The 109,244-nt window shown below is 70.4% G+C and carries 109 protein-coding genes and 1 pseudogene (1 of these 110 running past the window's edge); 70 read left to right on the forward strand and 40 right to left on the reverse strand.

Annotation, left to right across the window (positions count from 1 at the left end; all coding sequences use genetic code 11):
* From AC07RV_RS37575 to AC07RV_RS37595, 5 genes and pseudogenes are all read left to right on the forward strand, one after another.
* Window positions 1-144, forward strand: a pseudogene (locus AC07RV_RS37575) (branched-chain amino acid ABC transporter permease); the annotation flags it as partial.
* Between the two features lie 102 nt (window positions 145-246).
* Complete coding sequence (locus tag AC07RV_RS37580; RefSeq protein WP_296775445.1) at window positions 247-1,707, forward strand: GDSL-type esterase/lipase family protein; 1,461 nt, start codon at window positions 247-249, stop codon at window positions 1,705-1,707.
* 73 nt (window positions 1,708-1,780) lie between these two features.
* A complete protein-coding gene (locus tag AC07RV_RS37585; RefSeq protein ID WP_296775448.1) occupies window positions 1,781-2,545 on the forward strand; it encodes an SDR family NAD(P)-dependent oxidoreductase in 765 nt (254 codons plus the stop codon).
* Between the two features lie 11 nt (window positions 2,546-2,556).
* Complete coding sequence (locus AC07RV_RS37590; RefSeq protein WP_203203827.1) at window positions 2,557-2,814, forward strand: hypothetical protein; 258 nt, start codon at window positions 2,557-2,559, stop codon at window positions 2,812-2,814.
* A gap of 175 nt (window positions 2,815-2,989) precedes the next feature.
* Entirely contained in the window at window positions 2,990-3,388 is a 399-nt protein-coding gene (locus tag AC07RV_RS37595; protein WP_296775451.1) for a hypothetical protein, read from the forward strand.
* Between the two features lie 63 nt (window positions 3,389-3,451).
* Here AC07RV_RS37595 and AC07RV_RS37600 read toward each other — a convergent pair whose 3' ends face one another.
* Window positions 3,452-4,435 carry a Bug family tripartite tricarboxylate transporter substrate binding protein gene (locus AC07RV_RS37600; RefSeq protein WP_296775454.1) on the reverse strand — a complete coding sequence of 328 codons (984 nt, stop codon included), beginning with the start codon at window positions 4,433-4,435 and terminating at the stop codon, window positions 3,452-3,454.
* A 339-nt stretch (window positions 4,436-4,774) separates the two neighbouring features.
* Here AC07RV_RS37600 and AC07RV_RS37605 point away from each other — a divergent pair, with 339 nt between their 5' ends.
* Genes AC07RV_RS37605 through speB form a run of 8 tightly spaced genes read left to right on the forward strand, consistent with a single transcriptional unit; the run spans window position 4,775 to window position 11,518 of the window.
* On the forward strand, window positions 4,775-5,608 hold the full coding sequence (locus AC07RV_RS37605; protein WP_208510444.1) for a transporter substrate-binding domain-containing protein: 834 nt from the start codon (window positions 4,775-4,777) through the stop codon (window positions 5,606-5,608).
* A 50-nt stretch (window positions 5,609-5,658) separates the two neighbouring features.
* Entirely contained in the window at window positions 5,659-6,324 is a 666-nt protein-coding gene (locus tag AC07RV_RS37610) for an amino acid ABC transporter permease (protein WP_296775460.1), read from the forward strand.
* Complete coding sequence (locus tag AC07RV_RS37615) at window positions 6,321-6,986, forward strand: amino acid ABC transporter permease (RefSeq protein WP_093355121.1); 666 nt, start codon at window positions 6,321-6,323, stop codon at window positions 6,984-6,986. The genes AC07RV_RS37610 and AC07RV_RS37615 overlap by 4 nt, the downstream gene beginning before the upstream one ends.
* Window positions 6,983-7,801, forward strand: coding sequence for an amino acid ABC transporter ATP-binding protein (locus tag AC07RV_RS37620; RefSeq protein WP_296775466.1), 819 nt, complete (start codon window positions 6,983-6,985; stop codon window positions 7,799-7,801). Before AC07RV_RS37615 ends, AC07RV_RS37620 begins: the two co-directional genes overlap by 4 nt.
* Entirely contained in the window at window positions 7,798-9,135 is a 1,338-nt protein-coding gene (locus AC07RV_RS37625; protein ID WP_296775468.1) for a M20 family metallo-hydrolase, read from the forward strand. The genes AC07RV_RS37620 and AC07RV_RS37625 overlap by 4 nt, the downstream gene beginning before the upstream one ends.
* A 7-nt stretch (window positions 9,136-9,142) precedes the next feature.
* Window positions 9,143-9,871, forward strand: a complete 729-nt coding sequence (locus tag AC07RV_RS37630; RefSeq protein ID WP_296775471.1) for a DUF1989 domain-containing protein — start codon at window positions 9,143-9,145, stop codon at window positions 9,869-9,871.
* 40 nt (window positions 9,872-9,911) lie between these two features.
* Complete coding sequence (locus AC07RV_RS37635; RefSeq protein ID WP_296775473.1) at window positions 9,912-10,559, forward strand: cupin domain-containing protein; 648 nt, start codon at window positions 9,912-9,914, stop codon at window positions 10,557-10,559.
* Between the two features lie 14 nt (window positions 10,560-10,573).
* Entirely contained in the window at window positions 10,574-11,518 is a 945-nt protein-coding gene (gene speB / locus AC07RV_RS37640) for an agmatinase (protein ID WP_296775476.1), read from the forward strand.
* A gap of 58 nt (window positions 11,519-11,576) precedes the next feature.
* Here speB and AC07RV_RS37645 read toward each other — a convergent pair whose 3' ends face one another.
* Genes AC07RV_RS37645 through AC07RV_RS37665 form a run of 5 tightly spaced genes read right to left on the reverse strand, consistent with a single transcriptional unit; the run spans window position 11,577 to window position 18,687 of the window.
* Entirely contained in the window at window positions 11,577-12,158 is a 582-nt protein-coding gene (locus AC07RV_RS37645; RefSeq protein WP_296799746.1) for a superoxide dismutase, read from the reverse strand.
* A 46-nt stretch (window positions 12,159-12,204) separates the two neighbouring features.
* Window positions 12,205-12,927: a helix-turn-helix transcriptional regulator gene (locus tag AC07RV_RS37650; protein WP_296781489.1), complete on the reverse strand. Its 723-nt coding sequence runs from the start codon at window positions 12,925-12,927 to the stop codon at window positions 12,205-12,207.
* A gap of 50 nt (window positions 12,928-12,977) precedes the next feature.
* Window positions 12,978-14,477 (reverse strand): efflux transporter outer membrane subunit, encoded by a 1,500-nt coding sequence (locus AC07RV_RS37655; RefSeq protein WP_472922549.1) that lies wholly within the window; start codon window positions 14,475-14,477, stop codon window positions 12,978-12,980.
* Window positions 14,474-17,584 (reverse strand): MexW/MexI family multidrug efflux RND transporter permease subunit, encoded by a 3,111-nt coding sequence (locus AC07RV_RS37660; protein WP_296781491.1) that lies wholly within the window; start codon window positions 17,582-17,584, stop codon window positions 14,474-14,476. The genes AC07RV_RS37655 and AC07RV_RS37660 overlap by 4 nt, the downstream gene beginning before the upstream one ends.
* Window positions 17,581-18,687, reverse strand: coding sequence for an efflux RND transporter periplasmic adaptor subunit (locus AC07RV_RS37665; RefSeq protein WP_296781492.1), 1,107 nt, complete (start codon window positions 18,685-18,687; stop codon window positions 17,581-17,583). Before AC07RV_RS37665 ends, AC07RV_RS37660 begins: the two co-directional genes overlap by 4 nt.
* Before the next feature lie 274 nt (window positions 18,688-18,961).
* Here AC07RV_RS37665 and AC07RV_RS37670 point away from each other — a divergent pair, with 274 nt between their 5' ends.
* On the forward strand, window positions 18,962-19,288 hold the full coding sequence (locus tag AC07RV_RS37670) for an ArsR/SmtB family transcription factor (protein ID WP_093355146.1): 327 nt from the start codon (window positions 18,962-18,964) through the stop codon (window positions 19,286-19,288).
* A 22-nt stretch (window positions 19,289-19,310) separates the two neighbouring features.
* On the opposite strand, the gene AC07RV_RS37675 is transcribed toward AC07RV_RS37670, so the two are convergent.
* A complete protein-coding gene (locus tag AC07RV_RS37675; protein ID WP_209540529.1) occupies window positions 19,311-19,727 on the reverse strand; it encodes a DsrE family protein in 417 nt (138 codons plus the stop codon).
* A gap of 124 nt (window positions 19,728-19,851) precedes the next feature.
* On the opposite strand from AC07RV_RS37675, the gene AC07RV_RS37680 reads away from it, so the two are divergent.
* The 15 genes from AC07RV_RS37680 to AC07RV_RS37750 all read left to right on the forward strand — a co-directional run bounded on the left by AC07RV_RS37680 (window position 19,852) and on the right by AC07RV_RS37750 (window position 32,541).
* Window positions 19,852-20,805 carry an MBL fold metallo-hydrolase gene (locus AC07RV_RS37680; protein ID WP_296781493.1) on the forward strand — a complete coding sequence of 318 codons (954 nt, stop codon included), beginning with the start codon at window positions 19,852-19,854 and terminating at the stop codon, window positions 20,803-20,805.
* Window positions 20,802-21,272: a thioredoxin fold domain-containing protein gene (locus AC07RV_RS37685; protein ID WP_296781494.1), complete on the forward strand. Its 471-nt coding sequence runs from the start codon at window positions 20,802-20,804 to the stop codon at window positions 21,270-21,272. The genes AC07RV_RS37680 and AC07RV_RS37685 overlap by 4 nt, the downstream gene beginning before the upstream one ends.
* A gap of 155 nt (window positions 21,273-21,427) precedes the next feature.
* The gene (locus AC07RV_RS37690) at window positions 21,428-21,739 is read left to right on the forward strand and encodes a c-type cytochrome (RefSeq protein ID WP_093355153.1); all 312 of its coding nucleotides are present in this window, start codon (window positions 21,428-21,430) and stop codon (window positions 21,737-21,739) included.
* A gap of 19 nt (window positions 21,740-21,758) precedes the next feature.
* On the forward strand, window positions 21,759-23,102 hold the full coding sequence (soxC, locus tag AC07RV_RS37695; RefSeq protein ID WP_296781495.1) for a sulfite dehydrogenase: 1,344 nt from the start codon (window positions 21,759-21,761) through the stop codon (window positions 23,100-23,102).
* Entirely contained in the window at window positions 23,086-24,144 is a 1,059-nt protein-coding gene (locus tag AC07RV_RS37700) for a c-type cytochrome (protein ID WP_296781496.1), read from the forward strand. The genes soxC and AC07RV_RS37700 overlap by 17 nt, the downstream gene beginning before the upstream one ends.
* Window positions 24,145-24,193: 49 nt before the next feature.
* Window positions 24,194-24,649 carry a thiosulfate oxidation carrier protein SoxY gene (soxY, locus tag AC07RV_RS37705; RefSeq protein ID WP_093355161.1) on the forward strand — a complete coding sequence of 152 codons (456 nt, stop codon included), beginning with the start codon at window positions 24,194-24,196 and terminating at the stop codon, window positions 24,647-24,649.
* A gap of 46 nt (window positions 24,650-24,695) precedes the next feature.
* Window positions 24,696-25,007, forward strand: a complete 312-nt coding sequence (gene soxZ / locus AC07RV_RS37710) for a thiosulfate oxidation carrier complex protein SoxZ (protein WP_172705585.1) — start codon at window positions 24,696-24,698, stop codon at window positions 25,005-25,007.
* Between the two features lie 9 nt (window positions 25,008-25,016).
* Window positions 25,017-25,820, forward strand: a complete 804-nt coding sequence (gene soxA / locus AC07RV_RS37715) for a sulfur oxidation c-type cytochrome SoxA (protein ID WP_296781497.1) — start codon at window positions 25,017-25,019, stop codon at window positions 25,818-25,820.
* Window positions 25,821-25,831: 11 nt separating this feature from the next.
* Window positions 25,832-26,497, forward strand: a complete 666-nt coding sequence (gene soxX, locus AC07RV_RS37720; protein WP_093355166.1) for a sulfur oxidation c-type cytochrome SoxX — start codon at window positions 25,832-25,834, stop codon at window positions 26,495-26,497.
* A gap of 22 nt (window positions 26,498-26,519) precedes the next feature.
* Window positions 26,520-28,247: a thiosulfohydrolase SoxB gene (gene soxB, locus AC07RV_RS37725; RefSeq protein WP_296781498.1), complete on the forward strand. Its 1,728-nt coding sequence runs from the start codon at window positions 26,520-26,522 to the stop codon at window positions 28,245-28,247.
* A gap of 50 nt (window positions 28,248-28,297) precedes the next feature.
* Entirely contained in the window at window positions 28,298-29,407 is a 1,110-nt protein-coding gene (locus AC07RV_RS37730; protein WP_296781499.1) for a YeeE/YedE family protein, read from the forward strand.
* Between the two features lie 83 nt (window positions 29,408-29,490).
* Window positions 29,491-30,519: a MerR family transcriptional regulator gene (locus AC07RV_RS37735; protein ID WP_296781500.1), complete on the forward strand. Its 1,029-nt coding sequence runs from the start codon at window positions 29,491-29,493 to the stop codon at window positions 30,517-30,519.
* Window positions 30,520-30,594: 75 nt separating this feature from the next.
* Window positions 30,595-31,215: a restriction endonuclease gene (locus tag AC07RV_RS37740; RefSeq protein WP_296781501.1), complete on the forward strand. Its 621-nt coding sequence runs from the start codon at window positions 30,595-30,597 to the stop codon at window positions 31,213-31,215.
* Between the two features lie 151 nt (window positions 31,216-31,366).
* On the forward strand, window positions 31,367-32,077 hold the full coding sequence (locus AC07RV_RS37745; protein WP_296781502.1) for a phytanoyl-CoA dioxygenase family protein: 711 nt from the start codon (window positions 31,367-31,369) through the stop codon (window positions 32,075-32,077).
* 62 nt (window positions 32,078-32,139) lie between these two features.
* Window positions 32,140-32,541 (forward strand): PaaI family thioesterase, encoded by a 402-nt coding sequence (locus AC07RV_RS37750; protein WP_296781503.1) that lies wholly within the window; start codon window positions 32,140-32,142, stop codon window positions 32,539-32,541.
* Window positions 32,542-32,559: 18 nt separating this feature from the next.
* On the opposite strand, the gene AC07RV_RS37755 is transcribed toward AC07RV_RS37750, so the two are convergent.
* On the reverse strand, window positions 32,560-34,692 hold the full coding sequence (locus AC07RV_RS37755) for a M14 family zinc carboxypeptidase (protein WP_296781504.1): 2,133 nt from the start codon (window positions 34,690-34,692) through the stop codon (window positions 32,560-32,562).
* Window positions 34,693-34,826: 134 nt separating this feature from the next.
* Here AC07RV_RS37755 and rrtA point away from each other — a divergent pair, with 134 nt between their 5' ends.
* The 11 genes from rrtA to fusA all read left to right on the forward strand — a co-directional run bounded on the left by rrtA (window position 34,827) and on the right by fusA (window position 47,076).
* Window positions 34,827-35,423 carry a rhombosortase gene (rrtA, locus tag AC07RV_RS37760; protein WP_296781505.1) on the forward strand — a complete coding sequence of 199 codons (597 nt, stop codon included), beginning with the start codon at window positions 34,827-34,829 and terminating at the stop codon, window positions 35,421-35,423.
* Between the two features lie 121 nt (window positions 35,424-35,544).
* A complete protein-coding gene (locus AC07RV_RS37765; RefSeq protein WP_256223059.1) occupies window positions 35,545-35,667 on the forward strand; it encodes a hypothetical protein in 123 nt (40 codons plus the stop codon).
* Entirely contained in the window at window positions 35,664-35,762 is a 99-nt protein-coding gene (kdpF, locus tag AC07RV_RS37770) for a K(+)-transporting ATPase subunit F (protein WP_057593567.1), read from the forward strand. Before AC07RV_RS37765 ends, kdpF begins: the two co-directional genes overlap by 4 nt.
* Before the next feature lies 1 nt (window position 35,763).
* Entirely contained in the window at window positions 35,764-37,569 is a 1,806-nt protein-coding gene (kdpA, locus tag AC07RV_RS37775) for a potassium-transporting ATPase subunit KdpA (RefSeq protein WP_208509084.1), read from the forward strand.
* A gap of 13 nt (window positions 37,570-37,582) precedes the next feature.
* The gene (gene kdpB, locus AC07RV_RS37780) at window positions 37,583-39,679 is read left to right on the forward strand and encodes a potassium-transporting ATPase subunit KdpB (protein ID WP_093355182.1); all 2,097 of its coding nucleotides are present in this window, start codon (window positions 37,583-37,585) and stop codon (window positions 39,677-39,679) included.
* A gap of 12 nt (window positions 39,680-39,691) precedes the next feature.
* Complete coding sequence (gene kdpC / locus AC07RV_RS37785) at window positions 39,692-40,273, forward strand: potassium-transporting ATPase subunit KdpC (protein ID WP_093355185.1); 582 nt, start codon at window positions 39,692-39,694, stop codon at window positions 40,271-40,273.
* 54 nt (window positions 40,274-40,327) lie between these two features.
* The gene (locus AC07RV_RS37790; RefSeq protein ID WP_093355188.1) at window positions 40,328-40,735 is read left to right on the forward strand and encodes a hypothetical protein; all 408 of its coding nucleotides are present in this window, start codon (window positions 40,328-40,330) and stop codon (window positions 40,733-40,735) included.
* Window positions 40,725-40,874, forward strand: a complete 150-nt coding sequence (locus AC07RV_RS37795; RefSeq protein WP_296781506.1) for a hypothetical protein — start codon at window positions 40,725-40,727, stop codon at window positions 40,872-40,874. Before AC07RV_RS37790 ends, AC07RV_RS37795 begins: the two co-directional genes overlap by 11 nt.
* A 12-nt stretch (window positions 40,875-40,886) precedes the next feature.
* Entirely contained in the window at window positions 40,887-43,640 is a 2,754-nt protein-coding gene (locus AC07RV_RS37800; protein ID WP_296781507.1) for a DUF4118 domain-containing protein, read from the forward strand.
* A gap of 5 nt (window positions 43,641-43,645) precedes the next feature.
* A complete protein-coding gene (kdpE, locus tag AC07RV_RS37805) occupies window positions 43,646-44,338 on the forward strand; it encodes a two-component system response regulator KdpE (RefSeq protein WP_093355193.1) in 693 nt (230 codons plus the stop codon).
* Window positions 44,339-45,057: 719 nt separating this feature from the next.
* On the forward strand, window positions 45,058-47,076 hold the full coding sequence (fusA, locus tag AC07RV_RS37810; protein WP_296781508.1) for an elongation factor G: 2,019 nt from the start codon (window positions 45,058-45,060) through the stop codon (window positions 47,074-47,076).
* A 48-nt stretch (window positions 47,077-47,124) separates the two neighbouring features.
* Here the strand turns inward: fusA and AC07RV_RS37815 are convergent, their stop codons facing one another.
* The 6 genes from AC07RV_RS37815 to AC07RV_RS37840 all read right to left on the reverse strand — a co-directional run bounded on the left by AC07RV_RS37815 (window position 47,125) and on the right by AC07RV_RS37840 (window position 53,526).
* Window positions 47,125-48,255, reverse strand: a complete 1,131-nt coding sequence (locus AC07RV_RS37815) for a zinc-binding dehydrogenase (RefSeq protein ID WP_296781509.1) — start codon at window positions 48,253-48,255, stop codon at window positions 47,125-47,127.
* A gap of 112 nt (window positions 48,256-48,367) precedes the next feature.
* Window positions 48,368-48,970, reverse strand: a complete 603-nt coding sequence (locus AC07RV_RS37820; RefSeq protein WP_296781510.1) for a dual specificity protein phosphatase family protein — start codon at window positions 48,968-48,970, stop codon at window positions 48,368-48,370.
* Window positions 48,967-49,458, reverse strand: coding sequence for a hypothetical protein (locus AC07RV_RS37825; protein ID WP_093355197.1), 492 nt, complete (start codon window positions 49,456-49,458; stop codon window positions 48,967-48,969). Before AC07RV_RS37825 ends, AC07RV_RS37820 begins: the two co-directional genes overlap by 4 nt.
* Window positions 49,455-50,603 (reverse strand): MGDG synthase family glycosyltransferase, encoded by a 1,149-nt coding sequence (locus AC07RV_RS37830; protein ID WP_296781511.1) that lies wholly within the window; start codon window positions 50,601-50,603, stop codon window positions 49,455-49,457. Before AC07RV_RS37830 ends, AC07RV_RS37825 begins: the two co-directional genes overlap by 4 nt.
* A 331-nt stretch (window positions 50,604-50,934) precedes the next feature.
* The gene (locus AC07RV_RS37835) at window positions 50,935-52,380 is read right to left on the reverse strand and encodes a nicotinate phosphoribosyltransferase (protein ID WP_296781512.1); all 1,446 of its coding nucleotides are present in this window, start codon (window positions 52,378-52,380) and stop codon (window positions 50,935-50,937) included.
* Window positions 52,381-52,452: 72 nt separating this feature from the next.
* The gene (locus tag AC07RV_RS37840) at window positions 52,453-53,526 is read right to left on the reverse strand and encodes a bifunctional nicotinamide-nucleotide adenylyltransferase/Nudix hydroxylase (RefSeq protein WP_296781513.1); all 1,074 of its coding nucleotides are present in this window, start codon (window positions 53,524-53,526) and stop codon (window positions 52,453-52,455) included.
* Window positions 53,527-53,732: 206 nt separating this feature from the next.
* Here AC07RV_RS37840 and AC07RV_RS37845 point away from each other — a divergent pair, with 206 nt between their 5' ends.
* From AC07RV_RS37845 to AC07RV_RS37870, 6 genes are all read left to right on the forward strand, one after another.
* The gene (locus AC07RV_RS37845; protein ID WP_057593553.1) at window positions 53,733-54,533 is read left to right on the forward strand and encodes a pseudouridine synthase; all 801 of its coding nucleotides are present in this window, start codon (window positions 53,733-53,735) and stop codon (window positions 54,531-54,533) included.
* On the forward strand, window positions 54,500-55,633 hold the full coding sequence (locus AC07RV_RS37850) for a winged helix DNA-binding domain-containing protein (RefSeq protein ID WP_296781514.1): 1,134 nt from the start codon (window positions 54,500-54,502) through the stop codon (window positions 55,631-55,633). Before AC07RV_RS37845 ends, AC07RV_RS37850 begins: the two co-directional genes overlap by 34 nt.
* A gap of 194 nt (window positions 55,634-55,827) precedes the next feature.
* A complete protein-coding gene (locus tag AC07RV_RS37855; RefSeq protein WP_057593551.1) occupies window positions 55,828-56,484 on the forward strand; it encodes a response regulator in 657 nt (218 codons plus the stop codon).
* A complete protein-coding gene (locus tag AC07RV_RS37860; RefSeq protein ID WP_296781515.1) occupies window positions 56,481-57,863 on the forward strand; it encodes a sensor histidine kinase in 1,383 nt (460 codons plus the stop codon). The genes AC07RV_RS37855 and AC07RV_RS37860 overlap by 4 nt, the downstream gene beginning before the upstream one ends.
* A 388-nt stretch (window positions 57,864-58,251) precedes the next feature.
* Entirely contained in the window at window positions 58,252-58,590 is a 339-nt protein-coding gene (locus tag AC07RV_RS37865; RefSeq protein ID WP_296781516.1) for a hypothetical protein, read from the forward strand.
* A gap of 199 nt (window positions 58,591-58,789) precedes the next feature.
* On the forward strand, window positions 58,790-59,131 hold the full coding sequence (locus AC07RV_RS37870; protein WP_296781517.1) for a hypothetical protein: 342 nt from the start codon (window positions 58,790-58,792) through the stop codon (window positions 59,129-59,131).
* 79 nt (window positions 59,132-59,210) lie between these two features.
* Here AC07RV_RS37870 and aqpZ read toward each other — a convergent pair whose 3' ends face one another.
* Together aqpZ and AC07RV_RS37880 are read right to left on the reverse strand one after the other, a co-directional pair.
* Window positions 59,211-59,954, reverse strand: a complete 744-nt coding sequence (aqpZ, locus tag AC07RV_RS37875) for an aquaporin Z (protein ID WP_093355215.1) — start codon at window positions 59,952-59,954, stop codon at window positions 59,211-59,213.
* Between the two features lie 185 nt (window positions 59,955-60,139).
* Window positions 60,140-61,147 (reverse strand): zinc-dependent alcohol dehydrogenase family protein, encoded by a 1,008-nt coding sequence (locus AC07RV_RS37880; RefSeq protein ID WP_296781518.1) that lies wholly within the window; start codon window positions 61,145-61,147, stop codon window positions 60,140-60,142.
* A gap of 97 nt (window positions 61,148-61,244) precedes the next feature.
* Between AC07RV_RS37880 and AC07RV_RS37885 the strand changes: the two genes are divergently transcribed.
* Window positions 61,245-62,153 carry a LysR family transcriptional regulator gene (locus AC07RV_RS37885; protein WP_296781519.1) on the forward strand — a complete coding sequence of 303 codons (909 nt, stop codon included), beginning with the start codon at window positions 61,245-61,247 and terminating at the stop codon, window positions 62,151-62,153.
* A 53-nt stretch (window positions 62,154-62,206) separates the two neighbouring features.
* Entirely contained in the window at window positions 62,207-63,247 is a 1,041-nt protein-coding gene (locus AC07RV_RS37890; protein WP_296781520.1) for an ABC transporter substrate-binding protein, read from the forward strand.
* 115 nt (window positions 63,248-63,362) lie between these two features.
* Here AC07RV_RS37890 and AC07RV_RS37895 read toward each other — a convergent pair whose 3' ends face one another.
* From AC07RV_RS37895 to AC07RV_RS37925, 7 genes are all read right to left on the reverse strand, one after another.
* Window positions 63,363-63,875 carry a DUF3761 domain-containing protein gene (locus AC07RV_RS37895; protein ID WP_093355224.1) on the reverse strand — a complete coding sequence of 171 codons (513 nt, stop codon included), beginning with the start codon at window positions 63,873-63,875 and terminating at the stop codon, window positions 63,363-63,365.
* A 178-nt stretch (window positions 63,876-64,053) separates the two neighbouring features.
* Complete coding sequence (locus AC07RV_RS37900) at window positions 64,054-64,695, reverse strand: hypothetical protein (RefSeq protein WP_296781521.1); 642 nt, start codon at window positions 64,693-64,695, stop codon at window positions 64,054-64,056.
* Entirely contained in the window at window positions 64,692-65,522 is an 831-nt protein-coding gene (locus tag AC07RV_RS37905; protein ID WP_296781522.1) for a COG1470 family protein, read from the reverse strand. The genes AC07RV_RS37900 and AC07RV_RS37905 overlap by 4 nt, the downstream gene beginning before the upstream one ends.
* On the reverse strand, window positions 65,519-65,998 hold the full coding sequence (locus AC07RV_RS37910) for a hypothetical protein (RefSeq protein ID WP_296781523.1): 480 nt from the start codon (window positions 65,996-65,998) through the stop codon (window positions 65,519-65,521). The genes AC07RV_RS37905 and AC07RV_RS37910 overlap by 4 nt, the downstream gene beginning before the upstream one ends.
* Before the next feature lie 5 nt (window positions 65,999-66,003).
* The gene (locus AC07RV_RS37915) at window positions 66,004-66,627 is read right to left on the reverse strand and encodes a hypothetical protein (RefSeq protein WP_296781524.1); all 624 of its coding nucleotides are present in this window, start codon (window positions 66,625-66,627) and stop codon (window positions 66,004-66,006) included.
* Window positions 66,627-67,214 (reverse strand): hypothetical protein, encoded by a 588-nt coding sequence (locus AC07RV_RS37920; RefSeq protein ID WP_296781525.1) that lies wholly within the window; start codon window positions 67,212-67,214, stop codon window positions 66,627-66,629. Before AC07RV_RS37920 ends, AC07RV_RS37915 begins: the two co-directional genes overlap by 1 nt.
* A gap of 95 nt (window positions 67,215-67,309) precedes the next feature.
* On the reverse strand, window positions 67,310-69,568 hold the full coding sequence (locus AC07RV_RS37925) for a hypothetical protein (protein ID WP_296781526.1): 2,259 nt from the start codon (window positions 69,566-69,568) through the stop codon (window positions 67,310-67,312).
* Window positions 69,569-69,846: 278 nt separating this feature from the next.
* Here AC07RV_RS37925 and htpG point away from each other — a divergent pair, with 278 nt between their 5' ends.
* The 4 genes from htpG (at window position 69,847) to AC07RV_RS37945 (ending at window position 75,494) form a co-directional block, all read left to right on the forward strand.
* On the forward strand, window positions 69,847-71,883 hold the full coding sequence (htpG, locus tag AC07RV_RS37930) for a molecular chaperone HtpG (protein ID WP_093355234.1): 2,037 nt from the start codon (window positions 69,847-69,849) through the stop codon (window positions 71,881-71,883).
* Entirely contained in the window at window positions 71,880-72,548 is a 669-nt protein-coding gene (locus tag AC07RV_RS37935) for a hypothetical protein (protein ID WP_296781527.1), read from the forward strand. The genes htpG and AC07RV_RS37935 overlap by 4 nt, the downstream gene beginning before the upstream one ends.
* A 4-nt stretch (window positions 72,549-72,552) precedes the next feature.
* Window positions 72,553-73,608 carry a Bug family tripartite tricarboxylate transporter substrate binding protein gene (locus AC07RV_RS37940; RefSeq protein ID WP_296781528.1) on the forward strand — a complete coding sequence of 352 codons (1,056 nt, stop codon included), beginning with the start codon at window positions 72,553-72,555 and terminating at the stop codon, window positions 73,606-73,608.
* A gap of 197 nt (window positions 73,609-73,805) precedes the next feature.
* Window positions 73,806-75,494, forward strand: a complete 1,689-nt coding sequence (locus AC07RV_RS37945; protein ID WP_296781529.1) for a hypothetical protein — start codon at window positions 73,806-73,808, stop codon at window positions 75,492-75,494.
* Here AC07RV_RS37945 and AC07RV_RS37950 read toward each other — a convergent pair.
* The 4 genes from AC07RV_RS37950 to AC07RV_RS37965 are packed head-to-tail and all read right to left on the reverse strand — an operon-like array spanning window position 75,470 to window position 79,398.
* Window positions 75,470-76,615, reverse strand: a complete 1,146-nt coding sequence (locus AC07RV_RS37950; protein ID WP_296781530.1) for a glycosyltransferase family protein — start codon at window positions 76,613-76,615, stop codon at window positions 75,470-75,472. The genes AC07RV_RS37945 and AC07RV_RS37950 overlap by 25 nt on opposite strands.
* Before the next feature lie 2 nt (window positions 76,616-76,617).
* The gene (locus tag AC07RV_RS37955) at window positions 76,618-77,385 is read right to left on the reverse strand and encodes a hypothetical protein (RefSeq protein WP_296781531.1); all 768 of its coding nucleotides are present in this window, start codon (window positions 77,383-77,385) and stop codon (window positions 76,618-76,620) included.
* Entirely contained in the window at window positions 77,375-78,364 is a 990-nt protein-coding gene (locus AC07RV_RS37960; RefSeq protein WP_296781532.1) for a hypothetical protein, read from the reverse strand. Before AC07RV_RS37960 ends, AC07RV_RS37955 begins: the two co-directional genes overlap by 11 nt.
* Before the next feature lie 11 nt (window positions 78,365-78,375).
* Window positions 78,376-79,398, reverse strand: a complete 1,023-nt coding sequence (locus tag AC07RV_RS37965) for a glycosyltransferase family 2 protein (protein ID WP_296781533.1) — start codon at window positions 79,396-79,398, stop codon at window positions 78,376-78,378.
* A 114-nt stretch (window positions 79,399-79,512) separates the two neighbouring features.
* Between AC07RV_RS37965 and AC07RV_RS37970 the strand changes: the two genes are divergently transcribed.
* The gene (locus tag AC07RV_RS37970; RefSeq protein ID WP_296781534.1) at window positions 79,513-80,850 is read left to right on the forward strand and encodes a UDP-glucose dehydrogenase family protein; all 1,338 of its coding nucleotides are present in this window, start codon (window positions 79,513-79,515) and stop codon (window positions 80,848-80,850) included.
* Here AC07RV_RS37970 and AC07RV_RS37975 read toward each other — a convergent pair.
* From AC07RV_RS37975 to AC07RV_RS37985, 3 genes are all read right to left on the reverse strand, one after another.
* A complete protein-coding gene (locus AC07RV_RS37975; RefSeq protein ID WP_296781535.1) occupies window positions 80,833-81,987 on the reverse strand; it encodes a CaiB/BaiF CoA transferase family protein in 1,155 nt (384 codons plus the stop codon). The genes AC07RV_RS37970 and AC07RV_RS37975 overlap by 18 nt on opposite strands.
* Before the next feature lie 230 nt (window positions 81,988-82,217).
* On the reverse strand, window positions 82,218-83,204 hold the full coding sequence (locus AC07RV_RS37980) for a Bug family tripartite tricarboxylate transporter substrate binding protein (protein ID WP_296781536.1): 987 nt from the start codon (window positions 83,202-83,204) through the stop codon (window positions 82,218-82,220).
* 43 nt (window positions 83,205-83,247) lie between these two features.
* Window positions 83,248-84,936 (reverse strand): acyl-CoA dehydrogenase family protein, encoded by a 1,689-nt coding sequence (locus AC07RV_RS37985; protein ID WP_296781537.1) that lies wholly within the window; start codon window positions 84,934-84,936, stop codon window positions 83,248-83,250.
* A 90-nt stretch (window positions 84,937-85,026) separates the two neighbouring features.
* Here AC07RV_RS37985 and AC07RV_RS37990 point away from each other — a divergent pair, with 90 nt between their 5' ends.
* The 3 genes from AC07RV_RS37990 to AC07RV_RS38000 all read left to right on the forward strand — a co-directional run bounded on the left by AC07RV_RS37990 (window position 85,027) and on the right by AC07RV_RS38000 (window position 87,334).
* The gene (locus tag AC07RV_RS37990; RefSeq protein WP_093355264.1) at window positions 85,027-85,923 is read left to right on the forward strand and encodes a LysR family transcriptional regulator; all 897 of its coding nucleotides are present in this window, start codon (window positions 85,027-85,029) and stop codon (window positions 85,921-85,923) included.
* 216 nt (window positions 85,924-86,139) lie between these two features.
* Window positions 86,140-86,883 (forward strand): AP2 domain-containing protein, encoded by a 744-nt coding sequence (locus tag AC07RV_RS37995; RefSeq protein ID WP_256223065.1) that lies wholly within the window; start codon window positions 86,140-86,142, stop codon window positions 86,881-86,883.
* Between the two features lie 55 nt (window positions 86,884-86,938).
* Window positions 86,939-87,334: a hypothetical protein gene (locus tag AC07RV_RS38000; RefSeq protein ID WP_093355269.1), complete on the forward strand. Its 396-nt coding sequence runs from the start codon at window positions 86,939-86,941 to the stop codon at window positions 87,332-87,334.
* Here AC07RV_RS38000 and AC07RV_RS38005 read toward each other — a convergent pair.
* The 7 genes from AC07RV_RS38005 to AC07RV_RS38035 form a co-directional block, all read right to left on the reverse strand.
* The gene (locus tag AC07RV_RS38005; protein ID WP_296781538.1) at window positions 87,325-88,374 is read right to left on the reverse strand and encodes a serine/threonine protein kinase; all 1,050 of its coding nucleotides are present in this window, start codon (window positions 88,372-88,374) and stop codon (window positions 87,325-87,327) included. The two genes, AC07RV_RS38000 and AC07RV_RS38005, sit on opposite strands and share 10 nt — an antisense overlap.
* Window positions 88,375-88,409: 35 nt before the next feature.
* Complete coding sequence (locus AC07RV_RS38010; protein WP_296781539.1) at window positions 88,410-89,528, reverse strand: DUF2855 family protein; 1,119 nt, start codon at window positions 89,526-89,528, stop codon at window positions 88,410-88,412.
* 184 nt (window positions 89,529-89,712) lie between these two features.
* Entirely contained in the window at window positions 89,713-90,138 is a 426-nt protein-coding gene (locus AC07RV_RS38015) for an organic hydroperoxide resistance protein (RefSeq protein ID WP_057595126.1), read from the reverse strand.
* 109 nt (window positions 90,139-90,247) lie between these two features.
* Window positions 90,248-90,697 carry a MarR family winged helix-turn-helix transcriptional regulator gene (locus AC07RV_RS38020; RefSeq protein WP_296781540.1) on the reverse strand — a complete coding sequence of 150 codons (450 nt, stop codon included), beginning with the start codon at window positions 90,695-90,697 and terminating at the stop codon, window positions 90,248-90,250.
* Window positions 90,698-90,792: 95 nt separating this feature from the next.
* The gene (locus AC07RV_RS38025; RefSeq protein WP_296781541.1) at window positions 90,793-92,130 is read right to left on the reverse strand and encodes a serine hydrolase domain-containing protein; all 1,338 of its coding nucleotides are present in this window, start codon (window positions 92,128-92,130) and stop codon (window positions 90,793-90,795) included.
* 38 nt (window positions 92,131-92,168) lie between these two features.
* Window positions 92,169-92,984, reverse strand: a complete 816-nt coding sequence (locus AC07RV_RS38030; protein ID WP_261215218.1) for a crotonase/enoyl-CoA hydratase family protein — start codon at window positions 92,982-92,984, stop codon at window positions 92,169-92,171.
* A 31-nt stretch (window positions 92,985-93,015) separates the two neighbouring features.
* Complete coding sequence (locus AC07RV_RS38035) at window positions 93,016-93,864, reverse strand: 3-hydroxybutyryl-CoA dehydrogenase (protein ID WP_093355279.1); 849 nt, start codon at window positions 93,862-93,864, stop codon at window positions 93,016-93,018.
* 179 nt (window positions 93,865-94,043) lie between these two features.
* Here AC07RV_RS38035 and purT point away from each other — a divergent pair, with 179 nt between their 5' ends.
* The 10 genes from purT (at window position 94,044) to AC07RV_RS38085 (ending at window position 104,580) form a co-directional block, all read left to right on the forward strand.
* Window positions 94,044-95,246, forward strand: a complete 1,203-nt coding sequence (gene purT / locus AC07RV_RS38040) for a formate-dependent phosphoribosylglycinamide formyltransferase (RefSeq protein WP_296781542.1) — start codon at window positions 94,044-94,046, stop codon at window positions 95,244-95,246.
* A 191-nt stretch (window positions 95,247-95,437) separates the two neighbouring features.
* A complete protein-coding gene (gene lipP1 / locus AC07RV_RS38045) occupies window positions 95,438-96,391 on the forward strand; it encodes a LipP1 family hormone-sensitive lipase (RefSeq protein WP_296781543.1) in 954 nt (317 codons plus the stop codon).
* 122 nt (window positions 96,392-96,513) lie between these two features.
* The gene (locus tag AC07RV_RS38050; protein ID WP_492715410.1) at window positions 96,514-97,380 is read left to right on the forward strand and encodes a helix-turn-helix domain-containing protein; all 867 of its coding nucleotides are present in this window, start codon (window positions 96,514-96,516) and stop codon (window positions 97,378-97,380) included.
* Window positions 97,381-97,399: 19 nt separating this feature from the next.
* Entirely contained in the window at window positions 97,400-98,275 is an 876-nt protein-coding gene (locus AC07RV_RS38055) for a branched-chain amino acid ABC transporter permease (RefSeq protein ID WP_203203897.1), read from the forward strand.
* Between the two features lie 2 nt (window positions 98,276-98,277).
* On the forward strand, window positions 98,278-99,354 hold the full coding sequence (locus tag AC07RV_RS38060) for a branched-chain amino acid ABC transporter permease (RefSeq protein ID WP_296781545.1): 1,077 nt from the start codon (window positions 98,278-98,280) through the stop codon (window positions 99,352-99,354).
* Window positions 99,351-100,172, forward strand: coding sequence for an ABC transporter ATP-binding protein (locus AC07RV_RS38065; RefSeq protein WP_296781546.1), 822 nt, complete (start codon window positions 99,351-99,353; stop codon window positions 100,170-100,172). Before AC07RV_RS38060 ends, AC07RV_RS38065 begins: the two co-directional genes overlap by 4 nt.
* On the forward strand, window positions 100,169-100,942 hold the full coding sequence (locus tag AC07RV_RS38070) for an ABC transporter ATP-binding protein (protein WP_203203900.1): 774 nt from the start codon (window positions 100,169-100,171) through the stop codon (window positions 100,940-100,942). Before AC07RV_RS38065 ends, AC07RV_RS38070 begins: the two co-directional genes overlap by 4 nt.
* A 5-nt stretch (window positions 100,943-100,947) precedes the next feature.
* Window positions 100,948-102,831, forward strand: a complete 1,884-nt coding sequence (locus AC07RV_RS38075) for an AMP-dependent synthetase/ligase (RefSeq protein ID WP_296781547.1) — start codon at window positions 100,948-100,950, stop codon at window positions 102,829-102,831.
* A 62-nt stretch (window positions 102,832-102,893) separates the two neighbouring features.
* The gene (locus tag AC07RV_RS38080; RefSeq protein WP_296781548.1) at window positions 102,894-104,054 is read left to right on the forward strand and encodes an ABC transporter substrate-binding protein; all 1,161 of its coding nucleotides are present in this window, start codon (window positions 102,894-102,896) and stop codon (window positions 104,052-104,054) included.
* 64 nt (window positions 104,055-104,118) lie between these two features.
* Window positions 104,119-104,580, forward strand: coding sequence for an EVE domain-containing protein (locus AC07RV_RS38085; protein WP_093355302.1), 462 nt, complete (start codon window positions 104,119-104,121; stop codon window positions 104,578-104,580).
* A gap of 9 nt (window positions 104,581-104,589) precedes the next feature.
* Here the strand turns inward: AC07RV_RS38085 and AC07RV_RS38090 are convergent, their stop codons facing one another.
* Together AC07RV_RS38090 and AC07RV_RS38095 are read right to left on the reverse strand one after the other, a co-directional pair.
* Window positions 104,590-105,237 carry a MarC family protein gene (locus AC07RV_RS38090; RefSeq protein WP_093355304.1) on the reverse strand — a complete coding sequence of 216 codons (648 nt, stop codon included), beginning with the start codon at window positions 105,235-105,237 and terminating at the stop codon, window positions 104,590-104,592.
* Window positions 105,237-105,986 carry an SDR family oxidoreductase gene (locus AC07RV_RS38095; protein WP_296781549.1) on the reverse strand — a complete coding sequence of 250 codons (750 nt, stop codon included), beginning with the start codon at window positions 105,984-105,986 and terminating at the stop codon, window positions 105,237-105,239. The genes AC07RV_RS38090 and AC07RV_RS38095 overlap by 1 nt, the downstream gene beginning before the upstream one ends.
* 139 nt (window positions 105,987-106,125) lie before the next feature.
* Here AC07RV_RS38095 and AC07RV_RS38100 point away from each other — a divergent pair, with 139 nt between their 5' ends.
* Entirely contained in the window at window positions 106,126-106,737 is a 612-nt protein-coding gene (locus tag AC07RV_RS38100; RefSeq protein ID WP_296781550.1) for a 2-hydroxychromene-2-carboxylate isomerase, read from the forward strand.
* Window positions 106,738-106,806: 69 nt separating this feature from the next.
* A complete protein-coding gene (locus AC07RV_RS38105; protein ID WP_296781551.1) occupies window positions 106,807-107,490 on the forward strand; it encodes a dienelactone hydrolase family protein in 684 nt (227 codons plus the stop codon).
* A gap of 42 nt (window positions 107,491-107,532) precedes the next feature.
* Here the strand turns inward: AC07RV_RS38105 and AC07RV_RS38110 are convergent, their stop codons facing one another.
* A complete protein-coding gene (locus AC07RV_RS38110; RefSeq protein WP_093355315.1) occupies window positions 107,533-108,435 on the reverse strand; it encodes a LysR family transcriptional regulator in 903 nt (300 codons plus the stop codon).
* Between the two features lie 116 nt (window positions 108,436-108,551).
* Between AC07RV_RS38110 and AC07RV_RS38115 the strand changes: the two genes are divergently transcribed.
* Both AC07RV_RS38115 and AC07RV_RS38120 read left to right on the forward strand, forming a co-directional pair.
* Window positions 108,552-108,926: an alpha/beta hydrolase gene (locus tag AC07RV_RS38115; RefSeq protein ID WP_296781552.1), complete on the forward strand. Its 375-nt coding sequence runs from the start codon at window positions 108,552-108,554 to the stop codon at window positions 108,924-108,926.
* A 230-nt stretch (window positions 108,927-109,156) separates the two neighbouring features.
* On the forward strand, window positions 109,157-109,244 hold the start of the coding sequence (locus AC07RV_RS38120) for a DUF4148 domain-containing protein (RefSeq protein ID WP_093355317.1). 281 nt of this gene lie beyond the right edge of the window; only the first 88 of its 369 coding nucleotides appear in the window; it begins with the start codon at window positions 109,157-109,159; its stop codon lies off the right edge, out of view.

Genomic DNA, 109,244 nt, shown 5'->3' on the forward strand with positions numbered 1-109,244 from the left:
ACCACCATCGACTGGTTCAACACGCTGGGCGAGTCGGTGACCATGGTCACGGGCCTGATCTTCGTGATCTGCGTGCTGGCCTTCCGCAAGGGGATCATGGGCGAGGTCATCGCGTTCATCGACCGGTGCCGGGAGAAGAAATGATGGCGCGTTGATCGCCGCACTTCGACCTTCATCACCAGCAGCGAGGCATTTCAAACTCAGAAGTCATCTCAACCCGGGCAACCGGACACCCAAGGAGGCATCATGAAGAAAGCACTCGGAGCAGTGTGGGCAGGCCAGCGTTCTTTCGAGAAGGCTTGGCGCCGGATGCTGGCGGCCCTGGCCGTCGGCTTGTTGACGGCATGCGGCGGTGGCGGAGACAGCAATGTGGAGGTCGATGCCGCGGCGATCTCCGCCGCGATCTCCGCCGCCAACGCCGTGGCACCGCCCGTCACCCCGCCCACGGTCGCACCGCCCGAGGAGCCGCCGCCGACCGTGCCCTCCGAAAAGAAGACCCGCTGGGCCACGACATGGCAGGCCGCCATGTATGCCAACCGCCTGCAGAACAACGACTCGGACACGGTGCGCGTGCGCATCCGCACGAGCGTGGGCGGCGAGGGCGTCCGGGTGCGGCTGTCCAACGTGTTCGGCGCCACCACCCTGCGCATCGACCACGCGAGCGTGGCGCTGCCCGATGGCTCGCAACCCTCCGATCCGACCGCCATCGATCTGGCCACGCGCCGGGTGCTGACCTTCGATGGCGGCAAGACGCTGGCCGAGGTGCCCGCCGGCGAGGAGCTGCTGAGCGATCCCGTGGCGATGGCGGTGCCCAAGCTCTCGGACCTGATGATCAGCCTGCACTTCCAGGGCCAGGTGCAGTACGCCGACATGCACATGAACGCCGCCGTTCCGCTGCCCGGCTTCTACGTGGTGAGGAACCGCGACGTGGCGGCCGAAGCCTCGCTGTCGGCCGTCGCGCCAGCGTTCGAGACCTTCAACGGCGTCTTCCACCTGAGCGAGGTCAAGGTGCTCGCGCCCGAGAAGACACGCGTGGTCGTGGCCGTGGGCGAATCGATCACGGCCGGCTACAGCGCCGTGGGCATCCAGAGCCCATGGCCCGCCGTGCTGTCGAAGCTGGCCAACGGCAGTGGCGAGCCGCTGGGCGTGGGCAACGCGGGCATCAGCGGCAACTCGATGTTCAACGCGAACAACGGCCCCTCGCTGTTCGACCGCTTCCAGCGCGACGTGCTGTCCCGCGATCCGACCGACATCATCATCCTGGCCGGCGACAACGATCTCTCCAAGTCCTCGGCCGCCGACATCATCGAGCGCTACAAGTACTTCATCGACCTGGCGCGCTTTCGCAAGATTCGGATCCATGGCGGCGTGAACACGCCGATCGGCGACATCGTCGGTGTCGATGGCAACCCGGTGCCGACCGGCTACTACACGGCCTCCAACGATGCCAAGTGGCGGCAGATCAACGACTGGATCAAGACCTCGGGCTACTTCGACGGCGTCATCGATTTCGCCACCGTCGTCGGCAATCCGGACCGCATGCCGCTGGGGATCGCAACCGCCTGCTACGACCCCAGGAGCCCCATCCACCTGAACACGCGGGGCCTCGACGTGATGGGCACCCTGGCCTACGACGTGCTCTACGAAAAGAAGGTGCAGCCGGCCGAGCCCTGCAACGCGCTGGCGTTTCCGCCGTTGCCGAATTGAATGCTTCTGGTGGGGAGGCGGGGCGGAAGACCCTGGCGCTGCCGTTTCCGGGCGCTTCACTATCATCGCCCCCATGCCCACCTCCCACCTCTACCTCATCACCGGCGCATCGCGCGGCCTCGGCCGCGCCATGGCCGAACAGCTGCTGCAACCCGGCCACGTCCTGCTGTGCATCTCGCGCCGCCAGAGCCCCGAACTCGCCGAGCAGGCGAAGGCGGCCGGCGTCGAACTCGTGCAATGGGAACAGGACCTGTCCGACCCCGTCGCCTCCGCCGCGCGCCTGCGCGAATGGCTGGCCACGCAGGACGCGCAGCGCTTCGACGCCGTCACGCTGATCAACAACGCGGGCACGGTCGGCAATCCGGCGCCGCTCGCTTCCGCGGTCGATGGCGAGCTGTCGCAGGCGCTGCGCATCGGGCTCGAAGCGCCGCTGCTGCTGACGGCGGCCTTCCTCGGCGGCACGCGCGACTGGCGCGGCGCGCGCAAGGTGCTCAACATCTCCTCGGGCCTGGGCCGCAACGCCATGGGCAGCCAGGCGCCGTACTGCGCGGCCAAGGCGGGCATGGACCACTACTCGCGCGCGGTCGCGCTCGAGGAAGCGAACCTGCCGAACGGCGCGCGCATCGTGTCGCTGGCGCCCGGCGTGATCGACACCGACATGCAGGTGCAACTGCGTGGCGCCTCGGCCGAGAACTTCCCCGACCGCACGCGCTTCGAGAAGCTCAAGAGCGAGGGCCTGCTCGACAGCCCCGCGAGCGCGGCCGCGAAGGTGCTCAAGTACCTGGCGCGCGCGGACTTCGGCGCCAAGCCGGTGGCCGACGTGCGCGATCCGGACTGAGCCCCCGCGCCATGGCCACTGCCCAGGGCATCGACACCGGCGAGTACAAGCTCTTTCCCTCGCCGAGGAACCAGCACCGTATCGTCTTCACGCACCAGGTCTTCGTGCCGTACCCGTATGCACTGATCGTGATGGACGAATTCGGCTTCCAGGGCCGCCACAGCCTGTTCGCGGCCTGCCGCCTGAGCGACGGCAAGATGGGCCAGCTCGCGGCCTTCGAGCTGGAGTCGGACGTGGCGGTGTTCAACCGCAAGTTCGTGCCGGACTGAGGCGGGCCTCGGATGACGAGAACGTAACCGGGCGGATAAGTCCGCGTCCGTTTGCGTTTCTAGTGTGTGGGCGTGGAGAGATCGACGCCCCGCGCATGGCAAGCCAGAACGCATCGCCGTATCTCCACCCCCGCGCCTGACATCCAGCCGCGGGGAACATCCCAAGGAGATATGCATGTCGAACAGAACAATCGCCGCGCTCGCGGCCGCCTCCGCCATCGCCGGCTTCATGCCGCTCATGGCCTCCGCCCAGCAGAGCTCGCAGCACGTCGATGCACCCTCGCACTTCGCGGCCAACGAAACGGGCATCAAGACCCATGCGGAACTGGCCGGCGCGGGCAAGTCGACGGGCCAGGTCGACCAGGAGCTGGCGACCGCGCAGAACGATCCGAAATGGAAGGGCTTCCTGGCCTATGGCGCGCCGGTTCCGGTGACCAATGCCAAGCCGAAGACCCGCGCCGAAGTGACGGCCGAGCTGGAGCGCGCACAGCAGCATCCGGGCTGGGAGCGGGCCTCGCGCTCGGGCGCATCGCTGGTGCTGCCGGCCGCGCCGATGCCCGTGTCCGCGCGTTGAGGCGCCGTTCTCCAACGAAAAGAGGGCGCAGCGCGCCCTCTTTCTTCGTCGGCCCTCGCGTGCTTACTCGATGGTCGCGCCCGAGGCCTGCACGATGCCCTTCCACTTCTCGTAGTCGGTCTTGAGCAGCGCGCCGAACTGCTCGGGCGTCATGCTCTGCGGCTCGGCGCCCTGCGCGATGATCGCGGCCTGCATCTCGGGCGTGGCCAGCAGCTTGTTGACCTCGGCGTTCAGGGTGGCGATCACTTCCTTGGGCGTCTTGGCCGGCACGAACAGGCCATACCAGGTGCTCACGTCGAAGCCCTTGTAGCCGAGCTCGGCCACCGTGGGCGTGTCGGGCAGCGAGCTGCTGCGCCTGGCCGAGGTCACGGCCAGCGGGCGCAGCTTGCCGGCCTTGATCTGGGCCATGGCCGAGGGCACCGACGACACCATCAGGTCGACGTTGCCCGCGAGCACGTCCATCATGGCCGCGTTCGAACCCTTGTAGGGCACGTGGCGCATCTTGATCTTGGCCGCGCCGTTGAAGATCTCGCCGGCCAGGTGGATGGTGGTGCCGTTGCCGGGCGAGCCGTAGGTGATGGTGTCGGGCGCGGCGCGCGCGGCCTTCACCACGTCGTCGAGCGTCTTGTACTTGGAGTTGGCCTGCGTGACGATCACCACGGGCGTGAAGGCCACGTGGGCCACCGCGGCCAGGTCCCTGGTCGGCTCGTAGCTGAGGTTCTTGTAGAGCCAGGGCGCGACGACCATGTTGTCCTTCTGGCCCATCACGATGTCGTAGCCCGTGGGCGCGGCGCGCGCGGCCTCGGCGATGCCGATGGTGCCGCCGGCGCCCGCGCGGTTGTCGGGCACCACGGTCCAGTGGTTGGTCTCGGTGAGCTTCTGGGCCACCAGGCGCGCCAGGATGTCGGTGCCGCCGCCGGGCGGGAAGGGCACGATCATGCGGATCGGCTTGGCAGGCCAGGCCTGGGCCTGGGCGGTGGAGGCGGCGCCGAAGGCCAGCGGAAGCGCCAGCGCGAGGGCCAGCGGGCGGATGAGTTGTCGGATCATGGGTTTGTCTCTGTATCTGGACGGATCGGGTTGCAGCCTGGAAGCCATCGCATCGCTGCACCAGGGTGCAGTGTGCCGGAACGACCCCGTGCGGGATTTCGCGGTTCGCGATGGCCGTCTTCTCCAGGCGTGGCGGCTTGCACCGATTTTGCACCCCCTTAGTGCGCCTCGCGCCGTCTCCTGTTCCTTTTTGCGCCGCTGTCGGCACCACGGCCGTGCCGCCGGACCGATTCGGGCTGGCATGGAACTTGTGTGTTCCAAGCAAGTGACTTGCATGAATGCAAGTTGCTTGCTGAATCTGTCCACACCTGCTTCAATCCACACCCGAGGGCCCTGCTCATGCTGTTCCATCGCGCAATCGCCGGCGTTCTTTCCCTGTTCCTGCTCGGTGCCGCGCACGGCGCCGACATGCTGGAAACGGTGAAGAGCAAGAAAGAAATCGTCATCGGTACCGAGGCGCAGTTCGCGCCGTTCGAGTACCTGCAGGACGGCAAGATCGTGGGCTACGGCCCCGACCTGATGCGCCTGATCCTGGCCGACCTGCCCGAGGTCAAGGTCAAACAGTTCGACGTGCCGTTCCAGGGCATCCTGCCGGGCCTGGCGACCCGGCGCTTCGACTTCGTCGTGACCTCGGTCACGCTCACCAAGGAGCGCGCCGACAAGTTCGCGTTCACCGTGCCGATCGCCGACGCCACGACGGCGCTGGTCAAGCGCAAGGACGACGCCGCGCTCACCGATCCCGCGGGCATCGCCGGCAAGACGGTGGGCTCGCAGGCCGGCTCGGCCCAGCTGCGCGCGCTGCAGGACTATGCGAAGAAGCTGCAGGCCGACGGCAAGCCCGCGGTCACGATCCGCGAGTACGTGAGCTTCGACGAAGCCTATGCCGACCTGGCCGCCGGCCGGCTGGTGGCGGTGGCGCAGTCGCTCTCCAACCTGGCGACGCTGGTGAAGACGCGCGGCGACATCTACGCGGTGATGCCCGCGCCCATCGGCCCCAAGACCTACTTCGGCTGGGTCGGCCGCAAGGACGCCGACAGCGCGCCGCTGGTCAAGTTCTTCAGCGACGGCATCGCGCGGGCGCAGAAGAGCGGCCAGCTCAAGGAACTGCAGATGAAGTGGTTCGGCTTCGCGATGGAGGTGCCCACCGACGCGGTGCCGGTGCCGCAGATGTGAGCGGGCCTGCCCCACGCGACCTTTCCTGACCTCGCACCACCGCGCTCCCGATGAATGCAACCACCCTTCTCGAGCGGCTGGCCGCCTACCTGCCCGTGCTGCTGCAGGGCGCGGTCACCACGCTGAGCGTGGCGATCGCGGCCATCGCGCTGGGCTTCGCCTGGGGCGCGGTGCTGCTGGGCCTGTCGCTGCGGCGCGGCGGCCGGGGCGTGCTGCCGGCCGCGGTGCGCACCTACCTGAGCTTCTTTCGCGGCACGCCGCTGCTGGTGCAGCTGCTCATGCTCTTCTATCTGCCCAGCGCCTACGGCCTCGACCTGCCGCCGCTGCTGGTGGCCATCGTCGCGCTGGGCCTGAACTCCGCCGCGTTCCAGTGCGAGATCCTGCGCGCCGGGCTGGTGGCGGTGCCGGCCGGGCAGATCGAGGCCGCGGCCTCGTTCGGCCTGCCGCCCGCGCGCATCTTCCGCCACGTGCAGCTGCCGCAGCTCGCGCGGGCCGTGTGGCCGGCCGTGGTGTCGGAGGGCGTCGACGTGGTGAAGAGTTCGGCCATCGTCTCGGTGATCTCGGTGGCCGACCTGGCGCGCGGCGGGCGGCAGATCGTGGCCGCCAACTTCAGGCCGCTCGAGGTCTATGTCTCGGTGGGCCTGTGCTACCTGCTGATGACCGGCGCGGTGCTGTGGCTCGGCCACTGGCTGCGCGGCCGGATGGAGCGGCCATGATCGACACGGCGCTCCTGGGCCAGCTGCTGCCCGCGTTCGGCGCGGCCGCGCTGCGCACCGTGCTGCTCACGCTGACGGGACTGGCGGGTGGCCTGGTCGTGGGCTTCGCCTTCCACGCGCTGCGCGAAACCGGCTGGCGCGCGGCGCGCTGGCTCTACACCGCCTACACCGCGGTGTGGCGCGGCGTGCCGTTCCTGATCCACCTGTTCATCGTCTACTTCGGCCTGCCGAGCGCGGGCCTGTCGCTCGACCCCTTCGCCGCCGCCGGCCTCACGCTCGCGGTCTACGGCGGCGCCTACTTCGCCGAGATCTTCCGCGCCTGCTGGCAGAGCATTCCGCGCGGCCAGATCGAGGCGGCGCGCTGCATGGGCCTGTCCTCGCGCCAGATCTTCGCCACCATCGAATGCCCGCAGGCCCTGCGCGCCAGCCTGCCGCTGATCGCGAGCCAGACCATCCTGCTGATGAAGGAGTCCGCGCTGGCCTCGGTCATCACCTATCCCGAACTGACGATGACCGCCGGCAAGGTGGTGTCGGAGCAGTTCGTCTACGTCGAGCCCTACCTGCTGCTGGCGCTGAGCTACTGGGGCCTGTCGCTGCTCGTCAACCGCGCGGCCGGCACGCTGCGCGCCTGGGCGGCCCTTCGAGAAAGCTCCCGTCCATGAATGCTCCCGTGACCGTTCCCATCGTCTCCCTGTGCGGCGTCGGCAAGTCCTTCGGCCCGCAGCGCGTGCTGTCGGACATCGACCTGGACATCCGCAAGGGCGAGGTCGTGTCGCTGATCGGCCCCTCGGGCTCGGGCAAGACCACGCTGCTGCGCTGCATGAACTTTCTCGAGGCCTACGACGAGGGCGAGGTCCGCATCCGCGGCGCGCTGCTCGGCTACCGCCGCAACGCGGCCGGCGCGCTGGCCCGCGAGAGCGAGCGCGTCGTCGCCGAGGTGCGCGCGCCGGTGGCCATGGTGTTCCAGCAGTTCAACCTGTGGCCGCACATGACGGTGCTGGCCAACGTGATGGCGCCGCTCACGCTGGCCAAGGGGCTGCGCGCGGACCAGGCCCGGGCCGTGGCCGGCGAGGCGCTGGCGCGCGTGGGCATGTCGGCCAAGGCCGATGCGCGGCCGCCCCAGCTCAGCGGCGGCCAGCAGCAGCGCGTGGGCATCGCGCGCGCGCTCGCGGTCGGGCCCGAGGTGATGCTGCTCGACGAGCCGACCTCCGCGCTCGATCCCGAGCTGGTCGACGAGGTGCTCGAGGTGATCAAGTCGCTGTCGCGCGGCGGCATGACCATGATCATGGTCACGCACGAGATGAGCTTCGCGGCCGAGGTGTCGGACCGGATCGTGTTCATGGAGAAGGGCCGCATCGTGACGATCGGCACGCCGCGCGAGGTGATCCACGCGCCGGCCCATCCGCGCATCCAGGCCTTCCTGCAGCCGTGGATCCGCCGCAGCCTCGGCCATCCCGCGGCGGGAGCGCTCGCATGAACGCGCTCGACGCGATGCGGGACGCGGCCCTCGCGGGCGACGTAGCGCGCGCGGTCGGCACCGCGAGCCTCGAGGCCCGGCTGCGCGGCCTGGCGGCGCATGGCGCCGTCGGCGCGGGCACTGGCGGCGGCGTGGCGCGGCAGGCGCTGTGCGCGCACGAACTGGCCGCGCGGCGCTGGCTGGTGCAGCCGTTCGCGCGCCGGCCCGGCTATCGCGTCGGCATCGACGCCGCCGCCAACGTGTTCGTCCGGCGCGACGGACAGGAATCGATGCTGTCGCCAGCCATGACCGGCAGCCACATCGACACCCAGCCCCTGGGCGGCTGGCTCGACGGCGCTTTCGGCGTCGCGGCGGGCCTGGAGGTGTTCGATGCGCTCGATCGCCTCGGCCTGCGCACCCGCCGGCCGATCGACGTCGCCATGTGGACCAACGAGGAAGGCTCGCGCTTCGCGCCCGGGTTGATGGGCTCGGTCGCCTTCACCGCGCCGCAGCGGCTCGAGGCCTTCCTCGGCGTGCGCGACGGCGACGGCCTGCGCTTCGAGGCCGCGCGCGATGCCGCCGTGGACGACCTGCGCGCGGAAGCACTGCGCGAGGGCTGGCGCTGGATGGACACGCCGCTCGCGCGCCCGGTGCATGGCTACATCGAGGCGCACATCGAGCAGGGCCCGGTGCTGGAGGCCGAGGGCCTGCAGGTCGGCTGCGTGAGCGCGATCCAGGGCGTGCGCTGGTTCCGCATCACCGTGCCGGGGCGCAGCGCGCACGCGGGCACCACGCCGCTGGCCGCGCGCGACGATGCGCAGGCCAAGGCCGTGCGCACGGCCCATGCGCTGCTCGAACACGCGGCGCGGTGCGGCGACGACCGCCTGCGCCTCACCATCGGCCGCTGGGAGTGCAGCCCCGGGTCGATCAACACCATTGCCGAGCGGGTCGTCTTCACCGTCGATGTGCGCCATCCCGAGGCCGCCGCGCTCGACGCGGTGCGCGCGCTCATCGACGCGGCACTGCCGGCCGGCGGCCAGCTCGAGGTGCTGCAGGACAAGCCCACCGTGCGCTTCGACGCCGCGCTCGCGGGCCTGGCGCGCGAGGCCTGCGCCGCGCTGCAACTGAGCCACCGCGAGATGCTGTCGGGCGCCTTCCACGACGCCATGCCGCTGGCCGGCTTCTGCCCCAGCGCGATGCTGTTCGCGCCCAGCCGTGGCGGCGTGAGCCACCACCCCGACGAAGACACCCCCATCGACGACCTCGCGGCCTGCACGCGCGCCCTGGCCTGGTGCCTCGCGCGGCTGGCCGGGCCGCTCGTTTCCTCCACCCCTCCCGAAGCCTCAAAGGACTAGCCAGACCATGGACGACCAAGCCACTTCCTCTTTCCACACGGACACCCACGCGCACGCCCACGTGGCCGACAACGGCGAACCCGTCGGCGCCAACCGCACGCTGCGCGAGCCCGTGTCGGCCGACGGCACGCCCGAACTCGGCAAGCGCTACGAAGTGCCCGCGCGCAACGGCCGCGCCGTGCGGCTCGTCAAGGGCCAGGTGATCCGCGTCATCAACACGCACGGCAGCCAGGTGTGCGACTTCTGGGCCTTCAAGGCCGACGACCTCAGCGAGTTCATGTCGATGGAGCATGCGCGCGCCGTGATCGACCGCATCATGCCCAAGGCCGGCGATCCGCTCGCCACCAACCGCCGCCGTCCCATCATGACGCTCGTGGCCGACACCTCGCCCGGCGTGCACGACACGCTCATGGCCGCCTGCGACGCCTACCGCTACCAGAACCTCGGCGTGACCGAGTACCACGACAACTGCGCCGACAACATGCGCATGGCGCTCAAGGCCATCGGCCTGCGCGCGCGCGAGGTGCCGCAGCCGCTCAACCTGTGGATGAACATCCCGGTGGGCCCGGGCGGCGGCGTAGACTGGCTGCCGCCCGTCTCCAAGGCCGGCGACCATGTGGATCTGCGCGCCGAGATGGACTGCGTGGTCGTCATGTCGGCCTGCCCGCAGGACATCGTTCCCATCAACGACAACCGCCCGGTCGAAGTGCACTTCACCGTGCTGGCGGATGCCTGAGCTTTCCGGCGCGCCGCCGGCCCACTGACGACTCGACGCCATGCGCACTGCCAAGAAGACCACCGCCATTCCCGCTGCTGCCGCCGCCGCCTCGCCGGCACCGGTGGACGCAGACCCGGACCTCGCGCTGTCGGCGCTGGGGCCGCGGCTCAAGCATGCGCGCATGGTGCGAAGTCTCACGCTGAAGGCGCTCGCCGATGCCGCCGGCTGTTCCGAAAGCCTGCTGTCGCGCGTGGAGCGCGGCCAGGTCATGCCCTCGCTGGCCAACCTGCACCGCCTCGCGCGTGCGCTCGACACCAACGTCGCCGAGCTCACGGCCTCGTTCGCGCCGCCCATGTCGCCGGTGACGCGCGCCTCCGAACGCCCCGTGATCGAGTTCACCGGCCTGCGCGGCAAGAAGCGCGGCGTGAAGCTCGAGCGCGTGATCGTGCCGATCCGCGGCCAGCTGCTGCAGGCCGACATCCACGTGCTCGAGCCCAAGGCCGAGAGCCTGGAGCAGATCGCGCACGTCGGCGAGGAAATGGGCTACGTGATCGAGGGCGAGTTCGAGCTGCGCCTGGGCGACGAGGTCTACCGGCTCTCGGCCGGCGACTCCTTCTATTTCTCCAGCGACGTGCCGCACAGCTACCGCAATCCCGGCAAGACCCAGACCCGGGTGCTGTGGACCAACACTCCCGCCACGTTCTGAACCCCCTGCCTGCCATGCAAACAGACACCGCCATGCAGACGCTGCCGCGCTACAGCGGCATCCCGACCTTCATGCGCGTGCCCTTCGCGCAGCGCCTCGAGGACTTCGACATCGCCCTGGCCGGCGTGCCCTTCGACGGCGGCGTGACGGCGCGTCCCGGCGCGCGCTACGGTCCGCGCGAGATCCGCAACATGTCGTCGATGACGCGCGCCATCCACCACGTCACCGGCTTCAATCCCTTCGAGGCCTGCCGCGTGGCCGACGTGGGCGACGTGCCGTTCACCGACGTGTTCCACCTCGAGCGCTCGCACGAGGACATCCGCCGCTTCTTCGAACCCCTGTTCGCGGCCGGCAAGACGGTGCTGGCCGCGGGCGGCGACCACTCGATCACCTTCCCGGTGTTCCAGGCGATGAAGCCGCGCCGGCCGCTGGGCATGGTGCACATCGATGCCCACACCGACACCTGGGACGACTTCCTCGGTTCCAAGTTCAGCCATGGCTCGCCGTTCCGCCGCGCGGTCGAGGCCGGGCTGCTCGATCCGAAGCGCACCATCCAGATCGGCATCCGCGGCGCACAGAATTCCGACCAGGGTTGGCGCTATTCGCTCGACAGCGGCATGCGCGTGGTCTTCATCGAGGAGTTCGAGTCCAAGGGCGTCGAGGCGATCGTGCGGGAGGCGCGGCGCATCGTCGGCGATGGGCCCACTTACCTGTCGCTCGATGTCGATGGCCTGGACCCGGTGTTCGCGCCGGGCACCGGCACGCCCGAGATCGGCGGCATGACCACGCGCGAGACGCTGGGCTTGCTGCGCGGCCTCGACGGGCTGGACTTCGTGGGCGGGGACGTGGTGGAGGTGTCGCCGCCCTACGACCCCTCGGGCAGCACCGCGCTGCTGGGCGCCACGCTGATGTACGAGATCCTCTGCCTGCTGGCGCGCAGCGTGGCTTCGCGGCGCTGAAGCAGGGGTTCGGGGCGCCTCGCGGGCACGCCCCGAACCCGATCGACCCCGGGGTCGATCAGCCGAAGTTCTTTTCGGCGAAGTCCCAGTTGACCAGCTTGGCCAGGAAGGTCTCGACGAACTTGGGACGCAGGTTGCGGTAGTCGATGTAGTAGGCGTGTTCCCAGACGTCGACCGTCAGCAGCGCCGTGTCGGCGGTCGTCAGCGGCGTGCCGGCGGCGCCGGTGTTCACGATGTCCACGCTGCCGTCGGGCTTCTTCACCAGCCAGGTCCAGCCCGAGCCGAAGTTGCCCACGGCCGACTTCACGAAGGCTTCCTTGAAGGCATCGAAGCTGCCCCACTTGGCGTCGATGGCCTTGGCCAGCGCGCCGCTGGGAGCGCCGCCGCCTTGCGGCTTCATGCAGTTCCAGAAGAAGGTGTGGTTCCAGATCTGGGCCGAGTTGTTGTAGATGCCGCCGCTGGACTTCTTGACGATTTCCTCGAGCGTGAGCGACTCGAACTCGGTCCCCTTCTGCAGGTTGTTGAGGTTCACCACATAGGCGTTGTGGTGCTTGCCGTAGTGGTACTCGAGGGTCTCCTTCGAGTACTCGGGTGCCAGCGCGTCGAGGGCGTAGGGCAGGGGAGGCAGGGTGTGTTCCATCGTGGGGTCCTTCTGGTTGATAAAAAGAAAAAGAGGCGGGGGGCGCTCAGTCGGCACCCTCGCTTGGTTTGGTGCGGGTCTTGTCGCCTGGCTTGTCGCCGGCCTTGGGAACGACGCGGTAGGCGCAGCGCCGCGCGCCCGCGAGCACGTGCTCGACGCGGCTCACGCTCACGTCGGGCCCGAGCACCTCGTCGAAGAGCTGCAGCTCGCTGCGGCAGAAGCCCGTGCAGGCGCGCGCCGCGGTGCAGATCGGGCAATGGTTCTCGATGAAGAGGAAGCCCTCGCCCTCGTCGTCGGCGCGGTACTCGGCCATGTAGCCCTCGCGGCTGCGTACCTCGGCCAGCCGCTCCAGCCGCGCGCCGATGCCGCGCGCGCCGCGCAGCGCTTCGCGGTAGGTGCTGCGCATGGTCTCCTCGCGCGCGCCGATCAGCTGGTCCATGCCCTTCTCGCCGAACACCTGGATCACGGCGCTGATCATCTGCACCGTCATCTCGGCATGCGTGTCTGGAAAGCGCGCATGGCCCGAGGCCGTGAGCCGCCAGATCTGCGTCGGCCGGCCGCGCCCGGCGCTGCGGCTCTCGGCGTCGACCAGGCCCTCGGCCTGCAGCTTGGCCATCTGCTGGCGCACCGCCTCCACCGTGACCTGCAGCACCTTGGCGATGTCGGGAATGCCGAGCGCGCCGCGGGTCTTGAGCGTCGAGAGGATGCGGTCGGCCGGCTGGTGCGGGGTCCAGGCGGGCTTGGCGTCGGCGGTGTCGTTGGCGGACATGGCGCGGTCTTCGTGGGGAGCGGAACGGAAAGGCGGCAACCCTTGCATTGTCAGGTGCTTGGGGCGTCCTTCGCAGAAACGCCCGAAAGCCCCTTGGCCGCGCCCTCGTCGCGGCCCGCGGTCGGGGCATCGGGTGCCTGCCATCCGCCGCCCACGGCCTTGTAGAGCGCGACCAGGCTGGTGTACGAGGCGGTCTCGGCCTCGGCCACCGCATCCTGCGCGCGCAGCAGCGTGCGTTGCGCGTCGAGCACCGACAGGTAGGGCGCGGCGCCTTCGCGGTAGCGCACCTCGGCCAGCTCGGCCGCGCGCGCGCTCTGTTCCGAGGCCACCACCAGGCTTTGCAGCCGCTGCTGGTTCTGGCCGTAGCCGGTGAGGGCGTTCTCCACGTCCTCGATGGCGCGCAGCACGGTCTGCTCGTAGGCCGCGCGCTCGCCCTGCGCACGCGCCTGCGCGCCGCGCAGTTGCGCGCGCACCGAGCCCAGCCGCAGCGCGGGCCAGCTCAGGCCCGGCGTGAGGCTGAAGGCGCGGCTCGAGCCGCTGCCCAGGTCCGAGCCGCGCAGCGCGATGAAGCCGAGGAAGCCGCCGATGTCGAGCCGCGGATACAGCGCGGCCGTGGCCGCGCCCACGTCGGCCGTGCTCGCGGCCAGGCCGCGCTCGGCGCGCAGCACGTCGGGCCGGCGGCGCAGCAGGTCGCCGAGGTCGCCCACCGGCAGCCGCTTGGCCAGCACCTGCAGCGGCCGCGGCGCGAGCATCGGCTCGAGTTCGGCCGGCTGCAGCGCCGCGAGCACCGCCACGCGGTGCGCGGCCTGGCGGCGCGCGGTCTCGAACAGCGGCAGCTGGCTCTCGGTGCTCGCGAGATTGGCGCGCGCGCTCGCGAGGTCGCCCGCGAGGCCGCGGCCGATGCCGACCTGGGCCTCGGTCACGCGCAGGCTGTCGCGCAGGCTCTGCAGCGTGCGCTGCGTCACCGCGAGCCGCTGCTCGGCACCGCGCATCTCGTAGTAGTTGCGCGCGAGCTCGGCCACCACCACGATGCGCGCCTGCTCGAGGTCGGCGGCCTGCGCCTCGGCGCGCGCGCTGGCGGCCTCGTCGAGCCGGCGCAGGCGACCGAACAGGTCGATCTCCCAGCCGGCGTCGAAGCCCAGGCGACTGCTCTCGGCCAGCGTGCGGGCCTCGGCCGGCACGCCGTTGCCCTGCGCGATGCCGCGGGTCTTGCTCGCACCCATCGTCACGGTGGGCCAGCGGTCGAGCTCGGCCTCGTCCTGCACGGCGCGGGCTTCGAGCAGCCGCGCCTGCGCGATGCGGATGTCGTGGTTGGCGGCCAGCGTGCGCTCGATCAGCGCGTCGAGCTGCGCATCCTCGAGCTGGCGCCACCAGTCGCGCTGCACCGCGTCGGGCGCGAACAGGTGGCGTTCGGGCGCGGCGATCGTCACCGGCGAGGTCTCGGGCGCCGCGTAGCGCGGGCCGACCGCGCAGCCGGCCAGCAGCAGCGCCGTGGCCAGCGTCGACAGGGAAAGGGTCAAGGCCTTCATGGTCGTTCTCCGGTGCGTCATGCGTGGCCGCCTGCCGTGGCCGGCGCGGCGGGGCCGTCCTCCAGCGCCTCGAGCTCGGCCGCGCGCTTCGACTGGCCCGCGGCGCGGTGGTCGCGCGCCAGCAGCGTGTACATCGTGGGCAGCACGAACAGCGTGAACAGCGTGCCCACCAGCATGCCGACCACGATCACCAGCCCGATGCTGAAGCGGCTGTTGGCGCCCGCGCCGCTCGCGAACAGCAGCGGCACCAGGCCCACCACCATCGCGGCCGTGGTCATCAGGATCGGCCGCAGGCGGATGCGCGCGGCCTCCTCGATCGAGGCGCGGCGGTCGAAGCCCTTGCGCATCTGGATCTCGTTGGCGAACTCCACCATCAGGATGCCGTGCTTGCTGATCAGCCCGATCAGCGTCACCAGCCCGATCTGGGTGTAGATGTTGATGGTCGCGAAGCCCAGCGCCAGCGGCACCAGCGCGCCGCAGATCGACATCGGCACGCTGACCAGGATGATCAACGGGTCGCGCAGGCTCTCGTACTGCGCGGCCAGCACCAGGTAGATCACGACGATCGCGAACACGAAGGCCAGCACCAGCGCCGAGCCTTCCTGCGTGAACTGGCGCGCGTCGGACTGCCAGTCGTAGCTGAAGCCGGCCGGCAGCTTCTTCGCCTCGGCGCTCAGGAAGGCCACCGCGTCGCCCATGGTCACGCCGGGCATCGGGATGGCCTGGAAGGTGGCGGCGTTGAGCTGGTTGAACTGCGTGAGCTTGTTCGGGCCCACGCTGGTCGACAGCTGCACCAGGTTGGCCAGCGGCACCGGCTGGCCGCTCGCGCTCTTCACGAAGTAGCGCGACAGCGCCTCGGCCGTCAGCCGCTGCTCGCGCGGCGTCTGCGGGATCACGTCGTAGGAGCGGCCGTCCATGCCGAAGCGGTTGACGTAGTTCTCGCCCACCAGCACGGCCAGCGTGTCGCCGATGGACTTCATGGTCACGCCCAGGCTGTTGGCCTTGGCGCGGTCCACGCGCACCTCGACCACCGGGTTGTTGAACTCGAGGTCGCTGTCGACCACGGCGAACTTGCCGCTCTCGCGCGCCGCCTTCTTGAGCGCCTCCATGGCCTCGAACACGCTGCGGTGGTCGCCCGGGCTGCGGATCACCATCTGCACCGGCAGCCCGCCGGTGGAGCCCGGCAGCGAGGGCAGCTGGAAGGCGAAGATGTTGCTGCCCTCCACCGCGCCCATGCTGCCCTGCACCTCGTGCTGGATCTGGTCGGCGTTGCGCTGGCGGTCCTTCCAGTCGGACAGTTGCACGCCGCCGATCGAGTTCGACACGCCGTCGGAGCCGTTGATCAGCCAGCGGCCGGTGTTCTCGGGCAGCGCGGCGAACACGTCGTCCCACTTCTTGCCGAACTTCTCGACGTAGTCGATGTTGGCGTGCTGCGGCGACTTGATCGCGGTCAGCACCATGGCCTGGTCCTCGCCGGGCGCGAGCTCGCGCTGCGCGGCGTTGTAGAGGAAGGGCAGGCTCACCAGCACCACCGCGGCCAGCGCGCCCGTCACCCAGCGGTGGCGCAGCGACACGTCGAGCACGCGGCCGTAGCCGGTGGCCAGGCGGTGGAAGAAGCCCTCGGCCAGCCGCGCCATGCGCGTGCCGGTGGCATCCTGCGGCAGCAGGAAGGAGCTCATCACCGGCGACAGCGTGAGCGCGATCACGCCCGACACCACCACCGCGCCCGCGAGCGTGAAGGCGAACTCCTTGAACAGCGAGCCGGTGAGCCCGCCCATCAGGCCGATCGGCGCGTAGACCGCGGCCAGCGTGAGCGTCATCGCGATCACCGGGCCGGCCACCTCGCGCGCGCCGATCAGCGCGGCCTGCACGCGCGACTTGCCTTCCTCGATGTGGCGGTGCACGTTCTCCACCACCACGATCGCGTCGTCCACCACCAGCCCGATCGCCAGCACCATCGCCAGCAACGTGAGCAGGTTGATCGAGAAGCCGAACACCAGCATCAGCGCCGCGGCACCCAGCATCGACAGCGGAATGGTCACCACCGGGATCAGCACCGCGCGCACCGAGCCCAGGCACAGGAAGATCACCAGCACCACGATCACCACGGCTTCGAGCAGCGTGTGGCGCACCTCGTCGATCGAGGCCTCGATGAAGCGCGCGAGCTCGAACGGCAGTTGCACCTCCACGCCCGCGGGCAGGTTCTGCTTGATGCCGGGCAGCAGTTCGCGGATGCGCTTCACGATCACCAGCGGGTTGCCGTTGGGCGCCGCCTGCAGGCCGAGGTAGATGGCCTTGTCGCCGTCCATCATCGCGCTGACGTCGGCGCTCGCCGCGCCCAGCTCGACCGTGGCCACGTCGCCCAGGCGCACCAGCGCATCGCCGTCGCGCTTGATCACCATGTCGCGGAACTCGGCCACGTTCACCAGGTCGGTGTTGACGCGGATGTTCGACACCACGTACAGGCCCTTGACCTGGCCCGGTGCCGCCTGCACGTTGTTCTGGCGCAGCGCGTCGGCCAGCTCGCCGGCCGAGATGCCGCGCGCGGCCATGCGGTTGGCGTCGAGCCACACGCGCATCGCCAGCGTCTGGCCGCCCGAGACCTCCACGCCCGACACGCCCTCGATCGACGCGAACTGCGGCTGCACCACGCGCGAGAGGTAGTCGGTGAGCGCGGGCACGCCCATGGTCTTGCTCGAGAAGCCCACGTAGGCCACGGCCGTGGCCTCGCCCGAGGACTTGAGGATCACCGGGTCGAAGGCCTCCTGCGGCAGCCGGTACTTGACCTGGCTCACCTGCGCCATCGCCTGCGTGAGCGCCTGGTTGGCGTCGGCGTTGAGCTTCATGCGCACGGTGATCACGCTGCGGCCCAGCGTGGAGGAGGACGACAGGTAGTCGACGTTCTCGATCGTGGCCACCGCCTGCGCGATCGGCTGCGTGACGAAGCCCTGCATCAGCTCGGGCGAGGCGCCCGGGTACTGGGTGGTGATGGTCAGCGTGGTGCTCTCGGTCAGCGGGTACTGGCGCACCGGCAGCGAGCCGAGGGCGCGCGCGCCCAGCAGCAGGATCAGCGTGCTCACCACCAGCGCCAGCACCGGCCGGCGCACGAACAGGTCGGTGAATCTCATGACTTGCGCTCCTGCGCGGCCAGCGTGTCCTTGTCCATCGGCTGCACCGCGGCGCCGCCGTACAGGCGCAGCTGGCCCGAGGTCACGACGCGCTCGCCGGCCTGGAGGCCCTTCTCGATCACCACCTGGCCGTCCTGCCGGTCGCCGGCCGTCACGAACAGCTGCTGCACCACGAAGCCCTCGCCCTTGTCGGCCGGGCGCACCACGTAGACCGAGTCGCCGTGCGTGCTGTAGGTGATGGCGGTCTCGGGCACGGTGATGGCGTCGGCGCGCGGCGGCAGCGCCACGCGCGCGCTCACGTACATGCCGGGCGCGAGCGCGCCGTCGGCGTTGTCGATCGCGGCCTGCAGCCGCACGGTGCGCGTGTCGCTGCCGATCTGCGGCTCGATCGCGCTGAGCCGGGCCTGGAAGGCGCGGCCGGGCCAGGCGTCGACGTTGAGCAGCACCTGCTGGTTGCGCTGGAGCGCGGGCAGGGCGGCCTCGGGCAGGGTGATGGTCGCGAGCAGGGTGCGGGCGTCGGTCAGCGAGACCAGCGCATCGCCCGATCGCACGAACTGTCCGAGGTTGACTTTGCGCAGGCCCAGCCGGCCGTCGAAGGGCGCCACGATGCGCTTCTGGGCGATCTGCGCCTGCACGCGCCGCAGCTCGCCGCTGGCCTGGTCGTAGCCGGCCTGCGCCTGGTCGAGCTGTTCCTGCGTGGCGGCCTGCTGCGGCAGCAGCCGGCGCGTGCGCTCGAGCAATGCCTTGGCATTGGCGCGCTGCGCCTGCAGGCGCTCGAGGTCACCCTGCTCGGGCGCGTCGTTGAGCTGCACCAGCAGCTGGCCCGCGCGCACCTCGGCACCCGCGGTGAAGAGGATCTTCGCGATCCGCCCCTCCACCTCGGCCGGCACCTCGACCTGCCGGTTCGCCTCGAGCGTGCCGATGCCGCTGAGGAAGCGCGGCAGTTCGGTCTGCCGCGCCGCGGCCACCGCCACCTGCGCCGGCGGCATGCCGCCACCGCCGCCGTCGGCCGCCTTCGATTTGGCCACGAGGCCGTAGCCGGCCCCTCCCACCACCACTGCCGCGAGGCCGGCTCCGAGCCAGGCCCTTGATCGTGCGTTCATGATCTTACCGTTATTAATCAAAGAAAGTGCTTGGATTATTGGCGGGCTCGCGGCGGCCTGTCGAATAAAGGAAAGCAATGCCCCCGATGAAGGCGGGCTATCCGGGTCGGGTCGTGCATGAGGGAATCTCCGAAAGTCGAGCGGGAAATGCCGCTGCTCCGAAGACGGGCCATGGGGCCGGTTTGTGACGCGCGATTCACCGGTACGGCGGCCGTGCATTGCGCACGGAGCCAAGGGCCGATGTACATTGCGGCCTGCTCAAGAATCTTTCAGCATGGCCACCAAGTCCCGAAAAAAGCCCGCGGCCGTCACCGAGGACGAGGTCTTCGACATCGCTGCCGAGCTGTTCCGGGCCATGGCCGCGCCCATGCGGCTGAAGATCGTCAGCCTGCTGTGCAACGGCGAGAAGAACGTGAGCGAGCTGCTGGCCGAGATCGACACCACGCAGCCCAACATGTCGCAGCACCTCAACACCCTCTACCAGGCGGGCGTGCTCGCGCGGCGCCGCGAGGGCGTGAGCATCTACTACAGCATCGCGAACGAGACCGTGGTGGCGCTGTGCCGCAGCATCTGCGTGCAGATCGCCATCGAGCAGGCCTGAGGCCCGTGCCGGGCCGCCGCCCTCAGGGCTTCAGGTAGACGTAGCCTTCCTGCGCCTGCAGCCGTGCTACCTCGGCCACGCCCGAGGGCACCACCTTCGCTTCCATCAGCAGCCGGCCCGCGTCGATGTTGCGCGTGCTCAGCGTGTTGTTGCAGACGTCGAACACCACGCCGCGCGCGGCCAGCGCGCTCACCGGGCCGCTGAACTCGCGGCCCTTGCTGTCCTTCGCGTCGCTCAGCAGGAAGTCGATGCCGGGGCCGTGCGTCACCACCACGATCTTCGCCTTCGGATCGGCGTTGAGGTGGTTCGTGATGTTGGCGAGGATGGCCGCGCTGGTCTCGACGCCGGTGTTGACGTGATAGACCGCCTTGACCACCTGCTGCGCGCCGGCGAACGAAGCCGCGACGGCGAGAAGGAACGCGATGAATGCCTGTCTCATGGGGAAACCCTCGGTTGTTGTTGTGGACCTCAAAATATCATCTTCTACTTATATTTACAGCCGGGCAAGTCCGGGGTCGCGCGGCGATGCATCGCGCGACGATGAAAAAAAGAGAGACGCCACGATGTTCCCGCTCCTTCTTCGCGCGCTTCTTCGCGCGCTGCTGCCGCTGGCCTTCGGCCTCTTCGTGGCGAGCGCGGGGGCCGCGCCCGACATCGCGCCGCGCGCCGTCGCGCCCGATGTCTACTACGTGCAGGGCGTGCCGGCCCTGGGCTCGGCCGAGAACCAGAACTTCATCTCGAACGCGGGCTTCGTCGTCACGCGCGACAGCGTGGTACTGATCGATGCGCTCGGTTCGCCGGCCGCGGCCGAACGGCTGGTGCAGGAGATCCGCCGCATCACGCCCAAGCCGATCAGCCACGTGATCCTCACGCACTATCACGCCGACCACATCTATGGCCTGCAGGTGTTCAAGGCGCTGGGCGCGCAGGTGATCGCGCATGCGCTGGCCAAGACCTACCTGTACTCCGACGCGGCGCGGCTGCGCCTCGAGGCCTCGCGCAAGGACCTCGCGCCGTGGATCGACGAGAGCACGCGGCTGGTGCCGGCCGATGTCTGGCTCGAGGGCCGCACCGAGATGACGATCGGCGGCACGCGCTTCGTGATCCAGCCCGCGGGCCCGGCCCACACGCCCGAGGACCTCGCGATCTATCTGCCGCAACAGCAGGTGCTGTTCTCGGGCGACGTGGTGTTCCGCAACCGCATTCCCTACGTGGGCACGGCCGACAGCCGCCACTGGATCGCGGCGCTCGATGCGCTGCTCGCGCTCGATGCGCGCACCATCGTGCCGGGCCACGGGCCGGCCTCTTCCGATCCGAAGCAGGACCTGCAGCTCACGCGCGACTACCTCGTGTTCCTGCGCGAGGCGATGCGCAAGGCCGCGGCCGACATGACGCCCTTCGAGGAAGCCTATGCGGCCACCGACTGGTCGCGCTACGAGGCCATGCCGCTGTTCAAGGCCGCGAACCGCATGAATGCCTACAACACCTACCTGCTGATGGAGCAGGAGGCGCGATGAATACGCACAGGTCGACGCGGCGCCAGGCCCTCGCGGGCATCGCGCTGTCGTGCGCCTGGCCCCTGGCGCATGCCGCCGAGTCGGCGCTGCCCGCGCCGGACTCGCTGGCCGATGCGCTCGCCGCCGCACTCGCGCGTTCACAGCCGCTGGTCGTGATGGCCAGCCTGCGCGGCTGTCCCTTCTGCCGCATCGTGCGCGAGCACTACCTGATGCCCGAGCTGGCGACGGGCCTGCCCATTGTGCAGATCGACCTGCGCGACCGCCGCATGGTGCGCGACTTCGACGGCACGCCGCGCACGCACGAGGCCCTGCTCGCGGCCTGGGGCATCGCGGTCGCGCCCACGCTGCTGTTCTTCGGCCGCGGCGCGCGCGAGGTCGCCGAGCGGCTCACGGGCGGGGCCTCGGATTTCTACGGCGCCTACCTCGAGCAGCGGCTGCACCAGGCCCGCGCGGCCGTGCGCGCGTGATCGCGAGCTAGCGTTATGCATGAGCGTGCCGAGCGGGTTTCCCCCAGGCACGAAGCCCTTCCCATCGACGCACGGACTCCTAAAATCAATACATAACGATTTACTTATTTAACGATGAAACTGGCAGCTTCGATGCGAGTTTCGAGGAGACGAAATTGAAGTTGTTGCCGTCGCTCGCGGTCGCCGCCGCATTGCTGATCTGCGTCCAGGCGCATGCGAGCAAGGAGCTGGCCCAGAAGAACGCCTGCCTCGCCTGCCACGCGACCGACAAGAAGCTCGTGGGCCCCGCCTACCAGGACGTCGCGAAGAAGTACGCGGGCCAGTCCGATGCGCTGGCCGTGCTCACCGCGAGCATCCAGAAGGGCAGCAGCGGCAAGTGGGGCCCGGTGCCGATGCCGGGCCAGCCCGCGCTGAGCGAGGCCGACGCCAAGTCGCTGGCCGCCTGGGTGCTGGGCGGCGCCAAGTAGGCGGTTGCGAAGGCCTGCGATGAGCAACATCCAGCAGCCCGGCCAGGTGCGCAAGGCGCCCGAGAACTTCGTCGACGCGCAGGGCGTGCGCACCGTGTTCTCGGAAGCGCGCAAGGGCCGCCGCGATTTCATCCGCGGTGCCTTCGCGGCCGCCGTCGCGGGCGGCGCGGCAACGTCGGCACTCGCTCAGGTCGATGGCGACCCGGCGATCCTCCAGCTGCCCGCGCACAGCACCGGCCTCGGCCAGCCCGTGGTCACCGACGGCTATGGCAAGCCCTCGAAGTACGAGGCCAACGTGCAGCGCCGCCAGAGCCCCGGACTCACGCCGACCGCGCAGGCCTCGGTCTCGTTCGCGCCGCTGCAGTCGCTGTTCGGCATCGTCACGCCCAGCGGCCTGCACTTCGAGCGTCATCACCAGGGCTGGTGGGACATCGATCCTTCGAAACACCGCCTGATGATCAACGGCCTCGTGAAGGCCGCCAAGGTCTTCACGCTCGACGAGCTGATGCGGTTGCCCTCGGTGTCGCGCTTCCACTTCATCGAATGCGGTGCCAACACCGGCATGGAATGGGGCAATGTCGCCGTGCCCACCGCGCAGTACACGCACGGCATGCTGTCGTGCAGCGAATTCACGGGCGTGCCGCTGATCACGCTGCTCGAGATGGCCGGCGCCGACTTGAAGGGCGAGCGCTTCGTGCTGGCCGAGGGTGCCGACGGCTCCTCGATGACGCGCACCATCCCGATGAGCCTGGTGCGCTCGGGCGAGGTGCTGGTGGCCTACGGCCAGAACGGCGAGATGCTGCGGCCCGAGCAGGGCTATCCGCTGCGCCTGGTGGTGCCGGGCGTGCAGGGCGTGAGCTGGGTCAAGTACCTGCGCCGCATCGAGCTCGGCGACATGCCGTACGGCACCAAGGACGAGACCGTGCACTACGTCGACCTGATGCCCGACGGCCAGCACCGCCAGTACACCAGCGTGCAGGAATGCAAGAGCGTGGTGACCACGCCCTCGGGTGGCCAGACGCTGCTGGACAAGGGCTTCTACAACATCACCGGCCTCGCCTGGTCGGGGCGTGGCAAGGTGAAGCGCGTGGACGTCAGCGTGGACGGCGGGCGCAACTGGCGCGGCGCGCGGCTCGAGTCGCCGGTGCTCTCGAAATGCCTCACGCGCTTCAACATCGACTGGGTGTGGGACGGTTCGCCCGCGATCATCCAGAGCCGCGCGATGGACGACACCGGCTACGTGCAGCCCAGCTACCGCCAGCTGCGCGCGGTGCGCGGCACGCGCTCGATCTATCACAACAACGCGATCCAGTCCTGGCAGGTGCAGGCGAGCGGGGAGGTGGCGAATGTCCAGCTCGGCTAGCCGCATCGTGCTGCGCGCGCTGCTGGCCATCGCGGGCTGCGGCGTCTGCATCGCCGCCTGGGCGCAACCGAAGGCCGCCTACCCGGGCATCGGGCGCGACGCCACGCCGAAGGAAGTGGCGGCCTGGGACATCGACGTGCGCCCCGACTTCAAGGGCCTGCCCAGGGGCTCGGGCTCGGTCGCGCGCGGCCAGGACATCTGGGAGGGCAAGTGCGCCTCGTGCCACGGCGTGTTCGGCGAATCGAACCAGGTGTTCAGCCCCATCGTCGGCGGCACCACGGCCGAGGACATCAAGACCGGCCATGTCGCGCGGCTCAAGGACCCGGCCTTCCCGGGCCGCACCACGCTGATGAAGGTGGCGAGCCTCTCGACCGTCTGGGACTACGTCTACCGCGCCATGCCGTGGAACCAGCCCAAGTCGCTGACGCCCGACGACGTGTTCGCCGTCACCGCCTACATGCTGAACCTCGGCGGCATCGTGCCCGACGACTTCACGCTGTCGGACCGCAACATCCGCGAGGTGCAGGCGCGCATGCCGAACCGCAACGGCACCACCACCGCGCACGCGATGTGGCCCGGCAACGAGTTCGGCCGCGCGGCGAAACCCGACGTGGCGGCGGTCGCCTGCATGCGCGACTGCGAGCCGGCCACGCAGACCGTGTCGCAGCTGCCGCCGCATGCGCGCGGCAGCCACGGCAACCTCGCCGAGCAGAACCGGCTGGTGGGCCCGCAGCGCGGCATCGACACCGCGCCGGCCACGAAGACCGGCGCCCCCGCCGCGGCGGCACCGGCCTCGAAGGCCCCGCTCGCCGTGCTCGAGAAGAACAGTTGCGTCGCCTGCCACGGCATGACGCAGAAGCTCGTCGGCCCCGCCTTCTCCGACATCGCGAAGAAATACCCGGGCCAGGTCGACCACCTGCTCGAGAAGATCAAGAGCGGCGGCAGCGGCGTATGGGGTGCGATCCCGATGCCGCCGCAGACCATCGGCGACGACGATGCCAGGGCCGTCGCGCGCTGGCTCGCCGAAAGCGCCGGGCCATGACGCGGCAGCCACGCACCCGGCCCACCATCGATTCGACAGGAGACAAGCCATGAAGAACCGCAGACAGATCCTCCAGCAATCAGCCGCGCTCGCGGGCCTCGCCGCCACCGGCGCCTGGCTGCCGGCCAGCGCGCTGGCCTACACCAAGGAAGCCTTCGAGGCCAAGAGCGTGGCCGATGCGCTCAAGGCCATCGGCGCGGGCACGCCCACCGAGAGCAAGGAGGTCACGATCACCGGCCCCGACATCGCCGAGAACGGCGCCGTGGTACCGCTGAGCGTCGCGACCTCGCTGGCCGGCGTGAAGCAGCTGATGCTGCTGGTCGAGAAGAACCCGAACGCGGTGGTCGCGATCTTCAACACATCGGAGTTCGTCGAGGCGAACTTCACCACGCGCGCCAAGCTGGGCCAGTCCTCCGACGTGTACGCGATCGCCGTCATGAACGACGGCAAGGCGCTGTTCGCGAAGAAGGAAGTCAAGGTCACGCTGGGCGGCTGCGGCGGCTGACGCGCGCCGACCCCCACGAAGAAACAACGAGAGAAGGAGACCCACCATGGCAGATCCCATGCGCATCCGCGCCCAGGCCGCGGGCGACAAGACGACCGTCCGCATCCTGATGGCGCACGAGATGGAAACCGGCCAGCGCAAGGACGCCGCCGGCAAGACCATCCCGGCCTGGTTCATCCAGGAGGTCACGGCCTCGCTCAACGGCAAGACCGTGCTCACGGCCGACTGGGGCCCCGCGGTCTCGAAGAACCCGTTCATGCAGTTCACGCTCAAGGGCGCGAAGGCGGGCGACAAGATCTCGGTGACCTGGAAGGACAACCGCGGCGACACCCGCACCGACGAAGCCACCGTCAGCTAGGCGGTCGCCATGCGCAAGATCCCACTTTCGTGCCTGCTGCTGCTGGCGGGCAGCCTGTCGCTGCACGCCGCCGCGCAGAAGACCACCGCCGAAGGCATCGCCGAGTACCGCGCGCTGCTGCAGGACGGCAACCCGGCCGAGCTGTTCGAGGCCAAGGGCGAAGACCTCTGGAAGCAGAAGCGCGGGCCCAGGGGCGCCTCGCTCGAGAAGTGTGACCTCGGCAAGGGCCCGGGCGTGGTCAAGGGCGCGTTCGCCGAACTGCCGCGCCACTTCCCCGACACCGGCCGCGTGCAGGACATGGAGTCGCGCCTGTTGACCTGCATGCAGACCCTGCAGGGCTTCGATGCCGCCGAGATCGCGAAGACGCCGTTCGGCAGCGGCGAGCAGAAGAACCTCGAGGCGCTGGTGGCCTGGATCTCGGCCGAGTCGAAAGGCATGGCGCTGAACCTGCCGCAGTCGCATGCGAGCGAGCGCCGCGCCTACGAGGTGGGCAAGCGCCTGTTCTTCCTGCGCGCCGGCCCGCACGACTTCGCCTGCGCCACCTGCCATGGCGCCGACGACAAGCGCATCCGGCTGCAGGACCTGCCGAACCTCACGAAGAGCCCCGGTGCCGGCGACGGCTTCGGTGCCTGGCCGGCCTACCGCGTGTCCTCGGGCGAGCTCTGGGGCATGCAGCGGCGGCTCAACGACTGCTTCCGCCAGCAGCGCTTTCCCTACCCGGGCTATGCCAGCGACGTGACCATCGCGCTGGCCGTGTACATGGGCGTCAACGGCAAGGGCGTGAAGACCACGGCCCCGGCCATCAAGCGCTGAAGGAACGCGACATGAATGCCGACCACATCCTGGGCGCCGTCGCGGTCGCCTGCGCGCTGGCCCTGTTCGGCTGCGCGAGCGCCGACAGCGCGGCCGACATCGACCGCTACACGGCCGAGGCCCTGAAGAGCTCGTTCCGCGACCAGGGCATCGCCAAGGTCGACCGCCTCGTGCAGGACCCGGCCAACCGCGCCTGCAGCGAGGCCGACGCCAGCGGCAAGCCGCTCGACGAGAAGACCGCCAAGGAGATCGAGGCGGCCAACATGAAGACCATCCGCTGGCCCGCCGACGGCAGGTTCGTCGGCGACTGGCGCGAGGGCGAGAAGATCGCGCAGAACGGGCGCGGCCTGACCTGGACCGACGCGGCCGCCTCCGCCAAGGGCCCGGCCAACGGCGGCAACTGCTACAACTGCCACCAGATGTCGAAGGAGGAGATCTCCTTCGGCACCCTCGGCCCCAGCCTCTACCAGTACGGCAAGCTGCGCGGCGTGAGCGACCCCGCGGCCGCGGCCTCGAAGCCGATCGTCGACTACACCTGGGGCAAGCTCTGGAATGCGCGCGCCTACAACGCCTGCTCGAACATGCCGCGCGTCGGCCACTCGGGCATCCTCGACGAAGCGCAGATCCGCGACGTGATGGGGCTGCTGCTCGATCCGCAGTCGCCGGTCAACCGATAGACGCAGAGGGCCCGCCGCTTCCATGAACCTTTCCAAGCGCGAGTTCCTGCAACTGCTGGGCGCCGGCAGCGTGGCCGGCCTGGGCCTGGGGCGCCACGACGGCGCCAGCGCGGCCGGTGCCGTCGATGCCATGTACGCGCTGCCGCGCTTCGGCAACGTGTCGCTGCTGCACATGACCGACTGCCATGCGCAGCTCAAGCCGCTGTACTTCCGCGAACCGAGCGTGAACATCGGCCTGGGCAGCATGAGCGGCAAGGTGCCGCACCTGGTCGGCGAGCAGTTGCTCAAGGCCGCGGGCGTCGCGCCCGGCACGCGCGTGGCGCATGCGCTCACGCACCTCGACTTCGACCGCGCGGCGCAGCGCTACGGCAAGGTCGGCGGCTTCGCGCACCTCGCCACCCTGGTGAAGCAGCTCAAGGCCAGCCGGCCCGGCGCGCTGCTGCTCGATGGCGGCGACACCTGGCAGGGCTCGGCCACCTCGCTGTGGACCCAGGCGCAGGACATGGTCGATGCCTGCAAGCTGCTCGGCGTCGACGTGATGACCGGCCACTGGGAGTTCACCTACGGCATGGAACGCGTGAAGGAGATCATCGAGAAGGACTTTGCGGGCCGCGTCGAGTTCGTCGCGCAGAACGTCAAGACCGCCGACTTCGGCGACCCGGTCTTCAAGCCCTACGTCATGCGCGAGATCAACGGCGTGCCCTGCGCCATCGTGGGCCAGGCCTTTCCCTACACGCCGATCGCCAACCCGCGCTACATGGTGGCCGACTGGACCTTCGGCATCCAGGACGACAACCTGCAGCGCGTGGTGGACGAGGCGCGTGCCAAGGGCGCGCAGGTGGTGGTCGTGCTCTCGCACAACGGCATGGACGTCGATCTCAAGATGGCCAGCCGCGTGCGCGGCGTCGACGCCATCCTCGGCGGCCACACGCACGACGGCACACCCATGCCCACGCTGGTGAGCAATGCCGGTGGCCAGACCATCGTGGTCAACGGCGGCTCCAACGGCAAGTTCCTCGGTGTGCTCGATTTCGAGGTCAAGGGCAAGAAGGTCAGCGACTTCCGCTATCGCCTGCTGCCGGTGTTCTCCGACCTGATCCCGGCCGATCGCGAGATGGATGCGTTGATCACGCGCATCCGCGCACCCTACGAGGCCAAGCTGTCGGAGACGCTGGCCCACACCGACGGCACGCTGTACCGGCGCGGCAACTTCAACGGCACCGGCGACCAGCTGCTGCTCGACGCGCTGATGGAGGTGCAGGACGCGCCGATCGCCTTCTCACCGGGCTTCCGCTGGGGCACCTCGCTGCTGCCGGGCCAGCCCATCACGCGCGAATGGCTGATGGACATGACCGCCACCACCTACTCGTACGCCACCGTCACGCCGATGAGCGGCGAGATGCTCAAGACCGTGCTCGAGGACGTCTGCGACAACCTGTTCAACCCCGACCCCTACTACCAGCAGGGCGGCGACATGGTGCGCGTGGGCGGCCTGCAGTACGCCTGCGACCCGACGGCCGCGATGGGCCAGCGCATCCAGGACATGCGCCTGGACGGCAAGCCCATCGAGGCCGGCCGCAGCTACAAGGTGGCGGGCTGGGCGCCGGTGAGCGAAGAGGCGCGCAGCGCCGGCAACAAGCCGGTGTGGGAGGTGATCGAGCCCTGGCTGAAGTCGCGCAAGGTGGTGGCCGCGCGCGCGCCCGAAGCACCGGTGCTGAAGAACGTCGCGCCCAATCCGGGGCTGGCCTGACGGCCGCCGGCGGGCGCGTGGCCGCGCGCCGCGCTCCCTAGAATCGCCGCATGTCTGTCGAACAGGTCTCCCTCCTCACCTCGTTCGCGCTCGCGGCCGCCTTCGCGCTCTCGGCCGTGTTCGGCGCCGTCGCGCGCGCCACGCGCTTCTGCACCATGGGCGCCATCAGCGACGTGGTCAACCTCGGCGACTGGACGCGCGTGCGGCAATGGGCCGCGGCCGGCGGCGTCGCGCTGATCGGTTTCTCGGCGCTGGTGTTCGCGGGCTGGGTCGATGCCGACCGCACGCTCTATGCATCGAACCGCATCCTCTGGCTCTCGGCGCTGGCCGGCGGCCTGCTGTTCGGCTTCGGCATGGTGCTGGCCTCGGGCTGCGGCAACAAGACGCTGGTGCGCGTCGGCGGCGGCAGCCTCAAGGCGCTGGTCGTGCTGCTGGTGATGGGCATCGCGGCCTTCGCCACGCTCAAGGGCATCACCGCCGTGCTGCGCGTGGCCACCGTCGACGCGGTGCACCTGGAGCTGGCCGTCAATGCCTCGCTGCCCGAGGTGCTGGCCGGCGCGCTGCGCATGCAGGCCGCGCCGCTGCGGCTCGCGATCGGGCTGGTCGCGGGTGGCGCGCTGATCGCCTGGGCCGCCTGGGGCCGGCGCGATGCGCGCAGCCTCGCGGGCGGGCTCGCCATCGGCGCACTGGTGGTGGCCGCCTGGTGGCTCAGCGGCCACTGGGCCGTGGTCGAGGAGCATCCGCTCACGCTCGAGCACGTGTTCCTCGCCACCAACTCCGGCCGCGCCGAGGCGCTGAGCTTCGTCACGCCCGTGGCCTATGCGCTCGACTGGCTGATGTTCTACAGCGACGCCAACAAGCTGCTGACCCTGGGCATCGCCTCGGTGGCCGGCGTGATCGTGGGTGCCGCCGCGCAGGCGCTGTGGGCGCGCGAGTTCCGTTGGGAGGGCTTCGCCGGCAGCGGCGACCTCGCGCACCACCTGGGCGGCGCCGTGCTGATGGGCATCGGCGGCGTCACCGCCATGGGCTGCACCATCGGCCAGGGCCTGAGCGCGCTTTCCACGCTGAGCCTCGCGAGCCTGCCGGCGATCTTCGGCATCGTCGCGGGCGCGGTGGCGAGCCTCAAGTACCAGGCCTGGCAGCTGCAGCGCGATCTTTGATCGCGTTGCGCGCGCCATGCTTGACCCGGCCCCTGCGGCCACCTCGATAAACACGGCATCGCAGCAAACACCGAGGTGATCCCGTGACCCCTTCTCCCCGTTTCCTGAACCCGTCCGAGGCCGCGCGCCGGCTCGGCGTGTCCGCCAAGGCCCTGCGGCTGTACGAGCAGCGCGGCCTGCTGGTGCCGGCGCGCACGGCGGCCGGCTGGCGTTCCTACGGTCCCGCCGAGATGGCGCGCGCCGCCGAGATCGTCGCGTTGCGCGCGCTGGGCCTGAGCCTCGCGCAGGTGGCGCGTGTGTTGAAGGGTGATGCGCAAGGGCTGGCGCCGGCCCTGGCCGCGCACCAGGCGGTGCTCGAAGCCAAGGCGCGAGAGCTCGACGCCACGCTGGACAGGGTGCGCGGCCTGCGCGACGAACTCGCGCGCGGACGCCTGCCCGCGCCCGGCGAACTCGCGCGCCTGCTGCAGCCCGACACCCGGCCCGCGCTCGAGTTCGAACTGCCCTGGCCCTGGGGCGGCGAACGCTTCGCGCTGAGCGACATTCGGCCGATCAATCACATCGTCGGCCCGCTGGGCAGCGGCAAGACGCGGCTCGCGCTGCGCATCGCAGAACGTTTTCCGGGCGCCGTCTTCCTGCCGCTGGACCGTGCCGAGGGCGATGCCACCGCCACGCGGTTGCGTGAAGACGCCGCCCTGCGATCGCGCGTCGATGCCGCGCTGGCCTGGCTCGTGGAGGACGGCGCCACCGGATCCGAGGCCCTGACCGCGCTGCTGGCCGGCCTCGAGGCCGAAGGCCCCGCCGCCATCGTCGTCGACATGGTGGAGCAGGGCCTCGACCATGCGACCCAGGAAGCACTGATCGCCCACCTGCGCCGCCGCGGCGCCGAGGCGCGGCCGCTGTTCCTGCTCACGCGCTCCAATGCCTTCCTCGATCTCGCGGCGGTCGGCGCGCACGAGTCGATCCTGCTGTGCCCGGCCAACCACAGCCCGCCGACCTATGTCGCGCCGTTCGAAGGCGCAACGGGCTACGAGGCTGTTGCCACCTGCCTCGCGACGCCCGAGGTGCGCGCGCGCACGCAGGGGGTGGTTGCGTGGCGGCCGAAGGTGGCTTGAAGGCCCTCGCGAGAAACCCCCAACCCCGACGTGGCAACATTGATTTACATTGCTGCGCAGCATTCAGGAGGATGTATGACGGGATGGTGGGCAGCGCTGAAAAAAGAAGTCTCAGGAGATGAAGAGGGTGGAGATCGCGTGCCCCGGCGTGCATGGTCGCCCGAGGTGTTCGACGACATCGAGTGGCGCCGTTTCGAGGCCTTGTGCGAAGCGCTGTTCGCGCAAGCTGGCGTCCGTACGGAAAGCCAGTCGCATGGCGCTGATGGCGGCATCGATATCTGGCTCTACTCTGCACACAGTCCGAAGCCGATGATCGTTCAATGCAAGCACTGGCGTCGCAAGCCCGTGGGTGTCCAGCAGATGCGCGAATTCTTCGGCGTGCTCAAGGCCAACGATCTTCAATACGGAACCTTCGCCACCAGTTCGACCTTCACCGTCGACGCGCTGGATTTTGCCAAGGCCAACGGTATCAATGCGCAGGATCGCTCGGGTCTTCTCCGCCTCATCGGTACGCGCACGGCCGAGCAGCAAGCGACGCTGCTCAGCGTCGCTTACGAGGGAGAGTACTGGCGGCCGACTTGTGCCAATTGCGGCGTGAAGATGGTCGAGAGACAACCCAAGGAGGGCGGGACGCCGTTCTGGGGATGCGTTAACTATGGTCGGACGCGCTGCCGGTTTCGGCTCTTTACCCTCTGAGACTCGGCGGATTGCGATTCCTGGTCAGGCGCCTGCCGCAATGCGCAGGCATTGAAAAGCGGCCTGGAGCGTGTTTCGCGTTGTGCAACTCTTCTGGCTGACACTGCACACGCCAGCGAGTTATTGTCAGAAGCGTTGCTTTGATCGTTTCATGAGTCCGATGCAGATCGACCACTTCCTTGATCGCGGCTACCTCCACCTCGAAGGCTTCCACCCGAAGCCCCGCGTGGCCCCGCTGCGCCAGAAGCTGCGCGACGAACTCAAGCGCCTGGCCGGCGCCAAGGGCGGCCTGAGCGCGGTGCAGCGCCTGCCGCTGTTCCAGCAGATCGGCAAGCTGTCGGCGCTCGTGAGCCTGCCCGGCCTGCACGAGGCGCTGGTCACGCCGGCGCTGCTCGACGTCATCGCGAAGCTCGGCCACCGCGCCCCGCCGTCGGCCGCCGCGGGCCACCCTGGCACGCAGTTGCTGCTGTCGCCGCCACAGCAAGGCGACTGGACCCTGCAGGCCCTGAACTGGCATGTCGACCTCGCGGCGCGGCCGCAGGATACGCTGCCCGGCGTGCAGGCCTTCTTCCTGATCGACGACGTGGCAGCGCACGGCGGCGCCACGCTCGCGCTCGCGGGCTCGCACCGCATCGACACGCGGCGGCCGGCCTCGGATTCGCAACCCGCGCTGCGCGAGCTGCTCAAGGACCCGGCGGACCTGGAGCGCCGCCTGGGCGAGCAGGGCCTGGCCATCGTCGAGATGTGCGGCCGCGCCGGCGACGTGTTCCTGATGGACATGCGCGTGCTGCACACGCCCTCGGTCAATGCGACGAAGCAACCGCGGATGATGGCGACCACGCGCTGCATCTTCGGCACCTGACGCGCCGCGACGAGACGCCGAGGCGTCAAGGCCGCGCGCATCGGTCACGCGAAAATCCCCGCATGGACATCGAAAAATTCCCGAGCGCGCTGATGCACACCATCGGCTTTTCGCAGCTGCTGCGCAGCGATGCCGAGGCCGGCCTCGCGCGCGTGCGCTTCACCGCGCGGCCCGAGTTTGCGCACAGCAACGGCACGGTGGTGCAGGGCGGGCTGGTCACCGCATGGCTCGATTGCGCGATGGCCTTCGCGGTGAACGCGAAGGACGCCGCGGCCGGCCTCGCGAGCCTCGAGCTCAAGATCTCGTTCCTCGACCGGGCCGACGTCGCCACTTTCGAGGCCGAGGCGCGCATCCTGCGCTGGGGCCGCAGCGTGGTGTTCCTCGAGGCCGACCTGTGGGCGCTCGATGGCCGGCTGATCGCGCGCGCCTCGTCCACCGGCAAGCTCGTGCGACGAGGCGCCTGAGCGCCCCGCCGCGCGCGATCAGCGACGACGCCGGCGCGCGACCACCAGGCCCGCCACGCCGAGCGCGGCCAGCGCCAGGTCGACCAGATCCAGCGCGCCGCCGCTCCTGCGGAAGGGGAACGCGATCGGCATCACCGGCTGTTCCGGCGTCACCTCGGGCGCGGCCTTGACGTTCAGGAACGCGGCCGACACCGAGCCGGGCTTGTCGTCCTCGTTGATGCCCTGCACGTAGACCATGTGGCGGCCCGGTGCGAGGCCCGTGGTGTCGAGCATGCCGCTCGCGGTCCGGGTCGCTTCCTCGAGGCCGGGGCTGGCCTGGTCCGAGGCCGAGAGCGCCAGCGGGATGCCGACCGCGCCGGCCTCCCACGGCAGCTTGCCGACATAGGCCAGCGCCGTCTTGATCTTCTTGACGACCGGCACCGGCGGCGCCGGAATGTCCGACTGGCCAGGCTTCGAATAGAGGTAGCGGTTGTCGTCCACGGTCGCGGTGACGAGCGCCTTCGTTCCCGCCTGCACGGCCTCGGCGGCGATCTTCACGTCGACCGTGTCCGGTCCCTGCGGCAGCTGGTAGGGCCGGTACAGCACGCGGCTCAGGTAGTGGAAGCCGTTGAAGTTCTCGGGATAGACCTCCTTGTTGAAGTTGTCGCAGCTCTCGTAGAAGGAGCGGCCCATCTCCACCGTGTACGAAGGCGCGCCCAGGTAGCCGTAGACGGCGTCCTTGGTCGTTCCCTCGGTGTCGTAGCCGAGCACCTGCTGCGCCGAATACTTGTTGTGATAGGCCATGCGCTGCGCGATGGTGGCCAGCCCGAGGTTGTTGGGCGTCTGGATGTTGTTCTCGTTCTCGGAGCGCCGCACGCCCCAGGACCAGAGGATGGCGCGCGCCGCGCTGTGCAGGTCGATGAACACCCCGCCGCCGTAGTTCTCGTCGGCACCGGTCTTCCAGTCGAATTCGCCGGCACCGCCGTTGTCGCGGTTCTGCGCGTTGCAATAGGTCGCGCTCTTGGGTCGCCCGTCGGGCAGCGCACCGCCCTCCCACTTGCAGGCGGCCTGGTTCCAGCTGCCGCGCACGTAGTCGAGCACCACCTGCGTCTCGGGCTCGGAGACGGCCGCGGTGCCGCGATAGTCCTCGGCGCACTGGTTGTCGGAAGCCCCGGGCCCGCCCGTGCGCCAGCCGAAGGGGTAGTTGCGGTTCAGGTCGACCCCGCCGCTGCGCGCCGTGCTGCAGGCGGCCGTGGCGTAGTTGGTGTTCTTGCGCTGCCGGGCCGTGATCTGCTGCTCGGCGATCGAGCGGCCGTCGGGGTTGTGGACGACGAAGTGGTAGCGGTTGGTGTCGAGCATCATGCGGGCGTTCGCATCGGTCTCGTAGTTGTCGAGCAGCCACTCGATGTACTTCATGCCGACTTCCTGCGGGGCGTACTCGCGGGCATGGATGCCGCCGGTCCAGACCATGTTCGGCGGCTTCTGCGCCTGCGCGTCCTGCTTCTCGAAGTTGCCGGCCACGATCACGCGGATCGGGTAGGGCTCGGTGGGAAACAGGCTCAGGTTGAAGGTGTTGAGAACGCTCGCGGGCAGGTACTTGACCAGCAGGTTGACCCAGGACGAATTCGTGTTGTTGTCGGAGTCCGTGCCGGGTTGCCGGTACTGGCCGCCCATCCAGGTCTTGCCGAGCGTCTGCACCTTCACCAGCTTCGGATACTTGGCGGCCAGCTCGTCGAAGCTGCTGTAGACCTGCCCGACGGTGCGGTAGCAGGCCGCATGCGAACCGCCGTCGGAGATCTTCTTCGTGCCCGGCGTGGTGTCCGGTGCGGGCGAGGCCTGCTTGCCCACGCCCTTGGTGATGTAGTCGCGGATCCGGGCCGTCTCGGCCTCGTTGATCTGCACGGGGAGGCCCAGCATCCGCAGCTGCGCCAGTTCGCCCGGGCCTACCTCCGCCGACACCGTGCGGGCCTTCTGGTCCACGTAGGCATGGTCGAGCAGCCGGGTCAGGGCGTTGAGATCGTTGTCGCTGGCGTAGGGCACGACGATCGAATAGACCTGGACCCAGTCGCCGGTGTCGGGCGATTGCGCCGACACCGGGTGGCCGGCCGCGATGGCGGCGGCGAGCACGATGGACCATTGCGTGGGACGTGAGATGCGATGACTGATCCTCATGACAATTCCCCTTGTTTTGTTGAACAAAAATTGGCCGACCACAGCTTGAAGGCCCATCGGCCGGGGTTCGATAGTGATTACCCGGATTCCGCGCGCGGGCAGGCTGTGGAAGTCGCGCCGATACACTGCCGCGCATGCAAGACCCGCCGTCCTCCTCGCCGGTGCCCGCGCGCTGGCGCGGCCCCGTCGTGCTCGCGAGCCTGATGCTCGCGCTGCAGGCGGGCGGCGAGCCGGTCTACGAGGCGCTGCGCTACGAGCGCTCGGCCGTGCTCGGCGGCCAGCTCTGGCGCCTGCTCACGGCGCACCTGGTGCACCTCGGCTGGACGCATTGCCTGCTGAACCTCGGCGGGCTGGCCGTGTGCGCGGCGTTCGCGAAGGACCGCGCCGGCGCGCGCGCCTGGGCCGGTGCCTTCGTCGCGCTGGCGCTCGGCGTGAGCGCCTTGCTGCTGGTGGCATCGCCCCGGGTCGCGGACTACGCGGGGCTGTCGGGCGTGCTGTACGGCCTGTTCGTCTGGGTGCTCGCGCCGCAGGCCTGGCGCGGCGACCTGCCGGCCCGGCTGGCACTGGCCGTCGTGGCGGCCCGCATCGGCTGGCAGCTGTGGAGCGAGCCCACCGAGGCACAGCGTGCACTGATCGGCGGCGAGGTGCTGGTGCAGGCGCATCTCTATGGCGCGGCATGCGCCGTGCTGCTCGTGCTCGCGCAGGCGCCGCGCAGCCGTTCCCCCGCCTGATCCGACGCCGCCGCGCGCGGCGTTTTTACGCTTTCTTTACGGCCCCCCACCGACTCTTTCCCCCGTTTTGACGCGCATCTGCCGAGACTGCAATTCATCTTTTTGATAGCAGGAGTGATGCATGGACATCGTCTGGATGAGCGCCTTGCTGGCGCTATGGGTCGTGGTGGCGGCCATGGTCGTCGGGCTGAACCGGCTCGAGGGACCGAACCCGCCGGCAGCCAAAGAGGGAGACGCATCGTGATCGGCCTCGACGTCCTCTACGGCTTCGGCGCGCTGATCGCCGTGGTGCTGTTCGCCTACCTGGTTTTCGCGCTGATCTGCGCCGAGGAGTTCTGAGATGAGCGCCTCGGCCTGGGGCCTGCTGGCCCTCTTCTTCGCGCTGCTCCTGCTGCTGGCCTGGCCGGTCGGCAGGTTCCTCGCGGCGCTGTGCAACGAACGCGTGCCGCGCTGGATGGCGCGCGTCGAATCCCCGTTCTACAAGCTGGCCGGCGTGGCGCCGGCGCAGTCGATGAACTGGCGCGTCTACGCGATGGCGCTGCTGGCCTTCAACACGGTCGGCGCGATCGTGGTCTACGGCCTGCAGCGGCTGCAGGGACTGCTGCCGCTCAACCCGGCCGGCATGGGCGCGGTGTCGCCCGACTCGGCCTTCAACACCGCCGTGAGCTTCGTCGCCAACACCAACTGGCAGGGCTACGCGGGCGAGTCGACGATGAGCTACCTCACGCAGATGCTCGGCCTCACGGTGCAGAACTTCGTGTCGGCCGCGACCGGCATCGCGGTGGCGTTCGCGCTGGTGCGCGGCTTCGCGCGCCGCGGCGAGGGCCAGGGCAAGGGCCTGGTCGGCAACTTCTGGGCCGACATCGTGCGCGTCACGCTGTGGGTGCTGGTGCCGATCTCCTTCGTGCTGGCGGTGGTGCTGGTGGGCCAGGGCGTGATCCAGAACTTCGACGAGTACAAGGCAGCGACCACGCTCGAGACGACCGCGTTCCAGCAGCCCAAGGCCGGCCCCGACGGCCAGCCGCTGAAGGACGACAAGGGCGCGCCGGTGATGGAGGACGCCACCACCACGACGCAGACGCTGGCCATGGGCCCGGTCGCCTCGCAGGAGGCGATCAAGATGATCGGCACCAACGGCGGCGGCTTCTTCAACGCCAACTCGGCGCATCCCTACGAGAACCCGACCGCGCTGTCGAACCTGCTGCAGATGCTCGCGATCTTCCTGATCCCCGCGGCGCTGTGCTTCACCTTCGGCCGCGTGGTGGGCGACATGCGCCAGGGCTGGGCGGTGTTCGCGGCGATGGCGATCATGTTCGTGGTCGCGGTGATGGTGCTCACGCCCGCCGAGCAGGCCGGCAATCCGCTGCTCGGCCCGCTGGGCGTCGACCAGGCCGCGAGCACGCTGCAGTCGGGCGGCTACATGGAAGGCAAGGAAGTGCGCTTCGGCATCGATGCCTCGGCGCTGTTCGCCGCCGTGACCACGGCCGCCTCGTGCGGCGCGGTCAACCTCATGCACGACTCGCTGACGCCGATCGGCGGCATGGTGCCGCTGGTGCTGATGCAGCTCGGCGAGGTGGTGTTCGGCGGCGTCGGCTCGGGCCTGTACGGCATGCTGATCTTCGCGATGCTCGCGGTGTTCATCGCCGGGCTGATGATCGGCCGCACGCCCGAGTACCTCGGCAAGAAGATCGAGGTGCGCGAGATGAAGCTGCTGTCGATCGCGATCCTGGTGACGCCGATCCTGGTGCTCGTGGGCACCGCCATCGCGGTGGTCTCGGGCGCGGGCAAGGCCGGCATCGCCAACCCCGGCGCGCACGGCTTCTCCGAGATCCTCTATGCGCTGACCTCGGCCGCCAACAACAACGGCAGCGCCTTCGCGGGCCTGTCGGCCAACACGCCCTTCTACAACGCGCTGCTGGGCCTGGCGATGTGGTTCGGCCGCTTCGCGATGATCGTGCCGGTGCTCGCCATCGCGGGTTCGCTGGCCGCCAAGAAGCGTCTTCCGGTCACGGCCGGCACGCTGCCCACGCACGGGCCGCTGTTCGTTTCCCTGCTGATCGGCACCGTGCTGCTGGTCGGTCTGCTCAATTACGTGCCGGCATTGGCCCTCGGGCCGATCGTCGAGCACCTGGTGCTCTGGAAGTAAGGAGGAGCACGTCATGACCACAACCAAGACTTCCCTGTCGCTGTTCGACGCGGCACTGGTGCGCCCCGCGCTGCGCGGCGCCTTCGCCAAGCTGAACCCGCGCACCCAGTGGCGCAACCCGGTGATGTTCATCGTCTACATCGGGAGCATCCTCACCACGCTGCTGTGGATCCACACGCTGAGCTTCCCGGGCGACACCGGCATGTCGCCGACCTTCGTGCTCGCGGTCACCGTGTGGCTCTGGTTCACGGTGCTGTTCGCCAACTTCGCCGAGGCGCTGGCCGAGGGCCGCAGCAAGGCCCAGGCCGCCTCGCTGCGCGGCCTGCGCAAGGACACCTGGGCCAAGAAGCTGGCCGAGCCGCAGCGCGATGCGAAGTGGCTCCCGGAGCAGGCGCCCAACCTGCGCAAGGGCGACGTGGTGCTGGTCGAGGCCGGCGACGTGGTCCCGCTCGACGGCGAGGTGATCGAAGGCGTGGCCTCGGTCGACGAGAGCGCCATCACCGGCGAATCGGCACCGGTGGTGCGCGAGTCGGGCGGCGACTTCTCGGCCGTGACCGGCGGCACCCGCGTGCTGTCCGACTGGCTGGTGGTGCGCATCGCGGTGAACCCGGGCGAGTCCTTCCTCGACCGCATGATCGGCATGGTCGAGGCCGCGCGCCGCCAGAAGACGCCCAACGAGATCGCGCTGACCATCCTGCTGGTGGCGCTCACGCTGGTGTTCCTGATGGTCACGGTCACGCTGCTGCCGTTCTCGGTGTTCAGCGTGGAAGCCGCGGGCGCCGGCACGGTGGTCTCGCTGACCGCGCTGGTCGCGCTGCTGGTGTGCCTGATCCCCACCACCATCGGCGGCCTGCTGTCGGCCGTGGGCGTGGCGGGCATGAGCCGCATGATGCAGGCCAACGTGATCGCGACCTCGGGCCGCGCGGTGGAAGCCGCCGGCGACGTCGACGTGCTGCTGCTCGACAAGACCGGCACCATCACGCACGGCAACCGCCAGGCCAGCGCCTTCCTGCCGGCGCCCGGCGTCACCAAGGCACGCCTCGCGCGCGCCGCCATGCTGGCCTCGATGGCCGACGAAACGCCCGAGGGCCGCAGCATCGTGGAGCTCGCGCGCCGCGACGGGCTGGAACCGGCGCCGGTCGAGGACGCGCGCTTCGTGGCCTTCACCGCGCAGACCCGCATGAGCGGCGTCGACCTGCCGGCCGCGCCGAACAGCCTGGACACCGACCCCATCGTGCTGCGCAAGGGCGCGGTCGAGGCGGTGCGCCGGCACGTCGAGGCGCTCGGCGGCACGATGGCGCCCGAGCTGCTGCGCGCCTCCGAGGAAGCCTCGCGCCGCGGCAGCACGCCGCTGGCGGTGGCCGAGGGCGACCGCGTGCTCGGCATCGTCGAGCTCAAGGACATCGTCAAGACCGGCATCAAGGAGCGTTTCGCCGAGCTGCGCCGCATGGGCATCAAGACGGTGATGATCACCGGCGACAACCGGCTCACCGCCGCCGCCATCGCGGCCGAGGCCGGCGTGGACGACTTCCTGGCCGAGGCCACGCCCGAGGACAAGCTGGCGCTGATCCGCAAGTACCAGGCCGAGGGCCGGCTGGTCGCGATGACCGGCGACGGCACCAACGACGCGCCCGCGCTCGCGCAGGCCGACGTGGCGGTGGCCATGGGCAGCGGCACGCAGGCCGCGAAGGAGGCCGGCAACATGGTCGACCTGGACTCGAACCCGACCAAGCTGCTCGAGGTGGTGGAGACCGGCAAGGCGCTGCTGATGACGCGCGGCTCGCTGACCACCTTCTCGATCGCCAACGACGTGGCGAAGTACTTCGCGATCATTCCCGCGATCTTCGTCTCGACCTATCCGCAGCTCGCGGCGCTCAACGTGATGCGCCTCGCGAGCCCGTCGTCGGCGATCCTGTCGGCCGTGATCTTCAACGCGCTGGTGATCGTGTTCCTGATCCCGCTGGCGCTCAAGGGCGTGCGCTACCGGCCGGTGGGCGCCGCCGCGCTGCTGCGCCGCAACCTCGCCATCTACGGCCTGGGCGGCCTGCTCGTTCCCTTCATCGGCATCAAGCTGATCGACTGGCTGCTGGTCGCCATTCACCTGGTCTGAGGAGTCCCCATCATGAGCAACACCACCGGCGGCATCGTCCGCCCCGCCATCGTCGTCTTCGCGCTGCTGAGCGCGCTCACCGGCCTGATCTACCCGATGGCCGTCACCGGCGCCGCCAAGGCGGCCTTCCCCGCGCAGGCGGCCGGCAGCCTGATCGTGCTCGACGGCACCACCGTCGGCTCGAAGCTGATCGGCCAGAACTTCAGCGACCCCAAGCACTTCTGGGGCCGCCCCTCGGCCACCGCGCCGCAGCCCTACAACGCGAGCGCCTCGGGCGGCGCGAACCAGGGTCCGCTGAACCCCGCGCTGACCGACGCCGTGAAGGCGCGCGTGGAAGCGCTGCGCGCGGCCGACCCGGGCAACACAGCGCCGGTGCCGGTCGACCTGGTGACGGCCTCGGGCAGCGGCCTCGACCCCGACATCAGCCCGGCCGCGGCGCGCTACCAGGCGCCGCGCGTCGCGCGCGAGCGCGGCCTGCCGCTGGGGGAAGTCAACGCGCTGATCGATCGCCAGACCCAGCAGCCGCTGTGGGGGCTGCTCGGCGAGCCGCGCGTGAACGTGCTGGCGCTGAACCTCGCGCTCGACAAGCGCTGAACCCCGCATCGCAACCCGCAACCCGCAAAGCAGATCCAGGCAAAGGAGACCTGTATGGCCTACGCCGCTTACCGTGAACATCCCGTGTATTTCCGAAGTCCCGCCGCGGCCGGTGCCGCGATCGCCGCCACGGCGGCGCCGGTGCCGGCCGCTGCCCGCAAGGCCGGCGGCGACAGCTTCCACGTGCTCGACGTCACCGTCAGCTGTGCCGACGCGCTGCGCGTGCGCCGCAGCCTGGCCGGCTGCGCCGACGCCGGCGTGGTGCGCTGCGAACCGCTGCTGCACGGCTGCAGCTCGCAGGAGAGCGACGCGCCCTGCGTGCGGCTGATGATCCGCCTGCCGATGCGCAGCTACGCCGACGTGCTGCACCGGCTGATCGAATGCGTGCCCTCGGGCGAGATCGGCCGGCTGGTGAGCTGGCGCGAGCACCTCGCGCGCTGCGGACTGCGCCATGGCCACTGACTGGTTCCATGCGCTGCTCGCGCTGGCGGCGCTGTTCGTGCCGCTGGGCTTCGCCTGGCTGGTGCTGTCGCGCACCGCGCGGCGCCACGAGCACCGCGCCCGGCGCAAGGACGGTCCCGCCGATGAGCCGATGCGCTAACCTGCGTTCCCGATGAGCGAGCTGTCCCGCCCCGACCCCGACGCGCTGATCGCCCAGCTGCGCAGCGACGAGGCGCGCGCGCGGCGCGGCAAGCTGCGCATCTACTTCGGCGCCAGCGCCGGCGTGGGCAAGACCTGGGCCATGCTGAGCGCCGCGCAGCGCGAGCGCAAGGCCGGGCGCGACGTGCTGATCGGCGTGGTCGAGACCCACGGCCGCGGCGAGACCGCCGCGCTGCTGGCGGGGCTCGATGCCCTGCCGCTGCGCGAGATCGCCTACCGCGGCCGCACGCTGGCCGAGTTCGACCTCGATGCCGCGCTGGCGCGCCAGCCCGCCGTGCTGCTGGTCGACGAGCTGGCCCACACCAACGCGCCCGGCTCGCGCCATGCCAAGCGCTGGCAGGACGTGCAGGAGCTGCTGGCCGCCGGCATCGAGGTCTGGTCGGCGCTCAACGTGCAGCACCTCGAGAGCCTCAACGGCACGGTCGGCGCGATCACCGGCGTGCGGGTGCACGAGACCGTGCCCGACTCGGTGCTCGACGAGGCCGACGAGGTGGTGCTGGTCGACGTCACGCCCGACGAGCTCACGGCGCGGCTCGCGGCCGGCAAGGTCTACCTGCCGCAGCAGGCCGAGCGCGCGGCGCAGAACTTCTTCCGCAAGGGCAACCTGATCGCGCTGCGCGAGATCGCGTTGCGCCGCACCGCCGAGCACGTGGAGGACGACGTGCGCGGCTGGCGCATCGAGCAGTCGGGCCCGGGCGCCGGCGGCCACGGCAAGGGCACCGGCCTGCAGGCTTGGCACACCTCGGGCGCGATCCTCGCGTGCGTCGGCCCGCACGAGGGCGCGGCGCAGACGGTGCGCACCGCGGCGCGGCTCGCGGGCCAGCTCAACGTGCGCTGGCATGCCGTGTACGTCGAAACCCCGCGGCTGCAGCGGCTGGCCGCGGCCGAGCGCGACCGCATCCTCGCGGTGCTCCAGCTGGCCGAGGAGCTGGGCGCGGCCACCGCGGTGCTCACCGGTTCCGACGTGGCCGAGCAGCTCGCCGAGCAGGCGCGCCGGCTCAACTGCGCGACGCTGGTGCTCGGGCGCGCCGAGCCGGCCACCGGCTGGCGCCGCCTGTGGATGGCGGCGCAGGTGCCGCTGGCGCGCGCGCTCGCGCAGCTGGCGCCGGCGCTCGACATCCTCGAGGTGGGCCGCGCCGACAGCGCGCGCCGGCTGTCGCGCTCGCCGTTGGCGGGTGCGCGCATCGACAGCGACGACCACGAGAAGGCGCCGATCCACTGGCCCGGCTATGCCTGGGCCGCGGCCACCAGCGTGGCGCTCACGCTGCTGTGCACGCCGCTGACCGGCGTGCTCGAGCTGTCGAACATCGTGATGCTGTTCCTGCTCGGCGTGGTGGGCGTGGCGATGCGCTTCGGGCGCGGGCCCTCGGCGCTGGCGGCGCTGCTCAACGTCGCGGCCTTCGACTATTTCTTCGTGCCGCCGCGGCTGTCGTTCGCGGTCAGCGACGTGCAGTACGTGCTGACCTTCGCGATCATGCTGGGCGTAGGCCTGCTGGTGGGCCAGCTCACGGCCGGGCTGCGCTTCGCGGCCGGCGTGTCGACCAGCCGCGAGCGCCGCGCGCGCTCGCTGTTCGAGCTCACGCGCGAGCTCTCGGCCGCGCTCGAGAGCACGCAGGTGGTCGCGCTCGGCGCGGCCGCGGTGCAGGGCCACTTCGGCGGCCATGCGCTGGTGCTGGTGACCGATGCCGCCGACCAGCTGGTGGCGCCGGCCGATCCGCCGCCGGGCTTCGACGCGCAGGTGGCCGACTGGGCCTTCCGCCATGGCCAGAGCGCGGGTCTCGCCACCGCCACCCTGGCCGCGCAACCCTGGCACTACGTGCCGCTGCAGGCGCCGATGCGCGTGCGCGGCGTGCTCGCGCTCGAGCCGGCGCAGCCGCGCTGGCTGCTGATCCCCGAGCAGGCGCAGCAGCTCGACACGCTGGCGCGGCAGATCGCGATCGCGCTCGAGCGCGTGCACTACGTGGAGGTGGCGCAGCAGGCGGTGGTCGAGATCGAATCGGAGCGGCTGCGCAACGCGCTGCTGGGCGCGATCTCGCACGACGTGCGCACGCCGCTGACCGCGCTGATCGCGCTGGCCGAATCGCTGCAGACCTTGCCGGCGGAAGAACACGCCGAGGCGGCGCGCGCGATCGTCGCGCAGGCGCACGAGCTGCATGCGCTGGTCAACAACCTGCTCGACATGGCGCGGCTCGAGAGCGGCATCGCGGGCGGCGCGGTCAACCTGCGGCGCGACTGGCAGTCGGTCGAGGAGGTGGTGGGTTCGGCCATCCGCGCGGCGCGCACCGCGCTCGGCGCCACCGTGGTCCAGACCGCGCTCGATGCCGAGCTGCCGCTGGTCGAGTTCGACGCGGTGCTGATCGAGCGCGTGCTGGTGAACCTGCTCGAGAACGCCACCAAGTACGGCGCGCCGCCGATCGTGGTGGGCGCGCGCGCCGAGCCCGGCACGCTGGTGCTGAGCGTGCGCGACCACGGCCCGGGCCTGCCCGCGGCGCTGCTGGGCCACGAGCAGAAGCTGTTCGACAAGTTCACGCGCGGCGAGGTCGAATCGGCCACGCCGGGCGTGGGGCTGGGCCTGGCGATCTGCAAGGCGGTGGTGAGCGCCCATGGCGGCGAGATCGTGGCCGCCAACGCGCGCGGCGGCGGTGCAGAATTCACGGTCACGCTCCCGCGCCGGGAGCCGCCCGAACCGGCCGAAGCCCCGCTCTGACCCCCATGCCAGCCCCCACCGCCATCGTGATCGAGGACGAGCCGCAGATCCGCCGCTTCGTGCGCGGCGCGCTCGAGGCCGAGGGCTGGCTGGTGCACGAGGCCGGCACGCTGCGCGACGGCCTCGCCGCGGCCGGCACGCGCCAGCCCGACCTGCTGGTGCTCGACCTGGGCCTGCCCGACGGCGACGGCGTCTCGCTGATCCGCGACGTGCGCGGCTGGTCGGCGGTGCCGATCATCGTGCTGTCGGCGCGCAGCGACGAGGCCGACAAGATCGCCGCGCTCGACGCCGGCGCCGACGACTACCTGACCAAGCCCTTCGGCACCGGCGAACTGCTCGCGCGCGTGCGCGCCAACCTGCGGCGTCCGCGCGCGGCCAGCAGCGAGGAGGTGCCCGAGGCGCTGTTCCGCTTCGGCGAGATCGAGCTCGACCGCGCCGCGCGCATCGTGCGCCGCGCGGGTGCCGAGGTGCACCTCACGCCGACCGAGTACCGGCTGCTGTCGGTGCTGGCCGCGAACGCGGGGCGCGTGCTGACGCAGCGCCAGCTGCTGCGCGAGGTCTGGGGACCGTCGCACACGGACCAGAGCCACTACCTGCGGATCTACATGGGGCATCTGCGGCAGAAGCTCGAGGACGATCCGGCGCAGCCGCGGCATCTGCTGACCGAGACTGCTGTGGGGTATCGGCTGGTCGTGTAGGGCGCGTCTTTCTTGAAACCCGATGACGAGTCGGGGCGCGTGCACAGGACAGTGGGTACTTCCCTCCGCGAATGTCCCCCGGCCTTCGGCCTCCTCCTTGATTTCGCTGCGGGAAGCACCCACTGCCCTGTGCACGTGGACGCAGCGGTGGTGCGAGCGGTTCAACCACGATTGCGTCCAGGCTCACGTCGATGGGGTACTCCCCGCAGCGAAATAAAGGAGGAGCCGAAGGCGGGGGACATTCGCGGAGGGGAGTACCCCGTCGGCGTGAGCCCGTCCCAGTCCGTAAAGTGGCATCCAACCAACAAGCCAGACAACAAGGCTTGTCTTGATTGAAGAGCACACCCACAATCCGCCCCACCATGAAATTCACCCAAGCCATCGAAGCCGGCCTCACCGCCACCTGACATCGCCTTCGATCGCGTTCGGAAGGCGTTGCGCCTTCCGGTACTGAAAACCCCGGCAGGCCCGTCCTCCGGGGTTTTGTCTTTTTCGCCTCTCACTTCTTCATCGCCATGCGTACCTACGACAAGCTGATCGCCACGATTCGCCTCCGCCGGAGCGTGGCTTCCGTGCGCCCGGGCTCCGGCCGCCGCATCAGCAGATTGCACGACACCGTTCGTCGCTAGCCCTCAGGCGAATCCTTTCCGCCTGGGGGCCGGCACATGCCCACCAGGCTTTCGAAGCCGTGCTTCGAGCCAGAGAAAGAAAGATTCGCCATGACCCACACAACCAGGAACCTGCGCAACATCGGCATCATTGCCCACGTCGACGCCGGCAAGACCACCACCACCGAACGCATCCTGTTCTACGCGGGCGAGAGCCATCGCATCGGCGACGTGAGCCGCGGCACCGCGCGCATGGACTTCGATGCGCAGGAGCGAAAGCGTGGCATCACCATCAGCAGCGCCGCCATCACGTTGCAGTGGAACGCGACCCAGATCAACCTGATCGACACGCCCGGCCACATCGATTTCAACATCGAGGTGAACCGCTCGCTGCGCGTGCTCGACGGGGCCGTGGTCGTGTTCGACGGCGTGGCCGGCGTGGAGCCTCAGACCGAGACCAACTGGCGCCTCGCGGACCGCTATCGCGTGCCGCGCATCGCCTTCGTCAACAAGCTCGACCGCCTGGGCGCGGACTTCCCGCGCGTGGTCGCGATGATGGAAGAACGCCTGGGCGTGAAGGCCGTGGCGGTGCAGTGGCCGATCGGCGCGGAGGGCGACTTCCGCGGCGTGGTCGACCTGCTGGGCCTGCGCGCGCTGGTCTGGGACCTCGACGATGCGAGCCGGCCATACCGCGTGACCGAGGTGCCCGCCGAGCTGATGGCCACCGTGTTGCAACAGCGCGCGCGGCTGGTGGAGCTCGCCGTCGAGCAGGACGAGGCCGCGATGCTGGCCTACCTGAACGGCGAGGAGCTCCCGGCCGAGGTGCTGCGCGACTGCATCCGCAAGGGCGTGCTGGCCGGTGCCTTCGTGCCCGTGCTCGCGGGCTCGGCCTTCCGCAACCGCGGCGTGGAACCGCTGCTCGACGCCATCGTCGACTGGCTGCCGAAGCCCGGCGAGGTGGCGCTGCCCTGCGATCCGCAGGCGCCGTTCGCGGCGCTGGCGTTCAAGGTGGCCAGCGACGACCACGGCGCGATGGTGTTCGTGCGTGTCTACAGCGGCCGGCTGCGGCGCGGCGACAGCATGCTCGACGCCACCACCGGCCGCATCGAGCGCGCGGCACGGCTGTACGAGGTGCAGGCGAGCGACCGCATCGAACGCGACGAACTGGTGGCCGGCGACATCGCCGGCATCGTCGGGCTGAAGGACACGCTGACCGGCCACACGCTGTGCGACCGGCAGCATCCGGTGCAGCTCGAACAGATCGGCGTGCCCGAGCCCGTGCTCCACGTCGCGATCGAGCCGAAGGCGCAGGCCGACCAGCAGGCGCTCGCGAAGGCACTGCAGGTGCTGCTGCGCGAGGACCCGAGCCTGCGGCTGCGGCAGGACGCCGAGTCGGGCCAGACCATCGTGTCGGGCATGGGCGAGCTGCAGCTCGAGGTCTCGATCGAGAAGCTGCGCGAGCGCTTCGGCGTCGAAGTGTCGGTGGGACGGCCCCAGGTCGCCTGCCGTGAAACGGTATCGAAGGAAACGGAGGTGCACCATGTGCACAGGAAACAGAACGGCGGCCAGGGCCAGTTCGCGGAACTGAAGCTGCGCATCGCCCCGCGCGGGCGCGGCGAAGGCATCGCGTTCGAGAACCGGGTGGTGGGCGGCGCGATCCCGCGCGAGTTCATCCCCGCGATCGAGGCCGGCATCCGCCGTGCCGCGCAGTCGGGCGTGCTGGCCGGCTATCCCTGCGTGGACTTCGTGGCCACGCTGCTCGACGGCAGCCACCATGAACGCGACTCGTCGGCGATGGCTTTCGAGTTCGCGGCCGCCGCGGCCTTCCGCGAAGCGGCGGCGCAGGCCGGACCGCAGTTGCTCGAGCCGGTGATGGCCGTGGAAGTGACCACGCCCGCCGAGCACGTGGGCGACTGCATCGGCGACCTGCACCGGCGGCGCGGCATGGTGCGCGGCCAGGCGATGCGCGGCAACGCGATCGTGGTCGAGGCCCATGTGCCGCTGGCGCGGATGTTCGGCTACATCGGCAACCTGCGTGCGCTGTCCTCGGGCCGCGCGCAGTACGCGATGCAGTTCGACCACTACGCCGTGGTGCCTGCGGGCGAGATGGCGGGCCTCGTGAAACGTTGACGGCCCCAGAGGGCGACCCGCGAGGGTCGCCCTTTTTTTTCGTCTATCTCAGGCCGCGATGCCCTTGTTGGGATTGAGCAGGAACTTCTCGCCCGTCGCCTGCTTGCCGTAGACGCCGATCGCATCGAGCTGCAGCGCCTCGGTCAGCGAGACCTCGCGCGTGTAGCGGCTCGCGAAGGTGGTCTTGAGCTCGGCCACCACGCGTGCGCGCAGCCGCTGCGTGCCTTCGGCGCCGAGCTTCTGCAGGAACGGGAACAGCAGCCAGCCGCCCATGCCCCAGGCCATGCCGAAGTTGCGCACGAACTCGGTCGGGCCGCGGTCGAGGCCGCCGTAGATGTAGACCTGCTTGTGCGTGGTCGAGCCGTAGCGGCTGTATTCCTTGGCGGTGCGGTTGAGCGCGGCTTCCATGCAGCCGAGGATCTGGCCCGCGAGCTTGCCGCCGCCGGTAGCGTCGAAGGCCAGCGTGGCGCCGGTCTCGACCAGGGCCTGCGTGAGATCGTCGAGGAAGGTGGGCGAGGCGGCGTTGCAGACGTACTTGGCGCCGAGGCCGCGCAGCAGCGCTTCCTGCTCGGGCTTGCGCACGATGTTGACGAGCGCGATGCCGTCCTTCTGGCAGATCTTGTTGAGCATCTGGCCGAGGTTGGAGGCGGCGGCCGTGTGGACCAGTGCGGTATGGCCTTCGCGCTTCATGGTCTCGACCATGCCGAGCGAGGTCAGCGGATTGACGAAGCACGACGCGCCATCGGCCGGCGCGGTGCCTTCGGGCAGTTCGAGGCATTGCGCGACGGCCACCGCGCGGTACTGCGAGTACATGGCGCCGCCGATCGCGGCCACGGTCTTGCCGAGCAGGGCCTGGGCCTCGGGCGAAGACCCGGCCTTCACGACCGTGCCCGCGCCCTCGTTGCCCACGGGCATCGACTGGTCGAGCCGGCCCGCCATCGCGGGGCGCGCGCGCTCGGGCACGGTGGCGGTGACGACCGGGCGCTCGGCGCTGCCCGAGGCCTTGGCGGTCGTCATGTCGGCGGCACCGAACAGCAGGCCGAGGTCCGAGGGGTTCATCGGCGAAGCCTCGACGCGGATCACGACCTCGTGGGCCTGCGGTTCGGGGATGGGTTCGTCGTGCAGCGAGAGCTCGAGCTCGCCGTTCGAACGGACGAGGGAACGCAGTTGGAGTGCCATGGCGGATGCCCCTTGTGAAGCGGATGAAGCGTGTGCGGAAGGTGGGTGCGACCGGCCGCCGGGGGCCGGCGCGGGCCAGTATAGGAGCGGGCCGCGAAGCCTGCTGGCGCCTTCAGGACAGCCCCGGAACCGCCGCTGTCGCGGGTGCCTGGGCCAGCGCGTGGCGCATCTTCCCGGGGTCCACGCGCTCGATGTAGCGCGGGATGTTGCGCCACAGCGTGTGGTAGCCGTAGCCGCCGCGCAGCATCTCCTGGCGCGCGGCCTCCTTGTCCCAGCCCTGCAGCGCCATGCGGTAGACGGCGGAGACGACACCGGTGCGGTCGGCGCCGTGCATGCAGTGGATCAGCACCGGCCCGTGCCGTTCGGCGTCGAGGATCGCGTGCAGCGCGCGCTGCACCTTCGCATCGTCGATGTCCCAGGTGTTGATCGGCACGCGCACCAGCCGCATGCCATGGCCCGCGAACACCTTGCGGTCGTCGTTGAAGGAACGCAGGCTGACCACGGTGCGGATGCCGAGCGACTGCAGCGCCGCCACGTCTTTCGCGCGCGGCTGGGCGCTGCGGTAGAGCGTGGGCGTGAGGCGGTGCAGGTTCTCCACGCCCAGCGCATCGAGCGGATCGGCCCAGTGGTCGGGCCGCTCCACGGGCGCGGCCTGCGCCTCGCGCTGCGCCCGGCGGGCCTCGCGCATGCGGCGCACGATGTTCGCGCGGCTCATCGGCGCGGCCAGTGCCGGCGCACCAGGATCAGCGCGGCGACCGCGAGGCCGCCCCAGTAATCGACCGGCGCGCCCCACATCCAGTGCTTGTGCCAGAAGGCCTTGGTGGGGTTGAAGTTGTCCCAGCCGAAGGCCGGGTTGATGAGGAACCAGAGGAAGTCCTCGCAGACCCAGAACACGATCAGGCCCGCGAGCGCGAGGCCCCAGTCGCGCAGCTTCCAGCGGCCCGAGAAGGCCAGCGGCGAGAAGAACACCAGCGCCATGAAGGTGAAGACCCAGGCGTGGTAGCCGGTCATCGCGCGGCCGCCCCAGAAGATGTCGAGCCAGATGCTGTTCTCGATGCGCCAGGTCGGCAGCGAGGTGGCCCAGCCGGCGCCGCCCTCGATCTGGATCTCGGCGTTGGCGAAGAAGAAGGCCATGGTGACGACCCAGAGCAGGTACACCAGCGTGCGGCCCACGGTGGGCCGGTCTTCGTTGCGCCAGCTCATGCGGAGGGCCCCAGCACGCGATCGAGCACCGCGCGCGCGGCCCGTGGCTTGCCCAGCGCCTTGCTGCGCTGGGCCATGTGGGCGAGCTTGGCCGGATCGGCCATCAGCCGCGCGACCTTGTACTCGAGGCCGATGGCGTCGTAGGCGAGCCAGCCCGCGCCTTCCTCCATCAGGAAGCCGGCGTTGTGCTCCTCCTGGCCGGGGATCGGCGAGATCAGCAGCATGGGCTTGCCGAGCGCGAGGCATTCGGAGACCGTGAGGCCGCCGGGCTTGGTGACGACGAGGTCGGACGCGGCCATGAGCTTGTGCATCTCGTTGGTGAAACCTACGGCCACCACGCAGCCCGGATGGCGCGCCGCGAGGGCCTGCAGCCGACCGTGCATCTCGGCATTGCGGCCGGCCACGGCGATCACCTGGAAGCGGCCGCCGGGTTCGTCGCCGGCGCCGAGCGCGAGCACGCGCTCGACCATGCTCGAGAGATCGCCCACGCCGGCGCCGCCCGAGACCATCAGCAGCACGGGCCGCGCGGGATCGAGGCCGAGCGCGGCGGCGCAGGCGTCGCGCTCCAGCGCATCGGGTTCGGAGAAGGCGGGCATGACGGGAATGCCGGTGACGTGGATGCGCTCGGGCGGGATGCCGCGCGCGCGCAGCCGGAACGCGACCTCCTCGGTGGCCGCGAGGTAGCCGGTCATGCCCGGCACCAGCCACATGTTGTGCAGGTCGTAGTCGGTGACCTGCAGCCACACCGGATACTCGATGCGCCCGCGGTTACGCTCGCGCATCAGCAGCTCGGCCGGCAGGAAGTGGGTGCAGATCACCGCATCGGGCTTCTCGCGCCGGATCTCGCGCACCAGCGCGACGGTGCTCAGCCGCTCGATGCCGCGGCGCATGCGCTGCGAGGGCGCGTGGTGCGGCGTGACGTCGGTGCGCTGGTGCAGGTACGACCAGAGCTCGGGCGCGCGGTTCACGAGCTGGATGTACCAGTCGGTGTAGACCTTGCGAAAGCCCGCGGGCACGTGGGCCATGGCGTCGATGTGGACCGCCGGGCAGGGCGGGCTGAGGGATTGGGCGGTGGCGGCGAGGGCCTGGGCGGCCCGCACGTGGCCGTTGCCCGCGCTCACGCTGAGGATCAGGAGTTTGGTCATGTGTTCGGCGGTCTGCGCGGATTATGGCTAGGGCTTGTGGCAGTGCGGGAACCGGGGTCCGGGGCGCCGGGGTGGGCTCACGCCGACGGCGTGCTCCCCTCCGCGAATGTCCCCCGCCCTTCGGGCTCCTCCTTTATTTCGCTGCGGGGAGCACACCATCGACGTGAGCCTGGCGCAGGACGGTTGAACCGGCCAGCACAACGACTGCGCCCACGTGCACAGGGCAGTGGGTGCTTCCCGCAGCGAAATAAAGGAGGAGCCGAAGGCGGGGGACATTCGCGGAGGGAAGTACCCGCTGTCCTGTGCACGCGCCCCCGGCCGCAACAAAGAGTCAGAGCGGCGCCCGAGAAGTAACCAACCGCCCAACGCCAGAAGCGGCAAGTCCACGGATCCCTTCGAAGCCAGACTCCCGAACGATCCGCCCGTTCTCATACACAGTCTCGAGCAGATCCACCTGCCCAGGCTCCAGAACTTGCCCGGCACGTTGCGTACGCACTTCGCCATCGGCGGAAGCAGCCAGCACCAGCCGCCCCTTCTTCGAGGTCTTGCTCGTGTCGCCCACGGGCGCCTTGTAGACGTCGCGCCATTCGCCGTCGACCTGCATCGCCGAGCACTTCATCGCCCATTGCATGGTGTCGCGGTTCACCTGCTGCAGCAGCCCGCCACCCATGCCGAAGGCGATGTTCTCGGCCGAGAAGCCGTTGTGGAAGAAATTGGACAGGCACAGCCGCAACGAGTCGAGCGTCACCCCGTCGCCCTGGATGATGCGCACGTTGTTCAGCACCCGGAAACCCTTGGCATTGGTGGTCGTGCCGAAGCGCTCGGCCAGGATCTGCGCCACCTTCAGCGTCGTCTCGGCCGGGTCGCCCGAGTCGGGGCGCACCACCAGCGTCGCGCCCGAGCGGATCACCTGCTCGCGCAGCGCATCGCCCCACAGGCGGGCGCAGGCGTTGAAGATGTCGTAGCTGTCGCTCACTACCGCGAAGATCGCGCCCGGCTTGCCGAACTGCGCCACCATGTTGCGATAGGCATCGGCCTCGTGCTCGCGGCCCCAGCCCGTGATGGTGCTGTGCTCGGCCGCGGGGATCGAGAAGCCCGCCACGTCGCAGTCGTAGTAGCGGCGCGCGGCCAGCAGCGCGCTCAGCGTGTCGGTGCCCATGAAGTTGACCAGGTGCGCCATCCCGCCGAGCGCGGCCGACTCCAGGCTCGAGACCCCGCGCGCGCCGAAGTCGTGCAGCTTGAACGCGATCTGGCCCTGCGGATCGTCGCAGGTGGCCTCGAGGTAGCGCAGCAAGGTCGTCTTGGCCGCGGCCGAGACCGTCGCCACCGTGGTCGGATACCAGATCGCGCGCAGCAGCTCGGTCTCGAGGAAGCTCGTGACCCAGAAGAACTCGGGGTCGGTGTTCTCGATCGTCGCGAGCACGTTGTGCACCGGCAGCACGCTGCCCTCGGGCACCGCGCGGATGCGCACCGGCATCAGCCCGCCGTGCTTCTCGATCAGCCGCAGCCAGCCTTCGCGGTTGAAGGGCTCGCCGTGCACCGCCATCAGCGCGGCGGCCTCGTCCACGTCGTCGCGCGTCACCGGCGTCTGCAGATATTCGCGCAGATAGGCCTGCAGCCCGAAGAACAGCGAATGGCTGAAGAGCCCGCCGCGCGACTCGATGTAGCTGAACACCGTCTGCGTGCCCGGCGGGTATTGCATCCAGTGCGACACCTTGTAGGAGTCGGTGCGCAGCAGCAGGTTGCTGCCGAGGGAGGGAGAGAGCGTGCGGTTCATGTGAAAGCTCCTTTCACGGTGGCACCCGTCAACCGGGGCCGTACTTGCTGACAAGGCCCGGGGCGAGTTCTCTCAGGACTTGCCCAGGCCACCCAGGAAATGATTGGCGATGAAGAAGTGGTCTTCGTAGACCCGCTCCTGCATGCCGAGGAATTCGGCGATCGGCACCCAGCGCACCGCGGCCGCGTCGTCGTCGGCGCGCACGTCCGACAGGCCCGCCCACTGGTTGTGCGCGAGCTCGAAGAAGAAGCCGTGCGTGATGGTGCGGCCGCGCTGCGAGCGCTCGGGTGCGTCGAACACGTGGCTGCCCTTCATGCTGCCGTGGAGCACGGGCACCGGCACCTTGAGACGCGTCTCCTCCTTGAGTTCGCGCACCGCCGCATCGAGCAGCCGCTCCTGCTGGCCCACGAAGCCGCCGGGCAGCGCCCAGGTGCCGCGCCCCGGATGGAACTTGCGCTGCACCATCAGGATGTGGCCGGCCTCGACCACCACCGCGTCGACCGTGGTGTAGATCGGCGGGAAGTCGCTGCCCGCGTAGCGGTACTTGTCGCGGTAGTCGGCGAGGAAGGCGCGCTCCTCGCAGAGCTCGGCATAGTCGGCCGTCGAGGTGAAGCGTTCGAGAAAGGCCGCGCTGCCCTCGGGCAGGTCGGCGTGCGCGAGCTGGCCGCGGTTCTCGGGGTCGAAGTAGAGGTTTCGCACGTCGGTGGCGTTGAGGCTCTCGACGTTGTGCTGGCCCACGAACTCCCAGTGCGGGAACAGCTTGAGGTAGTAGCTGGAGGCGTCCTTCAGGTGCCCCACCAGCGCGACCCGGGCCTGCGCGGGCGCGAGGCCGTCCTGCAGGATCAGCCGCTCGACCGCCGACTGGATCGACGCGATCCACAGCTGGTCGTTGTAGGGCGAATCGCCGACGCCGACCACGCTCACGCGCATCTGGTCGCCGCCGCGCAGGCAGGCGCGCACCATGCGTTCGCGTTCGTCGAAGGTGAAGGGGTTCTTGACGCTGCGCGGCGTGCGGTCGGAGCCGACCACCACGATCACGCGATCGGCCGCGCGGGCGGCTTCCTCGATGAGTCTCTGGTGACCGAAGTGGACGGGCTGGAAGCGCCCGATGACGATGGCGTAGTGGTACTTGCGTGTGGTGCTCATTTGGGAATCCCCCAAAAAGGGCGCGATCAACTCGCGCTTGCCGCCACGATAGCACCGGCCTCGCAGGCGGCGCAAGCCGGACAAAAGGCTTACGCCTTGCGCGCTGGCGATAATCGGCCATGCCCGCGCCTCCTCCTTCCAACGGTCCGTCCTCCTTTCGCCGCGCACCCGCGCCGCAGTCCGCGCAGGCCTCGGCCGACGGCCCCATGCGGCTCAACAAGCGCATGGCCGAACTCAAGATCTGCTCGCGCCGCGAGGCCGACGAATGGATCGCCAACGGCTGGGTCAAGGTCAACGGCAAGCCGGCCGAGATGGGCGTCAAGGTCACGCCCGCCGACCGCATCGAGATCGACAAGGCGGCCAAGGGCCAGCAGGCCAACCAGGTCACCATCCTCATCAACAAGCCCATCGGCTACGTCAGCAGCCAGGCCGAGGACGGCCACGAGCCCGCGGTCACGCTGTTCACGCCCGCCAACCGCTGGGCCGAGGACAACGCGCGCTTCTTCTTCAACCCGCAGCAGCTGCGCGGCCTCGCGCCCTGCGGCCGGCTCGACATCGATTCCATCGGCCTGCTGGTGATGACGCAGGACGGCCGCGTCGCGCGCCAGCTGATCGGCGAGGACTCGACGATGGAGAAGGAGTACCTGGTGCGCGTGGCCTACCACGGCCTGGGCCAGCCCGCGCCCACCGGCCAGCTGGTGCGTATGGACGACGACGACCCGGTCACGACCAACGTGCAGGCCGTGTTCCCGCCCGCGATGCTCGCCAAGCTGCGCCACGGCCTGAGCCTCGACGGCCAGGCGCTCAAGCCCGCGCGCGTCGAATGGCAGAACCCCGAGCAGCTGCGCTTCGTGCTGACCGAAGGCAAGAAGCGCCAGATCCGCCGCATGTGCGAGCTGGTCGGCCTCAAGGTGGTGGGCCTCAAGCGCGTGCGCATCGGCAAGGTCATGCTCGGCAACCTGCCGCTGGGTCAATGGCGCTACCTGGCACCGCACGAGAAGTTCTGAGCCTGCGCGCGCTGAACCGCGCCACGCTGGCGCGGCAGATGCTGCTGGCGCGCCAGCGCCTGCCGGTCGCGCAGGCCATCGAGCGCCTCGCGGGGCTGCAGGCGCAGGCCCCCAATCCGCCCTATGTCGGCCTCTGGAGCCGGCTCGAGGATTTCCCGCGCGAAGCGCTGACCGAGGCGCTGCGCCGGCGCCGCGTGGTGCGGCTGTCGATGATGCGCGCGACCCTGCACCTGGTGAGCGCGCGCGATGCGCTGGCCTGGCGGCCGCTGCTCGATGCGGCGCACCAGCGCGGTCTGCTGGGCAATCACAAGCGCGCGCTCGAAGGCGTCGACCGTGCAGAGGCGCTGGCCATGGCGCGCGAGTTATTTGAGCAGCGTGCGCATACGAGTACCGAGCTCGGCCAAGCCTTGCTCGAACGCTGGCCCCGCAGCGAACCGGCCTCGCTCGCCGGCCTGATCCGCAACAACCTGCCGCTGGTGCACCTGCCGCCCGCGGGCAGCTGGAATTCGCACCAGAACGCGCTGCTGCAGCGGCTCGGCACCTGGCTCGGCAAGGAGGAAGAAGAGCAGGGCGCTGCCACGCAGGACGACCTGCTGCTGCGCTACCTCGCCGCCTTCGGTCCCGCGACCCTGGCCGATGCCGGTGCGTGGTCGGGCCTCACGGGCTGGAAGGCCGTAGCCGAGCGCCTCGGTACGCGATTGCGCCGCTTCGAGGGCCCGCAGGGCGAAACGCTGTTCGACCTGCCGCGCGCGCCGCGTCCCGACGAAGCGACGCCCGCGCCGCCGCGCCTGCTCGCCGAGTGGGACAGTCTGCTGCTCGCGCACGACGACCGCGCCCGCGTGCTCGACGAGGCGCATCGCCCGCGCGTGTTCACCCTCAACGGCATCGTGCGCGGCACGGTGCTGATCGACGGCTTCGTCGCCGGCACCTGGAAGATCGAGCGCGCGAAGGGCGCCGCCACCGCCGTGCTCGAACCCTTCGCGCGCTGGCCCTCGGCCGGGCGCGAGGGCGCCGAGCAGGAGGCGCTGCGCCTCTTGGCCTTCACCGCCGACGCGCCCGGCGAGCGCCATGCGGTGCGCGTCGCGCGGCCCGTTGCCTGAGCGGCGCCTGACCCCTCGGGCGGTACGGCGCCTAAGCACCGTCTAAGTATTCGCCCTTAGTCTGCGCCGCGGCGCAGGCACTACCGATCATCCCGTTCGCGTGCTACCTTGCGGCCCGGACCCGACGCCCCCTGGCGCACGGCCGTGCCGCAAGGCGGTGCGGCGCTTTCTGCGTGATATGAGGAGTCGCTGCGATGCGCGTTCTGCTGGTGGAAGACGATGAAATGATCGGGCGCAGCCTGAAACAGGCGCTCGAGGGCGCGGGCTGGTCGGCCGACTGGGTGCGCGACGGCGAGCTCGCGCAGAGCGCGCTCGGCGACGGCGGCTACACCTGCGTGCTGCTCGACCTGGGCCTGCCGCGCCAGGACGGCACCGAGGTGCTGCGCCGCGCGCGCGAGCGCGGCGATGCCACGCCGGTGCTGGTGCTCACGGCGCGCGACGGCCTCGATGACCGCATCCACAGCCTCGATCTCGGCGCCGACGACTACCTGCTCAAGCCCTTCGAATTCCGCGAGCTGCTCGCGCGCATGCGTGCCATCGTGCGCCGCCGCGACGGCGCCGCGCATTCGCTGGTGGGCAGCGGCGCTCTGCAGCTCGACCTCACGACGCGCGAGGTGGTGGTCAACGGCAACCGCGAGGCGCTGACCGCGCGCGAGTTCGCGCTGCTGCATGCGCTGCTCGAACGCCCGGGTGCGATCCTCTCGCGCGAGCAGCTCGAGAACCGCATCTACGGCTGGGGCGAGGAGGTCACGAGCAACGCGATCGATGTGCTGATCCACGGCATGCGCCGCAAGCTCGGCGCCGAGTCGATCCGCAACGTGCGCGGTCTCGGCTGGCGCGTCGCCGCGTGACGGCGGACAAGGGCGGCTGGCGCCGGCCGCGTTCGCTGCGCACCCAGCTGCTGCTGTGGCTCATCACGCTGCACCTCGCGGCGGCGGTGCTCACGGCCTGGTTCTCGTTCCTGGCCTACGGCAATCTGGTGCACAACGCGCTCGACGACCAGATGCGGCTGGTGGCCGAGTCGTATGCGGGCGGCGACCAGTCGCGCACGCCGCGCCTGCTGAACAGCGATGCCGTGCTCGAGCACGGCGCCTTCGTGGTGCAGATCTGGAGCCCCGACGGCAGCCGGCTGCTCAGCAGCTCCTGGCCCGACCTGCCGATGCCGCTGCAGCCGCGCCCGGGCTTCGGCGACCTGCGCACCGGGCCGCAGCCCTGGGCCCACTGGCGCGCCTTCACGGCCGAGCCCGGCACGCATGCCGACCAGCGGCGCGTGCAGGTGCTGCAGAACGAGGACTACCGGCGCCAGCGCGCCCTGCGCCGCGCGCTGCTCGAGGGCCTGCCGATCACGCTGTTGCTGCCGGTGGCGCTGCTCGCGCTGTGGCTGATCGTCTCGGCCGCCTCGCGCTCGCTGCGCGCGGTGGCGCGCGACGTGGCCTCGCAGGACGAGCGCAGTCCCACCGACCTGCCGCTGGCGCGCGTGCCCGACGAGATCGCGCCGCTGGTGGCCTCCTTCAACCATCTGCTGGGCCGCGTGCGCAGCGCCTTCGCCACGCAGCGCCGCTTCGTGCAGGACGCCGCGCACGAACTGCGCACGCCGATGGCCGCGATCGGCCTGCAGATCGAGAACCTGCGCTCGCACATCCCGGCCGGCGAGGCCACCGAGCGCTTCAACCAGCTCGAGGCCGGCGTGACGCGCGCCAAGCACCTGATCGAGCAGCTGCTGAGCCTCTCGCGCCAGGACGCGCCGCGCCGCGCGACCGCGCGCGAGGCGGTCGACATCGAGGTGCTGCTGCGCGAGAGCGTGAGCCAGCTCATGGTGCTGGCCGATGCGCGCCAGGTCGACGTGGGCTTCGAGGGCAGCATCGCGCCCGTGGTGTTCGCGCCCGCGGCCGAGCTGCGCAGCGTGTTCGACAACCTGATCGACAACGCGCTGCGCTATGCGCCCGAGGGCGGCGTGGTCGACGTCAAGCTGCATGCGGTGAGCGGCCACGGCGTGGTGGACGTGCTCGACAACGGGCCGGGCATTCCGGCCGATGCAATGGCGCGCGTGTTCGACCGCTTCTTCCGCGTGCCGGGCGCCGCCGCTGGCGGCAGCGGGCTCGGGCTCGCGATCGCGCGCACCGCGGCCGAGCGCAACGGGCTGCGCATCGAGCTGAGCAACCGCGAGGACGGACGCGGCCTGCGCGCGCGCGTGCACCTGCCGGCCGAGCCCGAGGCCGACAAGCCGTAGCAGGCCCTCACGCGGCGCGAAGTTTTTGCTCAGCCCCTGCTGAGACTCGCGGCTTAGGGCCTGTTAACCCTATTCAAGGGGTCGCGTTGCCCCGCAAAGGGGCTGGATGCAAGGCGCCCGCGCGCAGCAAGGCGTCCGCCTTGCAAGCGCGGGCAACGCCGCAGACGGCCCCTTTGCGGGGCAACCCGGAGGGAAGCTCGCCAGAGCCCGCCCCTCGGCGTTGCGCTCCTAGCGTGTGCGGACGCACACGCGTCGTCACGCGCCTTGATGGGCGGGCTCTGGCGAGCTTCGCGACCCCTTGAATAGGGTTAACAGGCCCTAAGTGAATCTCCAGGGCCGAGGGGCCGCATGTCGCGGCCATCGCGAGCCCGTTCTCAAGGAGTTCGCCATGCAGATCGCATTCTTCTCTTCGCGTCGGCTCGCCCTCATCGCGGCCGCGGGCGCCGTGGTGGCGTTGGCCCCGATGGTGGCCGCGCAGGCCGACGAGGCCGACGGTTCGGAGCACGTGCTGCAGTTCCAGTCGCAGCGCTCGCGCGCCGATCTCGCGCGCGATGCCACCGAGGCCACGCAGACCGCGACCGCCTCGCCGATGGTCTCGCAGGAGACCGCGCCGCCGATGGAGCGCGCGCAGCCCGGGCTCACGCGCGACAGCGTCAGCGCGCTCGCGGCGCAGGCCGAGCGCGAGGGGCGTATTCCGTACGGCGAGGTGGGCGCGGCCGGCGAATGAGTGCCTTCGTGCCACCTTCGGCGGTCGATTTAGGAAGTTCGTTGAACGTCGGTGAAGAAGCGCGCAACGCCCGCTAAGGCTCGCGTAACTCTTTACTCACGCTGCCCTCAGTCGGCCTGCCTAGAGTGCGTTCAGGCCTGCCGCGCGCCCGTCGGCGCCGGCACGAGGCCGGGGACAACCTGTGACCAGGAGAACACGCATGCGCACTTCTTTCAAGCTTCTCGCCGTCGCCTCCTTCGCCGCGCTCGCGGCGACGGGCGCCATCACCGCATCGGCCCAGGAAAAGATGGACGGTTCGGACTACCACCCGCTGCAGATGAATTCGCCCGCCAGCGCCGAGATCCAGGCCGCGGCCATGGCCGCCGCGCGCCCGAGCGGCACCGAGTCCATCGGTCAATCGACCAGCGCGCCCGCGATGAATTCGGTGACGCCGGTGTCGGACATCCAGGCCGGCGCCTATTCGGCTTCGCACCCGAGCGGCACCGAGTCGATCGGCCAGTCGACCTCGGCACCGCTGGTGAAGTCGGCGACCGGCAGCTGAGCGACCCGCGCTTCGGCGCCATGAAAAAAAGGGGAGGCAGCGATGCCTCCCCTTTTGTCGTTGGCGCGGTGCGCGTCGTTCAGAGCGCGCTGTCGCTGCCGCTTCCGCTGCCACCGTTGCCGCGCAGCCGCAGGCCGCGGTAGATCAGCGCGCCGATCACGGCGCCCACGATCGGCGCGACCCAGAACAGCCACAGCTGCTCGATCGCATAGCTCGGGCCGAACAGCGCCACGCCGGTGCTGCGCGCCGGGTTCACCGAGGTGTTGGTGACGGGGATCGAGATCAGGTGGATCAGCGTGAGGCACAGGCCGATGGTCAGGCCCGCGAAGTTCTGCGCCGCGCGGCGGCCGGTGGCGCCGAGGATCACGACCAGGAACACGGCCGTGAGCACCACCTCGATCAGCAGCGCCGACATCAGGTTGTAGCCGCCGGGCGAATGCTCGCCGTAGCCGTTGGTGGCGAAGCCGCCGAGCTGCGCGCCGGCCTTGCCGGTGGCGATCAGGTAGAGCAGGCCGCCGGCGACGATCGCGCCCAGCAGCTGCGCCACGATGTAGGCCGCGAGCTGCGTCGGGTTGAAGCGTCCGGCCGCGGCGAGGCCGATCGAGACCGCGGGGTTGAAGTGGCCACCCGAGATCGGGCCGAGCGCGTAGGCTCCGGTCAGCACCGTGAGGCCGAAGGCCAGCGCGACGCCCGCGAAGCCGATGCCCAGTTCCGGGAAGCCCGCCGCGAGCACCGCGCTGCCGCAGCCGCCGAAGGTGAGCCAGAAGGTGCCGATGAATTCGGCAGCCCATTTCTGCGGTGCACTGAAGTCCCTGCGTTCCATGTTCGATTTCCTCTCTCTGATGTTCTCGATGTCAACGAAAACGCCGGGGCGAAACCCGGCGCGCGCGGATTCTGGAACGGGAAAGGGAGAGCAAACCTTCGGGCGCCCGCACGGGATCGTGCAAGGCGGGCAACTGTTCACGAAAACGTCACGGTTTTCTGCGCGACGCCCGTGCTGGCGCGAAGTCAGGGGGTCACGACGATCTTGCCGAAGGCGCCGCGCGCGAGGTGGTCGAGCGCCTGCGGCAGCGCATCGAAGCCGTAACTGGCGGCGATCGCGGGGCGCAGGCCGTTGGCGTCGACGGCGCGCACGAGCTCCTCGAGTGCGCGCCGATGCCCCACGCCGATGCCCTGCACCGTGACACGGCCGAGCACCAGGCCGTAGAAGGAGGCGTCGAGCGTCGTGCCCTCGAGCATGCCGATGACCGACACCCGCGCGCCCTGCGCGCAGGCCTGCAGCGAGCGGTCGAGGTTGGGCCCGCTCGCGAGTTCGAGCACATGCTCGGCGCCGCGCCCGCCGGTCAGGCGCCGCACCTCGGCGGGCCAGTCGCTGTCGCGCGCCAGCACATGGCTGGCGCCGAGGGCGCGCGCGGCCTCGTGCTTGTCGGCGCTGCCCGAGACCACGATGGCCTGCGCCCCATGCAGCCGCGCGATCTGCAGCCCGAACAGCGCCACGCCGCCCGTGCCGTGGATCAGCACCGTCTGGCCCGCGCGCAGCGCGCCGAGCTCGGCCAGCGCGAACCAGGCCGTGAGCCCGGCGCAGGGCAGGGTGCTGGCCTCGGCCAGCGAGAGCGTGGCGGGCGCGGCCACGGCCGCCTCGGCGTCGATGAGCACGTGCGAGGCCAGCATGCCCGGCCCGGGGCCGCCCGCGGGCACGGCATGGGCGGGCCAGTGGTGGTCGATCCAGCCGTTCCAGAACGTGTTGATCACGCGCTCGCCGGGCGTGAAGCGGCGCACGCCGTCGCCGACGGCCTCGACCGTGCCCGCCATGTCCGAGCCCGGCGTGAACGGCAGCGCGAGCGGCATGCCCATGCCGTCCTCGGTCATCAGCAGGTCGCGGTAGTTGAGCGCGACCGCGCTGACGCGCACCAGGATCTGGCCGGGGCCCGGCTCGGGCAGCGCTGCCTGCACCTGTTCGAGATGGGCGCGGCCGTAGGCGGGAAGTTGCCAGCGGCGCAGGGTGGTTTCGGGCATGAAGGCCTCCGCGAAAAGAAGAAGGCCTGATGCTATTGACGCTCCAAAGGCGTCGGTGGTGGATAATTTTCCGAAATTTGTTGCCTGAAATTCGTCAATGAGCCAGCGCCTGCAAGGCATCGAGGAATTCGTCGCCGCGGTCGAGGCCGGCAGCTTCGCGCTCGCCGCGCAGCGCCTGCATGTCACGCGCTCGGCGGTCGCCAAGAGCATCGCGCGGCTCGAGGCGCGGCTGCACACGCGGCTGTTCCTGCGCACCACGCGCAGCCAGAGCCTCACGCAGGAGGGCCATGGCTACTACGAGCGCTGCCGCAACGCGCTGGCCGAGCTCGAGGCCGCCGAGGCGCTGGCCGATGCGGCGCGCAGCACGGCCTCGGGCGTGGTGCGGGTCAGCATGCCGGCCATGCTCGGGCGGCTCAAGATCGGGCCGCTGCTGCTGGCGCTGGCGCGCCGGCATCCGCAGCTCTCGCTCGAACTCGGCTTCAGCGACCGCCTCGTCGACCTCGCGGAGGAGGGGCTCGATCTCGCGATCCGCAGCGGCGATCTCGGCGACAGCACGGCGCTGATCGCGCGGCTCGTGGGCATGCAGTGGATGGTGCTGTGCGCCGCGCCGTCCTACCTGGCCGAGCGCGGCCGTCCCGAAGGCATCGAGGACCTGAAGCCGCCGCACGAGGCGGTGCTCTACGCGCGCGACGGCGCGGCCTCGGCCTGGCGCTTCCATGCCGGCGATCGCGTCGCCGAGGTGCTGCTGCCCGCGCGGCTGCGCTGCGACAGCGCGGAGGTGCTGCTCGAGGCCGCCATCGGTGGCATGGGGCTCGCGCGGCTGCCGGCCTGGCTCGCGGCCGAGGCGCTGGCGGCCGGCACGCTGGTGCGGGTGTTCGAGGAGCCACGGCCCTTCGGCTTCGCGCTGCACGTGATCCGCGCGCGCAGCCGCTACCTGCCGCTGAAGACGCGCGTGGTGATCGACTGGCTGGCCGAGCATCTTCCGCCGCTGCTGGCAACCGACTGAACCCTGTCGGCGCGCGCGCGCGCCGACGCTATCCTGACCCCGAGGAGACCCACATGCACTTGCTCGCCTTCACCCGCACATGCGCCGCGCTCGGCGCGGCCGCCGCCCTGCTGGCCTTGGCGCCGCACGCGGCAGCACAGGGCACGGTCAACGCGCTGTGCAGCACCGACGCCGGCTGGTGCGAGGCCGCGGCCGCCGCCTTCACGCGCGAGACCGGCATCAAGGTGTTGCAGGCCCACAAGGGCACGGGCGAGATCGGCGCCCAGCTGCGCGCCGAGGCCGCCAATCCCAAGACCGACATCTGGTGGGGCGGCACCGGCGATCCCTTCCTGCAGGCGGCCGAGCAGGGCCTGCTCGAGCCCTACCGCCCGGCCTACATCGACGACCTGCACGACTGGGCCGTGCGCCAGTACGCGTTGTCGCAGAACATGGTCGGCGGCTTCTATACGAGCGCCATGGGCTTCGGCTTCAACACCGAGCTGCTGAAGAAAAAGAAGCTGCCCGAGCCGCAATGCTGGGCCGACCTCGTGAAGCCCGGCTACAAGGGCGAGATCGAGATCTCGCACCCCGCCACCAGCGGCACGGCCTACACCATCATCGCGGGCCTGGTGCAGCAGATGGGCGAGGACGCCGCTTTCGACTACCTCAAGAAGCTGCACCGCAACGTCACCAGCTACACCCGCAGCGGCCAGGCCCAGGCGCCCAGCGTCGCCAAGGGCGAGGTCGCGGTCGGCGTGAGCTTCATCTTCGGCTTCGAGCGCTGGCGCCACGACGGCTTTCCGGTCAAGACCGCCGCGCCCTGCGAGGGCACGGGCTACGAGATCGGCGGCATCGCGCTGGTGAAGGGCGCGCGCAACAAGGAGAACGCGAAGCGCTACTACGACTGGCTCATGAGCCCCGCGGGCCAGTCCATCGGCGCCAAGGCCGGCAGCCTGCAGTCGCCGGCCAACAAGACCTTCAAGCCCGATCCGCGCATTCCCTCGATGGACGGCGTGAAGCTCATCAAGTACGACTTCCAGAAGTACGGCCAGGCGGCCGAGCGCAAGCGGCTGATCGAGCGCTGGACGAAGGAAGTCGAATCCCTGCCGAGGTAGGCGATTCCCGGCTCCCTTCGCGAAACACCGAGGAACCGGCTTCGCCGGGCCTCAGGTGTTGCCCCCGGAAGGGGGTTGGCGTAGCGACACGAAGTGCGCGAAGCCTGGGGAGAGCCTATCCACAGGCCTTGTTGTGCGAGGCGTGCATGCCCTTGGCCTTCGCATCGGCTTCGCTCAGGTACTCGCCCTTCTTGGTCTTGCCGTAGTAGCGGTCGCCCGGGCAGTGGTAGACCTTGGTCGTGTCGTTGGCCCACACCATGCCGGGGCCTCCACCGGGTGCGGCGGCCATCTTCGTGACGTCGGGCGAGCCGGGCGTCTTGGTCGCGGTGCCCGTGCTCGGGGCCACGCCGGTCTTGTCGACGCTGGCCGACTGGGTTTCCACGGCGGGTGCGGCGGCAGCGGCGGCTGCTGGTGCGGCCTTCGCATCGGCGGCCTTGCCGAACCAGGTCTTGATGCCCTTGTGGCCACGGCAGGCGCCCGACTTGGTGTCGGGCGAGGCATAGCTGCCGTCCTTGCATTGCACGGTGGTGCCGGCTGGCGCGTCGGTCGGCACTTGCGCCTGGGCGGCAAAGGCGGCCAGCCCGAGGCAGGCGGCGATCCACAGCATCTTCCTGGGGTTTTTGTTCATGCAAAGCTCCTGAGGTGTTGAAAGGCAGATGCGCAGCTTTGGAGGGCAATCCCAGCGGAAGCTGACTTGCGCGAGATTCAGGGCGGGCCGGCGGCAAAAGTCACCGCCCCTGGCGAGTGCCGGCGGGATTGCGGAGGCGGCCTGTGACGCGTTCGTGCGTGACACGCCGCGCCCGCGCTCAGGGCGTGCTGGCCGTGAACCGGAGCACGCCGGTGTAGCTGCCCGCGCTGCGGCTCGCGCTGTTGGCATAGCCGAAGGTCCAGCTGGCCTTCTGCAGCGTCACGAGGCTCGAGAAGCCCGTGCCCGCGACGATCGCGGCGCCGCCGATGCCGCTGGCGGGCACCGGCGGCGCGGGCAGGCCGGGGTTGCTCGAGGCGATGGTGATCTCCGACATCGGGATGGTGTGGCTGCCGTTGGACAGCGGCGTGCTCGCCTCGGCGCGGATGGCGATCGGGCCGGCATTGCTGCGCACCTCGACGGGCAGCACGTGGTCCGAGGCCGTGACCGCGAAGACCGGCGCGCCGCCGGGCCAGTCCACCGGCTGGCGGCTGCCGGCCACGGGCGCGATGCCGGCCGGCGGGATCGACGGCGCGAGCACGAAGCGCACGGTGCCCACGGCATTGCTCTGCGCCGGCCAGGGACTGGCGCCGACGCCGAAGAACAGGAACTTCTGGATCGAGAGGCTGAAGTCCAGCCTGGCCGTCGCGCTGCGCGGCACGTTGAAGCCGGACGCCGAGGTGGCCGTCTCGGCCCGCGCGGCCGCGATGAGCGCCAGGCATGCCGCCGCGACCGTGCCGCGCAAGGCGAGGCGCGCCGTCACTCGAGCGTCGCCTCCACCTTGAAGCTGCCCTGCGCCCAGTCCAGCGTGCCCTCGACCTTCACCGGATAGGCGGGCTGCGGCGCGGCGCGGCCGTCTTCGGCCTGGGGCATCAGCGCCAGCGTGCGAGTCTGGCCCGGCAGGATCGGCGTGCCCTCGGGCACCAGCGCGAAGGCGCGGCCCTGGCTGTCGACGGCGTCCAGGCTGCCTTCGAGGCGGCCGTGCGCATCGCCGGTGTTGGCCACGGTCACGGCGATGCGGCGCTGGCCGCCGCTGTCGCTGCTGGCGATCCGCTGCAGGTCGAGCCGGGGCTCGGCGCCGTCGAGCGCGAGGTACACGGCCACCGCGATGCGCCCCGTCACCGGCAGGCTCAGGCTGGCGCCGTCGCCCTGGATCAGCGCCTGCTGCGCGGGCTCGCTGCCTTCGATCGCGATCATGAAGCGGCACTCGCCGCGCGGCGAACCCGCCGGCGGCTCGATCTGGAAGCGGTAGGCCCGGCTGCCGCGCGCGGGCAGCTGCACGCTGCGCCGCTCGAGCGCCACCCAGGGCCGGCAGCTGCCGGGCTGCAGGTCGTCGTGGTAGCTGATCTGGCCCTCGGCCGAGTAGTGCCAGTCGATGGTGCGCACCGTCACCTCGGTCGCGACCGGCGCGAGGTTGTGGATCTCCAGCGACTGGCCCAGGCGCGTGCCGCCGCGGCCCGACAGCTCGAAGCGCGAGGGCGAGACCGCGATCTCGAACGGCGCGGCCAGCGCGCCGCCGGCGCCGGCCAGCAGCAGGACGAAGGGGGCGGCGCGCCGCGGCAGCGTGCGTGCGAGGGAAGGCTGGGTCATGGCAGGGTCTCGATTTCGAAGATCGACTCGAAGCGCAGCGAAGCCCCCGGCGGCAGCCGCAGTTCGCGCGGATCGAGGCGCAGCGTGAGCTCGAAGCTCTCGGTCATCCAGGCGGTGGCGACGGTGCCGATCCAGACCGGCACGCGGTCGCCCGGTCGGCCGCTGGCACTCGCGAAGGTGCCGTGGCTGCGCCATTGCAGCTGCATGCCCGCGGGGGAGCGCAGGCCGGGGATGGCGGCCGGGATCACGTAGAAGATGCGCGCGCGCCGGCCGATGTAGGGCGCGGTCGCGAGCCGGTAGTCGATGCGTCCGAACGGCAGGTCGAAGCGGATGCCGTCGACCGGTTGCGCACGGCGAAAGTCGGTGCCGACCTGGGCGCGCGGCGAGCTCGAGTCGTCCAGCCGCGCAACGCCCGCGCCGGCCGGCAGCGCCAGCGACAGCAGCAGCGCGACACACGGGATGGCCGGCGCGGGCATGCGCTTCACTCCATCGACGCCGTGAAGCGCACCGTGCCCCGGTAGTTGCCCGCGGGATAGACGACGTCGTTGTCGTAGCTGAACTGCATCCGCGTCGCGCTGATCGCGTTCGACCGGTAGGTGTAGCCCAGGCACAGCAGCAGCACCGGGGCCGAGCAGAAGGTCGCGTTGGCATTGAAGCTCGCGATCTGCTGGTTGGCGCTGCCGTCGAAGCGGCCGCTCTGGATGTCGCCCGTGGTGGCGGCGCCGTTGTTGCTGGCGGTCCAGCCGATCTGGCTGAACGGGATGAGGGTGGCGCCGCAGCCGCCCGACTGGCAGGCCAGGCCGGGCGTCGAGTCGACCCGCAGCGTCACCGGCCGCGCCGTGGACGAGGAATTCGCGGGCCGGAACGGCGTGACCCACACCTCGATGACCGGCGAGCCCGCCACCGGCGCCGGTGCCAGGCCGACGTTGTCGCCGGCGACGCTGAAGGCCACCGTGTCGACGCCGCTCACTGCGCCCACGCGCACCGAGATGGCATAGACCAGGCCGACGTCCGTCACCGTCATGACGACGGCCTCCGCGGGCAGGGCGAGGCCCGCGGCCAGCAGCGCGGCGGCGAGCGGAGCCGGGGCCGGGCGGGGCCGCATCAGATGCCTTGCGCGGTGTAGGTGATGGTGTTGGTGTACGTGTTGGCGCGCCAGCCGGCCGGCGTGCCGCCGAGCGCGTAGGTCCAGGTGCCCGTGGCCACCGTGTTGGACGGGAACGCGGTCGAGGCGCAGGCGCCCAGGTTCGCGCCCGGGTGCGGCAGCGTGCCCTCGGCGGTCACGGTGAAGTCGGCGTCGGCCGGGCCGCCCGTGGCGTTCCAGGCGCCGAGCGCGCAGTGGATGGTGCCGGTGCCGGCATTGGTCCAGGCGTAGACGGTGAGCGTGTCGGCGCCGGCCGCGGCGGCGACGGTCGCGGCCGGTGCCGCGCCGTTCCAGTCCACGCCGGTGTTGGCGGCGGCGGCCAGGGCCGGCGTGGGAACGGCGGGGATCTCCAGCGCCGAGCTCCATCGCAGCGTGTCGACGGCGGTGTTGGCCGCGCCCACGCGCAGCAGGATGAGCTTGGGCACCGTCACGCTGAGGTTGACCTTGGCCTGGGCCGTGATGGTGCCGGTGCCCGCGCCGTACTGGCTCTCGGCCATGGCCTCGCCACCGGCGGCGAGGCAGAGGGCCGCCACGGAGAGGGCGAGCATGCGGTGGGGGAGGGCGCTGGGGTTCATGAGGGGGCCTCGATGGATGAAGAAAGAAGAGCAGCAGCGGGCAGGAGAAGACCGCAGGGGCGCGCTGCTCATTCGCCCACCTTGGTCAGGGGAATCTCGGCAACGGCCCGGCCACGCAGCGGAACGCCGAGCGTCACGCCGCCGTCGCCGGCCGCGCCCCAGGGCAGCGGCACGCTGTCGAGCGTCAGGCTCAGCCGGTGGCGGCCGGTGGTCACGAGCGGAAATTCGAAGCGGCCGTCGTGGTCGGTGGTGGTGCGGTAGCGGCCGTCGAGCTGGACCTCCACGTGGGCGGCGCCGCCTTCGTCGGGCTGCCGCGCGCCGTCGCGGTTGGCGTCGAAGAACACCTGCCCGGCCACGCTGCCTGCACCGGCGCCCGCATCGCCGTCGCGCACGCCGGCGGTCTGGAAGGGCATGCCCGCGCTGCCCTCCCAGCGCAGGTAGACGTAGGCGCTGCGGTCGTTGCTGCGGTAGAGCTGCGGGCCCAGGCTCGTGGTGGGCGCCACGGCGGCGCGCGCCTGGTTGAAGTAGGCCGCGAAGCCGATGCGCCAGCCCCGGGCGAGCGCCTTCTCGGCCGTGAGCGAGCCCGACAGCCCGCGGCTGGTGTGCAGGCCGCCGCTTTGCGAGGTGTAGCGCAGGTTGCCGCCGAGGTGGAAGCCGCTGTCGAGCCAGCACAGGAACTGCACGCCGGCCGTGGGGTAGTTGCGTGGCACGCCGCCGCTGCGGTCGCGCGCATAGCCGAGCGTGGTCGTGAGTTCGGGGCGCAGCGTCTCGCGGCCCGCGCCGATCCAGTCCTGCTCCCACTGCCATTCGTGGCCGGTGGCGGCCTGGTCGCCGAGCACGATCAGCTCGTTGCGCCGCACGGTCAGGCTGAAGCGGCTGCGCAGGCCGCCGAAGAAGCGTGCCTGGTGGAAGACGCTGGCGTAGAGGCTGCGCGAGTCGCTGCCGGCGGCGGTGTCCGCGCTGCTGTCGTAGCGCGTGCGCTGCAGGCTCAGGCTGCCGCCGACCGAGGCATGACGGTCGAACTGGTACAGGACGCTGCCGTTCGCGCCGCTGCGGCTGGAGCCCGCGAACCCGAAGGCGGCGTCGGCCTGCGTGCGCTCGTGCTCGAGTCCGCCGCCCCAGTGCAGGCGGCTGCCGCCGCGGTCCACGCGCCAGTAGGCGCCGCGCGTGCCGTCGGCCACGAGATGGTCGCCGAAGAAGAGATTCGGCCTGGCCGTGTAGGCGCCGAGTTCGTGGCGGTAGGGCCCCAGGCGTGCGCTCGCCTCGACGAACAGCCCGCGCGAATCGCCGACGGCGACGCCCGGCGTCGGCGAGCGCGTGCGGCTGCCGATCAGCGTGGCGCGGACCTTGAAGTCGCCGTCGCGCTCCACCTCGCGGCCCCAGCCCAGCGCGCTGGCCCAGCTCTCGACATGGCGCGATCCGACGCCCTGGCCCGTGAACGGGTCGAGGGTCCAGGCCGGAAGGTCGCGCGCCCGGTTCAGCTGCGTGGCGACGAAGCCGTTCCCGCCCACGCGCTGCGTCAGGCCGAGCCAGCCGAGCGTGCCCTGGCTCTGCTCGAATCCCGGATACGGACCGCCCCGCAGGCTGCCGCGCATGCCGAAGCCCGCGCGCCAGTCGCTGTCGGCGTCGAACACGCGCAACGCGGCGCCGCGCACCGTGGTGCTGCCGAGCGAGAGCCGGTAATTGCGCGCCAGGCCCTCGGTCAGCTCGCTGTGGATGTCACCCAGCGCGCTGTCGGCGAAGGTCCGGGGCGTCAGCGGAAAGGCGAGGTTGCGCAGCGTGAGGCGGCCGCTGCCCGCGTCCTCGGCGTAGTCCAGCACGCCGATGCCGCCCTGGGCCTGGCGGTCGCCGTTCCAGCGGCGGCCGTCGGCCTGCAGCAGGAACTCGCCGTGGTTGAGCGTCTCGCGGCGGTACTCGATGCGCTGGCCGAACTCCATCGCGCGCCGCCGCCCGGTGCCGGAACTCGTCGCAGCGCCGAAGCCGATGCGGCTTTCGGTCATCCAGGCGCGAAAGCCTTCGGGTTGGGCGGACGGCGCGGCGCTGTCGTCGGCGGACGCGGCGCCCGCCTCGTCGGCGCTCATGAACCGGTCCTGGTAGGGCGCCGGCGCGGCGTCGACGAGGGCCTTCAGCCGCGCCTGCTGCGCCTGGGCCCGGTCCATCGGCTGAATGCGGGCCTCGGCGGCCGCGGCGGGTGGCGCGGTCTGCGCCTCCGCGGCGAGGCAGGCCAGCGCCGCCAGGCAGCCGACGCCCGGGCGGCCCCGCGGCGCCACGGCATTCGCGCCGAGCCAGCGGCAGGCCACGGCAACTCCCTCGTCATCCAACAACATCGCCGTCCCTTTGGGCCCCGAGGGCCCCGGTTGAGTTGAATCACTGCGTGCGCAGCGGAGGCGATGATTGTGGTTTTTGGTAACTTTTGCTGACCAAAAACGAGGGCTTCAGGGGCGTTGCCGAATTTTTCGTAGTAAACCGTGATGGAGTGCTTGAAATCTCGGTAGCGAGCGTTGATTTTTAAAACCGTTTGCCCCAGGTAGAAAAGCTGCGTCCGGGCCGAGCCCGGACCGCCGCGCCGCCTTAGAATTTTTTCGATCCGACCTTTCCTTTTCCAATGGCTGATTCCTCCAACACCAAACTCCCGTTCCAGGCCGAAGTCGCGCAACTGCTGCATCTCGTCACGCATGCGCTGTACTCCAACAAGGAAATCTTCCTGCGCGAGCTGATCTCGAATGCATCGGACGCCTGCGACAAGCTGCGCTTCGAGGCCATCGACCGTCCCGAGCTCTACGAAGGCCAGTCCGAGCTCGACGTGCGCATCAGCTTCGACAAGGCCGCGCGCACCATCACCATCACCGACAAGGGCATCGGCCTGTCGCGCCAGGAGGCGATCGACAACCTCGGCACCATCGCCAAGAGCGGCACCAAGGACTTCGTGAGCAAGCTCAGCGGCGACCAGAAGGCCGACGCCCAGCTCATCGGCCAGTTCGGCGTGGGCTTCTACTCGGGCTTCATCGTGGCCGACCGCATCACCGTCGAGTCGCGCCGCGCGGGTCTGCCCGCCGAGCAGGGCGTGCGCTGGGCCAGCGGCGGCGCCGGCGACTTCGAGGTGGCCGACATCACGCGCGCCGAGCGCGGCACCAGCATCACGCTGCACCTGCGCGAGGATGCCGACGAATACCTCAACGCCTGGAAGATCAAGCAGATCGTCGGCAAGTACTCCGACCACATCTCGCTGCCGATCCTCATGGAGAAGGAGGAGTGGAAGGAAGGCGAGAACGACCAGCCCGGCGACATGGTGAAGACCGGCGAATGGGAAACGGTCAACAAGGCCAACGCGCTGTGGAGCCGTCCCAAGAAGGACATCAGCGCCGAGCAGTACGAGGAGTTCTACAAGAGCATCAGCCACGACTTCGAGGCGCCGCTGGCCTGGAGCCACAACCGCGTCGAAGGCAGCACCGAGTACACGCAGCTGCTCTACATCCCCGCCAAGGCGCCGTTCGACCTCTGGAACCGCGAGAAGAGCGCGGGCGTCAAGCTCTACGTGAAGCGCGTCTTCATCATGGACGACGCCGAGGCGCTGATGCCCAGCTACCTGCGCTTCGTCAAGGGCGTGATCGACTCGGCCGACCTGCCGCTCAACGTGAGCCGCGAGCTGCTGCAGGAAAGCCGCGACGTGAAGGCGATCCGCGAAGGCAGCACCAAGCGCGTGCTCGGCATGCTCGAGGACCTGGCCAAGAAGCAGAAGACCGGCCCCGAGAGCGGCGAAGGCCGCATCGACGTGGGCTCGGGCGAATCGGTGCCCACGCCCGAGCCGACCGAGGCCGTGACGGACGTGGTCGACAAGAACGCGCCCACCGCGGCCGAGACCGCCGCCGCCGCGGCCGACGACGCGGGCAAGTACGCCAAGTTCTATGCCGAGTTCGGCGCCGTGCTCAAGGAAGGCCTGGGCGAGGACTTCGGCAACCGCGACCGCATCGCCAAGCTGCTGCGCTACGCCTCGACCACCACCGATGCCGTGAGCGTGAGCTTCGCCGACTACAAGGCGCGCATGAAGGACGGCCAGGACGCGATCTACTACATCACGGCCGACACGCTGGCCGCCGCCAAGAACAGCCCGCAGCTCGAGGTCTTCAAGAAGAAGGGCATCGAGGTGCTGCTGATGACCGACCGCGTCGACGAGTGGGCGCTCAACTACCTCAACGAGTTCGACGGCACGCCGCTGCAGAGCGTGGCCAAGGGCGCGGTCGACCTCGGCAAGCTGCAGGACGAGGACGAGAAGAAGGCCGCCGAGGAGGCCGCCGAATCGTTCAAGCCGCTGCTCGAGAAGCTCAAGGAAGCGCTCAAGGACAAGGCCGAGGACGTGCGCGTCACCACGCGCCTGGTTGACTCGCCGGCCTGCCTCGTGGTGCAGGACGGCGGCATGAGCACGCAGCTCGCACGCATGCTCAAGCAGGCCGGCCAGCCCGCGCCCGAACTCAAGCCGGTGCTCGAGGTCAATGCCGAGCACGCGCTGGTCAAGAAGCTCGAGGGCTCGGCCCACTTCGACGACCTCGCGAACATCCTGTTCGACCAGGCGCTGCTCGCCGAGGGCGGCCTGCCGGCCGATCCCGCGGCCTACGTGCGGCGCGTGAACGCGCTCCTGGTGTGAACACGCGGCCGCGCACCCGCATCGCGGCCGCCGGCCTTCCGGCCGGCGTGCTGCTCGCGCTGCTGGTGAGCGGCTGCTCCCACTACCAGATCGGCATCCCGATCGTGCCGGGCCTCTCGCTGGGGCTCGGCGCCACCAAGGACGGCAACTTCTCGGTTGGCCTCAACACCGGCTTCGGCCCGCTCGGCGCGGGCGTCGCGGTCAGCAACAGCGGCGCGGTCGCGGGCTCGGTCGGCATGGGCCTGGGCGTCGGCCCGGTCGGTGCCGGCGTGGGCCAGAGCGTGGTGCTGCACGACCCCAACGCGGGCAAGCCCAATGCGATGCAGCCGGGTCCGGTGACCAGCGTCGGCGCCGGTGTCGGTGGCAGCGCGGGGGGCTTCGGCGTCGCGGCCGATTTGCCGCCCACGGGCGGCGCGCAACCCGCGCCAACACCTGCCGCATTGCCCGTCGCGGCGCCCGCCGCCACGCCGGTGTCGGCCGCGCCGCGCGTCAACAAGGCCCGCGCGCCGGGCGTGCTGGTGCGCAGGAACGATTCCGCGCGCGAGGCCGTGCCGGTCGCCGCTCCGACGCCCGTGCAGGTCACCTACCGCGCCCCCGAGGCCGCGGCGCCCGCGCGCGTCGGCATCAATGCGCTCGGCTCGCCGGGCAATCCGATCGCGCCCTGAGCCGATGGCGACGGCACGCGTGGCAACGGTGGCATCGGCGCAGGCGGATCCATCGGCCGCGCCGGCCGGCGCCTCGCCCGATCGCCGCGCCTGGCTCGCGGGTGCCGCCGGCCTGGCCGGCGCGCTGCTGCTCGGTGCCCCTGCCGCACGGGCCCAGCGCGAATTTCCCAACCGGCCGATCCGCTGGATCGTGCCCTACCCCGCGGGCGGCGGCTCCGACTTCCTCACGCGCATCGTCGGCAACCAGCTCGCGATCGACACCGGCCAGCCGGTGGTGGTCGAGAACCGAACGGGCGGCAACACCTCGCTCGGTGCCGCCGAGGTGCTGCGCGCGCCGGCCGACGGCTACAGCGTGCTGTCGGCCGACAACGGCACGCTGGTGTTCAACCCCGTGCTCTACCGCAACCTCGGCTACAACCCGCAGCGCGACTTCGCGCCGGTCACGCTGATGGGCCGCTTCCCGCTGGTGCTGCTGGTCGGACCGGCCAGCGGCGTGCGCGACGCGCGCGCCTTCCTCGAGGACGCGCGCGCCTATCCCGGCAAGATCAGCTATGCCTCGGCCGGCACCGGCAGCCCGCACCACCTCGCGATGGAACTGCTGCAGCGCCAGGCCCGGCTGCGCATGCTGCACGTGCCCTACCGCGGCGCGGCCAACGCGGTGGCCGACGTGGCCGGCGGCCAGCTGCAGGCCATGATGTGCGACCTCGCCGCGTGCCTGGGCTTCATCCGCAGCGGCCGCGTGCGCGCACTCGCGATCGCCGACCGCGTGCGCCTGCCGCAATTGCCCGAGGTGCCGACCTTCGCCGAACTCGGCATCGACGGCGTCGAGGCGGCCGCGCTGGTGGGCGTGGTGGCGCCGGCGCGCACGCCGCCCGAGATCGTGGCGCGGCTGCAGCAGGCGATCGCGAGCGCGATCCACAACCCCGCGGTGCACCGCAAGCTCGCGGCCTATGGCGTCGAACCGGTGGGCGGCACGCCCGCGCAATTCGCCACGCTGTTGCATCAGGAGTCCGAGCGCTGGGACGGCCTGATCCGCGGGCTCAACCTGACGCTGGACTGAGCGCCGCCTTGCGGCGCCGCAACTTTGCCTGCCGTTCACACACGGCACGCGCTTCACGTTTGCTTTGCATGAACTTTGCGCGCGCTTGGCGCCGGGCTCACCGAACGCTAAGAGTGCACTTCTAGATTGGCGGCTCCCCCTCAGCCACCGGCCGGCGAGGCGGCCCGCAGGGCCTCCGGCACCGACCGCCCATCGCCATGCCCGCACGCCGGTTCCACCAGGTCCTCTTCGTCGACGACTTCTTCCGTTCGCCCGACAACGGGCTGCACTACTTCCCCGCCAACCGGCGCTTCCTGCAGGGCTTCTTCGGCTCGGCGCTCGGCCGGCTCGGCCTGCCGATGCGCGAGATCGCGCCGCGCTCGCACGGCGGCACGATCGACGTGGCGCGCGCGATGGCGCTGCTGGGCCTGCCGGCCACGCCGGCCGGCTGGGCCCGCGCCTGCGTCGCCGACCTCGCGCCGCTGCGCGGGCTCGAGGGCCTGCCGGCCTTCGGCCCGGGCTGCCTGGTGATCGGCTGGGGACTGACGCCGGCGCTGCAGCACTGCATCGACCGCAGCGGAGCGAGCTACCTCGACATCGAGATCGACCCGCGCCGCTTCACCGAGCACCTGCACTTCTGCGCGCGCACCAACGACGCGCGCATCCGCGCCGCGCTCGAGGCGCGCGTCATCGACGAGGAGCTGTTCTGGAACCACGCGGCCGCGATCCGCGGCTGCTTCGCGCGCCGCGGCGCGGGCGCGCTGTTCGATCCGCGGCTGCGCGTGGGCCTGTTCTTCGGCCAGAGCCTGGTCGACCTCTCGCTGGTGAGCGGCGGGCGCAGCCAGCATCCCTCCGCCGTGATCGGCGCGCTGCGCACGCTGGCGCAGGAGGTCGACCTGCTGGTCGTGAAGCCGCATCCCTACGAGCCCGCGCTGCACGACCTCGCGCCGATCGCGCGCGCCATTCCCAACGTCGCCTGGACGCGCGAGAACACCTATGCGCTGCTGTCGGCCGAGAACCTGCGCTTCGTCGCGGGGCTGTCGTCGAGCGTGCTGACCGAGGCCCGCTACTTCCTGCAGCCCGTGCGCGCGCTGATCCGCGCCGACCGCAATGCGCCCGAGTGCCTGCCCGCGGCCTGCTCGCCTTGGCTGCCGGTGGGGCCCGAGCTCGGCGCGCTGGACTTCATGCTCGACGCCTGCCGCGCGCCCGGCGAGGAGGCCGCGGCCCCGCCGGCCGGTGCCGGCGCATGGCCCGCGGATGCGATCGAGCGCGCCTTCTCCACGCGCTGGGGCTTCGACGACCGCGACCCGGGCCTGCAGGCGCTGCCCGAGCTCGTGCTCGGCCGCGACTACGCCTTTCGCACCGGCAATCCGGCCACGGCCTGGCTGGCCCATGGCTGGTCGGCGCCCGACGACGTCGACACCTGGAGCGAGGGCTCGCTGGCCTGCCTGGTGATCCCGCTGCCGCCCGCGGCCGTGTTCGCGCATCCGCTGCAGGCCCCGGGCCAGGCGCCGGCGCAGCGGCTGCGCGTGCGCATCGACTACCGCTGCGAGGCGCAGAGCACGCGCGTGGTCGCGCTGCTCGATGGCGCGATGCTGCCGGGCCAGCGCACCTCGGGCGCGTGGCGACGCAGCCTGGTGTTCGAGCTCGTGCCCTCGCCGCAGCGCAAGTGCCTGGTGCTGCAGTTCTTCGTGGGCGAGGCGGCCGATGCGGAGGTGGCCGAGGGCGCGGACGAGCCGGTCGTGCGCTCGGGCTTCACCTTGCGCAAGCTGCGCGTGTCGATGAGCCCGGCGGGCGCGGGCGATGTCGCGGCGCTGCCGCAGCCCGACACCACGGCGGCAGCGCCCGAGCGCGCGCTCGACCGGATGCTGCGCGTGGTGCTTCAGTCCAGGCGCGCGGCCGGATAGGCCGGGTCGGCACCGGCCGCGGCCGGTTGCGTCGCGAGGCGCAGCAGCAGCTGGCTCCAGGGCTGCAGCCGTTCGAGCGCCGCCTCGCGGCCCTGCGCGGCCGTGGCCTCGGTGCTCGCGCCGAGCTCGCGCGCCGCGGCCGCCACATCGCGCGCGAACGCGGCCGCGTCGCCGCGCCACACCACCACGCGATGGTGCAGCCCGAGCTGCGCGGCGCGCTCGGCATTGCTGGCCTGCTCGGGCTGGTCGGTCTGCAGCAGCAGGATCGGCTTGCGGTAGACCTGGGCCACCGACAGCGCCGCCATCCCGGGGGCCGAGACGATGAAGGCGCTGCGCGCCGCGGTGTCGATCCAGTGCGCGTCCTGCGGCTGCCAGCCGGCGCGCCCGGCATAGCCTTCGCCCACGCAATGCGCGCCCAGGCCCGCGGCGGCCAGGCCGCGTTCGAGGCCGTCGGCCAGCGCCGTGTCCTTGAAGTGCGGGTTGAGGTAGACCGCGGCCCGCGGTGCAACGGCCGCAACGTCCTCGCTCGAGGCCACCGCCACCGGCGTCGCGAGCCAGTAGGTGCCGTGGCCATCGTGCGCCGGTGCCTGCTGCGCGAAATCGTGCGCGATGCGCGCGCGGCTGCGCCCGATCTGCCAGGCCATGATGCGGCCGAAGGCGCGTGCCGTCCAGCCCGGCAGCCGGCCGCTGAAATTGCCTTCGAGCGCGCGCCGCAGGCTCGCGCCGTACACGTGCACCACCTTGTGCCGCCACGGCGGCAGCGCGCCCATGAACAGCAGCGCCGGATGGAAGGAGTCGTTGACCACCAGGTCGGCCTCGCGCAGCCGGCCGTGCAGCCGCACGATGTCGCGCAACATGCGGCCGGGCCGGAACACGTAGTGCGCCACGTTGCGGTCGGTCTCGCGCCGCAGCATGTTCTGCCGCGCGTCGAACTGCACCGCGTAGTGGCGCGAGAGCACGGGCGCGTCGATGCCGAAGCCCGCGAGGAAGAGCGCGCCCTCGTCGGAGGTGGTCAGCACCTGCACCTGCGCGCCGGCCGCGCGCAGCGCGTGCGTGAGCAGCTGCGAGCGCATCAGGTGGCCGCGCGCGTCGGCGGTCGCGAGGTAGAGGATGCGCGGCATGCTCAGCCCGCCCGCGGCACCAGCCGCAGCGCCGCGCCCGCGCACCACATGCCGAGCGCGCCCGTGATGCCGAAGCCGCGCTCGATGGCACGCACCTCGTCCATCAACTGCGCGAGCCGCGCGCGCTCGTGCGGCGCCACGCAGCGCTGCAGCGTGTGGCTGCACAGCCGCACATGGCGCTGCTCGTCGGCCCACACGCGCGCGAGCAGCGGATGCAGCGCATGCGCGGGCCCGATCAGCGCGCAGTGGCGCTCGAGGATGCGCGAGGCCATCTGCTCGGCCGCGAGGCCGATCGCATAGGCCGGCACCAGGCCGCCGTGCGCGAAGTGCGGCGCATGGCGGCGGATCAGCGCCTGCCAGCGCGCGAGCTTGCGCCGGCTGAACCAGTCGGGCCGCGGCTGCTCGCCGTCGACGGCGCCTGCCCGTGCGCGCCCGCCGCGTTCGACGATGGCCTCGGCGAACAGCCGCGCATGCAATTGCTCGTCGGCCAGGTGCTGGTCGAGCTGGCGCTCGAGCCAGTCGGGCGCGGCGGCGCGCAGTTCGCGCTGCAGCGCCTGTTCCGACGATTCCTCGCCCACGAGGTAGAGGCGCAGCAGCAGCGCCTCGCCCGCGCGGCTGGCATGCAGCTGGCGCAGCGCGGCGCGCTTCACGCGGTGCACCAGCGCGGCCTGCAGCGCGGGCCAGCCGCGCAGCAACGGCGGCGCGAGGCTCTCGAAGCCTGGGGCATTCGGCGCATCCGGCGCGGCCTGCGCGTACAGCTCAGCGGCCATTCGACCCGGCCTTCACATCGAGCGCCACGGGCTGCAACTGCTGTTGCTGCCAGCCGAGCACCAGCCCGAGGAAGCTGCCCTGCAGGAAGCCACGCGCCGTGGCGTCGGCGCCCGCGAACTCGCGCTGCTGCCCGTCGTAGCGCACGAAGCCCTTGCCGCCGGTGGCACCGATCGTGAGCTTCTCGTTCTTGCGGAAGCCGCGCTGCAGCAGCGGTTGCAGCAGGGCTTGCGATTCGAGCCCGTAGAGGAACAGGTCGCGCTGCACGACCTGGCGCGGAATCTGTCCGCTCAGGGCCTGCAGCTCTAGCGACCAGTTGCCCTCGCGCATCGCCTCGGCCAGCGGCCGGTTGCGCGTCGTGACGAAGCGCGTGCGCGCCACCCACTTGACGGCCTTCGACACGCCGAGCCCGACCGTGATGTCGGCGTCGCGCGCGGCGCTCTCGCGGTTGTCGCGCACCTGCACCAGCTCGTCGGCCAGGCGCGCCGTCAGCGAGGGCTTGGCGAGCGCCTCCACGACCTGCGCGCTGCTGAACAGCACGCGCTCGCCGCCGACCTCGCCGACCACGAGCTGCCAGGGATCGATGCGGATCTCGGAGAACTCGCCGCGCACCGGCGCATGCGCATGGCTGCTGAACGACCAGTCGCTGCCCGAGCGGCTCAGCAGCGCATGGAAGCTCAGCGGCACGCGCTGGCCATCGGCCGTGCGGCCCGAGCCCTGCAGCACCACGTCGCCCACGATGCGCTTGCCGTCGTAGCTGCGGCCATTGGCGAAGCGCAGCGTGTGCGTGGCTTCGTCGAGCGTGGCGCGGGTGTCTTCGTCGTCGAGCGCGAGCCGGTTGCAGTTCTCGCCGGTGCCGGCGGCGATGGGGCAGCCGCTGCCCGAGGCGAAAGCGAAGACGCCGCGGCCCGAGAACTCGGCCGAGGCCGCGAGTCCGGGGGCGAGCAGCGCGAGGGCGGCGAGAACGAGCAGGCGTGCCATGGTCGCGGGCCTCAGGGACGGTGGTAGGAGAGCGCCTGCGCATCAGCCTGCGCGCGGCCCGTGGTGTGCAGGCCGATGCCGCGCGCGAAGGCGCCGAGCATGTCGACGGCCGAGAAGCCCAGGATCAGCAGCACGCCGAGCGCCCAGCGCGCGCCGCGCAGCGGTGGCAGGTCCTGCCGGTTGAGCGCGCGCAGGCTGAAGCCCAGCCGCGTGACGAGCACGCACAGCGGGCCGATCGGTCCGCTCTTCGCAAGCCAGTGCCAGCGCGGCGACACGTAGCTGCGCAGCAGGTGCGGCGTGAGCGAATACGTGTCCTGCCCGCGCATCCAGCGCAGCTTGAGCGCCTCGCGCCGCGTGTCGGGCAGGCGGTGCTCGGTGTGGGCGCGCGCCGCGTAGTGCAGCGGGATGCCGGCCGCGCGCAGCCGCATGCCGAGCACCTGGCAGTGGGCGCGGTACACGCCGTCGAGCGCCTGGTAGCCGTGGGTGTCGAAGACCTCGCGCCGGAACGCCACGTTGTTCGCGTAGAAGTTGCTCGTCGCGCCCGCATGCTCGTTCGGGAAGTACATGAAGTCGATGGTGGTGAGCGCGGTGCCCACGACGTTGGCTGCGTAGCTGGTACGTCCCGCCACCACGGCCGGCGCGTCGGCGCGCGCGAAGGGCGCGAGCAGCTCGCGCAGCCAGTCCTCGTCGGGCAGGCAGTCGGCATCGGCGAACACCACCCAGTCGCAGCGCGCCGCGTCGGTGGCCGCGAAGCCGGTGTTCTTGGCGTCGTAGTAGCCGGTGCTGGCGTCGATGCGCACGAAGTCGACGGGCCGCCCGGCCAGGCGTTGCACTTCCTCGCAGGTGGCGGCATCGAGGCCGTCGTGCGTGATGACCACCTGGGCCAGCGTGGACAGCGGCTGCTTCTGGCGCGCGAGCAGCGCGATCAGCCGCTGCAGGCTGGCGGCGGTCCTGGCCTGCGCATCGGCACCGCCGCGCAGGTTGTTGGTCTCGAGGACCAGCGCGGTGCGCGCCGCCACTTGATCGGGCATCATCGATTTTTCCTGTCCGGACGTCGTTGGGAAGGCATGCATGCCGCTTTTATCGCACAACCCTCGCGGTTGCCAGTGCCATCGCTCATGGGCGCGACCCGCCGCGGGGCCGCTGTCTTGAAGCTCGCGGTCTTCGGCGCGGGCTACGTGGGCCTGAGCTTCGCGGCCTGCATGGCCGAGGCCGGGCACGCGGTGCTGTGCGCCGACACCGACGCGCCGCGCATCGCGGGCCTGCGCGCGGGCCGCATGCCGCTGCACGAACCGGGGCTCGGCGCGCTGGTGGCGCAGGAGACGGCGGCCGGCCGGCTGCGCTTCACGGACGATGCCGGCGAGGCCGCGCGGCATGGCGACATCCTCTTCATCGTGGTGAATGCGCCGGCCGATGCCGAGGGCGTGGTCGACCTCGAGGCGGTGTTCGAGGTGGCGCGCGCCGTGGGGCGCCACCGCGACCGCGACGGCCTGCTGGTCTGCAAGTCGACCTTGCCGGCGGGCACGGCCGACCGGGTCGAGGCGGTGGTGCAGGACGCGCTGGCGCGGCGCGGTGCCACGCACCGGATCGCGGTGGCGGTCAACCCCGAGTTCCTGCGCGAAGGCTCGGCGGTGCGCGACAGCCGTGCGCCCGACCGCATCGTGGTCGGGTCCTCCGATGCCGAGGCGATCGCGCTGCTGGCCGAGCTCTATCGGCCTTTCATGCGCGACCCCGCGCGCCAGTGGCTGGTGATGGACCGCCGCTCGGCCGAGCTCGCGAAGTACGCCGCCAACGCGATGCTCGCCACCCGCATCAGCTTCATGAACGAGATGGCGCGCGTGGCCGAGCAGGCGGGCGCCGACATCGAGAGCGTGCGCCGCGCGATCGGCGCCGATGCGCGCATCGGTCCGGCCTTCCTGCAGGCCGGCGCGGGCTATGGCGGCTCCTGCCTCGCGAAGGACCTGCGCGCGCTGCAGCATGGGGGCGAGGGCGCCGCGCTGCGGCTGCTGCCCGCGGTGGCGGCGGTGAACGAGGCGCAGAAGTCGCGGCTCTTCGAACTCGTCGTGGGCCATTTCGGCGCCACGCTCGCGGGGCGCATGCTGGCCGTGTGGGGCCTGGCCTTCAAGCCCGACACCGACGACATGCGCGATGCGCCGAGCCTGGTGCTGATCGAGCGGCTGCTGGCCGCCGGCGCGCGGCTGCGGCTGCACGACCCGGCTGCGATGCCGAATGCGCGTGCGCTGCTCGGCGAGCGCGAAGGCATCGCCTGGTGCGATGCGCCCGAGGCTGCACTCGACGGCGCCGATGCGCTCGTGCTCGTCACCGAATGGGCGGCCTACCGCCGGCCCGATTTCGCGCGCATGGCCGCGCGGCTGTCGGCACGTGCCGTGTTCGATGGGCGCAATCTCTACGACCCGGCCGAGGTCGAGGCGGCCGGTATCGCCTGCTACGGCATCGGCCGTGGGCGCTCAGTGCGCCGCGGTTGAGGTCGCCTCGTCGTCCGCGCGCGGCAGGAAGGCATCGCCCGGCGTCAGCGGCGCATGCCGGTAGCTCGCGGGCGTGCGGCCCAGCTTCACGGGCGCGCCGATGCCGCGGTAGCCACCTTCGAGTTCGACCACCATGCCGCGATGCGCGGTGTGCGGATGCTCGAGCGCGGCGGCCACGGGCAGCACGGGCGCGGCCGGCACGCCCGCGGCCATGAGCTGCTCGACCAGCACGCGGCCGTCGAAGGCGGCCATGGCGGTCTCTAGCCGCTGCTTGAGCGCGTCGCGGTTCACCGAGCGCACACCCGCGGTGGCGAAGCGCGGATCGGTGGCCAGCGCGGGCAGGCCGATGCAGCCGCACAGGCTCGCGAACTGGCGGTCGTTGCCGACGGCGACGAACACGGGGTCGGTGCCGGTGGCGAGGGCGTCGTAGGGATAGATGTTGGGATGGGCGTTGCCGGTGCGGCGCGGGGCGCTGCCGTCCATGAACCAGTTGGCGGCGTGCGGATGCAGCAGCGAGATGCCGCTGTCGTAGAGCGCGGCCTCGACGAACTGGCCGCGTCCGCTGCGCTGGCGTTCCTGCAGCGCGAGCAGCACGCCGATGACGGCGTTGAGGCCGGTCACCATGTCGACCACGGGCAGGCCCACGCGCAGCGGCCCGCCCTCGGCCTCGCCGTTGACGCTCATGATGCCGGTCATGGCCTGCACGGCGGCGTCGTAGCCGGGCAGCGCACCGAGCGGACCGTCGGCGCCGAAGCCCGAGACGCGGCACCAGACCAGGCGCGGAAAGCGCTGCGACAGGGTCTCGTAGCCGATGCCCCAGCGTTCCATGGTGCCGGTCTTGAAGTTCTCGATCAGCACGTCGGCCTCGGCCACGAGCGCGAGCAGGGCGGCGCGGCCTTCCTCGGTCGAGAAGTCGAGGTGCTGCACGCGCTTGTTGCGGTTGAGGCCGTGGTAGTAGGAAGCCACGCCATCCTTGAACGGCGGGCCCCAGGTGCGCGTGTCGTCGCCCTGCGGCGGCTCGATCTTGAGCACGTCGGCGCCATGGTCGCCGAGGATCTGACCGCAGTAGGGGCCGCCGAGGATGCGGGAGATGTCGAGCACGCGGATGCCCGCGAGTGCGCCTTGGGTGGAAGTCATTTGCGTGCCTTCATGCTTTGCGTTGATTTGTCCGGGGGGAAGGTCCGGGGCGCGTGCGGAGGACATCGGGTACTCCCCCTCCGCGAATGTCCCCCGGCCTTCGGCCTCCTCCTTGATTTCGCTGCGGGGAGCACCCGATGCCCTCCGCACGAGAGGCGCTCTGGTGGTGCCGGCGGTTCAGGCGCGGAGCAAGGTACCCCGTCGGCGTGATCGCGCCCCGGATGCCAGCATCAATCGAGCTGCGCCCCCGACTTCTTGACCACGTCCTTCCACTTCACCGACTCGCTCGCGATGAACTGGCCGAGCTTCGGCGGCGAGGTGTCGGCGCTGGCCTCGAGGCCCTGGGCCGCGAACATCTGCTTGACCTTGGGCGAGTTCAGCACCTCGGCGAAGGCATGGTTGAGCTTCGCCACGCGATCGGCCGGCGTGCCCGCGGGCGCGACGATGCCGAAGAACACGCTCACGTCGTAGCCCTTGTAGCCCTGCTCCGAGATCGTGGGTACCTCGGGCAGCGCCTGCGAGCGCGCGAGGGTGGCCACGCCCAGCGCGCGCAGCTTGCCGGCCTTGACGTAGGGCAGCGCGGTGAGGATGTCGGTGAAGGTCATGCTGACCTGGCCGCCGAGCAGGTCGTTGAGCGCAGGGCCGGTGCCCTTGTAGGGGATGTGCTGGAAGTCGGTGCCGGCGATCGAGTTGAACAGCACGCCCGCCAGGTGCGAGGAGGCGCCGTTGCCCGAGGAGGCATAGCTGAGCTTGCCGGGGTTGGCCTTGGCATAGGCGACGAGCTCGGGCACGGTCTTCACCGGCAGCGCGGGATTCACCACCAGGATGTTCGGCAGGTAGCCGACCTGGATCACGGGCGCGAAGCTCTTCACCGGGTCGTAGTTGATCTTGCGGTAGAGGCTGGCGTTGATCGCGAGCGGGCCCGAGGTGCCGAACAGCAGCACATGGCCGTCGGCCTCGGCGCGCGCGACGTACTCGGCGCCGATGTTGCCGCCCGCGCCGGCGCGGTTCTCCACGATCATCGGCTGGCCCATGCGGTCCTTCATCTCGGCCGCGAGCGTGCGCGCCATCGCGTCGGTGGGGCCGCCGGGCGGGAAGGGCACGACCAGCGTCATCGGCTTGGAGGGAAAGGCGGTGTCGGCCTGCGCGGCGGGGGCCGCGGCCAGCAGGCCGGCACAGGCGGTGGCCAGCGCGAGGAGGGAAGCGAGGTGTTTCAAGAGGAGGTCTCCGTTCTTTGTTCGGGTGTCCGGGGGGCAGGGCTCAGGCCGCGGTCCAGTCGGCGGGCAGCGCATCGGGCGCGAGCGGGTCGCGCGGCAGCACGCGGTGCAGCAGCGCGAGCTGCGACCAGCGCAGCCGCGCGGCCGAGCCGGTGCGCGCGGCCTCCCAGGCCATCGCGCTCGCGCTGGTGCAGTGGTAGAGCGCCGAGGCGGCCTGGCGCGCGAGCACGTCGCCGCCTTCGCGCGCGGCCGTCTCGGCCAGCGTGGCGGCGCGCGCCAGCGCATCGCGCAGCGCCTGGGCGAAGGCCGGGGCCGGTTCGGCTTCGGCGATCAGCTTTTCGCAATGGGCGCGCAGCACCGGCAGCGAGCCCTCGCGCTTGACGGCGCGGATCACGTCGAGCGCGACGATGTTGCTGGTGCCCTCCCAGATCGATCCCAGGTGGGCATCGCGCACCAGCCGCGGATCGCTCCATTCCTCGATGTAGCCGCAACCGCCGCGCACCTCCATCGCATCGCCCGTGACCTTGCGCGCATCGCGGCAGGCGCGGAACTTGATGAGCGGCGTGAGGATGCGCAGCAGCGCGTAGGCATCGGCTTCGCCGGCATCGGAACGCGCCAGCGCCAGCGCGGTCTGGCAGACCATGGTGCGCGCCTGCTCGGCGGGCACGCGCAGCTTGTCGAGCTGGCGCTGCATCAGCGGCATCTGGTCGAGCGTGCGGCCGAAGGCCTGGCGCTCGGCGGCGATGTACTCGGCCTCGGCCACCGCGCGGCGCATCAGGCCGGCGGCGCGCACGCCGTTCGACAGCCGCGAGTTGTTGACCATGTCGGCCATCTGCACGAAACCGCGGCCTTCCTCGCCGACCAGGAAGGCGAGCGCGCCCTCGAGCCGGATCTCGCCGCTGGCCATCGAGCGCGTGCCGAGCTTGTCCTTGAGCCGGATGATCCGGTAGTGGTTGAGGCGGCCGTCATCGAGCCGGCGCGGCAGCAGGAACAGCGACACGCCCTTCATGCCGGCCATGCCGTCCTCGGCGCGCGCGAGCACCATCGCGAAGTCGGCGTCGGGGTTCGAGCAGAACCACTTGTCGCCGGTGAGGCGCCAGCTGCCGTCGGCCTCGCGCCGCGCCAGCGTGGCGGTGGCGGCGATGTCGGAGCCCGCGGCCTGCTCGGTCATGAACATCGCGCCCTGCGCGAGTTCGTCGAAGTCGAGCGAGGTCAGGCGCGGCAGGTACTTCTGCACCAGCGCGGGCGCGCCGAACTTCTTGAGCGTGCGCGTGAGCGAATCGGTCATCGAGACCGGGCAGCACAGGCCGAACTCGGCCTGCACGAACAGGTAGGTCAGCGCGTATTTCACGAGCGGCGGCATGCGGCCTTTCCAGCCCAGCGTCTCGTCGCGGTGCGAGATCGCGGCCAGGCCGAATTCGCTGAGCGCGAGGCGCTCCATCTCGACGTAGGCCGGATGCTTGATCACCTGCTGCTCGTCGAGCCCGGTGCGCGTGCGCTGCTTCAGGGTGGGCGGATTGCGGTCGGCGGTACCGGCCAGCTCGTCGAGCCTGCCGCCCGCGAGGCCGCCGAGGCGCTCGAAGTGCGGCCGCAGGTGGCGCAGCAGGTCCTCGGGCAGGTAGAGCGCGAGCAGCGACTGCAGCTCGGTGTCGACGCTGTAGAGGTTCTGGCCGTGGCGGTCGGGAATGGGGTGAACGGCGGGCGCTGCAGGCGCGGCAGGCGTCTCGGGCATGGCTTGTCTCCTGGATTCGCGCCATTGTTCAAGCCGTGACGATCCGTGTCTAATATCGTTTGGGTCTTGCTCGATTCGATTTGCCTATTCATGGAACTGCGTCACCTGCGCTATTTCTCCGTGCTCGCCGAAGAGCTGCACTTCGGGCGCGCGGCACGCCGGCTCTCGATCTCGCAGCCGCCGCTGTCGGTGGCGATCCGCCAGCTCGAGGACACGGTGGGCGCGCGCCTGTTCGAGCGCAACAGCAAGGAGGTGCGGCTCACGCCCGCGGGCGACGCGCTGCGTGTGTCGGCGCGCCGGCTGCTGCAGCAGGCCGAGGAGGCCGCGCTCGAGGCGCGCGACATCGCGCAGGGCTCGGCGGGGCGGCTGCGCATCGGCTTCGTCGGCGCGATGCTCTACCGCGGCCTGCCGCAGGCGCTGCGCGCGTTCCAGGCCAAGCATCCGGCGGTGCGCATCACGCTGGCCGAACTCAACTCGGGGGTGCAGATCACCGAGCTGATGCACGATCGGCTCGACCTCGGCTTCGTCCACACCGCGCGCATGCCGCCTGAGCTGCAGCACCGGTTGCTGCTGACCGAGCCCTTCGTCTGCTGCCTGCCCGCGGGCCATGCGCTGGCGCGACGGCGCGCGCTCGCGCCGGCCGAGCTGCGCGGCGAGCCCTTCGTGCTGTTCTCGCGGGAGGCCTCGCCCGACTACCACGAGCGCATCCTCTCGATCTGCGCCGACGCGGGCTTCCATCCCGAGGTGCGGCACGAGGTGCGGCACTGGCTCGCGGTGGTCTCGCTGGTGTCGCAGGGCATGGGCGTGGCGCTGGTGCCGCAGGCGATGCGGCACTCGGCGCTCAGCGGCGCGGTGTTCCGCCCGCTCGACCGCGAGGTCACGCCGTCGGAGGCCTACGGCGTGTGGCGCGCGGGGCCGCCGAACATGCTGGTGCAGCGGCTGCTCGACGGGCTCGCGAAGAGCCTGCGCGAGAGCGCGAAGCGCTGAACGCGCACGCCGTTGTGCACCGTCTTCGTGGCAGGGCCGTGACCATGCGGGGCATCGACCCCGCGCCGCGCCGGGCTACCGGAACCGGTGATGCCCAAGGCCTTGCGAAGGCTTTAGTATTCCCGCCAACCTCGCCGTGGCCCGGGCCTTCAAGAGCATGCAAAAGGGGTGTCGCCAGGGGGTTCAGATCAACGACACGGCCGTGTCGACGCCAGCATGCCCAAAGGTATCCCCAATTCCGCCGCCATGTACGGCATCTTCACCCGGCCCTGGGGCTACGAGGTCTCCGTCATGCGCAACGGAACCCGCCACTACCGGCAGTTCGGCCGGGCGAGCTACGGCGGCGCCGAACAGGCGCTGCTGCATGCGCAGGACTGGCGCGACGCCATCGTGCGGCAGCACCCGCCGATCGCGCGCCGCGCGCGCGCCGAGCAGCCGCGCGCCAACAACAGCACCGGCGCGCCCGGCGTCTACAGCCGCGTCGCGCCCGACGGCCGCGTGCGCGCCTGGCTCGCCAAGACCTACATCGCCGAGGACCAGATCCTGCAGACCTATTTCTCGGTCGACGGCGCCGACCGCGCGGCCCATGCGGCGGCGCTGGCCGAGCGCGCGCGCCAGCTCGCGCAGATGACCGGCCTGGCGCACGTGCACCCGGCCGAGGAGGCGATCCGCCGCGAGACCGATGCCGCGCCGCGCGCGCGCACGCCGCGGCTCTCGCGCGCGGAGATCGTGCGCCGCAACAACTCGAGCGGCACCAGCGGCGTGCAGTTCAAGTCGCCGCGGCCCGACCATCCGGGCTACTGGATGGCGATCACCTTCATCGCCGGGCGCGGCACCGTCAGCAAGGCCTTCTCGGTGAAGACCCATGGCGAGCAGGCGGCCAAGCGCCTCGCGATCGCCGAGCGCGAGACGCAGCTCGCGCTCAAGCGGCAGCTCGACGGCGCGGAGCTGGCGTCCTGATGGCGGCGCGTGCGTGCAAGGCCGGGCCCGCGGGCACGGCCGGGGCGGTGCTGCCATGAGCCTCAAATCGTTGAATCGGCTGCTGCGCGTGGCCTCGCACCTGCTCGACCAGGCCGCGGCCGACGTGCGGGCCTGCGGCCTCGAGCCGGCCACCGAGCAGGTGCACCGCATCGGCCGCGCGATGGTCGAGCTGATCGAGGTGCAGCGCCGGATCTATGCCGAGCAGCCCGAGCTGCAGCCGCGCACGCTCGTGGCCTCGCGCCGCGAGGCCGATGCCAACCGGCTGTTCACCCAGCTGATGCTCGAGGCGCTGGACCTCGAGGACGCCGGCAACGTGGCGGCCGCGCTCGAGAAGTACACGCAGTTCATCGGCCTCTCGCCCTCGCACCACCACCGCGAGATCGTGCGCGAGGAGATCCGCCGGCTGTCGGCGCCGGCCGTTCAGGCGTAGATCGGGTCCTCGGCCATCGCCTCGCACTGGTCCTGCAGCATCTGGACCTGGCCCTTCCAGTAGTCGCTGCTGCCGAACCAGGGAAAGTTGATCGGGAAGATCGGGTCTTCCCAGCGCCGCGCGAGCCAGGCGCTGTAGTGGATCAGGCGCAGCGTGCGCAGCGGCTCGATCAGCGCGAGCTCGCGGCGGTCGAATTCGCGGAACTGTTCGTAGCCGTCGAGCAGCCCCGAGAGCTGCGCGGTGCGCTGGGCGCGCTCGCCCGACAGCAGCATCCACAGGTCCTGCACCGCGAAGCCGGTGCGCGCGTCGTCGAGGTCGACGAAGTGCGGGCCGCCGTTAGGTCGGTCGGTTGGGGTCCAGAGGATGTTGCCGGGGTGCACGTCGCCATGCAGCCGCAGCTTGCGCGGGCCGTCGCCGGCGGCCGCCGCGCTCGAAAGCGGGGTCGCGGCGATCATCGCCAGCGCCTCGTTGCAGGCCTTCTCCCAGTCGCGCTGCACGTCGAGCGGCAGCTTGTCGTTCGCCAGCAGCCAGTCGCGCGAGGCGGTGCCGAAGTTCTGCAGGTCGAGCGCGGGCCGCGCCTCGAACGGGCGCGCGGCGCCCACGGTGTGGATGCGCGCGAGAAAGCGCCCGACCCATTCGAGCACCTCGAAGTCGTCGAGCTCGGGCGCGCGGCCGCCGCGGTAGGGGCTCACGCTGAAGGCGAAGCCGGCATGGCGATGCAAGGTGGCGCCGCCGAAGGCCAGCGGCGGCACGGCGGGCACCTCGGCCGCTGCGAGTTCGAGCGAGAAGGCATGCTCCTCGAGGATCTCGGCCTCGCTCCAGCGGCCGGGCCGGTAGAACTTGACCACCACGGCCGGGTGCGGCAGCGGGTCCTCGAGGTGCACCTGGTAGACCCGGTTCTCGTAGGAGTTGAGCCCGGTGAGCCGGCCGTCGCCGTGCAGGCCGAGGCCCGCGAGCGCGTCGAGCACCACGTCGGGCGTGAGGCTCTCGTAGGGATGGGCAGGGTGGCCGGCGGGCGCCGCGGGGGAATCGGGAATCATGCGGCGATTGTCGTCGCCCGCACCCCGCGCGCTTTTCAGAGGCCGCCGGGGTGCGCGTGCAGCGACAGGATGTGGCCGGTGCGCGGATCGCCCTTGCCGGCCAGCACCTGGGCATAGGCCGCCTGCGCGGCCGCGCCGCCGTGGTGGTGCTCGGCGCGCAGCCAGGGGCTCGCGGCATCGGTGGCGCGCGCGGTGAAGGCCTGCCAGGCCGCCACCATGCGGCGGCTGAATTCCTCGGCGCTCCATTCGGCGGTGCGCTTCTTGATCTGGGCGGGCGCGAAGAACAGCGTGGCACGCGGGCCCGCGAGCTCGCGGGTGGCGCCCTTGGAGGCCAGTTCGTCGACATGCGTGCCGCCGATCGCGCAGCTGTAGCGCAGGCCGGTGAAGCGCGCATGGATCGCCTCGCGCAGGGCGCCGTTGCCCGCGAAGTCGATGTAGACGCAAGGCGTGTCGGCGGGCAATTCGTCGAGCGCGTCGTAGCGCAGCACGCGGTGGTAGCAGCCCAGGCTCTCGCAGTAGCCGACATTGCCGGCCGAGGTCAGGCCGACCACCTCGATGCCTTCGCGCTGGTGCAGCTGAAACGCGGTGCCGTAGGCCGTCTTGCTCGAGGCGCTCGACAGCAGCATGGTGCGCGCGCCGAAGAAGTCGTTGTCGGCCATGAAGTCGTCGATCAGCCAGGAGGTGATGAACAGCGGGCGCAGCAGCGCCTGCGTGTCCTCGCTGTCGGCGGTGTAGAGCGGATCGGCATTGCAGCGGAAGTACTGGTTGTAGACCGCCGGCAGCTCGGCGCGGTGCGCGGCGCCGTCGGCGAAGCGCTCGGGCGACAGCCGCGTCGGGCTCAGCACCGCGCTCGTGGCCATCGGCCAGTAGCCGTAGAGGCGCTCGCCCACGGCCACGCCCGGATGCAGCGACTGCACCACGCTCGCGAAGCCCCACACGGGGATGTTGCCCCAGGCCTCGTCGCCGGTGGGGAAGAAGCGCCAGTAGCTCATGGCCTCGCCGAAGGCGGCGTAGGTGATGTTGTTCGAGGTCAGCGCGAAGCTGTCGATGCGCACGCGCACCTGGCCGTCGGCCAGTGGCGTGTCGGTGCTGTCGTCGAGGCGGGTGTCGCCCAGTTGGCTCTTGCGGATCTGCAGGCTGAGGGTGGTGCTCATGGCGTGTCGAAGCTCCGTGGCTGCGCGGCGTTCCGGCCGCTGGGGTGGGAAGGGGGCGTCCACGTGACATTAGCCAAGCTTCGTGAAAGGCGCCATCGCGCCGGTGCCGCGCGCGTCGCGCGCGGGACAAGCGCGCACGCAAAAAAGCCCCGCGAGCGGGGCTTCGTCGTGAAGCGCGAGGGGCTCAGGCGATCGTCAGTTCGACGTCGATGTTGCCGCGCGTGGCGTTCGAGTACGGGCAGACCTGGTGGGCCGTGTCGACCAGCTTCTGCTTCTGTTCGGCGTCGAGGCCGGGCAGCGTGATCGCGAGCTTGACCGCGATGCCGTAGGCGGCGCCGCCATTCGTCGGGCCGAGGGAGACGCTGGAGTCGATCGCCACGTCGTCCGGCACCTTGACGCCGATCTTCGGGCCCACGGCCTTCATCGCGCCGATGAAGCAGGCGGCGTAGCCGACCGCGAACAGCTGTTCGGGGTTGGTGCCGGGCTTGCCCGAACCGGGCGAGCTCAGCTGGACGTCGATCGCGCCGTCGCTGGATTTGCCGGCGCCGTCGCGGCCGCCCGTGGTGTGGGCCTGGGCGGTATAGAGCACTTTGTCGAGCTTGGTGGTCATGGTGATGTTTCCTTGGTCGAAGTGGAACGGTGGTTGAAGAAAGCCGTCGTGGTCCGGAATGGCACGCGGCGGGAGAAACCTGTTGTAGTGATTGAAATGGCTTGCTTGCTCAGGCGGCCTTGCGGATGCGGTCGCGCAGCGCTTGAATCTGGTGGGTGAGGTCCACGAGCTCGGGCACCGAGCATTCGGAGGCCGCGAGCAGGCATTCGGGCACGTGGCCCGCGCGCGACTTGAGGCGGCGGCCCGCGGCCGTGAGCGTGATGTGCACGCGGCGCTCGTCGGCCACGTCGCGCACGCGGGCCACGAAGCCGTTGGCCTCGAGGCGCTTGAGCAGCGGGGTGAGCGTGCCGGAGTCGAGCGAGACGCGCTCGCCGAGTTCGGAGACCATGGGGCCGTCTTTTTCCCACAGGGCGAGCATCACCAGGTACTGCGGGTAGGTGAGACCGAGCTTGTCGAGCAGGGGCTTGTACAGGCGGGTCATGGCCAGCGAGGCGGAGTACATGGCGAAGCAGAGCTGGTTGTCCAGCTTCAGGAGTTCGTCTTGCGTGAGGGAGGGCATGGGCCGAATTATGTCACTCAATTAAATTGTGTGCAAAGTATTTTGTGCGACAGGGTTTTCGGGGCCCCTCTCCCGGCGGGAGAGGGCAGGAAAACTCAGGGGCGCTTCATCAGGGCATCGGCCACCGCGGCGAAGCCCGGCAGCGTCAGCGGATCGTTGCCCGCGTTCGCCGCCACCGGATGCGCCGCGTAGCGCACGATCACCATCTGCGCCGCCGGATCCACGTAGATGCTCTGGCCATGGATGCCGCGCGCCATGTAGGCGCCGTGCGCGTTGTTCGACACCCACCACATGTTGCGGTACGACCAGCCAGGCAGCAGGCCGTAGCCGGCCTTCGCGAACTTGGCGGGGTCGCCGCCGCGGCGGATGTCGTCCACCACCGCCTTCGGGAACACCTGCTGCCCGTTGGGCGCGCGGCCGCCGTTGCGCAGGGTTTCGCCGAAGCGCGCGAGGTCGCGCAGCGTGGTGTTGAGGCCGCCGCCGCCCGACTCGGTGCCGATGCTGTCGACCATGAAGTAGGCGTCCTGCTCGGCGCCGATGCGGCGCCAGATCTTCTCGCTCAGCAACTCGGCCAGCGACTGGTTGCTGGCGCGGCGCAGGATCCAGGCCAGCACCTCGGCATTGATGGTCTTGTAGCCGAAGGCCTCGTCGTGCGCGCCTTCCTTCTTCTGCAGCGCGAGGAACTCGTAGAAGGTCTTCGGGCCGCTGTAGCCGGGCGCGCGCGGAATGAAACCGCCGGCGCGCGAGTAGTCCCAGATCTCGGCCTGGGGATCGGCGTAGTTCTCGGAGTAGCGCACGCCGATGGTCATGTCCATCACCTGGCGCACGGTGGCGTCGCCGTAGGCGCTGTCCTTGAGCTCGGGCACGTACTTGGTGACGGGCGCCGCGGGATCGAGCTTGCCCTCGTCGGCGAGGATCGCGGCCAGCGTGCCGACGAAGGACTTGGTGACCGACATCGCGAGGTGCGGCCGCTCGGGCGTGAGCGCGCCGAAGTACTTCTCGTACACCACCTGGCCACGGTGCAGCACCAGGATGCCGTCGGTGTAGGTGTTGGCGATCATCTGGGCGACGGTGCTGTCCTCGCCCGACAGCGACTTGAAGCGGATGCCCTCGATCTGCTCGGGCGTCACGCCCGTGGCGGCCGGCAGCGGGCTCGCGGCGCCGCTGCCGCGCCACACGTTGGCGGTGGGCACGACCTCGCGCACGTGCGAGAAGGTCCAGCGGTTGCGTGGGAAGGCGTTGCCGGCGGGGTTCTCGAAGGTGATCAGCTTGTCGGGCGGCGGCGGAAAGCCGCGCATCCAGCCGAGCGCGTCGACGGAGGTGGCCGCGGGATCGGGCAGGGCCGCGGGCGCGGCCGGTGCCTGGGCGTGGAGGGAGGTGTTCACGGCGGAGAGGGTCAGGGCGGCCAGGGCCGCGCGCAGTCGCAGGGTCATGGTGAGGATGGAAGAAGAGGGGAGGGACGGGGCGTTCGTCAGCGCCCGCTGAAGCGCGCGGGCCGGCGCTCGATGAAGGAGCGCACGCCCTCGGCCGCGTCCTCGCTGTTCGACAGCCGCTTCTGCGTCTCGATGAACTCGCCGACCGCGGCCAGCGGCCCGTGCTCGATCGCCTTGAGCACGTTGAGGCGCGTGGCCACCACCGCGAGCGGCGCCTGCGCGGCGATGCGCTGCGCGATCGCGAGCGCCTCGTCGAGCTCCTGGCCCGCGGGCACCACCTTCTGCACGAAGTTCAGCCGATAGGCCTCGGCGCTGCCGAACTCGTCGGCCGTCAGCAGGTGCAGCATCGCGTTGCCGAGGCCGGCACGCTCGGCCATGCGCAAGGTGGCGCCGCCCGTGGCCATGATGCCGCGCTGCACCTCCATCTGCGAGAAGCGGCAGTTGTCGGCCGCCACCACGATGTCGGCGCCGAGCATCAGCTCGATGCCCACCGTGAAGCAGATGCCCTTGACCGCCACCACCATCGGCTTGGTGCGCCGGCGGTAGCCCTCGAGGCCGAAGTCGTGCGGCTCCACCAGCCCCTGCGGGATCGCCTTCTCGCCGCGCTTCATGTACTCGGCCACCGCGGGCAGGTCGAGGCCGGCCGTGAAGTGGTCGCCGAAGGCATGCAGCACGCCCACGCGCAGCTTCGGGTCGTCGTCCAGGCGCGTGTAGGCCTCGGCGAGCTGGCGGAACATCGGCGGCGTCCAGCCGTTGCGCTTGGCGGGCCGGTTGATGCCGATCAGCAGCACGTGGTCGAGCACCTGGGTGTCGATGCAGCCTTCGGTCGGCGGGGTGGTGGGCGTGGCGGTCATGGCGTTCCCTGTCTCCTCGTTCTTCGGCGCGTCAGTAGGTGTAGACGCCGCGGCCGGTCTTGCGGCCCAGCTGGCCGGCGGCCACCATTTCCTTCAGCAGCGGGCAGGGGCGGTACTTGGAGTCGCCGAACTGGTCGAGGTAGACCTCCATCACCGCGAGGCAGACATCCAGGCCGATCATGTCGGCCAGCGCCAGCGGGCCGATCGGCTGGTTGCAGCCCAGCTTCATGCCGGCGTCGATGTCCTCGGCGGTCGCGATGCCCTCGGACAGCACGAAGAAGGCCTCGTTGATCATCGGCACCAGGATGCGGTTGACCACGAAGCCTGGGGCGTTCTTCACCGTGATCGGCGACTTGCCCAGGCGCTCGGCCAGTTCCTTCACCGTGTCGTGGGTGGCGTCGCTCGTGAGGTAGCCGCGGATCAGCTCGACCAGCGCCATCATCGGCACCGGGTTGAAGAAGTGCATGCCGATGAAGCGGTCGGCGCGCGAGGTGGCGGCGGCCAGTTGCGTGATCGAGATCGAGGAGGTGTTCGAGGCGATGATGACCTCGGGGCCCACGAGCTCGTCGACCTGCTTGAGGATCTTGAGCTTGAGCGCGTGGTTCTCGGTCGCGGCCTCGATCACGAGCTGCGCGCCCTTGAGGTCGTCGTAATTGGTCGAGCCCTGGATCAGCGCCAGCGCGGCGGCCTTCTGCTCGGCCGTGAGCTTTTCCTTCTTGATCAGCCGGTCGAGGCTGCCCGAGACGGTGGCCAGGCCCTTGTCGACCGCCGCCTGCGCGACGTCGATCATCACCACCTTGACGCCCGCCACCGCACAGGCCTGCGCAATGCCGTTGCCCATCGTGCCGGCGCCGATGATGCCGACGGTCTGAATCGCCATGAGAAATGCTCCTTGAGAAAACGAAAGGGGAAGAAAAGAGAAGGCGGGCCAACCGCCGTGCCGTCCATTGTGGATCAGCCCCGTGCCAGCGTCGTTGCCGCGGGCGACACGGGTGGCTTACAGTGCGCGCTCGCGCTTTTCCCCTCTTTTTCTTCCCTCCCGAACCGACAGAAGCCGCCATGACCACCCTCGGCACCCCCCTCTCCCCCTCGGCAACCCGCGTGATGCTCCTCGGCTCCGGCGAACTCGGCAAGGAGGTGCTGATCGCCCTGCAGCGCCTGGGCGTCGAGACCATCGCCGTGGACCGCTACGAGAACGCGCCCGGCCAGCAGGTGGCCCACCATGCGCGCACCATCGTCATGAGCGACCCCGCGCAGCTGCAGGCGCTGATCGAGGCCGAGAAGCCGCAGCTCGTGGTGCCCGAGATCGAGGCCATCGCCACGCCGATGCTGCAGCAGCTCGAGGACGCGGGCACGGTGCGCGTGATCCCCACGGCCCGCGCCGCCCGCCTTACGATGGACCGCGAAGGCATCCGCCGCCTGGCCGCCGAGACCCTGGGCGTGCCCACCAGCCCCTACAAGTTCTGCGACTCGCTCGCCGAGCTGCAGGCCGCGATCGACGGCGGCATCGGCTACCCGTGCATCGTGAAGCCCGTGATGAGCAGCTCCGGCAAGGGCCAGAGCAAGATCGACGGCCCGGCCGATGTGCGCAAGGCCTGGGACTACGCCATGGCCGGCGGCCGCGTGAGCCATGGCCGCGTGATCGTCGAGGGCTTCATCGACTTCGACTACGAGATCACGCTGCTGACGGTGCGCGCCAAGGACGCCGGCGGCGCCGTGGGCACCCGGTTCTGCGAGCCCATCGGCCACGTGCAGGTCAGCGGCGACTACGTCGAGAGCTGGCAGCCGCACCCGATGGCACCCGCCGCGCTGCGGAAGGCGCAGCAGATCGCCGAGGCGGTCACGGCCGACCTCGGCGGCCAGGGCCTGTTCGGCGTCGAGCTGTTCGTCAAGGGCGACCAGGTCTGGTTCAGCGAGGTCAGCCCGCGGCCGCACGACACCGGCATGGTCACCATGGCCACGCAGTGGCAGAACGAGTTCGAGCTGCATGCGCGCGCGATCCTCGGCCTGCCGGTGGACACCACGCTCAAGAGCCCGGGCGCCAGCGCGGTGATCTACGGCGGCGTCGATGCCCAGGGCATCGTCTTCGACGGCGTGGCCGAGGCGCTGCAGGTGCCGGGCGTGGACCTGCGCCTGTTCGGCAAGCCCGAGAGCTTCGTCAAGCGCCGCATGGGCGTGGCGCTGGCGCATGCCGCCGACGTGGAGACTGCGCGCACCAACGCCAAGGAAGCCGCCTCGCGCGTGAAGCCGCGCCAGGCCTGATCGCTTCGGTCGACGGCAGGCTGCGCGCGCGACAGCCGTAGCCAGTTTTCGCAAGCCGCGCCGCGCAGGCGCAGGCAAGGTGCCGGGGCTGACGAAAGACGCCGGCCCGGGAGGGATGCGGGTGCATGCGGATTCCGTCCGCGCGCGCCGCGCTCCACACTGGGTCGATCGATCGATCCACCGGAGACACCATGCTGCATCCCCAGGCCCGCGCGCTGCTCGACTTCATCGAGGCGCGCGGCATCCCGCCGACCCACACGCTGTCGCCCGCCGACGCGCGCGCCTTCTACCGCGAACGCCGCGCCGCCACCCAGCCGCTGCCGGCCGAAGTGGCCGAGGTGCGCGACCTCGCGGCCGACGGCCCGCACGGCCCGATCCCGGTGCGCGTCTACCGGCCGCTGGCCTCGGGCGCCGGCCCGCTGCCGGTGCTGGTGTACTACCACGGCGGCGGCTGGGTCATCGGCGACCTCGACACGCACGACGTGCTGTGCCGCGAGCTGGCCAACGGCGCCGGCTGCGCGGTGGTCGCGGTGGACTACCGCATGGGGCCCGAGCACCGCTTTCCGGCCGCGGTCGACGACGTGCTGGCCGCGACGCGCTGGGTGCGGCGCGAGGCCGCGGCGCTGGGCGTGGACGCGAGCCGCATGGCGGTGGGCGGCGACAGCGCCGGCGGCAACCTCACGGCGGTGGTGGCGATCGCCGCGCGCGAGAGCGCCGACCTGCCGCTGGTGTTCCAGCTGCTGATCTATCCGGCCACCGACATGCGCCGCGGCCATCCGTCGCACCAGACCAACGGCCAGGGCTACCTGCTGACGCGCGACACGATGACCTACTTCCACGACCACTACATCACCGATGCGAAGCACGACCTCGACTGGCGCGCCTCGCCGCTGCTGCACGGCGACCTCTCGCGCCTGCCGCCGGCGCTGGTGCTCACGGCCGGCTACGACCCGCTGCGCGACGAAGGCCTGGCCTATGCCGAGGCGTTGACCGCGGCCGGCAACAGCGCGAACTACGTCTGCTTCGAGCGCCAGATCCACGGCTTCGTGACCATGGGCAAGGTGCTCGACGAGGCCAACACCGCGGTCGCGCTTTGCGCCACCGAGTTGCGTCGCGCGTTCGCGGCGCCACGGCCGCAGGCCTAGGGAAAGTCCCCGCGCAAATGGGCCCCGCGCCGCGCGCGGGCCCCGCTACGATCAGCCCCACAACGACGCCGACCCAGGGCCCGTGCCCTGGTCCAGGCCCCCGAATGCAGGAGACAGACACCATGCAGGGAACGAGGATGGCGCCGTCGACGCAAGGCGGTGCCCGCGAGGGTCGCGGCCAGGGCGAACGCCTGATGTGGCTCACCACGCAGCGCGTGTTCTACGCCGGCCTGCTGGGCCGTGCCGCCGAGCGCACCATGGGCGGCCATGGCGTCTATGTCTCGCCCGCGGGCGCGCCGCCCAATCGCCTGCGCGTGGGTGGCGGTGCCTGGCAGAGCGGCGAGCTGCTGGTGGTGCCGCCGCAGGTGCCGCACGAGATCGAGAGCGCGCATCCGCTGATCCTCAATCTGCTGATCGAATCCGAGTCGGTCGATCCCGCCGGCATGCCCGACTGGCTGCAGCACTGCGGTCCGGTGCAGGCACCGGCCTTCGTGCAGCGCGTGCGCGAGAGCCATGCCCAACTGCTCGCCGCCTCGGCGCGCGGCCAGCGCTTCGACGGCCTCGACTTCGACCGCCAGTTCTTCGGCGCGCCGCTCGCGTCGCGCACGCTCGATGCGCGCATCCGCAAGGTCATCGACGCGATCAACGCCGACCCCGCGGCCGCCACCTCGGCCGAGGAATGCGCGGCCTCGGTGCATCTCTCGTTCTCGCGCTTCCTGCACCTGTTCAAGCAGGAGACCGGCATGGCCTTCCGCGCCTGGAAGCGCGCGCGCAGCCTGCTGCGCTACGTGCGCCAGACCGCCACCCTGACCGACATCGCGCTCGAGGCCGGCTATCCCGACTCCACCCATTTCAGCCATTCGATCCGCCAGGTCTACGGCCTGAAGCCCAGCGACATCCTGGCCGGCTCGCGGCGCCTCGCGCTGCACGACGCGGCCGGCGCGGCCTACCGCCCCTTCACGTCTCCCTTCCGTCACCTGCGCCAGTAAGGCCAAGGAGGTTCCCGTCGTGCAGATCCTCCAGCTCCTGCTGTCGGGCATCGCGCAAGGCTGCATCTACGGCCTGATCGCGCTCGGCTTCGTGCTGATCTACAAGGCCACCGAGACGGTGAGCTTCGCGCAGGGCGACCTGATGATGCTCGGCGCCTTCGCCGCGTTCGCGGGCATGTCGCTGTTCGGCATGCCGTTCTGGCTCGCGGCCGTGCTCGCCATCGTCGCGATGGCGGCCTTCGGCGTGCTGCTCGAGCTGGTGGTGATCCGCCCGATCCTCGGCCAGCCGCAGTTCTCGATCGTGATGCTCACCATCGGCATCGCCTACGTGGCGCGCGGCCTGGTCACCATGGTGCCGGGCATCGGCACCGAGACCCATGCGCTGGCCGTGCCCTACAAGGACCGGATCTGGAAGCTCGGCGAGCTGGTGGTGAACCTCGAGCAGCTCGTGATCATCGTCGCCACCGCGATCCTCTGCGGCCTGCTGTTCGCGATGTTCCGCTACAGCAAGCTCGGCATCGCGATGCAGGCCTCGTCGCAGAACCAGCTCGCGGCCTACTACATGGGCATTCCGGTCAAGCGGCTCAACGGGCTGGTGTGGGGGCTGGCGGCCGCGGTCGCGGCGATCGCGGGCATGCTGCTCGCGCCGATCACCTTCGTGCACGCCAACATGGGCTTCATCGGGCTCAAGGCCTTTCCGGCGGCGGTGGTCGGCGGCTTCGGCAGCCTGCCGGGCGCGATCGTCGGCGGGCTGGTGATCGGCATCGTCGAGTCGTTCGCGGGCTTCTACCTGCCCGACGGCTTCAAGGACACGGCGCCGTACATCGTGGTGCTGCTGATGCTGATGATCAAGCCCAACGGACTGTTCGGCGAGAAGCTGCGCAAGAAAGTCTGAACATGCGCTACGTCTTCAAGACCTCCTACGACCAGGACATCCGACTCGCCAAGCATGGCGGCCAGGTCTTCTGGTATGGCCTCTTGTGCGTCTTCCTGCTGGCCGCGCCCTGGGTCATCGACGAGTACTGGCTCGCGCAGCTGACCTTCGTGCTGATCTACGGCATCGTCGGCCTGGGCCTGATGCTGCTCGCGGGCTTCACGGGCCAGTTCTCGATCGGCCACGCGGCCTTTCTCGGCACCGGTGCCTACACGCAGGGCGTGCTGACCAACCTCGGCGTGCCGTTCCCGCTCGCGCTGGTCGCGGCCGCGGCGCTGTCGGCTGGCGTGGGCGTGGTAGTGGCGCTGCCGGCGCTGCGCGTGAAGGGCATCTACCTGGGCATCGCGACGCTCTCGTTCGGCTTCATCGTCGAGGAGGTGTTCGCGCGCTGGGAGAGCGTGACCGGCGGCAACGCGGGACTGCACGTGAAGTCGCCGCAGCTCTTCGGCTGGTCGCTCGGCTCGGGCGACGGCTTCTACTTCCTGTGCCTGGTGGTGGCGGTGCTCAGCACGCTGGGCATTCTGAACCTGCTGCGCTCGCCGACCGGCCGCGCCTTCGTGGCGATCCGCGATTCGGAGATCTCGGCGCAGAGCATGGGCATCCATCTCGCGCGCTACAAGACGATGTCGTTCGCGATCTCGGCCGCGCTCGCGGGGCTCGGCGGCGCGCTCTATGCGCACAAGCTGAGCTTCATCTCGCCCGACCAGTTCAACATCCTGCAGTCGATCGACCTGCTGCTGATGGTGGTGATCGGCGGGCTGGGCTCGGTGCACGGCGCCTTCCTCGGCGCGATCTTCCTGATCGCGATGCCGCAGCTGATCTCGATGGGCAAGGACTGGCTGCCCGCGGTGATCGGCCAGGCGCCGGGCCTGCAGGGCTTCGTCTACGGGGTGGTGCTGATCGTGTTCGTGCTGTTCGAGCCGCTGGGCCTGTACGGGCGCTGGCTCAAGGTGCGCACCTATCTGCAGCTGTTTCCGTTCTACCGCAAGGGCCTGTTCAAGCGGCAGAAGTCCTTCACCAAGTCGGATCGCCTGAGATGAACGGCGGCGACATCCTTCTCTCGGCCCGGGACCTGAGCGTGCGCTTCGGCGGCGTGCTCGCGGTCAACAAGGTCAGCTTCGACGTGCGGCGCGGCGAGGTGTTCACGCTGATCGGTCCCAACGGCGCGGGCAAGACCACGGTGTTCAACCTGATCAGCCGCATCTACACGCCGACCTCGGGCACGATCACCTGGCATGGCGAGGCCGGCGGCGCGGTGGCGCTGACCAGCCAGGCGCCGCACGCGATCGCGGCGCTCGGCATCGCGCGCACCTTCCAGAACATCGAGCTGTTCGAGCATGCGACGGTGCTGCACAACCTGCTGATCGGCCGCCACACGCACCGGCGCAGCGGCTTCTGGCGCGAGCTGTTCTTCACGCCGGCCACGCGGCGCGCCGAGATCGAGGCGCGCGAGAAGGTCGAGCAGGTGATCGAGCTGCTTGACCTGCAGCACCACCGCGACGCGATGGTGGCGGGCCTGCCCTACGGCGTGCGCAAGGTGGTGGAGCTGGCGCGCGCGCTGTGCACCGAGCCCAAGCTGCTGCTGCTCGACGAGCCCTCGTCGGGCCTCAACGTGGAGGAGACGGCCGACATGGCGTTCTGGATCCAGGACATTCAGCACGAGCTCGGCGTGTCGGTGCTGATGGTGGAGCACGACATGTCGCTGGTGTCGAAGGTGTCGGACCGCGTGCTCGCGATGAACCAGGGCGAGGTGCTGGCCACGGGTTCGCCGCGCGAGGTGCAGGCCGATGCGCGCGTGGTGGAGGCCTACCTCGGCACGGTCGACGACGTGAGCAGCCTGCGGAGGGTTCGAACATGAGCGATGTGGTTCTTCAGCTGCTCAACGTCGAGAGCGCCTACGGCCCGATCAAGGCCATCCGCGGCGTGAGCCTCCAGGTGCGCCAGGGCGAGATCGCGACCGTGCTGGGCTCCAACGGCGCGGGCAAGACCACCATCCTCAAGACCATCTCGGGGATCATCGATCCGCGCAAGGGCAGCATCGAGTTCCAGGGCCGCGACATCACGGCCAAGGACCCGGCCCACATCGTGCAGCAAGGCCTGAGCCACGTGCCCGAGGGCCGCGAGGTGTTCCCGCTGCTGTCGGTGCGCGACAACCTGCTGATGGGGGCCTACACGCGCCAGGACCGCGACGGCGTGGCGCGCGACATCGAGACCGTGTTCGGCTACTTCCCGATCCTGCGCGAGCGTGCCACGCAGGACGCCGGCCTGCTCTCGGGCGGCCAGCAGCAGATGCTCGCGATCTCGCGCGCCATCATGGCCGCGCCGCAGCTGATCCTGCTCGACGAGCCCAGCCTCGGCCTGAGCCCCAAGCTCACCAAGGAGATCTTCGAGATCGTGGTGCGCATCAACCGCGAGCGCGGCACCACCATCCTGCTGGTGGAGCAGAACGCCAACATGGCGCTCAACGCGGCCGACCACGGCTACGTGCTCGAGAACGGCCGCATCGTGATGGAGGACAGCTGCGAGCGGCTGCGCGAGAAGGAGGACATCAAGGAGTTCTACCTCGGCGTGAAGGACGAGGGCGTGCGCGGCGAGCGGCGCTGGAAGAAAAAGAAGACCTGGAGGTAGCACCGATGAGCAGCACCTTCACACTGCGCGCGCCGGCCGGCCTCTGGGACCTCGCGCACCTGCAGCCCCGCACCGAGGTGGTGGTGCCGGGCGACACCATCCCGGCCGTGTTCTGGAAAGCGGTCGAGTTGCGCCGCGACAAGGTCTGGATGCGGCAGAAGGAATTCGGCATCTGGCGCAGCTGGACCTGGGGCCAGACCGCCGAGGCGGTGCGTGAGATCGCGGGCGGCCTGATGGCGCTGGGCTTCGCGGCCGGCGAATGCGCCTCGGTGCTGTCGAACACCGTCATCGAATGGGTGCTGGCGGACGTGGCGGTGCTCAGCTGCGGTGGTGTCTCCAACGGCATCTACCCGACCGACGCGGCCTCGCAGGTGCAGTACCTGTGCGAGGACTCGCGCACCACGGTGCTGTTCGTCGAGGACGACGAGCAGCTCGACAAGGCGCTCGAGGTGCGCGCCGCGCTGCCGCTGCTGCGCAAGGTGGTGGTGTTCGACATGGAGGGCCTGCGCGAGCTCGACGACCCCGACGTGCTGAGCCTGGATGCACTGCGTGCCCTGGGCCGCGAGCACCTGGCCGCGCATCCGCGGGCGCTCGAGCAGCGCGTGGCCGCCTGCCGCGCCGAGGACCTCGCGATCCTCGTCTACACCTCGGGCACCACCGGAAAGCCCAAGGGCGCGATGCACAGCCACGGCGGGCTGGTCTACACCATGCGCGGCTACAACACGCTGCTGGCGCAGGACGAGAGCGACGAGCGCATGTGCTTCCTGCCGCTGTGCCACATCGCCGAACGCATGGGCGGCGAGTACTTCGCGATGTACACCGGCTCGATCCTCAACTTCGTCGAGAACCCCGAGACCGTGCCCGAGAACGTGCGCGAGATCGCGCCCACGGTGTTCACGGCCGTGCCGCGCGTGTGGGAGAAGTTCTACTCGGGCGTGATGATCGCGCTCAAGGAGGCCAGCCGGCTGCAGCAGACGGCCTACGGCTGGAGCATCGGCGTGGGCCAGCAGATCGCGCAGCGGGTGCTCGAGGGCCGGCCGGTGGGCGCGGGGCTGCGCCTGAAGTTCCGCCTGGCGCGCTGGCTCGCGCTCGACAACGTGCGCAAGCTGATCGGCATCCACCGCGCGCGCTTCCTCGTGACCGGTGCCGCGCCGATCTCGCCCGAGCTGGTGCGCTGGTATCTCGCGCTGGGCGTGCCGATGCTGGAGGTCTGGGGCATGACGGAGTCGTGCGGCGCCTCCACCGGCGTGCCGGTCACGCGCATCATGCCGGGCTCGATCGGCCCGGCGGCCGGCTACAACGAGGTGCGCCTCGATCCGCAGACCGGCGAGATCCTGGTGCGCGGCCCGAACGTCTTCATGGGCTACCTGAACCTGCCCGAGAAGACCGCCGAGACCCTCGACGCCGAGGGCTGGCTGCATACCGGCGACGTCGGCACGGTCGACGCGGAAGGGTATTTCCGCATCACCGACCGCATGAAGGACATCATCATCACGGCAGGTGGCAAGAACATCACGCCGAGCGAACTCGAGAACGAACTCAAGTTCAGCCCCTACGTCACGGACGCGGTGGTGATCGGCGACAAGAGGCCCTACCTGACGGTGATCGTGATGATCGACCAGGAGAACGTCGAGAAATTCGCGCAGGACAACGACGTGCCGTTCAGCAACTACGAAAGCCTCACGCGCACGCAGGAGGTGCTCGACCTGATCCAGGGCGAGATCGACCGCGTCAATGCGAAGTTCGCGCGCGTGGAGCAGATCAAGAAGTTCTTCCTGCTCGAGACGCAACTGAGCGCCGAGGACGAGGAACTGACGCCGACCATGAAGCTCAAGCGCAAGCTGGTGCAGACCAAGTACGCGCCGCGCATCGAGGCCATGTACCGCTGAGCGCATCGAAAAAACATTCCGATCGCCACCCGATTTTTTCGCCAACCCGAGGAGACAAGCGCATGAAGCTCAAGACACCGACGATGCTGGCCGTGCTGGGCCTGGCCGCGACGCTCGCGTCCGCGCAGCAGGGCGTGACCAAGGACGAGATCCGCATCGGCACGATCCAGGATCTCTCGGGGCCGCTCGCCGGCTTCGGCAAGCAGGCGCGCAACGGCATGCAGCTGCGCGTGGACGAGCTCAACGAGCAGGGCGACATCAACGGCCGCAAGCTCAAGCTCTACGTCGAGGACTCGGGCTACGACCCGAAGAAGGCCGTGCTGGCGGCGCAGAAGCTGGTGAACCAGGAGAAGATCTTCATCATGGCCGGCCACATCGGCACGGCGCAGAACATGGCGGCGATGCCGGTGCAGTTCGACAAGAACGTCGTCAACTACATGCCGATCACCGCGGCGCGCGAGATGTACGAGCCGCTCAACCGCCTCAAGTACTCGTTCGCCGCCACCTACTACGACCAGATCCGCCTGGCGCTGCCGAAGATGGTGAAGGACAAGGGCGCGAAGAAGGTCTGCACCATCTACCAGGACGACGAGTTCGGCCTCGAGGTGCAGCGCGGCGCCGAGGCCGGCCTCAAGGCCGTGAACATGGAGCTGGCCGAGAAGACCTCGTTCAAGCGCGGCGCCACCGACTTCAGCTCGCAGGTCGCGAAGATGAAGGCCGCCAACTGCGACCTGGTGGTGCTCGGCACCATCATCCGCGAGACCATCGGCACCGTGGGCGAGGCGCGCAAGACCGGCTTCAACCCGACCTTCCTGGGATCGAGCGCGGCCTACACCGACCTGATCCACAAGCTCGGCGGCAAGGCCATGGACGGCATCTACGCGACCATGACGGTGCAGAACCCCTACACCGACGAGCAGTCGCAGCCGCTGCGCTTCTGGGCCAACAAGTACAAGACCAAGTTCAACGAGGACCCGACCGTGTTCTCGGTCTACGGCTACGTGATCGTCGACTCCTTCATCAAGGCGGCGCAGAAGGCCGGCCCGAACCTCACGACCGACAGCTTCATCAAGGCCATGGACAGCATCACCTTCGAGCCCGACATGTTCGGCAGCCCGAAGAGCACCTACACCGCCACCAAGCGCCTGGGCAACGACCAGTCGCGGCTGTCGCAGATCAAGGACGGCAAGTGGGTGGTGGTGTCGGACTACGTGGCGCCCTGAAGCCGGGCCCCGGTGCCGGGGCGGGCGGCTATATTGCGCGGCATCCCATCCTCGCGAGAACGCCATGCCCCAGTACTGGCTGATGAAATCCGAGCCCGACGAGGTCTCGATCGACGATGCGCTGGCCGCGCCCGACGCCACCGTGGCGTGGACCGGCGTGCGCAACTACCAGGCCCGCAACTTCATGCGCGACGGTATGAAGGTCGGCGACGGCGTGCTGTTCTATCACTCGAGCTGCCCCGAGCCCGGCATCGCCGGCCTCGCGCGCGTGGCGTCGGCGATCAAGCCCGATCCCACGCAGTTCGACCCGAAGTCGCCCTACTACGACGCGGCCTCGAAAAAGGACGATCCGCGCTGGCTGCTGGTGGACGTTCAGGCGCTGCGCAAGACGCGCCTGCTGGCGCTGCCCGAGCTGCGCGCGAAGCCCGAGCTGGCCGAGCTGACGATCCTGCGCAAGGGCAACCGGCTGTCGATCACGCCGGTGGAGCCGGCGCACTGGAAGATCATCGAGAAGATGCTGGGCTGAGCGCCCTCGTCATTTCGCGAGGATCGGGAACAGCTTGCCCAGGCCGTCGGTCATCACCTCGACCGCCAGCGCCGCGAGGATCAGGCCCATGAGCCGGGTCATGATGTTGATGCCGGTCTTGCCGAGCACGCGCGCGATCGGCTGCGCGAGCGAGAAGGCGATGGCCGTGGCCAGCGCGACCACCACGCCGTAGCCCACGAGCACCGCGAGCTCCCACAGGTGCTTGGCCTTGTCGGCGTAGATCACCACGGTGGAGATGGTGGCCGGGCCGGTGAGCAGCGGGATGGTCAGCGGCACCACCGCGATCGAGGCGCCCATCGAGGCCTTGACCTCGGTGGCGCGCAGCTCCTCGACGTTGGTCTTGCTCTCGGCCGGCTGCGCGTTGAGCATCGACAGCGAGCTCATCAGCAGCAGCAGGCCGCCGCCGACCTGGAAGCTCGCGATCGAGATGCCGAAGAAGGACAAGAGCTGCAGCCCGATCAGCGCGCTGACCGCGATCACCACGAAGGCGCTGAAGGCCGACATGCGCACCGTGCGGCGGCGCTGTGCGTCGGAATAACCCTGCGTGTAGTGGATGAAGAAGGGCACGATGGCCAGCGGGTTGACGATCGCCACCAGCGTGACCAGCGGCTTGATCAGGTCCATCGAGGTGCTCATCAGCGTCCTCCCGAGACGTCGAGCAGGGCCATGGTGGTGTAGCTGGCCTCGTCGGACAGCAGCCACACGATCGCGTTCGCCACCTCCTCGGCGCTGCCGGTGCGCTTCATCGGCACCGAGGGCGCGAGCTGCGCGGCGCGCTCGGGCATGCCGCCCGAGGCGTGGATGTCGGTGTCGATCAGGCCCGGGCGCACCGCGTTGACGCGGATGCCCTCGTCGGCCACTTCCTTGGCCAGGCCGAGCGTGAAGGTGTCGATCGCGCCCTTGCTCGCGGCGTAGTCCACGTACTGCTCGGGCGAACCCAGCCGCGAGGCGGCGCTCGAGAGATTGACGATCACGCCGCCCGTGCCGCCGTGGCGCGTGCTCATGCGGCGCACCGCCTCGCGCGCGCAGACGAAGCTGCCGACCACGTTGATGCGGAACATGCGTTCCAGCCGCGCCGCGCTCATCTCGTCGACGCGCGCGCGCACGTCGACCACGCCGGCGCTGTTGACCAGCGCCGTGAGCCGGCCGAGCTTGGCATCGACCTGCTCGAACATGGCCATCACCTGCGCTTCATCGCCGACATCGGCCTGCACCGCGATCGCCTTGCCGCCCGCGGCGCGGATCGCGCGCACGACTTCGTCGGCCGCGAGCGAGTTGCTCGCGTAGTTGACCGCCACGGCATAGCCGCGCCGCGCCGCCAGCAAGGCGGTGGCGGCGCCGATGCCGCGTCCGCCTCCCGTGACCAAGAGCACCTGCTGGTTCAATTCCGATCTCCTGCACAAAAGCTGCGCGTCAGTTAAAACCGTCGGTCCGGATTACATCACCGAGGGTGGCTCGCAAGTTGCGGGCCTTACCCGCAGTACCGGGATGTTCCGGCGGCGCTTCGTGCGCGGAGGTGAATTCATGAGCAAGACCATCGACTACTACTTCCCCCCCCAAAGCCCCTGGACCTACCTGGGCCATGCCCGCTTCGCCGCGATCGCGGCGGCGGCCGGCGCCACGGTGCGCGTGCGTCCGGTGGACATGGGCAGCATCTTTCCGGTCTCGGGCGGGCTGCCGCTGGGCAAGCGCGCGCCGCAGCGGCAGGCCTACCGGCTGGTCGAGCTGGCGCGCTTCTCGAAGCACCTGGGCATTCCGCTGCATCCGAAGCCGAAGTTCTTCCCGGTCTCGGGCGACGACGCGGCACGGCTGATCATCGCGGTCGACCTCAACGACGGCACCGAGGCCGCGATGCGCATGTGCGCGGCGGTGTTCGCCGCGCTGTGGGCGCAGGAGCGCAACATCGGCGACCCCAAGGTGCTCGAGGCGCTGGTGGCCGAATGCGGCCTGCCGGCCAAGCGCGCCGACCAGGCGCAGAGCCAGGCGGTGCAGGAGCAGTACGAGGCCTACACGCAGGAAGCCATCGACATCCAGGTCTTCGGCGCGCCGAGCTACGTGATCGACGGCGAGATCTTCTGGGGCCAGGACCGGCTCGATTTCGTCGAACGCGCGCTGCGGCCCGGGGCGGCGGGCTGAATGCCGCCGACACGCACCGGACACGCATTCCCTCCATCCTTCCCATTGCCATCAAAGGAGCAACACATCATGGGTCAATTCATCGATCTCACCGCCAAGGACGGCTTCAGCTTTCCCGCCTACGTGGCCGAACCCGCCGGCACGCCGCGCGGCGCCGTCGTCGTGGTGCAGGAGATCTTCGGCGTCAACTCGCACATCCGCTCGGTGGCCGACGGCTACGCGGCCGCGGGCTACCTGGCCGTCGCTCCCGCGACCTTCCACCGCGTGAAGCCCGGCGTCGAGCTCGGCTACAGCGAGGACGACATGAAGACGGGCTTCGGCCTGAAGACGGCCGTCGAGGCGCTGCCCGCGCCCGGCGTGCTGCAGGACATCGAGGCCGCCGTGGCCTACGCGGCCAAGGCCGGCAAGGTCGGCATCGTCGGCTACTGCTGGGGCGGCCTGCTGACCTGGCGCGCCGCCGCGCTGGTGCCCGGGCTCTCGGCCGCCGCGCCCTACTACGGTGGCGGCATGACCTCGCCCGAGGAAACCGCGCGCCAGCCCAAGGTGCCGGTGCAGGCCCACTTCGGCAACCAGGACCACTGGATTCCGCTCGACACCATCGAGAGCTTCAAGAAGGCCCATCCCGAGGTCGAGGTGCACGTGTACCCGGTGGGCCACGGCTTCAACTGCGACCAGCGCGGCTCGTACGACGCCGAAGCATCGAAGCTGGCGCGCGAGCGCGTGCTGGCCTTCTTCGCGCAGCACATCGGCTGAGCGCATTCGCTTCGCATGGGAGCCCGGCGCCGCCGGGCTTTTTCATTTCTTGAGGCCGGGCTTGTCGCCCACGCGGGTCTCGAGGAAGTCGAGCAGCGCGCGCAGCGCGGCGCTGTTGTGGCGCCGCTGCAGGTAGACGGCCGACAGCCACATGTCCTTGCGCGCATAGTCCTGCAGCACCGGCACCAGCTCGCCCTGGTCGATGTGCGACTGCACCAGGATCGAGGGCAGGTAGATCACGCCGAAGCCGCGCATCGCGATGCGGATCAGCGGCGCGCCTTCGGTGCAGTCCATGCGGCTCTTGACGTGCACGTCGAGCGGCTCGCCGCCGTCGTCGAAGCGCCAGACCGGCTGGGCGCCGAGCAGCGAGTGGGTGAGCGCCTCGTGGTCCGCCAGGTCGCGCGGATGCTCGGGCTTGCCGTGCTTCTTCCAGTAGACCGGCGAGGCGCAGACCACCATGTTCATGAGCCGCAGCTTGCGCATGATCAGGTTGGCATCCTCCACCGGGCCGCTGCGGATGTCGACGTCGATGCCTTCCTCGGCGAGATCGACCGTGCGGTTGGTCAGCTGCAGGCTGATGCGCACGTCGGGGTAGTAGCGCATGAAATCGGCCAGCAGGTTCGGAAACTCGCCATTGCCCATGCCGTGCGGCGCCGAGATGCGCAGCCGGCCGCCGGGCTGGCTCGCGCGCTCCTGCAGCTCGGCCTGCGTCAGCTCGACCATCTCGAGCACCGGCGTGCTGCGCTCCAGCAGCAGCTGGCCGGCGTCGGTGAGGCTCACCGAGCGCGTGGAGCGGTTGAGCAGGCGCACGCCGAAGCGGGTTTCGAGTTCGGCGACATACTTGCTGACCGTGGCCTTGGACATGTCGAGCCGCTTGGCGGCCTGCGAGAAGCTGCCATGCGACGCGACTTCGCGAAAGGTTCTGATCAGGTCGAGGCTGTCCATGGAGGTCGTGCCGGTAGCGCTGGGCGATGGCGCGATTCTCAGGGGTTTTTCTTAGCGAGGCCGCGCGGCACTTTCGTGACGCAGCGCGACTCGCAAGCAGGCAGAGGATGCATTCGATGACACGCACTTTTCGACTTCATGCGGCCCTCGCGCCGTGGACGCTGGCGCTGGCGGCCCTGTGGCTGCCGGCCGGCGCGGCGCTGGCCCAGGCCTTCGATCCCGTGCGGCCGATGGGGCCCGGCGCCGACCGCGCCGCGCTGGCCGCAGAAGCCGCCGCGGCCGCGCGCGCCGGCAATGTGTATGGCGACGTGGAGGCCGAGCCGCCGCTCGCCGCGCCGCGCACCGGCGGGCGCGACCGCGCGGCGGTGCGCGCCGAGGCGGTGGCGACCTCGCACGACCCGAGCCTGAACCTCGACCGCCGCGCCTTCGTCAACAGCGAGATCCCGCCGCAGATCAAGGCCGTGCCGGGCACGCCGCGCACGGCGCGCTGAGGCCCGGACGGCTGAATGCTTCGGTGTTCGCCGAGGCCGGAATGGCCCGCCGCGCACCCAGGTTAATGACTGAACGGTCGACCTGACATTGTTTCAATAGCGGAAACACCGTGTCTCTGAACCGGGTGTTTTCCCGAGGGGTTTCGCCTTGAAACTCGCCGCACAGGCGAGCCGATCCGTGCACGCCTGGTGGCTAAACCCTCCGACGTACCGTATCAAGGACAACCGAAATGAAGACCTCGCACATCATCGCCGCCGCCGCACTGACCCTGTTTGCCGCCGTTGGCGCCCAAGCCGAAACCTATGAAGGCGTGACCC

This window comes from Variovorax sp. GW821-FHT09B01, assembly GCF_059418345.1.

What these genes read in the sequence shown, in the direction of transcription:
- AC07RV_RS38010 (WP_296781539.1), bottom strand. Translation starts at nt 89,528, where the DNA reads ATGAGCACCACCCTCAGCCTGCAGATCCGCAAGAGCCAACTGGGCGAC.
- AC07RV_RS37800 (WP_296781507.1), top strand. Translation starts at nt 40,887, where the DNA reads ATGAGCGAGCTGTCCCGCCCCGACCCCGACGCGCTGATCGCCCAGCTG.
- speB (WP_296775476.1), top strand. Translation starts at nt 10,574, where the DNA reads ATGCAAACAGACACCGCCATGCAGACGCTGCCGCGCTACAGCGGCATC.
- AC07RV_RS37670 (WP_093355146.1), top strand. Translation starts at nt 18,962, where the DNA reads ATGGCCACCAAGTCCCGAAAAAAGCCCGCGGCCGTCACCGAGGACGAG.
- AC07RV_RS37815 (WP_296781509.1), bottom strand. Translation starts at nt 48,255, where the DNA reads ATGGCACTCCAACTGCGTTCCCTCGTCCGTTCGAACGGCGAGCTCGAG.
- AC07RV_RS37645 (WP_296799746.1), bottom strand. Translation starts at nt 12,158, where the DNA reads ATGGAACACACCCTGCCTCCCCTGCCCTACGCCCTCGACGCGCTGGCA.
- kdpA (WP_208509084.1), top strand. Translation starts at nt 35,764, where the DNA reads ATGAGCGCCTCGGCCTGGGGCCTGCTGGCCCTCTTCTTCGCGCTGCTC.
- AC07RV_RS38075 (WP_296781547.1), top strand. Translation starts at nt 100,948, where the DNA reads ATGAGCAGCACCTTCACACTGCGCGCGCCGGCCGGCCTCTGGGACCTC.
- AC07RV_RS37585 (WP_296775448.1), top strand. Translation starts at nt 1,781, where the DNA reads ATGCCCACCTCCCACCTCTACCTCATCACCGGCGCATCGCGCGGCCTC.
- AC07RV_RS38085 (WP_093355302.1), top strand. Translation starts at nt 104,119, where the DNA reads ATGCCCCAGTACTGGCTGATGAAATCCGAGCCCGACGAGGTCTCGATC.
- soxX (WP_093355166.1), top strand. Translation starts at nt 25,832, where the DNA reads ATGAATGCCGACCACATCCTGGGCGCCGTCGCGGTCGCCTGCGCGCTG.
- AC07RV_RS37650 (WP_296781489.1), bottom strand. Translation starts at nt 12,927, where the DNA reads ATGTCCGCCAACGACACCGCCGACGCCAAGCCCGCCTGGACCCCGCAC.
- AC07RV_RS38065 (WP_296781546.1), top strand. Translation starts at nt 99,351, where the DNA reads ATGAACGGCGGCGACATCCTTCTCTCGGCCCGGGACCTGAGCGTGCGC.
- AC07RV_RS37915 (WP_296781524.1), bottom strand. Translation starts at nt 66,627, where the DNA reads ATGCGGCCCCGCCCGGCCCCGGCTCCGCTCGCCGCCGCGCTGCTGGCC.
- AC07RV_RS37865 (WP_296781516.1), top strand. Translation starts at nt 58,252, where the DNA reads ATGCAGATCGCATTCTTCTCTTCGCGTCGGCTCGCCCTCATCGCGGCC.
- AC07RV_RS38080 (WP_296781548.1), top strand. Translation starts at nt 102,894, where the DNA reads ATGAAGCTCAAGACACCGACGATGCTGGCCGTGCTGGGCCTGGCCGCG.
- rrtA (WP_296781505.1), top strand. Translation starts at nt 34,827, where the DNA reads ATGCAAGACCCGCCGTCCTCCTCGCCGGTGCCCGCGCGCTGGCGCGGC.
- AC07RV_RS37740 (WP_296781501.1), top strand. Translation starts at nt 30,595, where the DNA reads ATGACGGGATGGTGGGCAGCGCTGAAAAAAGAAGTCTCAGGAGATGAA.
- AC07RV_RS37985 (WP_296781537.1), bottom strand. Translation starts at nt 84,936, where the DNA reads ATGCCCGAGACGCCTGCCGCGCCTGCAGCGCCCGCCGTTCACCCCATT.
- AC07RV_RS37880 (WP_296781518.1), bottom strand. Translation starts at nt 61,147, where the DNA reads ATGCCCGAAACCACCCTGCGCCGCTGGCAACTTCCCGCCTACGGCCGC.
- AC07RV_RS37590 (WP_203203827.1), top strand. Translation starts at nt 2,557, where the DNA reads ATGGCCACTGCCCAGGGCATCGACACCGGCGAGTACAAGCTCTTTCCC.
- AC07RV_RS37595 (WP_296775451.1), top strand. Translation starts at nt 2,990, where the DNA reads ATGTCGAACAGAACAATCGCCGCGCTCGCGGCCGCCTCCGCCATCGCC.
- AC07RV_RS37620 (WP_296775466.1), top strand. Translation starts at nt 6,983, where the DNA reads ATGAATGCTCCCGTGACCGTTCCCATCGTCTCCCTGTGCGGCGTCGGC.
- AC07RV_RS37755 (WP_296781504.1), bottom strand. Translation starts at nt 34,692, where the DNA reads ATGAGGATCAGTCATCGCATCTCACGTCCCACGCAATGGTCCATCGTG.
- AC07RV_RS37795 (WP_296781506.1), top strand. Translation starts at nt 40,725, where the DNA reads ATGGCCACTGACTGGTTCCATGCGCTGCTCGCGCTGGCGGCGCTGTTC.
- AC07RV_RS37790 (WP_093355188.1), top strand. Translation starts at nt 40,328, where the DNA reads ATGGCCTACGCCGCTTACCGTGAACATCCCGTGTATTTCCGAAGTCCC.
- AC07RV_RS37910 (WP_296781523.1), bottom strand. Translation starts at nt 65,998, where the DNA reads ATGCCCGCGCCGGCCATCCCGTGTGTCGCGCTGCTGCTGTCGCTGGCG.
- AC07RV_RS37835 (WP_296781512.1), bottom strand. Translation starts at nt 52,380, where the DNA reads ATGAACCGCACGCTCTCTCCCTCCCTCGGCAGCAACCTGCTGCTGCGC.
- AC07RV_RS37765 (WP_256223059.1), top strand. Translation starts at nt 35,545, where the DNA reads ATGGACATCGTCTGGATGAGCGCCTTGCTGGCGCTATGGGTCGTGGTG.
- AC07RV_RS37615 (WP_093355121.1), top strand. Translation starts at nt 6,321, where the DNA reads ATGATCGACACGGCGCTCCTGGGCCAGCTGCTGCCCGCGTTCGGCGCG.
- AC07RV_RS38050 (WP_492715410.1), top strand. Translation starts at nt 96,514, where the DNA reads ATGCAGGGAACGAGGATGGCGCCGTCGACGCAAGGCGGTGCCCGCGAG.
- AC07RV_RS37925 (WP_296781526.1), bottom strand. Translation starts at nt 69,568, where the DNA reads ATGTTGTTGGATGACGAGGGAGTTGCCGTGGCCTGCCGCTGGCTCGGC.
- AC07RV_RS38115 (WP_296781552.1), top strand. Translation starts at nt 108,552, where the DNA reads ATGACACGCACTTTTCGACTTCATGCGGCCCTCGCGCCGTGGACGCTG.
- AC07RV_RS37870 (WP_296781517.1), top strand. Translation starts at nt 58,790, where the DNA reads ATGCGCACTTCTTTCAAGCTTCTCGCCGTCGCCTCCTTCGCCGCGCTC.
- AC07RV_RS37920 (WP_296781525.1), bottom strand. Translation starts at nt 67,214, where the DNA reads ATGCTCGCCCTCTCCGTGGCGGCCCTCTGCCTCGCCGCCGGTGGCGAG.
- AC07RV_RS37940 (WP_296781528.1), top strand. Translation starts at nt 72,553, where the DNA reads ATGGCGACGGCACGCGTGGCAACGGTGGCATCGGCGCAGGCGGATCCA.
- AC07RV_RS37950 (WP_296781530.1), bottom strand. Translation starts at nt 76,615, where the DNA reads ATGCCGCGCATCCTCTACCTCGCGACCGCCGACGCGCGCGGCCACCTG.
- AC07RV_RS37680 (WP_296781493.1), top strand. Translation starts at nt 19,852, where the DNA reads ATGTTCCCGCTCCTTCTTCGCGCGCTTCTTCGCGCGCTGCTGCCGCTG.
- AC07RV_RS37975 (WP_296781535.1), bottom strand. Translation starts at nt 81,987, where the DNA reads ATGACTTCCACCCAAGGCGCACTCGCGGGCATCCGCGTGCTCGACATC.
- AC07RV_RS38110 (WP_093355315.1), bottom strand. Translation starts at nt 108,435, where the DNA reads ATGGACAGCCTCGACCTGATCAGAACCTTTCGCGAAGTCGCGTCGCAT.
- AC07RV_RS38105 (WP_296781551.1), top strand. Translation starts at nt 106,807, where the DNA reads ATGGGTCAATTCATCGATCTCACCGCCAAGGACGGCTTCAGCTTTCCC.
- AC07RV_RS38020 (WP_296781540.1), bottom strand. Translation starts at nt 90,697, where the DNA reads ATGCCCTCCCTCACGCAAGACGAACTCCTGAAGCTGGACAACCAGCTC.
- AC07RV_RS37850 (WP_296781514.1), top strand. Translation starts at nt 54,500, where the DNA reads ATGGCGCTACCTGGCACCGCACGAGAAGTTCTGAGCCTGCGCGCGCTG.
- fusA (WP_296781508.1), top strand. Translation starts at nt 45,058, where the DNA reads ATGACCCACACAACCAGGAACCTGCGCAACATCGGCATCATTGCCCAC.
- AC07RV_RS38070 (WP_203203900.1), top strand. Translation starts at nt 100,169, where the DNA reads ATGAGCGATGTGGTTCTTCAGCTGCTCAACGTCGAGAGCGCCTACGGC.
- AC07RV_RS37580 (WP_296775445.1), top strand. Translation starts at nt 247, where the DNA reads ATGAAGAAAGCACTCGGAGCAGTGTGGGCAGGCCAGCGTTCTTTCGAG.
- AC07RV_RS38060 (WP_296781545.1), top strand. Translation starts at nt 98,278, where the DNA reads ATGCGCTACGTCTTCAAGACCTCCTACGACCAGGACATCCGACTCGCC.
- AC07RV_RS38030 (WP_261215218.1), bottom strand. Translation starts at nt 92,984, where the DNA reads ATGACCGCCACGCCCACCACCCCGCCGACCGAAGGCTGCATCGACACC.
- AC07RV_RS37955 (WP_296781531.1), bottom strand. Translation starts at nt 77,385, where the DNA reads ATGGCCGCTGAGCTGTACGCGCAGGCCGCGCCGGATGCGCCGAATGCC.
- AC07RV_RS37625 (WP_296775468.1), top strand. Translation starts at nt 7,798, where the DNA reads ATGAACGCGCTCGACGCGATGCGGGACGCGGCCCTCGCGGGCGACGTA.
- AC07RV_RS37750 (WP_296781503.1), top strand. Translation starts at nt 32,140, where the DNA reads ATGGACATCGAAAAATTCCCGAGCGCGCTGATGCACACCATCGGCTTT.
- AC07RV_RS37885 (WP_296781519.1), top strand. Translation starts at nt 61,245, where the DNA reads ATGAGCCAGCGCCTGCAAGGCATCGAGGAATTCGTCGCCGCGGTCGAG.
- AC07RV_RS37845 (WP_057593553.1), top strand. Translation starts at nt 53,733, where the DNA reads ATGCGGCTCAACAAGCGCATGGCCGAACTCAAGATCTGCTCGCGCCGC.
- AC07RV_RS38015 (WP_057595126.1), bottom strand. Translation starts at nt 90,138, where the DNA reads ATGACCACCAAGCTCGACAAAGTGCTCTATACCGCCCAGGCCCACACC.
- AC07RV_RS37630 (WP_296775471.1), top strand. Translation starts at nt 9,143, where the DNA reads ATGGACGACCAAGCCACTTCCTCTTTCCACACGGACACCCACGCGCAC.
- AC07RV_RS38090 (WP_093355304.1), bottom strand. Translation starts at nt 105,237, where the DNA reads ATGAGCACCTCGATGGACCTGATCAAGCCGCTGGTCACGCTGGTGGCG.
- kdpC (WP_093355185.1), top strand. Translation starts at nt 39,692, where the DNA reads ATGAGCAACACCACCGGCGGCATCGTCCGCCCCGCCATCGTCGTCTTC.
- soxZ (WP_172705585.1), top strand. Translation starts at nt 24,696, where the DNA reads ATGGCAGATCCCATGCGCATCCGCGCCCAGGCCGCGGGCGACAAGACG.
- AC07RV_RS37895 (WP_093355224.1), bottom strand. Translation starts at nt 63,875, where the DNA reads ATGAACAAAAACCCCAGGAAGATGCTGTGGATCGCCGCCTGCCTCGGG.
- AC07RV_RS37685 (WP_296781494.1), top strand. Translation starts at nt 20,802, where the DNA reads ATGAATACGCACAGGTCGACGCGGCGCCAGGCCCTCGCGGGCATCGCG.
- soxB (WP_296781498.1), top strand. Translation starts at nt 26,520, where the DNA reads ATGAACCTTTCCAAGCGCGAGTTCCTGCAACTGCTGGGCGCCGGCAGC.
- soxC (WP_296781495.1), top strand. Translation starts at nt 21,759, where the DNA reads ATGAGCAACATCCAGCAGCCCGGCCAGGTGCGCAAGGCGCCCGAGAAC.
- AC07RV_RS37965 (WP_296781533.1), bottom strand. Translation starts at nt 79,398, where the DNA reads ATGATGCCCGATCAAGTGGCGGCGCGCACCGCGCTGGTCCTCGAGACC.
- AC07RV_RS37635 (WP_296775473.1), top strand. Translation starts at nt 9,912, where the DNA reads ATGCGCACTGCCAAGAAGACCACCGCCATTCCCGCTGCTGCCGCCGCC.
- kdpB (WP_093355182.1), top strand. Translation starts at nt 37,583, where the DNA reads ATGACCACAACCAAGACTTCCCTGTCGCTGTTCGACGCGGCACTGGTG.
- AC07RV_RS37730 (WP_296781499.1), top strand. Translation starts at nt 28,298, where the DNA reads ATGTCTGTCGAACAGGTCTCCCTCCTCACCTCGTTCGCGCTCGCGGCC.
- AC07RV_RS37825 (WP_093355197.1), bottom strand. Translation starts at nt 49,458, where the DNA reads ATGAGCTGGCGCAACGAAGACCGGCCCACCGTGGGCCGCACGCTGGTG.
- AC07RV_RS38100 (WP_296781550.1), top strand. Translation starts at nt 106,126, where the DNA reads ATGAGCAAGACCATCGACTACTACTTCCCCCCCCAAAGCCCCTGGACC.
- AC07RV_RS37960 (WP_296781532.1), bottom strand. Translation starts at nt 78,364, where the DNA reads ATGGCACGCCTGCTCGTTCTCGCCGCCCTCGCGCTGCTCGCCCCCGGA.
- kdpE (WP_093355193.1), top strand. Translation starts at nt 43,646, where the DNA reads ATGCCAGCCCCCACCGCCATCGTGATCGAGGACGAGCCGCAGATCCGC.
- AC07RV_RS37820 (WP_296781510.1), bottom strand. Translation starts at nt 48,970, where the DNA reads ATGAGCCGCGCGAACATCGTGCGCCGCATGCGCGAGGCCCGCCGGGCG.
- aqpZ (WP_093355215.1), bottom strand. Translation starts at nt 59,954, where the DNA reads ATGGAACGCAGGGACTTCAGTGCACCGCAGAAATGGGCTGCCGAATTC.
- AC07RV_RS37610 (WP_296775460.1), top strand. Translation starts at nt 5,659, where the DNA reads ATGAATGCAACCACCCTTCTCGAGCGGCTGGCCGCCTACCTGCCCGTG.
- AC07RV_RS37605 (WP_208510444.1), top strand. Translation starts at nt 4,775, where the DNA reads ATGCTGTTCCATCGCGCAATCGCCGGCGTTCTTTCCCTGTTCCTGCTC.
- AC07RV_RS37675 (WP_209540529.1), bottom strand. Translation starts at nt 19,727, where the DNA reads ATGAGACAGGCATTCATCGCGTTCCTTCTCGCCGTCGCGGCTTCGTTC.
- htpG (WP_093355234.1), top strand. Translation starts at nt 69,847, where the DNA reads ATGGCTGATTCCTCCAACACCAAACTCCCGTTCCAGGCCGAAGTCGCG.
- AC07RV_RS38005 (WP_296781538.1), bottom strand. Translation starts at nt 88,374, where the DNA reads ATGATTCCCGATTCCCCCGCGGCGCCCGCCGGCCACCCTGCCCATCCC.
- AC07RV_RS37995 (WP_256223065.1), top strand. Translation starts at nt 86,140, where the DNA reads ATGCCCAAAGGTATCCCCAATTCCGCCGCCATGTACGGCATCTTCACC.
- lipP1 (WP_296781543.1), top strand. Translation starts at nt 95,438, where the DNA reads ATGCTGCATCCCCAGGCCCGCGCGCTGCTCGACTTCATCGAGGCGCGC.
- AC07RV_RS37830 (WP_296781511.1), bottom strand. Translation starts at nt 50,603, where the DNA reads ATGACCAAACTCCTGATCCTCAGCGTGAGCGCGGGCAACGGCCACGTG.
- AC07RV_RS37840 (WP_296781513.1), bottom strand. Translation starts at nt 53,526, where the DNA reads ATGAGCACCACACGCAAGTACCACTACGCCATCGTCATCGGGCGCTTC.
- AC07RV_RS37905 (WP_296781522.1), bottom strand. Translation starts at nt 65,522, where the DNA reads ATGACCCAGCCTTCCCTCGCACGCACGCTGCCGCGGCGCGCCGCCCCC.
- AC07RV_RS37660 (WP_296781491.1), bottom strand. Translation starts at nt 17,584, where the DNA reads ATGAGATTCACCGACCTGTTCGTGCGCCGGCCGGTGCTGGCGCTGGTG.
- AC07RV_RS38035 (WP_093355279.1), bottom strand. Translation starts at nt 93,864, where the DNA reads ATGGCGATTCAGACCGTCGGCATCATCGGCGCCGGCACGATGGGCAAC.
- soxA (WP_296781497.1), top strand. Translation starts at nt 25,017, where the DNA reads ATGCGCAAGATCCCACTTTCGTGCCTGCTGCTGCTGGCGGGCAGCCTG.
- AC07RV_RS37700 (WP_296781496.1), top strand. Translation starts at nt 23,086, where the DNA reads ATGTCCAGCTCGGCTAGCCGCATCGTGCTGCGCGCGCTGCTGGCCATC.
- purT (WP_296781542.1), top strand. Translation starts at nt 94,044, where the DNA reads ATGACCACCCTCGGCACCCCCCTCTCCCCCTCGGCAACCCGCGTGATG.
- soxY (WP_093355161.1), top strand. Translation starts at nt 24,194, where the DNA reads ATGAAGAACCGCAGACAGATCCTCCAGCAATCAGCCGCGCTCGCGGGC.
- AC07RV_RS37600 (WP_296775454.1), bottom strand. Translation starts at nt 4,435, where the DNA reads ATGATCCGACAACTCATCCGCCCGCTGGCCCTCGCGCTGGCGCTTCCG.
- AC07RV_RS37665 (WP_296781492.1), bottom strand. Translation starts at nt 18,687, where the DNA reads ATGAACGCACGATCAAGGGCCTGGCTCGGAGCCGGCCTCGCGGCAGTG.
- AC07RV_RS37945 (WP_296781529.1), top strand. Translation starts at nt 73,806, where the DNA reads ATGCCCGCACGCCGGTTCCACCAGGTCCTCTTCGTCGACGACTTCTTC.
- AC07RV_RS37655 (WP_472922549.1), bottom strand. Translation starts at nt 14,477, where the DNA reads ATGACGCACCGGAGAACGACCATGAAGGCCTTGACCCTTTCCCTGTCG.
- AC07RV_RS37745 (WP_296781502.1), top strand. Translation starts at nt 31,367, where the DNA reads ATGAGTCCGATGCAGATCGACCACTTCCTTGATCGCGGCTACCTCCAC.
- AC07RV_RS37990 (WP_093355264.1), top strand. Translation starts at nt 85,027, where the DNA reads ATGGAACTGCGTCACCTGCGCTATTTCTCCGTGCTCGCCGAAGAGCTG.
- AC07RV_RS38025 (WP_296781541.1), bottom strand. Translation starts at nt 92,130, where the DNA reads ATGACCCTGCGACTGCGCGCGGCCCTGGCCGCCCTGACCCTCTCCGCC.
- AC07RV_RS38000 (WP_093355269.1), top strand. Translation starts at nt 86,939, where the DNA reads ATGAGCCTCAAATCGTTGAATCGGCTGCTGCGCGTGGCCTCGCACCTG.
- AC07RV_RS37855 (WP_057593551.1), top strand. Translation starts at nt 55,828, where the DNA reads ATGCGCGTTCTGCTGGTGGAAGACGATGAAATGATCGGGCGCAGCCTG.
- AC07RV_RS37890 (WP_296781520.1), top strand. Translation starts at nt 62,207, where the DNA reads ATGCACTTGCTCGCCTTCACCCGCACATGCGCCGCGCTCGGCGCGGCC.